The organism is Psychroserpens jangbogonensis, assembly GCF_000797465.1.
GTDB classification, from domain to species: Bacteria; Bacteroidota; Bacteroidia; order Flavobacteriales; family Flavobacteriaceae; genus Psychroserpens; species Psychroserpens jangbogonensis.
On record NZ_JSWG01000006.1, the window covers coordinates 346,029 to 435,047 of the forward strand.

General features: G+C 32.0%; 71 protein-coding genes and 1 other RNA gene (1 of these 72 cut by a window edge). 40 read left to right on the plus strand and 32 right to left on the minus strand.

The window, feature by feature from the left end; translation table 11 throughout:
• Together RH81_RS04975 and RH81_RS04980 are read left to right on the plus strand one after the other, a co-directional pair.
• Positions 1-7,946: the 3' portion of a T9SS type B sorting domain-containing protein gene (locus RH81_RS04975; RefSeq protein WP_033958527.1), read on the plus strand. 277 nt of this gene lie to the left of the window's left edge; 7,946 of the gene's 8,223 nt are visible here — the last part of the coding sequence; its start codon lies beyond the left edge, outside the window; its stop codon occupies positions 7,944-7,946.
• 31 nt (positions 7,947-7,977) lie between these two features.
• A complete protein-coding gene (locus tag RH81_RS04980; RefSeq protein WP_033958529.1) occupies positions 7,978-8,979 on the plus strand; it encodes a PorP/SprF family type IX secretion system membrane protein in 1,002 nt (333 codons plus the stop codon).
• Between the two features lie 39 nt (positions 8,980-9,018).
• Here the strand turns inward: RH81_RS04980 and RH81_RS04985 are convergent, their stop codons facing one another.
• The 3 genes from RH81_RS04985 to RH81_RS04995 are packed head-to-tail and all read right to left on the minus strand — an operon-like array spanning position 9,019 to position 12,058.
• On the minus strand, positions 9,019-10,860 hold the full coding sequence (locus RH81_RS04985) for an adenylate/guanylate cyclase domain-containing protein (protein ID WP_052172420.1): 1,842 nt from the start codon (positions 10,858-10,860) through the stop codon (positions 9,019-9,021).
• 20 nt (positions 10,861-10,880) lie between these two features.
• A complete protein-coding gene (locus RH81_RS04990) occupies positions 10,881-11,453 on the minus strand; it encodes a hypothetical protein (protein WP_033958531.1) in 573 nt (190 codons plus the stop codon).
• 50 nt (positions 11,454-11,503) lie between these two features.
• Positions 11,504-12,058: a Pycsar system effector family protein gene (locus RH81_RS04995; RefSeq protein WP_052172421.1), complete on the minus strand. Its 555-nt coding sequence runs from the start codon at positions 12,056-12,058 to the stop codon at positions 11,504-11,506.
• Positions 12,059-12,362: 304 nt separating this feature from the next.
• Here RH81_RS04995 and RH81_RS05000 point away from each other — a divergent pair, with 304 nt between their 5' ends.
• Positions 12,363-12,635, plus strand: coding sequence for a hypothetical protein (locus RH81_RS05000; RefSeq protein WP_033958532.1), 273 nt, complete (start codon positions 12,363-12,365; stop codon positions 12,633-12,635).
• Positions 12,636-12,638: 3 nt separating this feature from the next.
• On the opposite strand, the gene RH81_RS05005 is transcribed toward RH81_RS05000, so the two are convergent.
• From RH81_RS05005 to RH81_RS05055, 11 genes are all read right to left on the minus strand, one after another.
• Positions 12,639-13,190 carry a DUF4251 domain-containing protein gene (locus RH81_RS05005; protein ID WP_033958535.1) on the minus strand — a complete coding sequence of 184 codons (552 nt, stop codon included), beginning with the start codon at positions 13,188-13,190 and terminating at the stop codon, positions 12,639-12,641.
• 141 nt (positions 13,191-13,331) lie between these two features.
• Positions 13,332-16,604, minus strand: coding sequence for a WD40/YVTN/BNR-like repeat-containing protein (locus tag RH81_RS05010; RefSeq protein ID WP_033958537.1), 3,273 nt, complete (start codon positions 16,602-16,604; stop codon positions 13,332-13,334).
• A 135-nt stretch (positions 16,605-16,739) separates the two neighbouring features.
• Positions 16,740-19,712 (minus strand): M16 family metallopeptidase, encoded by a 2,973-nt coding sequence (locus tag RH81_RS05015; protein ID WP_033958553.1) that lies wholly within the window; start codon positions 19,710-19,712, stop codon positions 16,740-16,742.
• Between the two features lie 99 nt (positions 19,713-19,811).
• Positions 19,812-20,684 (minus strand): succinate--CoA ligase subunit alpha, encoded by an 873-nt coding sequence (gene sucD / locus RH81_RS05020; protein ID WP_033958554.1) that lies wholly within the window; start codon positions 20,682-20,684, stop codon positions 19,812-19,814.
• Positions 20,685-20,766: 82 nt separating this feature from the next.
• Positions 20,767-21,171, minus strand: coding sequence for a nuclear transport factor 2 family protein (locus RH81_RS05025; protein ID WP_033958555.1), 405 nt, complete (start codon positions 21,169-21,171; stop codon positions 20,767-20,769).
• Positions 21,168-22,106: a UDP-3-O-(3-hydroxymyristoyl)glucosamine N-acyltransferase gene (locus RH81_RS05030; RefSeq protein WP_033958558.1), complete on the minus strand. Its 939-nt coding sequence runs from the start codon at positions 22,104-22,106 to the stop codon at positions 21,168-21,170. Before RH81_RS05030 ends, RH81_RS05025 begins: the two co-directional genes overlap by 4 nt.
• Positions 22,106-22,672: an elongation factor P gene (gene efp / locus RH81_RS05035; RefSeq protein ID WP_033958561.1), complete on the minus strand. Its 567-nt coding sequence runs from the start codon at positions 22,670-22,672 to the stop codon at positions 22,106-22,108. Before efp ends, RH81_RS05030 begins: the two co-directional genes overlap by 1 nt.
• Positions 22,673-22,734: 62 nt before the next feature.
• On the minus strand, positions 22,735-23,520 hold the full coding sequence (gene lpxA, locus RH81_RS05040) for an acyl-ACP--UDP-N-acetylglucosamine O-acyltransferase (RefSeq protein ID WP_033958563.1): 786 nt from the start codon (positions 23,518-23,520) through the stop codon (positions 22,735-22,737).
• 10 nt (positions 23,521-23,530) lie between these two features.
• Entirely contained in the window at positions 23,531-24,937 is a 1,407-nt protein-coding gene (locus RH81_RS05045; protein WP_033958564.1) for a bifunctional UDP-3-O-[3-hydroxymyristoyl] N-acetylglucosamine deacetylase/3-hydroxyacyl-ACP dehydratase, read from the minus strand.
• Entirely contained in the window at positions 24,924-25,952 is a 1,029-nt protein-coding gene (gene lpxD, locus RH81_RS05050; RefSeq protein WP_033958565.1) for a UDP-3-O-(3-hydroxymyristoyl)glucosamine N-acyltransferase, read from the minus strand. Before lpxD ends, RH81_RS05045 begins: the two co-directional genes overlap by 14 nt.
• A gap of 157 nt (positions 25,953-26,109) precedes the next feature.
• Complete coding sequence (locus RH81_RS05055) at positions 26,110-27,333, minus strand: HD domain-containing protein (protein ID WP_033958566.1); 1,224 nt, start codon at positions 27,331-27,333, stop codon at positions 26,110-26,112.
• Between the two features lie 35 nt (positions 27,334-27,368).
• Between RH81_RS05055 and porX the strand changes: the two genes are divergently transcribed.
• The 4 genes from porX (at position 27,369) to RH81_RS05070 (ending at position 30,305) form a co-directional block, all read left to right on the plus strand.
• The gene (gene porX / locus RH81_RS05060; RefSeq protein WP_033958567.1) at positions 27,369-28,922 is read left to right on the plus strand and encodes a T9SS response regulator signal transducer PorX; all 1,554 of its coding nucleotides are present in this window, start codon (positions 27,369-27,371) and stop codon (positions 28,920-28,922) included.
• Between the two features lie 130 nt (positions 28,923-29,052).
• Positions 29,053-29,511, plus strand: a complete 459-nt coding sequence (gene tsaE, locus RH81_RS05065) for a tRNA (adenosine(37)-N6)-threonylcarbamoyltransferase complex ATPase subunit type 1 TsaE (protein WP_033958568.1) — start codon at positions 29,053-29,055, stop codon at positions 29,509-29,511.
• Positions 29,512-29,665: 154 nt separating this feature from the next.
• Entirely contained in the window at positions 29,666-29,809 is a 144-nt protein-coding gene (locus RH81_RS17120; protein WP_173424364.1) for a hypothetical protein, read from the plus strand.
• Positions 29,772-30,305 (plus strand): hypothetical protein, encoded by a 534-nt coding sequence (locus RH81_RS05070; protein WP_241478957.1) that lies wholly within the window; start codon positions 29,772-29,774, stop codon positions 30,303-30,305. Before RH81_RS17120 ends, RH81_RS05070 begins: the two co-directional genes overlap by 38 nt.
• Before the next feature lie 55 nt (positions 30,306-30,360).
• Here RH81_RS05070 and RH81_RS05075 read toward each other — a convergent pair whose 3' ends face one another.
• Together RH81_RS05075 and RH81_RS05080 are read right to left on the minus strand one after the other, a co-directional pair.
• On the minus strand, positions 30,361-30,540 hold the full coding sequence (locus RH81_RS05075; RefSeq protein ID WP_033958575.1) for a hypothetical protein: 180 nt from the start codon (positions 30,538-30,540) through the stop codon (positions 30,361-30,363).
• A 478-nt stretch (positions 30,541-31,018) separates the two neighbouring features.
• A complete protein-coding gene (locus RH81_RS05080) occupies positions 31,019-32,440 on the minus strand; it encodes a hypothetical protein (protein ID WP_033958578.1) in 1,422 nt (473 codons plus the stop codon).
• A 292-nt stretch (positions 32,441-32,732) separates the two neighbouring features.
• Here RH81_RS05080 and RH81_RS05085 point away from each other — a divergent pair, with 292 nt between their 5' ends.
• Entirely contained in the window at positions 32,733-33,092 is a 360-nt protein-coding gene (locus RH81_RS05085) for a hypothetical protein (protein ID WP_033958582.1), read from the plus strand.
• A gap of 3 nt (positions 33,093-33,095) precedes the next feature.
• Here the strand turns inward: RH81_RS05085 and RH81_RS16895 are convergent, their stop codons facing one another.
• Both RH81_RS16895 and RH81_RS05095 read right to left on the minus strand, forming a co-directional pair.
• Positions 33,096-33,314, minus strand: a complete 219-nt coding sequence (locus tag RH81_RS16895) for a hypothetical protein (RefSeq protein WP_152604790.1) — start codon at positions 33,312-33,314, stop codon at positions 33,096-33,098.
• Between the two features lie 395 nt (positions 33,315-33,709).
• A complete protein-coding gene (locus RH81_RS05095; protein ID WP_033958584.1) occupies positions 33,710-34,315 on the minus strand; it encodes a hypothetical protein in 606 nt (201 codons plus the stop codon).
• A 100-nt stretch (positions 34,316-34,415) separates the two neighbouring features.
• Here RH81_RS05095 and RH81_RS05100 point away from each other — a divergent pair, with 100 nt between their 5' ends.
• Positions 34,416-35,615: an alanine dehydrogenase gene (locus RH81_RS05100; protein WP_033958586.1), complete on the plus strand. Its 1,200-nt coding sequence runs from the start codon at positions 34,416-34,418 to the stop codon at positions 35,613-35,615.
• 26 nt (positions 35,616-35,641) lie between these two features.
• Positions 35,642-36,022, plus strand: a complete 381-nt coding sequence (locus RH81_RS05105; protein WP_033958588.1) for a hypothetical protein — start codon at positions 35,642-35,644, stop codon at positions 36,020-36,022.
• Between the two features lie 75 nt (positions 36,023-36,097).
• Here RH81_RS05105 and RH81_RS05110 read toward each other — a convergent pair whose 3' ends face one another.
• Entirely contained in the window at positions 36,098-41,932 is a 5,835-nt protein-coding gene (locus RH81_RS05110; RefSeq protein ID WP_033958589.1) for a T9SS type A sorting domain-containing protein, read from the minus strand.
• Positions 41,933-42,385: 453 nt separating this feature from the next.
• On the opposite strand from RH81_RS05110, the gene RH81_RS05115 reads away from it, so the two are divergent.
• The 11 genes from RH81_RS05115 (at position 42,386) to RH81_RS05165 (ending at position 55,196) form a co-directional block, all read left to right on the plus strand.
• Positions 42,386-43,336 carry a glycosyltransferase family 2 protein gene (locus RH81_RS05115; protein WP_052172423.1) on the plus strand — a complete coding sequence of 317 codons (951 nt, stop codon included), beginning with the start codon at positions 42,386-42,388 and terminating at the stop codon, positions 43,334-43,336.
• Positions 43,337-43,479: 143 nt separating this feature from the next.
• Positions 43,480-44,442 carry a glycosyltransferase family 2 protein gene (locus RH81_RS05120; RefSeq protein WP_033958591.1) on the plus strand — a complete coding sequence of 321 codons (963 nt, stop codon included), beginning with the start codon at positions 43,480-43,482 and terminating at the stop codon, positions 44,440-44,442.
• A gap of 30 nt (positions 44,443-44,472) precedes the next feature.
• Complete coding sequence (locus RH81_RS05125; RefSeq protein WP_033958595.1) at positions 44,473-46,017, plus strand: lipopolysaccharide biosynthesis protein; 1,545 nt, start codon at positions 44,473-44,475, stop codon at positions 46,015-46,017.
• Positions 46,014-47,120 carry a glycosyltransferase gene (locus RH81_RS05130; protein WP_033958597.1) on the plus strand — a complete coding sequence of 369 codons (1,107 nt, stop codon included), beginning with the start codon at positions 46,014-46,016 and terminating at the stop codon, positions 47,118-47,120. The genes RH81_RS05125 and RH81_RS05130 overlap by 4 nt, the downstream gene beginning before the upstream one ends.
• A 104-nt stretch (positions 47,121-47,224) precedes the next feature.
• Complete coding sequence (locus RH81_RS05135; protein ID WP_033958599.1) at positions 47,225-48,340, plus strand: O-antigen ligase family protein; 1,116 nt, start codon at positions 47,225-47,227, stop codon at positions 48,338-48,340.
• 12 nt (positions 48,341-48,352) lie between these two features.
• The gene (gene asnB, locus RH81_RS05140) at positions 48,353-50,203 is read left to right on the plus strand and encodes an asparagine synthase (glutamine-hydrolyzing) (protein WP_033958602.1); all 1,851 of its coding nucleotides are present in this window, start codon (positions 48,353-48,355) and stop codon (positions 50,201-50,203) included.
• 7 nt (positions 50,204-50,210) lie between these two features.
• Entirely contained in the window at positions 50,211-51,287 is a 1,077-nt protein-coding gene (locus RH81_RS05145) for a glycosyltransferase (protein WP_033958603.1), read from the plus strand.
• The gene (locus tag RH81_RS16375; protein ID WP_052172424.1) at positions 51,287-52,396 is read left to right on the plus strand and encodes a glycosyltransferase; all 1,110 of its coding nucleotides are present in this window, start codon (positions 51,287-51,289) and stop codon (positions 52,394-52,396) included. The genes RH81_RS05145 and RH81_RS16375 overlap by 1 nt, the downstream gene beginning before the upstream one ends.
• Before the next feature lie 2 nt (positions 52,397-52,398).
• Entirely contained in the window at positions 52,399-53,544 is a 1,146-nt protein-coding gene (locus RH81_RS05155) for a glycosyltransferase family 4 protein (RefSeq protein ID WP_033958606.1), read from the plus strand.
• A complete protein-coding gene (locus RH81_RS05160; protein ID WP_033958607.1) occupies positions 53,544-54,170 on the plus strand; it encodes a sugar transferase in 627 nt (208 codons plus the stop codon). The genes RH81_RS05155 and RH81_RS05160 overlap by 1 nt, the downstream gene beginning before the upstream one ends.
• Complete coding sequence (locus RH81_RS05165; RefSeq protein WP_033958608.1) at positions 54,171-55,196, plus strand: ATP-grasp domain-containing protein; 1,026 nt, start codon at positions 54,171-54,173, stop codon at positions 55,194-55,196.
• Here RH81_RS05165 and RH81_RS05170 read toward each other — a convergent pair.
• Positions 55,186-56,442, minus strand: a complete 1,257-nt coding sequence (locus tag RH81_RS05170; protein WP_052172425.1) for a GNAT family N-acetyltransferase — start codon at positions 56,440-56,442, stop codon at positions 55,186-55,188. The genes RH81_RS05165 and RH81_RS05170 overlap by 11 nt on opposite strands.
• A 124-nt stretch (positions 56,443-56,566) precedes the next feature.
• Between RH81_RS05170 and RH81_RS05175 the strand changes: the two genes are divergently transcribed.
• The 5 genes from RH81_RS05175 (at position 56,567) to RH81_RS05195 (ending at position 63,950) form a co-directional block, all read left to right on the plus strand.
• Positions 56,567-57,571: a polysaccharide deacetylase family protein gene (locus tag RH81_RS05175; protein ID WP_033958610.1), complete on the plus strand. Its 1,005-nt coding sequence runs from the start codon at positions 56,567-56,569 to the stop codon at positions 57,569-57,571.
• Between the two features lie 197 nt (positions 57,572-57,768).
• Positions 57,769-58,896, plus strand: a complete 1,128-nt coding sequence (locus tag RH81_RS05180) for an aminotransferase class I/II-fold pyridoxal phosphate-dependent enzyme (protein WP_033958611.1) — start codon at positions 57,769-57,771, stop codon at positions 58,894-58,896.
• Entirely contained in the window at positions 58,890-60,782 is a 1,893-nt protein-coding gene (locus RH81_RS05185; protein WP_033958615.1) for a polysaccharide biosynthesis protein, read from the plus strand. Before RH81_RS05180 ends, RH81_RS05185 begins: the two co-directional genes overlap by 7 nt.
• Positions 60,783-60,805: 23 nt before the next feature.
• Positions 60,806-61,609 carry a polysaccharide biosynthesis/export family protein gene (locus RH81_RS05190; RefSeq protein WP_033958620.1) on the plus strand — a complete coding sequence of 268 codons (804 nt, stop codon included), beginning with the start codon at positions 60,806-60,808 and terminating at the stop codon, positions 61,607-61,609.
• A 10-nt stretch (positions 61,610-61,619) separates the two neighbouring features.
• Positions 61,620-63,950: a GumC family protein gene (locus tag RH81_RS05195; RefSeq protein WP_033958621.1), complete on the plus strand. Its 2,331-nt coding sequence runs from the start codon at positions 61,620-61,622 to the stop codon at positions 63,948-63,950.
• A gap of 51 nt (positions 63,951-64,001) precedes the next feature.
• On the opposite strand, the gene RH81_RS05200 is transcribed toward RH81_RS05195, so the two are convergent.
• Positions 64,002-65,174, minus strand: coding sequence for a proline dehydrogenase family protein (locus RH81_RS05200; RefSeq protein ID WP_033958625.1), 1,173 nt, complete (start codon positions 65,172-65,174; stop codon positions 64,002-64,004).
• Positions 65,175-65,268: 94 nt separating this feature from the next.
• Here RH81_RS05200 and aroB point away from each other — a divergent pair, with 94 nt between their 5' ends.
• A complete protein-coding gene (gene aroB / locus RH81_RS05205) occupies positions 65,269-66,348 on the plus strand; it encodes a 3-dehydroquinate synthase (protein ID WP_033958629.1) in 1,080 nt (359 codons plus the stop codon).
• Between the two features lie 40 nt (positions 66,349-66,388).
• Complete coding sequence (locus RH81_RS05210; protein WP_033958631.1) at positions 66,389-66,865, plus strand: nuclear transport factor 2 family protein; 477 nt, start codon at positions 66,389-66,391, stop codon at positions 66,863-66,865.
• A 204-nt stretch (positions 66,866-67,069) separates the two neighbouring features.
• Here RH81_RS05210 and RH81_RS05215 read toward each other — a convergent pair whose 3' ends face one another.
• From RH81_RS05215 to RH81_RS05240, 6 genes are read right to left on the minus strand one after another with little or no spacing between them, the layout of a single operon-like run.
• On the minus strand, positions 67,070-67,618 hold the full coding sequence (locus RH81_RS05215; protein WP_033958633.1) for a 1-acyl-sn-glycerol-3-phosphate acyltransferase: 549 nt from the start codon (positions 67,616-67,618) through the stop codon (positions 67,070-67,072).
• A gap of 1 nt (position 67,619) precedes the next feature.
• Entirely contained in the window at positions 67,620-68,702 is a 1,083-nt protein-coding gene (locus RH81_RS05220; protein WP_033958634.1) for an iron-containing alcohol dehydrogenase family protein, read from the minus strand.
• 37 nt (positions 68,703-68,739) lie between these two features.
• Positions 68,740-69,444: an HAD family hydrolase gene (locus tag RH81_RS05225; RefSeq protein ID WP_033958636.1), complete on the minus strand. Its 705-nt coding sequence runs from the start codon at positions 69,442-69,444 to the stop codon at positions 68,740-68,742.
• Positions 69,441-70,172, minus strand: a complete 732-nt coding sequence (kdsB, locus tag RH81_RS05230; RefSeq protein ID WP_033958638.1) for a 3-deoxy-manno-octulosonate cytidylyltransferase — start codon at positions 70,170-70,172, stop codon at positions 69,441-69,443. Before kdsB ends, RH81_RS05225 begins: the two co-directional genes overlap by 4 nt.
• Positions 70,173-70,216: 44 nt before the next feature.
• Positions 70,217-70,783, minus strand: coding sequence for a DUF4126 domain-containing protein (locus tag RH81_RS05235; protein WP_033958639.1), 567 nt, complete (start codon positions 70,781-70,783; stop codon positions 70,217-70,219).
• 2 nt (positions 70,784-70,785) lie between these two features.
• The gene (locus RH81_RS05240; RefSeq protein ID WP_033958645.1) at positions 70,786-72,213 is read right to left on the minus strand and encodes an ATP-dependent DNA helicase; all 1,428 of its coding nucleotides are present in this window, start codon (positions 72,211-72,213) and stop codon (positions 70,786-70,788) included.
• A 206-nt stretch (positions 72,214-72,419) separates the two neighbouring features.
• Between RH81_RS05240 and RH81_RS05245 the strand changes: the two genes are divergently transcribed.
• The 4 genes from RH81_RS05245 (at position 72,420) to RH81_RS05260 (ending at position 75,444) form a co-directional block, all read left to right on the plus strand.
• Positions 72,420-73,160 (plus strand): hypothetical protein, encoded by a 741-nt coding sequence (locus tag RH81_RS05245; protein WP_241478958.1) that lies wholly within the window; start codon positions 72,420-72,422, stop codon positions 73,158-73,160.
• Between the two features lie 2 nt (positions 73,161-73,162).
• Positions 73,163-73,972 carry a DUF3822 family protein gene (locus RH81_RS05250; protein WP_033958648.1) on the plus strand — a complete coding sequence of 270 codons (810 nt, stop codon included), beginning with the start codon at positions 73,163-73,165 and terminating at the stop codon, positions 73,970-73,972.
• A complete protein-coding gene (locus RH81_RS05255; RefSeq protein ID WP_033958650.1) occupies positions 73,972-74,511 on the plus strand; it encodes an RsmD family RNA methyltransferase in 540 nt (179 codons plus the stop codon). The genes RH81_RS05250 and RH81_RS05255 overlap by 1 nt, the downstream gene beginning before the upstream one ends.
• A gap of 168 nt (positions 74,512-74,679) precedes the next feature.
• Positions 74,680-75,444: a hypothetical protein gene (locus RH81_RS05260; RefSeq protein WP_033958651.1), complete on the plus strand. Its 765-nt coding sequence runs from the start codon at positions 74,680-74,682 to the stop codon at positions 75,442-75,444.
• A 48-nt stretch (positions 75,445-75,492) separates the two neighbouring features.
• Here the strand turns inward: RH81_RS05260 and rnpB are convergent.
• Positions 75,493-75,796, minus strand: an RNA gene (gene rnpB / locus RH81_RS16380) — RNase P RNA component class A.
• Between the two features lie 69 nt (positions 75,797-75,865).
• Between rnpB and RH81_RS05265 the strand changes: the two genes are divergently transcribed.
• From RH81_RS05265 to RH81_RS05290, 6 genes are all read left to right on the plus strand, one after another.
• Complete coding sequence (locus RH81_RS05265; RefSeq protein ID WP_033958652.1) at positions 75,866-76,732, plus strand: hypothetical protein; 867 nt, start codon at positions 75,866-75,868, stop codon at positions 76,730-76,732.
• Between the two features lie 103 nt (positions 76,733-76,835).
• On the plus strand, positions 76,836-78,569 hold the full coding sequence (gene dnaX, locus RH81_RS05270) for a DNA polymerase III subunit gamma/tau (RefSeq protein WP_033958654.1): 1,734 nt from the start codon (positions 76,836-76,838) through the stop codon (positions 78,567-78,569).
• Between the two features lie 20 nt (positions 78,570-78,589).
• Complete coding sequence (locus RH81_RS05275) at positions 78,590-79,150, plus strand: DUF4738 domain-containing protein (RefSeq protein WP_033958656.1); 561 nt, start codon at positions 78,590-78,592, stop codon at positions 79,148-79,150.
• A gap of 1 nt (position 79,151) precedes the next feature.
• The gene (locus tag RH81_RS05280; RefSeq protein WP_033958659.1) at positions 79,152-79,733 is read left to right on the plus strand and encodes a MiaE family protein; all 582 of its coding nucleotides are present in this window, start codon (positions 79,152-79,154) and stop codon (positions 79,731-79,733) included.
• Positions 79,734-79,765: 32 nt separating this feature from the next.
• Positions 79,766-80,497 carry a T9SS type A sorting domain-containing protein gene (locus RH81_RS05285; protein WP_033958661.1) on the plus strand — a complete coding sequence of 244 codons (732 nt, stop codon included), beginning with the start codon at positions 79,766-79,768 and terminating at the stop codon, positions 80,495-80,497.
• A gap of 54 nt (positions 80,498-80,551) precedes the next feature.
• Entirely contained in the window at positions 80,552-81,655 is a 1,104-nt protein-coding gene (locus RH81_RS05290; RefSeq protein ID WP_033958663.1) for a T9SS type A sorting domain-containing protein, read from the plus strand.
• Between the two features lie 51 nt (positions 81,656-81,706).
• Here the strand turns inward: RH81_RS05290 and RH81_RS05295 are convergent, their stop codons facing one another.
• The 4 genes from RH81_RS05295 to RH81_RS05310 all read right to left on the minus strand — a co-directional run bounded on the left by RH81_RS05295 (position 81,707) and on the right by RH81_RS05310 (position 85,851).
• A complete protein-coding gene (locus RH81_RS05295) occupies positions 81,707-82,237 on the minus strand; it encodes a porin family protein (RefSeq protein ID WP_033958664.1) in 531 nt (176 codons plus the stop codon).
• A 167-nt stretch (positions 82,238-82,404) separates the two neighbouring features.
• A complete protein-coding gene (locus RH81_RS05300; protein ID WP_033958668.1) occupies positions 82,405-83,310 on the minus strand; it encodes a Ppx/GppA phosphatase family protein in 906 nt (301 codons plus the stop codon).
• Position 83,311: 1 nt separating this feature from the next.
• Positions 83,312-85,366 (minus strand): polyphosphate kinase 1, encoded by a 2,055-nt coding sequence (ppk1, locus tag RH81_RS05305; protein ID WP_033958671.1) that lies wholly within the window; start codon positions 85,364-85,366, stop codon positions 83,312-83,314.
• Positions 85,366-85,851, minus strand: coding sequence for a SixA phosphatase family protein (locus tag RH81_RS05310; protein WP_033958674.1), 486 nt, complete (start codon positions 85,849-85,851; stop codon positions 85,366-85,368). Before RH81_RS05310 ends, ppk1 begins: the two co-directional genes overlap by 1 nt.
• 319 nt (positions 85,852-86,170) lie before the next feature.
• Between RH81_RS05310 and RH81_RS05315 the strand changes: the two genes are divergently transcribed.
• Positions 86,171-86,689, plus strand: a complete 519-nt coding sequence (locus tag RH81_RS05315; protein ID WP_033958677.1) for a hypothetical protein — start codon at positions 86,171-86,173, stop codon at positions 86,687-86,689.
• Positions 86,690-86,731: 42 nt separating this feature from the next.
• Positions 86,732-89,019, plus strand: a 2,288-nt coding sequence (locus RH81_RS05320; RefSeq protein WP_033958680.1) for a VWA domain-containing protein, incomplete at its 3' end; no start/stop codon positions are given.

The window sequence follows — 89,019 nt, forward strand, 5'->3', positions numbered from 1 at the left end:
CGAATTGTTACAGAATAATATATGCTGGTCTTTATTGGGGCGCTGTTAATCCAGGAACAGAATCTATTACTGATGTAAAATTTAAAGGACCAATTGGTGGTTATAATGATATTCAAGGAACTATTATCTATGATGCCAACGGATCTACTGTTGATGGTGGAGATAGTTTTTCATATGCTTGTTTCGCAGATGTTACAGATATTGTAACAAGTTTTGGTCCAGGTATCGATTTAGGAACATACACTGTAGCAAATGTATCATCTGATGAAGGTGAAACTTCAACTTTTACGCCATATAATGGCACAGGACAATCCGCTGGATGGTCGCTTTTTGTTGTTTATGAAGATCCTACGTTACCAGGAAAATCTATTACAAGTTTTGATGGTTTTAGTGCAATTAGTGTTGCTGGAGGTAATCCAAATTTAGACATTCCAGTTGATGGCTTTAGAACTGTTCCTGCACCTGCTCCAGTTAGAGCAAATTTTGCATTTGCAACCTTAGAAGGAGATAGTCCTATTTTAGGTGATCGATTAAGACTTAATGGTGTTAGTTTATCTACTGCAGATCGACCAGCTTCAAACTTTTTTAATAGTTCGGTTACTCAGTTGAGTGCACTTCCAGTTAATAATAGAGTTCCTAATAGTACAAATACCTTAGGATTTGACACAGGAGTTATCGCTATTCCGAATCCTGGGAATTCTGTAATTGCCAATGATGCTACTTCTGGTACTATACGATTAGAAACTAGTGGTGATACTTATTTTCCATATTTCTTTGCTTTCGCTGTAGAAATTATAGAACCTAATATAGTTCTTACCAAAATTGTTGAAGATGATGCTGGAAACGACATTGGCGGAGATACAGTTGGTCTTGGTTCTTCATTAAATTATGTAATTGGTTTTCAAAATACAGGAAACGATAATGCTACTAATTTTCAAATTAGAGACATACTTCCTATAAATATTATTTTCAATTATCCAAGTGATTTGATCTTACCACCAGGTGTTACTGTTGTTAGTTATAATCCAACAACAAGAGAAATTATTTTTGCCATAGAAGATTTTTTAGTTGAAGAGAATGATCCTGTTTATGAAATCCGTATTGAAGCACAAGTAGTAGATGCTTGTAATCAATTAGCAGATGCATGTTCTAATATTATTAGTAACCAAGCTTTTGCTTCATACAATGGTTTTTTCAATCCTAATTTTGCTATTACAGATGACCCGAGTTTAAGTAGTAATACTGGCTGTTTATTATCGCCTCAGGCCACAAATTTTTTAGCAGATCTTGATTGCGTGTTTTCTGAAGACATTGTTCTGTGTGGTGATAGTGTAGATTTAACAGCTGCCAATGATTATGACACCTATTCTTGGTCTACTAGTCCTACTGGTACTCCAGTTATTGGAACAACTCAAACTATTACAGTTACAAGTACAGGTACGTATTATTCGTTTAATACTGCTATTGCTCCATGTCAATCAATTGAACAAGAATATGTTGTACAACTTTTTGGTGGAACAATTGAAAACCCTGTAATTCCTTATGCAGATGAAGTAGTAACCTGTCCTAATGATGGAAAATTATTACCAAATATCTTTTTATGTGGTGCCAATGATTCAAGGTTTATTCAAACAAATATCTCTGGAGCATCATCAATTATTTGGGAACAATTAGACGAGTCTAGTTGTGCTGCAGTTTCTAATCCAGATTGTGCAAATGAAGATGATTCTTGTACTTGGGATGAGGTTGGAACTGGTCCAGACTTTTTAGCTAATGCTTCAGGTCAATTCAGATTAACTATCAATTATGAAGGAGGTTGTTTTGTACAATTCTATTTTAATGTATATCAGAATTTATTAGAACCGACAGTAATAGCTACAGATATTATATGTACAACACCTGGAAGTATAACAGTTAATGACGTTCCTTCAGGTTACGAATACAGCTTAGATAATATAAATTTCCAAGCAAGTAATGTGTTTTCAGTTAACACAGCAGGGAATTATACAGTTTATATTAGACAAATTGGAGTTCCTACTAATCCATGCGTATTTACTGTTCCAGATGTCTTAATTAGAGAACGCGATTTTACAGTTTCAACAACCATAATTCAACCACTATGTAATGGTGATTTAGGAAGTATTCAACTAGCTGCTAATGATGTGGATCCTCAGTATTCTTATGAATTATATCAAGGAGCTACCTTAGTAAATAGTGTTGGACCAATCTTGGAGAACACTTACATATTCGAAAATTTAAATCCAGGAACGTATACTGCTACAGTAGAAACTGAAAACGGATGTACTTATTCTGAAAATATTACTATTATAGAACCACCTTTATTAACAGTAACTGCTGCTATCACAATTCCATTAACATGTTCAGATGGTGAGATTACAGTTTATCCTGTAGGTGGAACACCTCCATATTTTTATTTTATTAATGGTTCTACAGACTTTCAAACAGTTCCAGAAATTGTAGTAACGACACCTGGAGTTTATGATATTACTGTTGTGGATTCTAATAACTGTAGTGCAAGCACATCAGTTACTGTTGATGCAATTCCTGAACCTGTTTTCAATATAACAAGTACGGATATTACTTGTGCATCTGCTGGTGATTCTGGAACAATTACAATAAATGTTACTGCTTCAAATGGATTTAATATCGAGTATAGTATTGATGGTGGATTGAACTTTTACAATTTTAATACATTTACTGGACTTGCCGCAGGTGATTATGATGTTGTAGTACAATATTCAACTGGTTCAACGGTTTGTGAAACTATTCCACTAACGGTTACAATTTTGGCAAGTGATGCCATTGACGGAACAGCAGAGCTTACTGCAGATTACACTTGTAATTCAAATGGAACAATTACAGTAACAGGCGTTACTGGTGGTGATGTTCCTTATACATATAGTATTGATGGTGTTAACTTTCAAACGAGTAACATCTTTACAAATTTAACAGATGGTACTTATACGATTACAATAAAAGACGCAAATGATTGTACGTCTATTACAAATGAAATTACAATCAATCCATTAAATCCTCCTACGGATTTAGCGTTTGACAATTTACCAATTACTTGTCCGACAAATACAACTACGGTTACTATTACAGGAACAACAGGAGGTACAGGTGTTTTAGAATATCAAATTATTGCACCAACTGCTAGTGCAACTCCATATCAAACCTCAAATATATTTACAGGATTAGAGCCTGGTACTTACACATTTCAAGTAAGAGATGAAAACGACTGTATTTACAGTGAATCTTACACAATTGATCCAATACCAACTCCTACAGTAAATGTAATCCTAACAGAAGATTTAGATTGTACGACATCACCTGATGCAATAATTTCAGGAACGATTTCTGGACCATCACCTTATACGTATGCTGTATCAATTAATGGTAGTGCATATTCTCCATTAGGTGCAACAGGTGCAACATTTAATTATGCGACAGCAACTGCTGGAACATATCAATTTGAAATAACAGATGCAAACGGTTGCACTGCAGAATCAACAGTTATTATTGTAAATCCAATTTCATTACCTGACTTAAGTCTTGTGGTACAAACCCAAGACATCTTATGTAATGGAGATACAAATGGCGCTATAGAAATAACTATAGATACTTCAGTTGGAACACCTCCTTTTTTAATCAATATTAATAATGATACTACAGGAACAAACTATGGAACACAAACTTCTGGTTTACCTGCTGGTAGTTATACGATTACTTTAACAGATGCTAAATCTTGTACTGCAACCGAAACTATTACCATAAACGAACCTGATGCTATTGTCTTAGATTTCACAACTGTAGATATCACGTGTAGTGCAGGTGGAATATCTCAAGGTTCTGTAATTATAAACTCAGTAACTGGTGGAACACCTCCTTATAATTATTTTGTTACTGGAACAAATGGATATTCTAATTCTGAACTTAATAATGCAGGATCAACTTCTGTAAGTTTTGATGTAGTTGATTTTGGTTTATATCAAATTAATGTAGTTGATGCCAATGGTTGTTCAATGTTAGCTCAAGATGTATTAGTTGCCTCTCCTCCTACAGATTTAGATATCTCAATAAATTCAACAGTAGATTGTCTTGCTGGTGGTGAAGCAGTTGTAAGTGTAGGTTCTACATTAAGTAGTTCTGGACCTTTCTTCTTTAGTATTTACCAAGGGCCAATTTCAGTTTACCCAAATCCTGTAGGATCATGGATACCTGAAGATTCTCCTGGTAGTGAATCTGCTACTTTTACAGGCTTAACTCCTGGTGTTACTTATACTTTTATAGTTCATGATGCGTCAACAAATTGTAGCTATTATGAACCTGCTACTGCACCTATACCAACTAATTCAACATTAACTCTAAATGCTATTAGTTCAAACAATATTACATGTACAGGTAGTGCTGATGGTAATGTATCGTTTACAATTAATAGTGTATACGGAACTCCTGTTAATGTAGATTACGAAATATTTGATTCATTAACACTTAATACAACAGGTGTCACTGGATCAGGAATTGTTCCTGCTGGCGGATCGCTTGCAGTAAATGATTTAGGTCCTTTACCTTTTGGCAACTATTTTGTTTCTATTTCAGAAACATCAGGACCAAATTCAGGGTGTGGAGTTGTAACGGTTCCATTCAACATTACTGAATCTGCTATTTTATTAGACTTACAAGTTTCAATAGATCAAAATGCAAATTGTAATGCAAGTTCTGGAGTAATTAGTGCTATTGGTCAAAATGGTACAGCTCCATATCTATATCAAGTTACTACTACACCTACTACTCCACTCGCTACTGATTCCAATTGGGCATCAGCAAGTGTATTCAATTTAGATTCAGGAAGTTATTATGTGCATTTAATAGATGCTTATGGTTGTATTCAAACCAGTCCTGTTGTTGTTTTATTAATGGATCCAACTCCAGTAATTTCAGCAAGTGTTACTAATTTATGTACTGTAACTGAAGGATATTTTGAAATAGATGTCGCTTTAGCCACTCCTGGTATTGGCCCATATAGTTTTAGTATAAATGGTGGAGCTTACCAAACGCAAACTGCTCCATTCACAATTTCAAATTTATTTTCGGGCACACATACTATTGAAATACAGGATGTGAATGGATGTGGGAATTTAGTATCAATTGATATTCCTGCTCCTATTGAAATTTCAGCAGATATAACATCATTATCAACATGTAATAATGACGATGGCGAAATAACTGTAATAGGCTCTAATGGTTCAGGTTCTTATTCATATAGTATAAGTCCAAATCCCGCTTCAATCACTTTAATAGGAAATGTGTATTCTGGAGTACCATCTGGAATCTACACGATAACAATAACTGACACTATAACGTCTTGTACAGAGGAAATCACGCTTTCAATACCTGAAGCTACTCCTCCAACATTTACTATGACTCCAACTTCAATAACTTGTTTTGGTGATAATTCAGGCTCTTTTGAAATTAATGTCAATGGATATTCTGGTACTTATGATTATGAAGTGTTTGATAGTTTAGGAGCTTCTGTCACCGGAATTGTAAACGCAAATACATCAACAAACCCATTAACCGTTTCAGGTATGTCAGCAGGAATTTATTCTGTAGTAATTACCGAAACCGAAAGTCCGTTTTGTTCAGTAACATCAAATGTAATAATATCATCTCCAGCCGAAGTTTTATCATTATTAGCTTCGGAAACATCTAATGTGACTTGTGATAATAGTCAAGGTACAATTACTGCAATTGCAAGTGGTGGTTGGGCAACTTATGAATATGAATTAACTGGTGATGCTACTGTTGCTTATTCATCTAATGGAGCTTTTACAGATTTATCAGCTGGTAATTACACTGTAAATGTTAGAGATGCTGAAGGTTGTATCGCTTCTGTTAATGTTGTTTTAATTGAACCAACACCAATAGATGCAACATTTACACCTAGTACAACTTTATTATCTTGTTTTGGAGACCAAAACGCAACCATAACAATAAACAATGTTACTGGTGGACAAGGAATTGAGTTTTTATTTACGCTTAATACTATTCTGCCAACGGCAAGTACATCTGGTCCACAAACCTCAAATATATTTAATGATTTAGCGGCTGGAACATATTCTGTAACTATAACTGACAGCTTAGAATGTACTTTAACTTCAGTTGAGATAGTTATAACTGAACCAACACCTATTCAAGCAAATTTAGTAACAGAAACAACACAAACCTGTTTAACAGAATCGACACTAACATTAAGTGCTTCAGGAGGAACAGGTCCTTATACGTTTAGTACTGATAGTACTTTCTCTACAATTTTAGGAACATTTAATTCATCTACTACATTTACAGTGTCGGATGGAACGTACCAATATTATGTAAGAGATGTGAATGGTTGTATTGCTAATTTATCTAACGAAATTACAATTGACCAACTACCAGAATTACTAATCAATTTAGAATCTACTAATCCTACAATCAATTGTGCAGGAGATAATACAGGTAGTATTATTGCAACAGCACAAGGAGGTTTAGGAAACTATGTGTATACATTAGAAGATTCAACAGGTACTACAATTCCTGCAACGCAAAACAGTCCAGGCTTCTTTACTGAATTAGTTGCTGGAACATATATTGTAAATGTAGAAAGTGGTGATTGCGAAACAATATCAGCTCCAATCACAATTACAGAACCTATTGCGCCTTTAGAAGTTGAGTTTACAGTCAATAATATTACTTGTAGCGGAAATAATGATGGTGTTTTAGTGATTAATGCTACAGGTGGAACTGGCACAATTCAATACGCCATTTCGCCTCAATTGAATCAATTTTTTGAAACTAATGTTTTCGAAAATTTAGCTGCAGGAACTTATGATGTAATTGTTCAGGATGTGCTAGGTTGCTATATAACTTTCAACTTTACCATTACAGACCCAGAACAAGTAATTCTTGGTATTGTTCCAAATTCAATGTTTGAAGAAACATGTGAAGGTGAAAACAATGGTGAGTTTAGCATTGATATTTCAGGTGGTACTTTACCATATAGTGTGAGTTTAGATGATTATAATGGCACTTATACAACAGGAAGTTTAGCACAAACAGTATTTGATTTTAATGGATTAAGCGGAGGCGATCATATCGTTTTTGTTCGTGATGCAGAAGGTTGTGAAACTGAATGGAACATTACGTTTCCAGATTCGGTTACGTTTGACCCAATCCTTGAAATTGAATTTTTATGTAAAAACAACAGCCTAAGTAATACAGTTACTGTTACTGTAGATGAAAATATAACTGACATTTCACAATTAGATTATTCGTTAGATGGAGGTCCTTTTCAAATGAGTAATGTATTTACAGATGTCGTTGCTGGAATTGGACACTTCATAGATGTTAGACATACTAATGGATGTATTAAAACTACAGAGCTGTTTGATATAGAATCTTATGAGCCTCTTTCCCTTGTATTAGTTCAAGGAGATGAACCAGGTGAAATCATTGCAAACGCAACTGGTGGAACTGGTATTTATCAATTCTTTCTTAATGGACAAGATTACGGAGATACCAATGTTTTCATTGTAACAGATGAAGGAAATTATACTGTAAGAGTTTTAGATAGTGCTGGCTGTGAAGCCATTGCTAGTATTAATATTGACATTTTAGGACCTTGTATTCCAAATTACTTTACTCCAAATGGAGATGGTACAACAGACACTTGGTCTCCAGGATGTATTGAAGATTTTCCAAACCTCACATTCGATATTTTTGATAGATATGGACGTAAAGTTGCTACTTACAATGTAGGTGAATATTGGGATGGAAGATATAATGGCACAGAATTACCAACAGGTGATTACTGGTATGTGGTTAACCCAAATAGTCCAATATTAGACAAGCAGTACGTTGGACATTTTACCCTTTACAGGTAATGGTACCTAAAGAATTATAAAAATTATTAAAATGAAAAAAATTACACTATATATTCTTTTTTTGGTCTTTACTTCTAGTTATGGCCAAGAATTAAATTTACCAGTTTGGACGCAATACTTGGCGGATAACAGTTTTGTTATTTCACCAACATACGCAGGAATTGGAGATAATTTAAAAATAAGAGCTAACGGACTAACACAATGGGTAGGAATTAAAAACGCTCCAGATAATCAATCGATTTATGCAGATTTTAGAATCGCGAGTCGCTCTGGTGTTGGAATATCTGCTTATAATGACACAAACGGAAATACACGTCAGAAAGGTGTAAAATTCTCGTATGCGCATCATTTAATTTTAGATTATACATCAAAACAATTTCTGTCTTTCGGAATATCATACAATATCAATAGTTTTAGAGTTGCCATTGAAGATTTTGACAATGGTGATGGAACACCAATAGTCGACCCTAGTATTACTGATGATAGATCTATATCAAACAATAACTTTGATGTTGGATTTCTATATCGATATAAAGATTTCTATTTCAGTTTTAACGCAAACAACTTCTTAAATAAAGATCTTGATGATTTTATTGGTCTTGAACCAAGTAAATTACTAAACTACCAAGTTTACACAGGATATGTTTATTCTCCTAAAAAGAACAATAGTGTTGAATTTGAGCCTTCAATATTTTACCAAATGTTTGACAGTGATAACCGTTCTAGTACTGATGTTAACTTTAAATACAGACAGTTTAATAGAGATGGTGATTACTATTGGGTAGGTGGTTCTTATCGTTTCCTTAATGACCAGTTTTTTCAACCATTAAATGTTGGACCAATGGCTGGAATTATGAAAAATGGGCTATACTTTGCCTATGCTTATCAATTGACAATGAATGACCTTTCAGGGTTTAATACAGGTACACATGTTGTTACCATAGGTATTGATTTACTTCAAGGTACTAGTGAATGTGCATGTACAAGAGGTACAAGTTACAGAAAGCATAGAAATAACGGAACGAATAGATAATAGTATGCTAGGGTTTTATTTACTAAACTAAGGGTATAACTAATCTACGTAGTCCACAAAATACATTTGTACCTTGCCTTTTCCTTTGGCTTCAATTTCACCTCTTGGTGTAAATTTAAAAACGTCAAATTCCTTTAGTATTTGATAGGTGCTTTCACTAATATTTACTCTACCTGGCTCACTTGCGCTTTCCATTCTGGCCGCAATATTAACAGCGTCTCCCCAAATATCATATTGAAATTTTGTAGTTCCTACTACACCAGCAACCACAGAACCATTATTGATTCCAACGCGAATATCAAATTTGGCTAGTTTATGATTAAAGCTTCGTTTTGTTTTCTTTACAAACTCAGTTATTTCTAAAGCAGCTTGACACATTTTGGCTGTATGGTTTTCAACAGGGAATGGTAAACCTCCAGCACACATATAAGCATCTCCAATAGTTTTGATTTTTTCTAACTCGTGTTTTTTAATAATCTCATCAAATTTTGAAAAGTAAAAATTGATACTCTCGACAAGTTTTTCTGGACTTAATTTCCCTGCTTCTTCCGTAAATCCTTTAAAGTCTGTAAATAAAACCGAAACCGAATCAAACTGCTTCGCTTTTACTTCACCATGTTCTTTGAGTTCTTGAGCCGTTTCTTCAGGTAAGATATTGGTCAATAAATCATCAGAACGTTGTTTTTCACTCGCAATAATTTCATTCGTCTTTTTCATGAATTTATTTCGCTTGAATAGAGAAATTGCAAAAAGTATGATGAATAATAAAATCGCTGCAATGGCGAAAACAAGAATTTTCTGTGTTCTTTTTTGTTGATTTAATAAATCGACCTCTAATTGCTTTTGAGACACCTTATAATCAGTTTCTGTGCTCGCTGCTTTTTGGATTTGATCAAGGTCTTTAACACTATCTCTATATATTATATGTCTTTTATAATTATCGAATGATCTTTTGAAATTACCATTTTTCTCATAAATATCAGATAGTTTTAAGTAGGCATCACTGACCTGATCTTTAAGGCCATGTTTCTTTGCTAATTGTAAACTTCGGCTAACGTAATCGTATGCCTTATTGTGCTCACCTCTTGCAGTATACACATCAGACATTGCGTTTACATAAATACTAATACCATAGTAATCACCTTGGCTTTCTAATAAATCTATAGCTTCATTTAAATTGGATTCAGCTTTATCATTTTCCTCTTTTTCCGCATACACTAAGCCTACATTTCCTAAATAATAAGCTTTACCGACTTTATCATTTTCCTCTTCGAAAATTTTCCCAGCTTTATTTAGGTAATACAAAGCAGAATCTAGTTCTTTAATATTGAGATATTCATCACCAAAATTAAATTGTGCATAAGCTAACGTCAATGGATCACCCGATGCATTCTCCATTAATTTTAGCCCTACTCTATAATACTCAAAAGCCGTATCAACATCTCCCATAATAGAATAGACGTCTGCGATAGCAATATTCACGGTTGCCTCCTCAGGTTTTAAATCAGCTTCTTTAGATATTCTAAGAGCTTCAAAATAGCTTTCAAGGGCTTGTGTAACATCACTTAACAACTTATGACCATTCCCTTTTTGCATATATCCGGAATACTCATACCGAACAGAATCTTTACTTTTTGCGGCTACAATTAGTTGTAAGCTATAGGAAATCATTTTATCAGTATCTGTTTCAGATTCTGCTAGAAGCTTTAAGATTTCTAATTCACTATTTTCTTCAAAATCACCATTTTTATAAACAACTTCTAGACTATCACTCAACTTCTGGTCTTGAGCAATACTAAATTGACCAATGAAACAAAAAAAGCCTATAACGAGATAGGCCTTTTTAAAGTTTAAAACTGATATGCTATAGTTTAGTTTCACTAAATACTCTATAAATGAAATTAGTTAAGTGTATTTCTTCCTTTAAGTCGAAGTTTAGGGTCGATAATAAAAGGGCCATATTCTACACTTTCTCGTACGATATAACACTCAATATCATATTTCCAATTCAAATCAAATTCGTCTTCTACATCATCTACATTCAACAATACAGTAGTAGGTGCTTCTTCATAATAACTAGCTGATTCACCTGAAGGAATTACTAATGTTAAATATTGTGAGATAAACAGATCATAATCAATTTCTTCATCTAGTTCATCAAAAAAGTAAATGGCATCATATATAAATATATCAGTTGAAAGTAATCCTGCTGGTCTTGCTAAAACAAATCTCTCGCCTAGTTCTAAAACTGATTCTTGATCAGCTGTAGAAACACCATTAGGCTGTCCAAAACTGATAAGGTCCGTAATATCTGTACCAGGAGGCAAAGCTAATATTCCATCAATATCTCCAATGGAAACACTAGGTGTAATAACAATTTGATCAGGAGTACCACTTCCACTATCATCATCACTTCCGCATGAAGCGATTGTAATAGTAAGAATTGCAAGAAAAATAAATTTTGAGATTTTCATAAATGATTTAATTAATTATTGATTAATAGCGATTTAATATGTTATAAAATTTAAGTAACGGCAATAGTTATTAGAGTAGCCAGAATAAAGAGCACACTTAACATGAAGAATCTAATAGCATTTTGAACGTTTTTGAATTTAGTAGCTACAATTGTACTTTCCACATGAATTTGTTGGGCAAGCTGATCAAATAACTCAAACCTATCTTCATTAACTTCGAAAACACGTGTTACATACTCCTCAATACTGTTGAATTTTGAAACAACATCTCCAAAGAAAAAGACATTATCATCATATTTTAAATTAATAATTATAGGCTTAAAACATTTAAACGCATAAAAAATGGATACTAAAGCTGATACAATCCACAATGTAGTAAGAACTAAAATCAAAGGATTTTGATCAAACAGGAATTTGAAATACTCCATTCGATCAACAAACAATCCTATAATTAAACTGTGAAAGGAAAATACAACTCCAGCTTTGACTTCGGAACTTTTTTTTAGTTTTTCTAAACGCATCAATTGTTTAAAATAAACACCTGCGTCTTGTTTAAGTTTTTTTATTGGTTTATCTGAACTTGTGGTTGATTCTTTTTTACTCATATAGATTTTGGTGATGCTTTAAAATTAGCAATTAAAACTAGAAATAGGATTACAAGATAAATATTTTAAGATACTATATCAGATTTTTCCGCTAAATGGACTTAAAAATCACATGATAGGATAAAATTTTAGCGCAAAATACATTTTTTCAGATCTTTAAACATCAATATTTACGCGATAAACAAAAAAACCACATCACTTTATCGGACAAAAACGAGGATTATCAATTAAACTTGATTTACCTACTCATCTGGAATAACTTACTTTAAGATTTAAACCCCAAACCTATTAAAATCTAATTATTATGGATGCCAATTTATCATTGTTTAATCAAATTAATAGCCTGTCTTACTGGTTCTTAATTGAAAGTAATTACAAAAGTACTGTTATCCTTGATGCTGAAAAAGACACTTTTTTTGTTAAGATAAAAAAAGGAAAACATCATTTGTACTCATGTCAAATTACTCACTTCAGTAAAAAAAATTCAAAGTTTTTAAATTTTGAGCTTGCTGCTGTTGTAAATAGTTTGCTTCACATAAAAGAAACCGTTATGCGTAAACGATTTGCGAGTGCTTAAGACTTATTTATTTAACTGGACTGCTGTTCCCGAATAGCTAATTGGATTACGTGTTGATCCATTTAGGAACATTGAAGATTTTAAATTTGGAAATATTGTAATATTGAATCGAAGTAATTCTGATTTAGCTTTAGCATCAAACGAAATTGTATAACTATCGTCTTTAGTGTTTACTTCTGCACTATAGTTTTGTAATTGTCCTTCAATACTAATCGAAGTATCAGAGCCGTTGTAACCTGAACTCATTCGACGTTCTCCAAAATATGGTAATTCAGCATAAATACTATCACCTACAATTCGTAAATAATTGACATTTCCAATTAAGCTAATCTGATTTGCATTACTGCCAGGAGCGATTAAACCAGAATTCTGTAATGAAACCATAGCACTAGAAACTTGAGGGTAAGCCATATCCGAAGTGATTTCAAATTGCTTGCTTTCAACTAACTTTGTGAATTTATCCAATTGTTCTGGAGTTGCCTTAGATTTACTAGAACTACAAGAAAACATAATAAGCACGCCTATCAATACTATATATTTACTAATTACTTTCATTCGTCATATTTATATCAATTAAGGTATGAAATATCTTTCTATAAATCTTCATTTTTAATAAACCTTAACAGTACTTTCTTTTATAAAAAAGTCAGCTACTGTAATAGTAGCTGACTTTAAAATCAATTTCAATAATTCACTTTAGTTTTTATAACCACGTCCTGGCGTATAAGGCGCTCCAGAAGCAATTAACTTTTGCTCTAGTTGTTTTATATCTACATTGTAAATAGCTTCAACCTTATTCTTAATTGCATTTATTTGTCTTTTAGCAATAGCAAAACTATTCTTATGTGTTTCTGTAGGTGCAGATGTAGAATATTTTTGCTCGTAACTAATTATTCCTATCCTATTCGCTGGTGTTTGTGATTGACTCACATCTAACTTCCTTTTTATAGGATCTCCATAAAGCTCTAAGTTGATTGCTTGAAGTTTATCTTCAATTGACAATACTGAAGCAGTTAATGTTTCATAAGATTGCTCAGAACGTTTTATAGCCGCTTTAATATAGCGCAACTTATTATTAGTCTCGTCCATAATAGTTTGCGTTACTGAATAATCTGCTTCAAGTTGTGATACACCTTTCTGGAAAGCAACTTTAGCAGCTCTATCATCAGTAGGCATAACAGTGTTTTTTAAAGCTTTAACTGTAAATGATTTGGGACCAACTAAGGATGACATAGAACCATTTTTAAATAGATCCATTTGAACTGTATAAGTTCCTGGCTCTACTAAAGTACCTTCGTCAATAGCTGCCCAAGGGTTATAGAAAGAAGACGAGCTTAAATCTATTGGATTTGGAAGGGTATATCTTAAATCCCAGTGAAAACGTTGTACGCCTTCTTTTGGTGCCTTAAATTCTTTTTTTACAACAGTACCTGTACTGTTTTTAATAGTAAATACGAGTTGAGGATCTTCTTCATCTCCTTCAGCTTTTAATTCATTATAATTAGGATAAGGTGTGTCTTTTTTAGACTTAATGAGTTCTTTTTCTTTTTCTGAACGTTTATCCTTCAATGATTTATGAGTCTCATTAAAGTAATAAGTAATCATAGCTTCAGGTCCTAAATTTTCAGCAGTAAAAAAATTATCACCTTGAAATGATTTTCCTGGCAACCCCAAAGGAGAGCTTCGTTCCCAACTTAATGCTTCACGAACAGGGTATAAAATTGCTGTCTCTGAAGGTTTGTTATTTTCAATAGTACGTAATGCTGAATAATCATCTAATACGTAAAACCCTCTTCCAAATGTTCCTAAAACTAAATCATTTTCACGCTCTTGAATTGCAATATCTCTAACAGCAATTGTTGGTAATCCTGCCGATAATTCTTTCCAACGCTGTCCTTGATTTGGTGAGAAAAACGCACCATATTCCGTTCCGCAAAAAATTAAATTTTTGTCTACATGATCTTCCTCAATAGAATAAACACTACCCTTAGGTAAGTTACTACTTATGTTTGTCCAAGTTGTTCCTTTATCTGAAGATTTGAAAATGTAAGGCTTAAAATCCCCATACTTATGATGATTAAATGCAACATACAACACATTTACATCATGCTTAGATAAGTAAACTGAATTCACATAGGATTGATTAGGTACTCCAGGAATACTTGAAATCTTTCGCCAAGCGTTTCCTCCATTTTCTGAAATATGAACCAGACCATCATCTGTACCAACAGCTAATAAGTTTTCATCAATTGGAGATTCTGATAAAGATACGACAGCTCCAAATAGTGATGTAGATCCATTTTTTGCAACGGCATCTACACTCACTACACGATCATAAACTTTCAATGTATTTCTGTTAATTTGCTTTGATAAATCATCACTAATAACATTCCAACTATTTCCATAATCATCAGAACGAAATACTTTATTTCCTGCAAAATATAATCGTCCAGATTTATGCTTACTAACAGCCAAAGGCGAATCCCAATTAAAGCGATAGGCATCTTCTCCATCTCGTTCTGCAGGTTGAATACCCATAATTTCTCCACTTAGTTTATCAAAACGAACTAAGTATCCATTTTGTGATTGTGCGTAGACTATATTCGGGTTTTCAGGATCTATTTGTGATTCGAAACCATCTCCTCCATTTGTGATAAACCAATCGAAATTTGTAATCCCATGATTTGTTAACACTCTTGAAGGTCCACCAATACTAAAGTTATCTTGAGTTCCACCATATACATTGTAAAACGGATAATCATTATCGACAGCAACTTTATAGAACTGAGTTACAGGAATGTTTTCTTTAAAATCCCAAGTTTTAGCAGCATCAAATGTTTCGTACATACCACCATCACATCCAACTAACCAATGCTCATTATTATTAGGATCAATCCACATACAATGGTTATCTACATGTTTAAAAACCTCTCCTACACCATTAAAAGTTCGTCCGCCATCATGACTAACCGACATCCAGGTATCCATTGAATAAATTGTATTTGGATCTACTGGATCTGCTATAATTTCTTGATAATAGTTACCACTAGTTTTATGAGAGCTTCGTTTATCCCAACTTGCTCCTCTATTTGTAGAAGCGAAAAATCCACCTTTACCATCAGCAGCTTCTACTATAGCATAAATTATTTCTGGATCAGCAGGTGAAATAGACAAACCTATTCTTCCCAATTCTACACTAGGTAAACCTGTTTGACTTTCAGTCCATGTATTTCCTCCATCAGTACTTTTATGAAGTCCAGAACCTGGCCCACCACCAACATATGTATAGACATGACGTCTTCGTTGTAATGTAGAAGCATATAGAACATCCGGGTTTGTTAAATCCATAACCACATCATTAACACCAGTGTGTTCGTCTACGGTTAAAACGGCTTTCCAATTTTCTCCACCATCAGTAGATTTATATAAACCACGTTCTCCTCCTTTACTCCATAATGGACCAATAGCAGCAACGAATACAACATTAGAATCGTCTGGATGCACAATAATTTTTCCAACATGCTCAGATGTTTTTAATCCCATATTTTTCCAAGTAGAACCTCCATCTATAGATTTGTAAACACCATCACCAAAAGATACAGAACGCTGATTATTGTTTTCACCAGTACCAACCCAAATTACATTTGAATTATTTGGATCTATTGTGATACAACCAATTGAATAAGAACCTTCATTATCGAAGATTGGTTCAAAGGTTACACCAGAATTTACAGTTTTCCAAACACCACCAGCAGAAGCTGCAACATAGTATTCAAATGGATTAGTAGGATTTACTGCAACATCTGATATACGTCCAGATGTTAATGAAGGGCCAATGTTACGCCATTTTAATCCGTCAATTTTAATTTCATCTAGAGGTTGTTTGTCTTCTTTCTTAGATTTTTGAGCAACAACAGATTGCAAACAAAACAAAGTACAAAGAAGAAAAATAAAGGTTGATTTTTTCATTTTTTAAATTAGTTTTTAATAAGAATCTAAAGATATGAAAGTAATTTGTTTTTAAAACTAATTGTAGACCATTTACAAACAAAAAAGGCAGCTCCAAAATGAAGCTGCCTTTTTATAAAATTATTTATTGTTAGATTACATTTTAACCTCTTCAGGCTGTTCGTAATTAAATAGATAATCAACATCCATTTCTTGAAGTTCTCCTAATTTTTTCAAAGCTTCAAAGTCAATGTCTTTTTTATTACCAATAACCATTACATTATAATTCTCTCCACTAATATTGGTGTTAAAGAAATTACGTAAATCATCCATTGTCATATCCTTTATGGTATTGTACATATCTTCTCTATTGTCATTATCAATACCTCGTCTCTTGAGACCTTCATATGTCCAGAAAATACTAGATTTCGTAATACGTTGTGCAGCTATCTTTTTTAGTGTTGCTTCTTTAGCTGCATTGAATTGCTCTTCAGCTTCAGGCATATTAGTCATCAATTCCATCATTGCTTCAACAGCTTGAGGCATTTTATTGGCTTGTGTTCCCATATAAGCCATAACATAGTTGTTATCATCCTTTTTACTTGCCGTACTATAACTAGAAAATGCTGAGTATGCTAATGATTTTGATTCTCTAATTTCTTGAAAAACAATAGATGCTAATCCGCTACCAAAATACGTATTAAATAATCTTGAAGCTGCCATGTTTTCCGCTTTGAAAGGGTCTCCTTTTGCTAAGAATAGCATTTCAGATTGAACCATATCAAAATCAACAAAATAGACATTGCCACCAGTTTCTTTTTCTAGATAAGCCATTGCTTCTGGATATGTTTTTAAATTTCCAGAAACTGTATGATTAGTATTTAAAGCTGCTACAGCAGCATCGATATCTTTTCCGTAGTAAAAAACACGTTGCTCAAAGTTTTTCATTCCTTTTACTATTTCAACTAATTCTGCAGGGTCCATAGCAGTAAGCTCTTTCGTTTGGAAGATATTTCTTAAACGTGAGTTATCGCCATATTTCCCGTAGCTCATTAAACCATTCCAAAGGATATTTCCTTTTTGTGATTTACCATCTACTCTACCTTTTGTAATTGACTCAACGTATTTATTATATGCTACTTCATCAGGAACAGCATTATTCCATAAGTGTTCTAAAAGCTCTAAGCCTTTTGGTAAATTCTCCTTTAATCCATTTAAGCCAACATAAGTAGTTTCTGCTCCTGCACTCACATAATATTTAACTCCTAATTTGTAGAATTCCTTTTTAAGTTCTTCAGCAGAATATTTATCCGTACCTAAATATTCCATATATCCAGCAGCAAGTCCTAATTTCTTATCATTATCACTTCCCATATCGAAGATGATATTCATATCAAATAAGTCATTCTGCTCATTATTAATATAAGACACTTCAATGCCATTATCCATTTTAGTGGTTTTAATAGCGACTTTATAATCTACATACTTAGGCTTCAAAAGTTGTGATTCGGTTTTATTAAAATTAGCAAGGAACTCAGAACTTTTGTTTCTATTTACATTCACTGGAGTAATTCCAGGGTTTTGAACCTTAACAATAGAGTTGTCTTCACCTTGTCGTTTGTAAGTGATTACATAATTATCTTTGTAAAAACCTTTAGCAAAATCAACAAGCTCTTGTTTAGAAATATCTTTTAGATCCTGTAAAAATTCAACTTTTCGATTCCAATCTTCTTGATTAACAAACGCATTAACATACATGTTTGCTAAAGCTGTACTATTCTCATATTGTTGAGTCTGACTCAATTTTAAGTCATTTACTACAGCATCAATCATCCAGTCATCAAATTCACCGTTTTTTAATTTTTCGATTTGAGCTAACAATAAAAGCTTTACGTCATCAAGTGTTTGTCCTTCTTTTGGAGAACCATAAAAAGTATGATGTCCATATTCTTTCATAAATCTAGGGGAACAACCAGCACTTTGAACTGTTTGCTTTTGATTAAGATTTAAATCAATTAAACCTGCATTGCCATTTGCTAGAATCATATCGCAAAGGGTTATCAATTTTTCTTGTTCTGTACTTGTTCCTTCTGTTCTATATGCAATTGAAATGTTTTCTGCTGTTGGTCCAAAAACTTCCTTAACAATTGTTGTTGTTATTGGTTCTTCTTTAGGAAGTGTTGGATGCAAAACTTCTTTGTTTTCAAGTTTTCCGAAAGTATCATTAACCTTTTTGATGGTTTCATCAAAATCTAAATCTCCAACTAATACCATTGCCATATTGTTAGGTACATAATACTTATCAAAATAATTATGAATATCAATCATTGAAGGGTTTTTCAAATGTTCAGCTACTCCAATAGTTGTTTGTTGTCCGTAAGGGTGATTAGGAAATAACCCATCCATCATAGCAAAATAACTTTTCCAACCATCATTATCCTGTCCTCTATTAAATTCTTCAAATACAGCTTCCAATTCTGTATGAAATAATCGTAATACTAATTGACTGAAACGTTCACTTTCAACCATTAACCATTTATCAAATTCGTTAGCTGGAATTTTATTGGTATAAACCGTTTGCTCAAACGACGTATATGCATTTGTTCCAGTTGCTCCTAATGAACTAATCATCTTATCATATTCATTAGCTACTGCATAATTTGAAGCCTCTAAAGACACTTCATCAATCTTTTTATAAATCTCAATCTTTTTATCTGGATCAGACTCAGCTCTATGTTGTTCGTATAAATCTGAAATTTGATCTAAGAAAACCTTCTCTTTTTCCCAATCTATAGAACTAATCTTATCTGTCCCTTTAAATACCATGTGCTCCAGATAATGAGCTAACCCCGTTGATTCTTTTGGATCATAGTTAGAACCTGCTCTTACAGCAATATAAGTTTGGATTTTAGGCTCATCACTATTTTTACTCAGATATACTTTAAGACCATTCTCTAAAGTATATAATCGTAAGCCTGTTGGATCGTTGGCTACAGTTTCATAAGAAAAACCGCTAGCGTCTTTTTGAGACTCGACCGAATATGCCAAATCCTTGTTACTGCTTTCGGTTTTACAACTGTAAGCAATTGCTACAAATGCAACCAAAGCAATTAATTTAAAGTACTTCATGTTTGTGTGATAGTGTTTATTAGTAAAAAAAAATCCGTTAGCTAAAATAAAGCTAACGGAATAATAACGTGATGTTTTTATATATATTTTAACAAGAGGTTAACTAATAACTTCTGCTACTTTTTTTCCTATTTCTGCAGGAGATTCAACTACATGAATTCCGCATTCTCTCATAATTGCTTTTTTAGCTTGAGCTGTGTCATCACTACCACCTACAATTGCACCTGCATGACCCATTGTACGTCCAGCTGGAGCAGTTTCGCCTGCTATAAAACCAACTATAGGTTTCTTACTACCACTGTTTTGGTACCATTTAGCAGCATCTGCTTCTAATTGACCTCCAATTTCACCAATCATAACCACACATTCGGTTTCTGGATCGTTGATTAATAACTCAACAGCTTCTTTAGTTGTTGTTCCAATAATTGGATCACCACCAATACCAATAGCCGTTGTAATTCCTAAACCTTGTTTTACAACTTGATCAGCAGCTTCATAAGTTAAAGTTCCTGACTTAGAAACAATACCTACTTTTCCTTTTTTGAAAACAAATCCTGGCATAATACCAACTTTTGCTTCTCCTGGAGTAATTACACCTGGACAGTTAGGTCCAATTAGGCGACAATCTCTTCCTTTTATATAATTTGAAGCTTTAATCATATCTGCAACAGGAATACCTTCCGTAATTGTAATAATCACTTTTATACCTGCATCTGCAGCTTCCATAATAGCATCAGCAGCAAATGCTGGTGGAACAAAAATAATAGTAGTATCTGCTCCAACTTTTTCAACAGCTTCTTGAACTGTGTTAAAAACTGGCTTATCTAAATGAGTTTGACCTCCTTTTCCTGGAGTAACTCCTCCTACTACATTTGTACCGTATTCAATCATTTGTCCAGCGTGAAAAGTACCTTCGCTACCAGTAAAACCTTGAACTATTATTTTTGAATCTTTATTAACTAAAACGCTCATTTGTGTTTGATTTTTTTAATGAATTTTAAATTGGCAATTCGTTTTGCAAAAATAAGTTTTTGATAATGATTTTTAAACCTTTTTAAACTTTTATTTCAGCATAAGAATTTAAACTATCAGAACTAATATCTGCTAACTGACTAATCTCAAAACCTCTATACATTTTATTGTCTTTAACTTCCCAAATTGTTATGAAATGAGCTAATGCATCTTCTTTCTCTGGTCGTTCTATTGTAGTAGCATAAATAGTATATCTGACAGTTATTGTGTTGTTATCTTGCAGTAGATGGCTCACTCTAAACTTAAATGAAAGATATGATTTCTGAACACCTTTCAACATGTCATCAATACCTTGAAAATCTAGTTTTGTAAACCCTTTACTACTATTCCAACTTAACTCACAGTTTTCATGAAAGAAGTTCATGATTTTATCATCTTTTGCCAAGTCGGATTGATAAAAATTATTAACTATTTCTTTTGGACTCATTTTAGTTTTTTTAGTTCTTCTAAGATTCTTGGAATTTGTTTAATAGAAGCCAATCGTTTCAATTCTTGACGTGCTTCTTGTATTGGAGTTCCCCAATATGCTTTTCCTCCTTCAATAGATTTAGTAACACCAGCTTGTGCTTGTACAACAGCTTTAGCTCCAATGGTTATGCCACTAGCTGTACCAACTTGTCCCCAAATTGTTACTTCATCTTCAATTACCACACATCCTGCAATTCCTGTTTGTGAAGCAATAAGGCATTTTTTACCAATCACTGTATCATGGCCAACTTGAATCTGGTTGTCTAATTTTGATCCATCTCCAATGGTTGTATCACCAGTTACTCCTTTATCGATAGTACAACAAGCTCCAATATCAACATGATCTCCAATTACAACGCGACCTCCTGACAATAACTGATCGTAACCTTCAGGACGCTTTTTATAATAGAATCCGTTAGCACCTAAAACAGTTCCAGAATGAATGGTCACATTATTTCCTATAATGGTATCATCATAAATACTCACATTAGAATGTATAATGCAATTGTCACCAATTACTACATTATTACCAACAAAAGCATTTGGCTGAATAATTGTGTTTTCTCCAATTTTTGCCAAAGGAGAAATGGTTGTGGGAGATGACTGAAATGGTTTAAAGTATTGCGTAAGTTTATTAAAATCTCTAAATGGATCATCACTAATAAGCAATGCTTTCCCTTCAGGACATTCTACTTCTTTATTAATAAGAACAATTGTTGCTGCAGACTCCAAAGCCTTATCGTAGTACTTAGGATGATCAACAAAAACAATATCTCCAGATTTTACAACATGAATTTCATTCATTCCTAAAACAGGAAAATCATCAGATCCAACATATTCTGTTGAAATAATGGCTGCAATATCTTTAAGTGTATACGGTTTAGGAAACTTCATTATTCCTTAATACGTTCTTTATACGTTCCTTTTTCTGTTTCTACTTTTATTTTATCGCCTTCATTAATAAACAAAGGGACATTTACTTCGGCACCTGTTTCTACTGTTGCAGGTTTAGTTGCATTTGTAGCGGTATTTCCTTTAACACCAGGCTCTGTTGCTGTAACTTCTAATATTACAGTAGCTGGCATATCAACTGAAAGCGGCATACTATCTTCTGTATTGATAAGAATAGTAACTATTTGACCTTCCTTCATTAAATCTGCCCTATCTAAAGCGGCTTCTAATAATCGAATTTGAGTATAATCAGCTTCATTCATAAAATGATAGAATTCACCATCATTATATAAGTACTGAAATTTATGAGTTTCTACTCGTACATCTTCAATTTTATGTCCTGCTGAAAATGTATTATCTAAAACCTTTCCGGAAGTAACGCTTTTCATTTTTGTTCTTACAAAAGCTGGTCCTTTACCTGGTTTTACGTGAAGGAATTCTATGATTTTATAGATATCATTGTTATATTTAATACACAATCCGTTTCTTATATCTGAAGTACTTGCCATAAATTATTTTATTTTATTTAACTAACAAATAGCTAGTTACAGAGTTTATTTAAACTTTTAAATTAATTAGATTTGAAGTAACCTTTCATGATTCCTCGATGAGAATTCTTTATAAACTGAAGAACTTCATCACGCTCAGTAGTGGCTTCCATTTCCGCTTCAATTAAATCTGAAGCCTGAGTGTTATTGTAATTCTTTTGATACAACATTCTATAGATATCTTGAATCTCTCTAATTTTTTCAGTAGAGAATCCACGACGACGTAATCCAACAGAATTAATACCTACATATGATAAAGGTTCTCGACCAGCTTTAACAAAAGGAGGTACATCTTTTCTTACTAAAGAACCACCAGTTACAAAGGCATGATTTCCAATAGAACAAAACTGATGAACAGCTGTCATACCAGCTAAAACAACAAAATCTCCTACATTTATATGTCCAGCTAAAGTGGTATTATTAGAGAAAATACAATTATTACCCACAATACAATCGTGAGCAACATGGCAATAAGCCATAATTAAACAATTATCACCAATAACAGTTTTCATTCTGTCAGTAGTTCCTCTATTTATAGTTACACATTCTCTTATAGTAACATTGTTACCAATTATTGTTAATGTGTCTTCATCGTCATATTTTAAATCCTGAGGAACAGCAGAAATAACAGAACCAGGAAATATACTACAATTTTTCCCGATACGAGCGCCTTCCATGATGGTAACATTACTTCCAATCCAAGTACCTTCACCTATAGTAACATTACTATAAATAGTAGTAAAAGGTTCGATGACTACATTCTTCGCTATTTTTGCTCCTGGATGTACGTATGCTAAAGGTTGGTTCATTTTTTTGTTTTTATTTTACTTTTGAAATTTGTGCCATTAACTCTGCTTCAGCGCAAAGCACTCCATTGGCATAGGCATAGCCTTGCATGTGACAAATACCTCTTCGTATTGGTGTAATTAAATCACATTTAAATATAAGTGTATCACCAGGCACTACTTTCTTTTTGAATTTAACTTTATCAATTTTCATAAAGAATGTTAAGTAATTCTCTGGATCAGGAACTGTGCTAAGCACTAAAATACCACCTGTTTGAGCCATTGCTTCAACTATAAGTACTCCAGGCATTACAGGAGCTCCAGGGAAATGACCTTTAAAATATTCTTCATTCATAGTCACGTTCTTCATTCCAATCACGTGAGAATCTGAAAGCTCAAATACCTTATCCAACAATAGGAATGGTTGTCTATGTGGTAACATATCCATAATTTGAATGATATCCATTAAAGGCTCTTGATTCAAATCAATTTGTGGAACGTTATTACGACGTTCGTTTTTTATGATTTTGGAGATTTTCTTAGCAAACTGTGTGTTAATAAAATGTCCAGGCTTATTTGCTATAACCTTTCCTTTTATTCTAGTTCCTATAAGCGCTAAATCTCCAACAACATCTAATAATTTATGTCTAGCTGCTTCGTTAGGATGATGAAGGGTAAGGTTATCTAAAATACCATTTGGCTTAATAGAAATGGAATCTTTTTTAAAGGCCACTTTCAGCTTTTCCATAGTATCTGGAGATAATTCCTTATCAACGTAAACTATAGCATTATTTAAATCTCCACCTTTTATTAATCCGCTTTCTAATAAGGTTTCAATTTCATGCAAAAAACTAAATGTTCTAGAATCTGAAATATCTTTTTTAAAATCTGAAATATGATTTAGTGTCGCATTTTGAGTTCCCAAAACTTTGGTTCCAAAATCTACCATTGTAGTAACTTTGTACTCTTTGGAAGGCATAACTATGATTTCACTACCAGTTTCTTCATCAGAATATGATATTACATCTGAAACTACATATTCTTCTCTAAAATCATCTTGTTCAGTGATACCAGCTTTTTCAAGTGCTTCAACAAAAAACTTTGAAGAACCATCCATAATTGGAGGCTCTGATGCATTTAGCTCAATAATAGCATTGTCAATATCTAAGCCCACTAAGGCTGCTAGAACGTGCTCTGAGGTTTGAATAGTCACCCCATTCTTTTCTAAGCGTGTTCCTCGTTGTGTGTTCGTCACATAGTTTGCGTCAGCTTCAATAACTGGAGACCCTTCAAGATCTACTCTTTTAAAAGAAAACCCATTATTAGTTGGCGCAGGACAAAACGTAAGCATTACATCTTTACCTGTATGCAGTCCAACTCCTGTGAGAGAGATTTCTTTTTCTATGGTCCTTTGTTTAACGTCAGTTTTAATTATTGGCATCTACTTTCTTTTCTAAATCGTTTATTTTTTTGACAAGTTCTGGTAAGTTTTTAAAATGTACATATGATTTTACATAATTCCCATAATCTATTGCCGGAGAACCATATAGTTTTTCACCATCCTTTACGCGATGACCAATACCAGTTTGTGCTTGAACTTTTACATTGTTTCCAATAGTAAGATGACCTGCTACACCAACTTGACCTCCAATCAAACAGTTTTTACCAACTTTGGTAGAACCTGCAATGCCAGTTTGTGCAGCAATTACAGTATGCTCGCCAATTTCTACATTATGAGCAATTTGTATTTGATTATCTAATTTAACTCCTTTTCTAATAATTGTAGATCCCAGAGTAGCTCTGTCTATTGTAGTTGCAGATCCAATATCAACATTATCTTCAATTATTACATTTCCTGTTTGCGGAATTTTTTTAAACTCCCCATTTTCATCTGGTGTAAAGCCAAAACCATCAGCTCCAATAATTGCACCACTATTAATAATACAATTATTACCTACTTCCGTTTCAGAGTATAATTTTACTCCAGAAAATATGGTGGTATTATTACCAATGGTAACATTATCTCCTATATAGGCATGTGGATATATTTTTACATTATCACCAAGTGTTACATTGTCTCCTAAATAAGAAAATGCTCCTAGATATACATTTTCACCATGAGATGCAGATTCCGATTTAAAACTTGGTTGCTCAATACCTACTTTATTGTTCTTTACTTGATTATAGTATTCTAAAAGTTGAGAAAACGATTTATAAGCATCATCTACTTTTATTAAAGTAGTACTTATGTCATGTTCTGGTTCAAATGTTTTATTTACAATAGTTATTGAAGCTTTTGTAGAATAAATATAAGATGTGTACTTCGGATTAGCAAGAAAGGTTAAAGAGCCTTTAGTACCTTCTTCTATCTTTGAAAGCTTAGAAACTTCAACATCTGGATTACCTTCAATGTCTCCTTCTAAGATTCCAGCTATTTGTTGTGCTGTAAACTTCATTCTAGCAAAAATAGAAAAAATGTATCACATATTATGGTAGATTTTGAGTAGTTTATCTAACAGAAGCTAAAAGCAATACAAAAATGCTTGGTGAGATTAATTTTAATGGCAGTTTTGATTCATAAATTGGTGTTCATAATAAGCTTGCTTAAGTCAATTAAGGCTTTGGATAACAGATATAATACTTAGTAACTGGTTTTGACAAAGCTTTTATACTAAACTGATCTGAGGCTTTAGTTATATCAACAACTTTTCCTGATTTTTGAAGAATCTTAATGGTTTGCATTTTAGATTGATATGCTTGATTTGAAATACTATCGATAAACACGAAATATTTTGCCTCTTCTTCAGAAATATTATGTTTTGCCATTAATTCATTAAGATGGTTCTCTAATAGCTTAGTTTTTATAGGTTTATTTTTTAGTTTGATTTTTAAGAGATTCCTATTAATAATCATTTCACACAAATTACTAAGGACAAAATCATCGTGATATTGCCAGTCTTTCATTGCCGAAATAATATCAGTATCGTCTAGTTTTGAGAAGGTTTCTAAAGTTGTATCATCAAAATTAGCTAAAGACACTTCATTGTTTAAAAAATAATGCAATGCTCTACTTGATGGTAAATCCACACCTAAACTGGACAGCTCTTTTGCACGTTTGAGCACTCTAGTTAATAATTGTTCGGCAACTAAACCTGTTTTATGTAGATAAACTTGCCAATACATAAAGCGTCTAGCGACAAGGAATTTTTCAACACTGTATATACCTTTCTCTTCTATTACCAACCTATCGTTTTCTACATTAAGCATTGTAATTAAACGTTCACTGTTAACGTTTCCTTCTGCCACTCCTGTATAAAAACTATCTCGTTTTAAATAATCTGAACGATCCATGTCTAACTGGCTAGAAATTAACTCACACAAAAACGGACGTTCATATTCTCCTTTAAAAATTTTAATAGCAAGCGTTAAACTTCCGTTAAATTCTTTATTCAGTTTTTCCATAAATAGCAATGAAATCTCTTCATGTGATACACCATTTACAATGCTATGTTCCATGGCATGAGAAAAAGGACCATGTCCAATATCGTGTAATAATATGGCAGAATACAAAGCATGTTCTTCATCTCCAGAAATCGTAACTCCTTTAAAACGAAGCACATTAATGGCTTTTTGCATTAAATGCATACAACCTATTGCATGATGAAAACGTGTGTGATTTGCACCAGGATAAACTAAGTATGACAAACCCATTTGAGTAATACGACGTAACCTTTGAAAGTATTTATGTTCAATTAAATCGAAAATTTGAGAACTCGGAATAGTAATAAATCCGTAAATTGGATCGTTAAAGATTTTAAGTTTGTTACTTGTCATCAAACATTAAAGTTTACATTAATAATAAACAAATATACATGAACACTATAAATATCCTTTGGGTTGACGATGAAATCGATCTTTTAAAACCGCATATCCTTTTTTTAGAAAAAAAACAATATAACGTTACAACTTGCCAAAGTGGTACAGAAGCTCTTGAAATTATTGATGATACTAATTTTGATATTGTTTTTTTAGACGAAAACATGCCAGGCTTGACAGGATTAGAAACGCTTAATGAAATTAAAGAAAGACGAGCTAATCTTCCTGTAGTGATGATTACAAAAAGTGAGGAAGAATATATTATGGAAGAAGCAATTGGCAATAAAATTGCCGATTACCTTATAAAACCAGTTAATCCGAATCAGATCTTGTTGAGTTTAAAGAAAAATTTAGACCACTCAAGACTGGTGTCTGAAAAAACAACCTCTAATTATCAGCAAGAATTCAGAAAAATAGCTATGGATTTATCTATGGTAAATACGTTTGAAGAATGGAGTGACCTTTATCAAAAACTTGTGTATTGGGAATTAAGACTTGAAGACATTGAGGATGTTGGAATGACTGAAATTTTAGAATCTCAGAAAAATGAAGCTAATCATCAATTCGGAAGATTCATTGAAAAAAATTACGAAGATTGGTTTGATCATAAAAATGATGCTCCAACTCTATCACATACCTTATTTAAAGATAAAGTTGTCCCAGAATTAAGTGATAAACAACCAACACTTTTAGTCGTTATTGATAATTTAAGATATGACCAATGGAAAGCTTTTGAGCCTATTGTAAACAATTACTATAAGAAAGCTTCTGAAGCTCCTTTTTACAGTATTCTACCAACAGCTACTCAGTATGCAAGAAATGCGATTTTCTCAGGATTAATGCCAAGTGACATGGAACGTCTACATCCTAAACTATGGAAAAATGATACTGATGATGGAGGAAAAAATCTTTTTGAAAATGAATTTTTACAAGGACAATTAAAACGTCTAGGTCTTCAAAATTTAAAAACCTCATACCATAAAATCACCAACCTTAGAGCTGGAAAGAAATTAGTTGAAAACTTTAAGAGCTTAAAAGATAATGACCTTTCTGTGATTGTTTACAATTTTGTAGATATGTTATCCCATTCTAAAACGGAAATGGATGTTGTTAAGGAATTAGCTTCCAATGACAAAGCATATCGCTCGTTAACTGTGAGTTGGTTTAAAAACTCTCCATTACTTGAAATGATTCAACAAGCTCAGCAATTAGGTTTTAAATTAATCTTAACAACTGATCATGGAACAATTAACGTTAAGAACCCATCCAAAGTTATTGGAGACAGAGATACTAGTTTAAATTTGCGTTATAAAACAGGACGAAGTTTAACTTATGAAGACAAAGAAGTATTAGCTGTAAAAGATCCAAAAAGCATTTGTTTACCTAGCCTTACCATGAGCAGCTCATTTATTTTCGCAAAGAGTGATTACTTTTTGGCGTATCCAAATAACTACAATCATTATGTAGGTTATTATAGAAATACCTACCAACATGGAGGCGTGTCTTTAGAGGAAATGATTATACCATTTGTGGTTATGAATCCGAAATAAAATAGTCCATGTAATGCAAAAAAATCCGTTGAAATACACTTTTTTCTAGTTTTTCTCAAATTTTATGCTTATTATTGCCAATGAATTATGCTCGAAGTTCACTTTGAGTGTTATAATTTAGTATTAAACTGTGGAAATAAGCTATAACATAAACGAATTAGAGTCGGTAGCCACTAGGTTATTGGAACAAATCAATTCAAAAGTTGTTTTGTTTCATGGCACTATGGGAGTTGGTAAAACAACACTCATAAAAGCTATGGTTCATGCTTTAGGAAGCACAGACGATGCTACTAGTCCGACATTTTCTATAGTAAACGAGTACGAGTCTCCAAACGGAAACATCTTTCATTTCGATATGTATCGCATCGAAGATGAAATGGAAGCCTTAAATTTTGGTTTTGAAGACTATTTAAATTCAGACACAAATTGGTTGTTAATAGAATGGCCAGAAAACGTTGCAAACTTGCTTCCTGAAGATGTAAGTGAGATAACGATAACAGATAAAGACAAGATCTCAAGAACCCTCAAATTGAGCCAAAACGAATTATTAACCCAAAAACCTGCTTATGAGCGCTGCAATATGCAGTAATAAATAGAACACCTTAGACCGCATAGTTACTAGCAAGTACGGAAAAACCGTAAGCATAAGACGATTAATAGAGTTGTTTTTAACACTCGTTTAACTGTTTAAAAGTGTACTCTCGAAGTATATTTGAACAATTAATTAATTAATCCCTTATATTATGAAAACAAAAAAGTATGTACTAGCACTAGCGATTTTCGGAGGCATGTTATTTACAGCTCACGCAACTGATTTAATCAATCTAGATGGACAATTCAAAACAGAAATTGACAAAAAGAAAGTTAAAAAATCACCTAACGGATAGGAATTTTAATACTAAAAGTATTGTAAATGGGAGTTTTATAGGCGTATTGATCGCTTTAACTCCCATTTTCTTTTATTCATATGTTTATGTTCCTGAATCAAAAGTTTGGGAAACTTTCCTTTTTACCTATGACAGTGGTTATTATGATGATGCCAGCACAAGTGTTTGGATGATTTTAACAAAAACAACTCCATTGATACTTCTGTTTATTTGGTTTTTCACATGTCGTCATTGGTGGTACCATGCAGTATTAGTGCCAATTTCTATGTATATCTATCAATTAATTGGAACCGTAAATGCCGATACTCAATTCTTTGATAATTTTGATTTATTATATATTGTTCCGGTAATGGCAGTTATTATTCCTTCCATCTATTTAATAAGAGCAAGAATGTTTGACAAAATTCATACTGCTGATAAAACTTTGCAAGAATTAGAAGAAGAATTTATGCTCAAACCTACCTCCTTGTTAGGTAAAGTGCGACAATATTTCTAACTCATAATAAATTTAAAACAAAAACACAGCTATATTATAGCTGTGTTTTTTGTTTTCACTCAAGTGTGTTTTTATTTTCTAATGCTTTAATCTTCAACTTAAGATATTTCATTAGTCTTAAATAGAGTCTCACCAAGGCAACACAAGCGATTATGACTAACAAGGCATTCAAATACCACAAAAACTGCATTGTATAATAAACACTTCCAAAATCTTGATCTGTTACTATTTCCATAATATATTCTCTTTAATTATTGCTTTTTAGTTCTAACTTCTTTATCATCAATTTAAGAAATTTCATTAGTCTTAAGTAAAGGCGAACAATAACTACAGTAATTACTAAGGTCAATAAAAGGATTACAAACTGCTAAATCTGCATAATTGTACTAATTGATCCAAAACCGTCGTTTAACGTTGTTTCCACTTAATATTATTTTTATAACTGATTACTTTTGATTTTTGATATCAAATTGCACAGGATTACAACTAATATAAAATGCTAAACTTTATTAAGATTTAAAATAGACTATTTGTTTTTCTCCTCTAATAATCTTGTTAAATACTTCGTTTTTAGGTCAATTAGTTTACTGATTTTTTTGTAAAATTTGATAAGAAAAATCACTATTAGTATAACAGCAGATATTAATACAAATTGCCAAATTACTAATGCTACACTTATCACTTCTATATCTTTCATAATAAAATTTATTAAGTTAATCTACTGCTAATATATACATGTCGATATTTTCACCTGTTTGGTTATCTAATTCTACTACTATTATCCAACCCTCAGTATACCCAATATTAAATCCATCTATAGTTACTCCAATGATGAATTGTCCATCAATTCTAACTATAGTTGTTGTTTCATTAGTAATATATTCATAAGAATTCTGTTCCCATTCTAAAAAAGGTGTAACACCTGAAACAAATGATGTGACTTCTTCTATTTCATATTCGTTTTCTAATAGAGAACCTGGATCATCCAAAACACTTGTTACATGAGCATTTAGATAAACTGGTATAACTATTCCATTTGTAAATTTTCCTTTAAATTTAGTTGTTTTAGTTCCATCAGAATTAGTGGAAACCTCAAATTCGTCTTGAATAAATGAAGATACAAAATCTTCTAAAAATAAATCTAACTCATTTACTGAATTAAAATGTAATGTTTCATTAGAATCTAAAGTTTCATCAAACACAAAAGAGTCATTTTCATCTAATATTTGATTTAATTCATTTGATAACAAATACATATCAGTATTTATTTCAAACCCAGTATTATCATTAGGTGTACAACTTGAATTTATTCCTTCAATTGGGACATCATTAATAATCGTAGTTCCCGTAGAATTGCAATCGTAATTATTATTACTTCCTCCATTTTGATTGTTATTCCCATCATTAGTTCCATTTGTACTTCCACCTCCACTTGACCAAACTGTATGGCAGGTTTCAACAGTTTCATAACTTAAATTCCCGGTACAGTTTGCTCCCCAAGGATGCATTTGCCCTCCATAATCGCAAGATGGAACAGTAGAAAAAACACAAACTTCAATAAAACCACCAACTCTAGAAGCACTTGATGAATCCGTATCTTCTTCTTTAGTCGTCCAAATAATTTCTCTTTCTAAAGAGTATTTTGTAATCTCACCTTGAAAATTAGATAGATTAAAATACCAATCACCTTCTGGAGTAAAATTCGACGGGTTAGAATACCAGTCTTCATCTGGTTCATAACTTAGAATATAAGCAATGTAACCTTCAAGAGTTTCTAACACATATAAGTTTTCAATAAGAGTTGTTTCATCATCATTCAAAATTTTAAATGTATAGGTCGAATATCCATTCTCATCTGTTATTTGAATGACGTGATCTGTATCCATATTTTCAACTAACACAAAATCACTTACATTTCTAGAGAAACTTGAGTATTTTGGAGTGATTTGCATAATATTATCTACAACAGGTTGCAATTCATTCATAGCATTAAGTGAAACTACTTTATATGAAAATTTGTTTTTATTAGTATTCTCAAAAGCAATTGGGTCATTCTTTTCACAGTTTGTGAATAAATGGAATACAACACTGAATAAAAACACTATTTTGATTGATTTGCTGAGTCTTTGTCTCATAATTTCTAAAATTTACACCTATTTAAATAGGTTGGTTAATTATTAAATTATCCAAAGTCTAAAAATTACAAAGTCACAAAATCTTTTACAAAGTCTAAATAAAAAACTAACGTTAGTTAATGAATTAATCCTTATATCAAAATTAAAATTGAATGACTTTGTAAAACCCAATTCAAAAGTTGATAAAGCAAATATAGAAAATATTCTACACAAATATGTTGTTTGATATAAAAAAATTACATTTGTATAAATTATAGTTTATAATTTACTCAAAATTAATCCCTATATAACTATGAGTAAAACCATACATCGCATTATAGAACTTGTTTCTGAAATGAATTTAAGTGCACGCCAATTTGATATTTCCATTGGCACTGCTAATGGCTACATTTTAAGAATGCAAAAGAATAACGCTTCTGTTGGAAGTGATGTTATTGAGCGTATTGTCAAGGAGTATCCGCAAATTAACTTAGTCTGGCTAATTACTGGTAAAGGAGACATGTTTATCACTGAAAAGTCTAAGCCCAAAGCGAGAAGCACTCAGGAGATTGAAGCTTATATCGATAAAAGACTAAAATCTCAATGGTCTGATGAAAAGAAAGCCCTTTTAGATGAGATTTTAAAAGAAATTGAGGATTCAAAAAACAGGTAATTTCTAAACGGATAATCGATCCCTTAAGTCTATTAACTCTTTTAGGTATTCTTTTTTCTCTATTTTCCCTTTTTTATGTTTTAGCTTTTTTATTTCTTTCTTTAAATACCTGTAATTCTTTAAATCAATTTTATTTAATAATCTTATTGAATCATTAATTTCGTTATTTAACAACTCATTTGTTGATTTTTTAGTTTTATTATAATTTAATTTTTTTGACAAGTAAATTATAAGGTAAGTATATATGACAAAGAATAAAATAGAATAATAGAAAGCATTATTAACACTGTTGTATTTTGAGTAATCAATGTTATAGAAAATTTTATTAATCTCCGCAAATAAAGGTACTAGCAAAATAATCTTCCACTTATGAATACAACTTATATACCATATAGTTAACATTGATAATGTCAAAATTTTGCAAGACAGCAACCAACAATAATAATAAACATCTTCAAAATATCCAGAATCTAAAGTAAACCATTTTGTCTTCCATAGTCTATTTTCTTCATTAGGAATAAAAGTATACAAGTAAAAAAGAAAAGGCAAAATAATTATCGTAATTATGACTCCAATATCACGCTTAATTCTCCTGTTTTTCGAGATATAATTCAACATTAGTTTATTCCTTTATAAAAATCATCCCTCAAAGAGATTAAGTTTTTTAAATATTTTTCGCTATTCATTTGCTCTTTAACCTTTTTTAAATTAATTAAATTCTCATTTAAAACTTCTATTCTGTTTTTTTCTATATCGTTAAGTTCAAAAAACAAGTCATCAACTTCTTGATCAATGTCTAATTGTAGTTCTCTAGCCAAATTATAATAATTAAGCCTCCTTGAAATATAAATTAGCAGTAAAATTATTGGCAAAGTCACAGGCAAACTGGCTAAATAATCTATATCGTCAATATGTTGTTGATTTGAATTTAAAGCTGTTATTAATTTAAATAGTTCTATGGTAATAATCACTAAAATTGCAGGTTTCCACCAATATTCACAAGTTAAATACCAAGTTATAGCAAATAGCAATAACAGGAACTTCATTTTTGAATAATAAACTAAATGGTATATATCTGGAAACCCAAAACTCCCAATTTCAAAGCCCAAAACATTTATAGTCTGTAAACCCTCTGGAATTAAATAATTTATATAAAAATAGAGTAGCGTTGCCGAAATAATAAGAATGGAAATGACTATGTCCTTTAATTTAAATCTATTCATAAATCATCAAGTATAGAAAATTATCTACATCTAATATATGAACTTTTATTTAAACTATTCAAATAATTATTTGTAATTTGAAATTTCAATTAAAAGCTAAATGAGTAAATCAAGATCTCCTTTTACCAAAGCACAATTACTTCCGCAGGAAGAAACTCTCGAAATTTTAAAACAAAAAGGCAGCCTATTTTTGGGTATTCCTAAAGAAACTCACTTTCAAGAGAAACGTGTTTGCCTAACACCTGATGCTGTTTCGGCCTTAGTAAATAATGGTCATCGTGTTATGATTGAAGCTGGTGCTGGTGAAGGCGCAAATTTTCAAGATAAAACCTATAGTGAAGCTGGAGCTGAAGTCACGAAGGATACCGCAAAGGTATTCTCCTGCCCTATTATTCTTAAGGTAGAACCGCCTTCCTTAGATGAAATTAAACTTATTAATCCGCAGACCATTCTAATTTCTGCACTACAACTAAAAACCCAACACAAAAAATATTTTCAAGCATTAGCGACTAAACGTATAACAGCTTTGGCTTTCGAATTCATAAAAGATGAAGATGGAGCTTATCCTGCCGTGCGATCGTTAAGTGAGATTGCTGGAACTGCTTCTATATTGATAGCTTCCGAATTACTCTCTAACGTTAATGGTGGTAACGGTTTGATGTTTGGTAACATAAGTGGTGTTCCTCCAGTAGAGGTCGTAATTATTGGTGCTGGAACTGTTGGCGAATTTGCTGCTCGTTCTGCATTAGGATTAGGTGCAAATGTCAAAGTATTTGATAATTCCATTACAAAATTACGCCGTATACAGTCTAATTTAGGTCGAACTATTTATACCTCAACCTTACAGCCTAAAAACTTAATTAAAGCTTTAAAACGTTGTGATGTTGCTATTGGAGCTGTAAGAGGGAAAAACCGATCTCCAGTTGTTGTTACAGAACCTATGGTGGATAGTATGAAAACTGGAGCTGTAATTATCGATGTTAGTATAGATATGGGTGGATGTTTTGAAACTAGTGAAATTACTAACCATGATAAGCCAACCTTTGAATATAATGGCGTTACGCATTATTGTGTGCCAAATATTCCTGCTCGTTACTCACGTTCAGCATCTGTATCCATTAGTAATATTTTTACTCCCTATTTACTTAAAATTGGTGAAGATGGCGGAATTGAAAATGCCATCCGTTTTGATCGTGGTTTAAAAAATGGTTTGTATTTTTACCACGGAATTTTAACTAATAAATCCGTTGCTGATTGGTTTGATTTAGACTGTAGCGATTTAAACTTGTTAATTTTCTAATATAACAGAACATCTAATCTTTATTTATGAAAATAATACACCGATTTGGCTACTACTTAGGTGGCTTTTCAATTGGCCTCGTTGTACTTGCCTTTTTTTTAAGCGGAAAAAAAACATCTTGCGATTATGGTCCTGATGCCAGAACCACAAAAAATATATCGATAAAGAAAAAAACATATACTGATGCGGCTATGATAACAATGTCTAATTTCAGTTTAGACACTTTGATAGTATCAAAACTCATCAGAACAGGTGATGTTAACTTTTCAGAAAGCGAAACTAAAGTCGAAGGTTGTAAAACATACCTTATCGAAAATACTTATGACGATAAAGACGTAGAGATGCGCATTAAGAATTGTGAATCTACAGCAACAATTCTATCCATTAAATTTATTGATGACAATTAAATTAATGTTATCTAAATAAAAAATGCCAATATATTCTTTAGAATATATTGGCATTTGACTAACACTAATTGTAAATTATCTTATCGGGATTTTTTTTAATATTTCTGTATCATCATAAATCAAGCGTACAATATAAATACCTCTTGAAAACTGTGAGCTATTAATTTCTTTATCTAACGATAGTGTACTTTCATTGGATTTTATCTGTTCTCTATAAATAATTTTTCCTGTGATATCATATATAACAAGTTGATCTACATCTACTCTATCCATTCCTGAGATTTTAACCTTTAACACATCTGCATTAACATCTTGATAAATTAAGAAATCAAATGCTTGATCAGCCTCTGGTATAACTGCAGAAGAACAATCATTTACAAATACCATTACGGTAGCTTCATCTGAAGATAATGCATTATATACTAATACTGAATATTCTGTATCTTCTCCTGGAGTCACATTAATACTTTGGGTTACTTCTCCAGTATTCCATAAATAGTCTTCACCTCCAATTGCTGTAAGTGTTACCATTTCATTTGCACAAATCGTAAGATCTTCACCAGCATAAGCTTCAACTGTTTCAACTACATTTACTGTAATCGATTTTTCATCAGAACAACTATTGATATAGCCAGTTACTGAATATGTTGTTGAGCTAGAAGGATTAACAGCAATATTTGGTTGCGTTGCACCATTATCCCATTCATAAGTATTTGCTCCATTAGCTGAAAGTGTTATAAACTCACCTTCTAGAATAGTTACTTCGCCTCCATTCATAATCACAACATTTGGATTAAGGTTTACAAATACTGTAACGTCATCTTGTGCTTGTTCATCACCTTCAAAAACTGTAACAGTAAAGGTTTCTGAAGCCCACGGACTAACAACAATACTTTGAGTTGTTTCTCCAGTATTCCATAAATATGAATCACCTTCTGAAGCTGTTAACGTTGTTGATGTATCTTCACAAATAAATTGGTCTTCACCTGCATTGGCTACAAAAACAAATGGATCTACAGTGACTAAAACCTCATCAGAAGCTTCACAGCCATTTGAGAATCCAGTAACAGAATAAAGTGTTGTAACTAAAGGATTAACATTAATTGTTTGAGAAGTTTCTCCGGTGTTCCATAAATAAGTATCTGCTCCTGATGCTGTAAGCGTAATACTTTCTCCTTCAATAATAGTAACATCTGAACCTGCATTTACATTTGGCAAGTTGTTAACTGTTACACTTACTTCATCTACACTAGAACAGTTATTCTGTATTACTTCTACTGAATATGTTGTAGTTGTATTCGGATTAACAATTATATTTTGAGACGTTTCTCCTGTACTCCATAAATAACTTGCTCCACCAGAAGCTGTTAAAGTTGCTGATGAACCTTGACATATTTCTACATCATTACCAGCATTGGCAACCGGAATAGAATTTATTGTTACAGTTACATCATCTGTATCTGAACTTGTTCCTAAGGCATTAAAGGCAGTAACTGTATAAGTTGTTGTTGTACTAGGATTCACTTCTATACTCGCAGTTGTTTCTCCTGTATTCCATTGATATGTTGTTCCTCCAGTAGCTGTTAAAACTGTGCTTTCGCCTGCACATATACTCACATTGTCTCCTGCATTTGCATTAACGAATTCTGTTTCAACAGTGACAGTAACATCATCTGAAGCCTCACAACCATTTGCAAATCCAGTAACAGTATATGTTATAGTACTTTCAGGATTGACATCAATACTAGAAGTTGTTTCTCCTGTATTCCATAAATAAGTATTTGCTCCAGTTGCTGTAAGCGTTGTACTTTCTCCATCAGTAATTGTTACATCAATTCCTGCATCAACAGTTGGTAATGCATTTACTGTAACAAGAACTACATCAGCGTCTGAAATTGTTCCTGAAGCATTAAAGGCAGTTACTATGTATGATGTTGATGTTGTTGGACTAACTTCTATACTTGCAGTTGTTTCTCCAGTATTCCATTCATAAGTTGTTCCTCCCGAAGCTGTTAAAACTGTGCTTTCTCCTGCGCATATAATTACATCAATTCCAGCATTTGCTACTATTGTTTCTAATTCAACAGTCACTGTTACGTCATCTGCAGCTTCACAGCCATTTGAGAATCCGGTCACTGAATAAGTTATTGTACTTGTAGGATTAACATCAATACTTTGTGTTGTTTCTCCTGTATTCCATAAATAAGTATTTGCTCCAGTTGCTGTAAGCGTTGTACTCTCTCCATTAGTAATTGTTACATCAATTCCTGCATCAACAGTTGGTAATGCATTTACTGTAACAAGAACTACATCAGCATCTGAAATTGTTCCTGAAGCATTAAAAGCAGTTACGACATATGATGTTGATATTGTTGGACTAACTTCTATACTTGCAGTTGTTTCTCCAGTATTCCATTCATAAGTTGTTCCTCCCGAAGCTGTTAAAACTGTGCTTTCGCCTGCACAAATAGTTACGTCAATTCCAGCATTTGCTACTATTGTTTCTAATTCAACAGTCACTGTTACGTCATCTGTAGCTTCACAGCCATTTGAGAATCCGGTAACTGTATATGTTATAGTACTTTCAGGATTAACATCAATACTAGAAGTTGTTTCGCCTGTATTCCATAAGTAAGTATTTGCTCCAGTTGCAGTAAGTGTTGTACTTTCTCCATTAGTAATTGTTACATCTATTCCTGCATCAACAGTTGGTAATGCATTTACAGTAACAAGAACTACATCAGCATCTGAAATTGTTCCTGAAGCATTAAAAGCAGTTACTATGTATGATGTTGATGTTGTTGGACTAACTTCTATACTTGCAGTTGTTTCTCCAGTGTTCCATTCATAAGTTGTTCCTCCCGACGCTGTTAAAACTGTGCTTTCTCCTGAACATATAGTTACATCAACTCCAGCATTTGCTACTATTGTTTCTAATTCAACAGTTACTGTTACGTCATCAGTAGCTTCACAGCCATTTGAGAATCCGGTAACTGAATAAGTTATTGTACTTGTAGGATTAACATCAATACTTTGTGTTGTTTCTCCTGTATTCCATAAATAAGTATTTGCTCCAGTTGCTGTAAGCGTTGTACTTTCTCCATTAGTAATTGTTACATCTATTCCTGCATCTACGCTTGGTAATGCATCTACTGTAACTATAACGTCATCAGTATCTGAAATTGTTCCAGTAGAATCAAAAGCAGTTACTATGTATGATATTGTAGTAGTCGGGCTAACATTAATACTCGCAGTTGTTTCGCCAGTATTCCATTCATAAGTTGTTCCTCCCGAAGCTGTTAAAACTGTGCTTTCTCCTGCACATATAGTTACATCAACCCCAGCATTTGCTACTATTGTTTCTAATTCAACAGTTACTGTTACGTCATCAGTAGCTTCACAGTCATTTGAGAATCCGGTAACTGAATAAGTTATTGTACTTGTAGGATTAACATCAATACTTTGTGCTGTTTCTCCTGTATTCCATAAATAAGTATTTGCTCCAATTGCTGTAAGCGTTGTACTTTCTCCATTAGTAATTGTTACATCTATTCCTGCATCAACAGTTGGTAATGCATCTACTGTTACTAAAACGTCATCAGTATCTGAAACCGTTCCTGAATTATCAAAAGCAGTAACAGTATATGTAGTTGTACTAGTCGGACTAACATTAATACTCGCAGTTGTTTCGCCAGTGTTCCAAACATAAGCAGCTCCTCCTGTAGCGGTTAATGTAGCTTGAAATCCATTGCAAATCGTTTGATCGTTTCCAGCACTGGCAACGACTTCGCTGCCTACGATAAAAACCGTGACGGAATCTGTATTTAGGCAAGTGCCTGTTGTTCCTGTGACTGAATATGTTGTTTCAACAGTTGGGCTAACTGTGATACTCTGTGTTGACTCTCCTGTATTCCAAACATAACTATCAGCTCCAATTGCAGTTAGAACTGTAGAATCACCAAAATTAATTGAAATGTCAAATCCTGCATCCACATTAGGTAAAGGGTTTACTGTTACTATAACTTCATCTAAATCACTTGAACATCCATTTTGGATTACTTCGACTGAATAAGTTGTTGTTGCATTTGGATTAACAAATATGCTTTGGGTTGTTGCTCCAGTATTCCATAAATAACTTGTTCCTCCATTTGCTGTTAATGTTACAGCGGTTCCTTGACAAGTTTCAATATCATTACCTGCGTTAGCAACAGGTAGAGCATTTACAGTAACTGTAACATCATCCGTATCTGAATTAGTTCCTGCACCATCAAATGCTGTTACTGTATACGTTGTTGTTGTATTTGGGTTTACTTCTATACTTGCTGTTGTAGCTCCAGTATTCCATTGATAAGTAACTCCTCCACTTGCAGTAAGTGTTGCTGAATTACCATCACAAATTGACACATCGTTTCCAGCATTGGCTGTAATTCCATTTGTTCCTTGAGTTTCATCAACTCCATTTAAATATTCCTCAATTCCAACATATCCACTTAGCCATGGATGTGTCGTAAGATCATCATTAATACCAAATCCTTTATTGATTACCCATTGATCAGGGATTCCGTCATTATTTGTGTCAAAATTAGCTGGATGTGTATTAATGGGTGTCTGACTTATACTACTTAAAAAGGCTGAACGATGAGTCGTATTCATTACATCACTTTGAGTCCAATCTACCAATGTTTGGGATTGCATATTACTAAGATATATAGTATCAAGATCATCTATTTCAGCAATTTTATTACCATTCTCATCTAATCTAGCATCAGCACCAACATCATTAACTACATCATTAAAAGCCTCAGCATATGACTTTATGACAAATGACTCTCCTAACATTGGGAATGGTGTAAGGCTCTGAAGGTTTGTTGACAATGGACTATCATTTCCTGCTCCACTATAAGTAGTGCCAGAAGGATTATATCTCCATCTCCATAACAACCAGTTATCAGCAGTAGGATCTTCTAATATATCACTTACATAATTTCCTGAAGTATAAATAGACGGCATGTTATTTCCTTGCTTCGAACGATAATAATACATCATACGTTTGTATGTTTCAGAAGTAGGGCTCTGTCTAAAGTATTCATAATAATTACCAATATGATTAGCATTAAAAGTTCCTAAAGGAGAAGAAATTAGTCCTCTATAACCCCATATTACATTATTTATTACATCTACTCTACCATTACTTTGCCAATTTGGAAATCTATGACTACAGTTGTAAAAAGCGTTGTTAAGGAAACTCATGTTATCTGAGTTTTCTTCCTCTGCTCCCATTATCATTCCAGTCTTATTACTTTCAGCAAATAAGTTTCTTTGCCATGTGTAATTGCTTCCGTTTCCCGCACTTGCATTTTCATCTGTTCCCCAAGATACAGAGCAATGGTCAAAAATATAATTATCTACTCTATAAGTATATAGCGCATCTATCTCTGTTGCTGGGTGTTCAGCAAAAGCAGCCCTAAACCTTATGTACCTCATAATTAGATTATTAACATCTTTAAATTCGAATCTGGTATTTGCATTTGAGCTTACTATAGTTATTCCACCAGCAGGAGCGGTCTGACCTGCAATAGTAAGATTGTTTTGAAATGTGACTCTTAAATCTGAAGTTAATTCAATAGTTCCGGAAACTGCAAAAGTAATAATACCTCCATCAGTAACATCTGCATCCGCAAACGCTTGTCTAAGACTACCAGTGCCAGAGTTATTTAAGTTAGTAACTATGTATACAGGCTTACCTCTTCCTCCAGTAACATATGCACCTGCGCCTGTTGCAGATGGAAAAGCTAATTGTTGTGCTTGTGTATGTAAACAAAAACTTGTAATTAAAAATAGGGTAAATACAATTTTTTTACATAATGTCGTGATGCCAGTGGCATGCAATTGATTCTTTGGGGACTTCATTTGCTATTAAATTTGGGACTGTTTAATTCGAGGGCAATCTATATAATAAATTTATAAAACAACGTTTAAAGTATTAATTATTCGATAAACAGTATATTTTTATATAATTTTTCTTACATTTTGAATATATTGTATAGAAAATATGTGATAATTATCGAAAAAAACTTTACTTAATTACGACCAATGACAACTTTTGGATGTCCAATGGTGTGTTTATTAAGAAAGTTTAACATATAAATCTATAATTCTTACAATAATTACTAATAGCTGAAGAAATTAGCTACAAAACTGAATCAAAAGTATTTCATACCTTAATATCATCATTTAATCTAAAGATTAATTATTGATACATTAATCACTAAAAAAAAGCATAAATTCGTTGAAGAATGGACGACATGTATAAAATTGAATACTATACTATTATAGGTTGAAGATTGCAAACACAATTTATTAATGAACTTAAGACAATTCATACCGGAATTAGGTAGCATTGAAGATAAAAGTTATAAATATACTTTTACGGTATTTACACCAGCATACAATGCTGAAAAAACAATAGAACGTGTGCATCAGTCCCTATTAAATCAATCTTTTAATGATTTTGAATGGATTATTATAAATGATGGATCAACAGATGCCACTCATGAAATAATCTCAAATTTCATTAAATCTTCTCCTCTAAATATAAATTACATTAATAATAATAAAAACAAGCATAAAATGGCTTGTTTTTTACAAGGGATAGATCTTGCAAATGGTAGTCTGTTTTTAACATTTGATGCTGATGATGAATGTTTCCCAAATGCTCTAGAGGTCTTCAATTCTGAGTATTATGAACTAACAGAACAGGAAAGATTAAAAATTATTGCAGTTACAGGGCTTTGTGTAGATCAAAATAGGAATGCGGTTGGTGATGAGTTTCCGTCAACCCCTTTAATAAGTAACCCTTTTGAAAATAATGCTATTAAAAGTATTAAAGGTGAAAAATGGGGGTTCACAAGTACTAAACATTTACAGAGTATCAAATTCAATGATTGTTTTATTGAAAATGGTCATATGTTTCCAAGTGTTATTTGGACCCTTTTTGCAAAATATGGTTACCAAACAAAATACATTAATACTATAGTTAGAATATACCATACTAATATTGAAAACTCAATTACATCGAGCTCTCCAGAAAAAACAGCTTTAGGGGCTGTGGTCTATCATATTGTTATCATTAATTGGTTCTTTAAACCGTATGCAATCAAAGCACCTAAATTCTTTTTAAAAAATCTATACCATCTGTTATCTAAGTCAAAATATTTAGATTTAAACCTAAAAAACTACACGACGTCTATTGATTCCTTTATTATTAAATTTTTATTTGTACTATTATGGCCTTTAAGAAAACTCTTAAAATAGCAGTCACCTACTAGAATAACAAGTTTTAAATGATTCATGAATTTTAATATTTAATTAAATATCAAAAGCATATTTATGTTGTAAAAGTGTTTTCCTTAAAATTGTAAATAGACAGTTTCAACATATAACAGAATTTCATTAATATGGAACCAAAAATTAGCATCATAGTACCTGTTTATAACTCTGAAAAGTTTCTTAAAAGATGTATTGATAGTATTTTAAGTCAGACTCATCAAAATATTGAGATAATATTGGTAAATGATGGTTCAATTGACAAAAGTTCAGAAATTTGTGATTTATATGCAAAAAAGGATAATGTTAAAGTCGAACATATAAAGAATAGTGGAGCTGGTGGTGCCAGAAATGTTGGATTAAGATTAGCTACTGGAGATTATATCTCATTCGTTGATAGTGATGACTGGATACATCCAGAAATGCTTAAAACAATGTTGTCTACTTCTCAAGAAAATGGAGTTAGCTTAGTTGAATGCGATCTTGTAAGAGTAAAGAGTCATTTAAAAATTCCAAACATTGAAAACAAGTATTCTGTGATTATTAAATCAAGAATAGAATCTCTGAAACAAATTTTACTCGACCAACGGTTTTCAGTAGTTGTTAGATTATACAAGAAAGAATTATTGAATGATATTTTTTTTCAAGAAAACATTATGTCTGAAGATGTGTATTTCACTTTAGAGGTATTTGGCAGAATAAGCACTTTAGCTGTTATTCCTAACAAATTTTATTATTACTTTTTAAATACTGAAAGTGTAAGCAAAAAACCCTATAGTGTTAAAAAATTAGACACAATAGACTCTGCCCTTTTTATACAAAATGAGATTCTGAAAAATGAAAATGATACAGAACTTATTGAAACAACAAGGAAATTTGTTATGGAAATACTTATGATTAACTATACAGAACTTCAATATAATAGTGAAATAGACTCGTCATTGAAATACCGAAAACAAATTAAAGAATTGATAAGAAAAAATTATTCCATAAAAGACTCATCTTTGCCTCTAATACTAGCAAGATTTTTACCAATAACAATTTTCAATATAACTATTAAGTTGAATTCTTTGATGAAAAACAAACTACAATAATGTACTATATTTCAACCTTTTCGGCCTGATATGTCTAGAATAAAAAAAACAATTAAAAATGCAAGAGTTGGTGTATTCTTTTATAGTATTACACTGTTTATTCATTTTTTTTCTCGAAAAATATTTCTAGACGGTCTAGGAGATGAATTTATTGGACTTACTTCAACTTTACAAAGTATTTTAGGCTTTTTAAACTTAGCAGAATTAGGTATAGGTACAGCTATAGGTGTTACACTTTACGGACCACTATTTCAAAAAGACAAAAAAGAGATAAACAAAATAATAGCACTTATAGGCTATTTATACAAAAAAATCGGATTAGGAGTTTTTATACTTGGTATAATAGTCTCTGTCTTCCTTCCTTTTATATTCTCAGAAACTACTATCAATTTAACAATTGTTTTTTTCGCTTTTTTCAGCTTTTTAACGTCTTCATTGCTAAGTTATTTTATTAATTACCACATTGTAATTTTACAAGCTGATCAAAAAACATATGTTGTTTCTTCTATCTATCAATCATTTACCATTCTTAAGCTGATAATTCAGTCCATTTTGGTTTATTATTATCAAGCTTATTATCTATGGATTCTACTTGAACTTATATTCCCAATAATTTATTCAATAGTCATAAGGTCAAGGATAAAAAAAGAATACCCATGGCTAATATTAAATAACAAGCAAAATAAGTCTATTTTAAAAGGCTATCCTGAGGTTATTAAATTGATTAAACAATCATTTGTTCATAAAATAGGAGGTTTTGTTCTTAGTGGTACCGATCACATTTTAATTTTCGCTTTAGTAAATTTAAAGAGTGTTGCTTTTTTTGGTAATTATCAACTTATCTTTCAAAAACTATCCCAACTAATAAATAATTTTTTTGGAGGGATTGGTGCAGGTGTCGGAAATTTAGTTGCCGAAAATGATTATCAGAATATACGAAAAGTGTTTTGGGAAATGATGGCACTTCGATTCTTAATTGGTGGGTTTATATGTATAAATCTCTACTATCTGATAGAACCATTTATTTTACTTTGGTTAGGCGAAAAATATATTTTAGATCAATGGATTTTAATACTTATGCTCATAAATCTATTTATATCACAGATTAGAACACCTGTAGAAAATTTTAAAACTGCATATGCTTTATTATGGGATGTCTGGGCTCCTGTTGTTGAAATAATAATAAATTTGAGCGTTTCATTGATATTTGGAATGATTTGGGGCATAAAAGGAATTATGTTTGGAACATTAATAAGTTTATTAGTTATAGTAATATTTTGGAAGCCCTATTTTTTATTTAAATATGGCTTTAAAAAAAATGTTTCAGAATATTGGATAGGGTTTATAAAACTAATGCTTACGTTAATTGGTTCATTAATAATAATTTGGTGGCTCATCAATTTGTGGTGCAATGTGCAAGTTGATAATTACTTAGATTGGGTTCTATTGTCAATTAAAATTAGCCTAATTACCTTAGGCGTATACGTTCCATTCTTAATAATGAATCGTGGATTTAGAGATTTAATGTACCGATTTAAAAAATTGATTAGAAAAAATCTATTCAAACAAAAATGACCAAAATAAAAAAAACAATTGGATTTACAATTGGCAGTTTAAATCCTGGAGGTGCTGAGCGAGTAATTACTTGTCTAGCAAATGAGTTAGTTGCAAATTACAATGTGATAATAATTACGTTAGAAAAATGTGATTCTTTTTATGAGCTAAATCCAAAAATAATGTTGTTGAATTGTAATTTAATTATTCCTGAGAATCAAAATATGATTGGTTCTATAAGAAACCATTCGAAAACTATAAAAAAAATATCTGGATTTATCAAAAGTGAATCAATTGACCTCATGATTGGTTTTACTACTTCTGTTAATGTTCTTTCAATAATATCTGCCAAATTAAATAATATTCCAATAATCATTAGTGAACGGAATAACCCTATTGCAGATCCACCAAACAAATTCTGGAAAATATTAAGAAATTCTTTATATAGATTCACAGATTATTTAGTCGTTCAAACTTCTTCGAATAAAGATTTTTATGCTAAAATAATTCCTTCAAAAAAAATTGTCATTATTAAAAACCCTGTCGCTCCTACTTTAACGTCTAAAAGAATTATTAGAGAAGAAAACAAAAAAAATAAGACAATCTTAACTGTAGGAAGGCTTGATTCTAATAAATCACAAGATTTATTAATAAAAGCATATTCAAATATTTCTAATAAAAATGATTGGCAATTACAAATAATTGGTGATGGAGACAAAATGGATGAATACAAAACTATTGCTAAAGACTTAAATATAGATCATACTGTATCTTTCTTAGGTAATGTTTCAAATGTTTATGATTATTATAACAACGCAAGTATATTTGTTTTTACTTCAAAATCAGAGGGATACCCTAATGCTTTGGCTGAAGCCCTATATTTTGGAATACCTAGTATTTCTACAAATTGTCCTCATGGTCCTTCAGATTTAATAGATAACGATATTAATGGGATATTAATCGAGGTTGATAATCAAAAAATGTTGGAGCATCAATTAAAAAGACTCATGATAGATGAAGATTTAAGAGATAATTTAAGCAAAAGTGCTATTGTAAAAAGTCATAAATTGGATATTAGCTTAATTACTTCATCATGGACAGAATATTTCAATAAATTATTATAATGAGTACTGTAAATAAATTATTCTTATATATTAGAGTTCTATATGGTAAATTTTTAATTTCTTTACTTCGAATTTTTAATCCAAATTATTTCTAATAGACATAAATGAAAATATTAAGATTCATTGTAATTACATTCTCTATTTGGTATCTGCCTACGTTTATACTCCAGGTTTCTGGAGAAACAGCTGGCTCATACACTAGTTATTTAATGTTTATAATGATTCTTGGGTATTACTTTTTAGCACCTAAAGTTAAACCTAATTTTTCCCTTATATTTTTAGGAATTTCATATTTTATAATTTCAGGATTAGGCTATTCTGGTGAATTTGATTTTTTTGCTTTCAAGTTCCTTAAGTTTCTTATTTTCATATTAGGAATGAGTGAGCTAGTAACACGATGCAAACCCAATTACCTATTCTATTTTTTACTAGTAGGAGCAATTAGTATAATTGTTAATGCCGTATTCTTTGCACATATATATGGAAGGTATAGTGGATTTTATCTCAATCCAAACCTAGCTGCCCTAGTGGCTTTGATTGGTTTTTGTTTTTGTTTTAAAGTATCAAATCGAGCATTAAGAATGGTTGGTTTTATCATTTTTATCTTCGCTGGTTTTCTCACCTTCTCTCGTTATTTTATTCTCATGTGGATATGCTTGAGTATTATTTCAGTTTTTATTAATCGAAAAAATGCAGAAGTGTTGGGTATTGGTATCGGTAGTGGTATAATTATATTGGCAGTAGCTTCTTTTTTACAATTAAATACTGAGCGATTTACCGCTATAGAAAATATACTTGGGAACCAAGTTGAGCAAGGCACAAAGGTTTTATCGCAAGATTCTAGGATTGATACCTGGTCATCTTTTTCCGAAGATATTTTAAATAATGTCATCTTTGGTAAAGGATATTCTTCAATGAGCGGAGATATTGGCAATAGTGTTGGTGTTCACAATTCCATTTTATTAACTATAGGCGAAGCTGGAATAATTCCGTTTTTCATTATGATCATTCTATTTAGTAGACTTTTTTACCTTGGATTAAAGACTATAAAAGAAGAATTATTCGCTGGTTTATTAAGTTTAGTAATGTGTTCTTATATTTTTGTGTCTCATAATTTTTATGATAATTACCTATTATTATTTTTCTTGACATGGCTAACATGGTATTTATCTAAACCAGCTAACGATGCTGAATCTGAATCTGAAATAGAAACAATATAAAACAATTTATTTATGTGTGGAATATATGGTACAACCATAAATTATAATGAATCACAAGTCAAAGACAAACTAAAACGCACATCTTTTAGAGGTCCAGACAAAATGGGTTGGCAGTTCTATGAACAAAATAATCATCAAATCATATTTGGACATAACAGATTGTCAATTATAGATTTAGACCCTAGATCCGACCAACCATTCACCTACTATGAGCATATTCATATCGTTTTTAATGGTGAAGTTTACAATTTCAAATCCATAAGAGAGGAACTTATAAAAAAAGGATACAAATTCCATACTACTAGTGATACTGAAGTGCTCTGCGCTGCATATTTGGAATATGGGCAAAACTGTGTTGATCACTTTAATGGCATGTTTGCATTTGTTATTTATGATGAAAAAAAACAGCAATTTTTTGGTGCTAGAGACCGTTTAGGTCAAAAACCATTTTATTACTATCATAACGGTAAATCCTTTGAGTTTGCCAGTCAGATATCCTCTATCCAACTACATATGGATAATCTTACTATATCAGAACGTGCTATTTCATACTACTTAGCTTGGGGAAACATTCCTGATCCGCAATCAATTCTCAACGAAGTAAAGAAACTTAAAGCTGGACATAAGTTTACATTTGATTTAAATACTGGAGATTTTAACACGAAACCATATTGGGATATCGACTATAAAAATAAACGTCCATTTAAAGGGTCTTACGAAGATGCCAAGCAAGAACTGAATGAGATTCTAAAAGATGCCGTTTCAACACGTCTATTTGCAGATGTACCTGTTGGTGTATTTCTTTCAGGAGGTGTTGATTCTTCTTTAATTGCGGCTAAGGCAACAGAAACAACATCAACAAAAATTAAAACCTTTTCAGTTAAATTCAATGAAAAAGGATTTGATGAAAGTAAGTATGCACAACAAGTTGCAGACCATTTACAAACTGACCACCATGTTATTGAATGTAATTATGATGAAGGAATTGACCTAATTAAAGGTTTTAATGAATTCTATGATGAACCGTTTTCAGATTCATCAGCAATACCTTCTATGTTATTAGCAAAACATACTAAAAAACATGTTACCGTTGCATTATCTGGTGATGCTGGTGATGAGAGTTTTATTGGGTACCACAGATACAACTGGACAAAAAAGAACAATAAAATATATAAATTACCTCAATCATTTAGAAAACTTTCTGCTAGTGGATTAAACTTAATTCCGAATTATAGGCTAAAAGTTATTGCTAAAGCCATTCAACATAAAGATTCAAATGAAGCCTATTTAAGTGCCATGACTGGTGTAGATCAATCATATATTAAAACAGACTATGATAATCGTGATATTGAAGAGCTGAAATATTTAATGCATGATCATAAAAATTTAATTGAGCGTATTTCAGATTTTGATACCAAAACGTATCTTAATTTTGATATTAATACTAAGGTCGATAGAGCAACAATGGCATTTTCATTAGAAGCTCGTGCACCTCTCCTTGATCATCGTGTGGTTGATTTTGCTAATTCACTACCTACTGACTTTAAATTTAAAAAAGGCATAACAAAACGCATCTTAAAAGATGTACTATACCAATCGGTTCCAGAACATATTTTTGATAGACCAAAATCTGGTTTCACTATGCCCTTTGCTCGTTGGTTCAAAGAAGATTTAAAAGACTTTGTTTTGAGTGAACTTAACGATGATGCATTAAAATTAATACCTTGTATTGATGTCGAAAAAGTTCAGTTCATGATTAAACAGCATATGGATGGCAGCTGGAATAGGTATCCTCTCATATGGAGGTTGTTGGTATTAAAACAATGGCTTAACGACAACGGAAAAGGACTTCCAATTGTATAATTAAGTGATGGAGAAAAAAATCAAAATATTATTCATTTTACCATCACTCAGACCAGGAGGAGCAGAACGTGTTGTATCTTTTATCGCACAGCATTTAGACAAAACTAAATTTGAACCTAAACTTCTTATTGTTGGATATGAAAAGAAGGCTGTATATTCTTTTGATAATATTGAAACTGTCTTTTTAAATAAAAGCCGTGTTCTTTTTGGAATTTTTGGAATTTTCAAAAACATAAACAAATTCAAACCAGATATTGTGATGACTTCAATTGCTCATCTAACAATGGTTACTGTTCTGCAATCTTATTTTTTCCGAAAAACAAAATTTGTCTCCAGAGAAGCAAATATCAAAAAAGTTAGTCGACAATATCATAATGAAATGCCATCTACTCTAGGCAACATTCTAAACAATCTTAGCTATAAGCTTTTAGACTTAGTTATTTGTCAGTCTAGGGATATGGCTAGTGAACTCATAGATTCTCATCCAAAACTTGAACAAAAAATAACAATTGTAAATAACCCAATTACAAAAGTGTATTCTTCGGAAATAAATATGCCAGAACTAACAAAGCCTCATTACATTACTGTTGGCAGATTACATGAAGAAAAAGGACATTGCAGAATTCTGTTAGCGCTTAGTCAATTAGATTATGATTTTGATTATACGATTATTGGAAAAGGAATTTATAAAGCCAACATTGTAGACAAAGCCAATTTATTAAGCATAATGGATAAAATTACATGGATAGACTTTACTGATAAAGTTCAAGAATACTTAATTGATAGTTCGGTGTTTATTCAAGGGTCTTTCGCAGAAGGCTTTCCAAATGCTTTATTAGAAAGTTGCGCTGCTGGCACTCCAGCAATTGCTTACAATTGTTTAGGTGGAACCTCAGAAATTATAGATAATGGTATTAATGGGTTTTTAGTAGATTCTGAAAACGAACTAAAAAACAGATTAATAGAATTAAAAGTAAACCCAATAGATAAGCGTCAAATCATTACATCAGTGATGAAAAAATTTAGCCCTGAACAAATCATAACGCAATACGAAAAGGCATTCACTAATCTCGTTAAATATTGATGCAAAAAAAACAAACTATAGATTGGCTTTTTGTACTTCCAGATGATTTAATTGGAGGAGGAGCTCAGCAGGTATTATATACAATCATCAATTATTTTATAGCACATGGTAAAAGTTGCACAGTAATATTTACAGTTAGAAAAAAGCATCATGGGTGGGAATCTTTAGAGAGTAAATGCAATATTGTATATCTTGATTATAGTTCGGTCTATAAAGGATATTTTGGTGCTTTCAGTTATATAAGAAAACTGTCTAAGACTCATATCATTAAACATGCTATTAGTTCTCAAGCACTAATTAATGGGCTTCTTGGTTTTTTAAAGTTTGTGAAAATTCTAAAAAATACAAAATTGGTTTTAAGAGAATCTACATCCATATTTTTAAGATTTAAAGGGTTTAAACTCTTACTGTACAAAACGGCGTACAAATTAGGATACAAGCAAGCAGATTTGATTATTTGTCAAACAGATTTAATGAAACAACAACTTTTAGAAGCTTTACCTTGGTTAACTAAAAAAGATAAAGTTGTCGTTATACCTAATCCAGTAAATCTTGATGAAATAAGCACAAAAGCGAATGAAGTGATTAATTTTGAAATTGATAATTTTATAGTTGCAGCTGGTCGCTTTATTCCAGAAAAAGGATTTGATCTCCTTATTGATGCGTTCAATCTTTTAGATGACAAAACCTTAAAGCTGGTTATTCTAGGAATTGGTTCAGATGATGAACAACAAAAACTAGTTAGTCAAATTGAAGCTCTTGGTCTACAAAAGCGTGTCAATTTATATGGTTATGTGAAAAATGTATATCCTATTTTTAGTAAAGCAAAACTTTGTGTTGTATCCTCAAGAATTGAAGGGTTCCCTAATGTATTATTGCAAATGATGTCTCAAAACAATAATGTTGTGAGTACAAAATGCGCTGGTGAAATCGCAAATATTAAAGGTTTATTTACTTGTGAAACATATGATTTCACTGCATTATACACCGTTATGGAAAAAGCACTTATCAATAACAAAGATAATAAGAATTTGTATTTTAACGATTATAATAAATCAAGATCAATTGGTAACTTTATCAATACAATGCTAAACCAAATTAACAATTAATAATGCAAAAGTTAATACGTATAACAACAGTTCCTTCATCCTTAAGAACTCTCTTAAGAGGACAGTCGCTGTTTATGAGCAAGTATTATGAAGTTATAGGTGTTTCAGGTGCTGGAGATGCATTAAATGAAGTAAATCAAAATGAAGGCATTAGAACTCATGTCGTTGAAATGACAAGAACAATCACGCCTTTTAAAGATCTAAAAGCTGTATATCAACTTTATAATTTTTTTAAAGCTGAAAAACCCTTTATAGTTCATACACATACACCTAAAGCAGGAACTGTAGGAATGCTTGCGGCTAAGTTAGCTGGTGTCCCACATCGTTTACACACTATTGCAGGTTTACCTTTGCTCGAAGCAACTGGCAATAAGCGTAAATTATTAAATGTTGTTGAAAAATTCACTTATCGTTGTGCGACAGGTATTCTTCCAAATTCTTTTGGACTAGAACAAATTATTTTAGACTACAAGTTTACAAAACCAAATAAACTCAAGGTAATTGGTAATGGAAGCTCTAATGGAATTAATACCGAACACTATGATACCGATCTAGTTACTGAAGACGTTAAAGCAATTCTAAAAACAGAATTAAATATTTCTAAAGAAGACGTTGTTTTTATATTTATAGGACGAATTGTAAGAGATAAAGGGATTAATGAACTTGTAGCTGGATTTAATTCCTTAACAGAAAAGAATAACAATTGTAAACTCATATTAGTTGGTCCTAGAGAAAATCACTTAGATCCTTTATTGCCAGAAACTGAAACCTTAATAAAAGCTAATAAACAGATTCTAGCTGTTGGTATGCAAAAAGATATTAGACCTTATGTTGCTATTTCAAATGTACTCACTTTCCCTAGTTATCGTGAAGGTTTCCCAAATGTTGTACTTCAAGCAAGTTGTATGGGATTGCCTTGTATTGTTGGCAATATAAACGGTTGCAATGAAATAATAGAAAACAATATGAACGGGTTAATCATTCCTGTGAAAGATGCTAAGGCAATCGAAGATGCCATGCAGTTTATGATTGATTTTCCTAAAAAACGTCAAGCCATGATTGCACATACACGTACTAGAATTATTGAACGCTATAAGCAGGAATTTGTTTGGAATGAAATACTAAAAACCTATCAAAATCTAACGTAATGAAACTATATGGAAATGTCATAAAACGTCTATTAGACCTAGTTACAGCGAGCATTGGCTTCTTGCTTGCCTTCCCTATTTTTATTATAGTTTGGATTGTATTACTCGTAAAAAACAATGGTAGCGCATTCTTTTTTCAAGAACGACCAGGAAAAAATGAACGCATCTTTAAGATTATCAAGTTCAAAACAATGAATGATAAAAAAGATGCCAGTGGAGAACTTCTTCCTCCAGGAGATCGTCTAACAAAAACTGGAATTTTTGTAAGAAAGTATTCCTTAGATGAAATTCCACAATTATTAAATGTTATAAAAGGCGATATGAGTTTAATTGGCCCAAGACCTTTGTTAATTAGATACTTACCTAGATATAATAAATTTCAAAAACAAAGACACAATATCAAACCAGGAATTACAGGTTGGGCTCAAGTAAATGGAAGAAATGCCATAAGTTGGGAGCAAAAGTTTGAATATGATGTTTGGTATGTAAACAACATTTCTTTAAAATTAGATATAAAAATTATATTTTTAACCATCTATAAAGTTTTTAAGAAAGATGGAATTTATAGTGTAGATAATGATATTGTACCTGATTTTATGGGTACAGAAACTAACCAAAATATATAAATGAGTTTAAATTTACTTTTTACTTGTGCAGGTCGACGTAATTATTTGATTAATTATTTTAAAGAAGCCATAAAAGGTCAAGGCCAAATTTTTACTGCTGACATGAGCACCTCTGCTCCTGCTATGGTTGATGCTGACGTTGCTATTGTTGTACCAAGCATTTATGATGACAATTATATTACAGATTTAAAAGATATCGTCATAGCACATCAAATTGATGCTATAATTTCCCTTAATGACCTAGAGTTACCTATTTTATCAAAGCATAAAGTTGATTTAGAAAAAACTGGTGTTAAAGTTATCATTTCAAGTGAAAGTGTTATTGACATTGCATTTGATAAAATGAAAACGTTTGATTTTATATCAGAAATCGGCTTAAAAACTCCTCAAACTTATACCTCTCTTAAAATAGCGAAAGAAGAAATTTATAATGGAAATCTTAAATTCCCTCTTGTAGTAAAGCCTCGTTGGGGAAGTGCATCCATTGGAATTGATTTTCCAGAAACTGAAGAAGAGCTAGATTTGGCTTTTAAACTTCAGCATATAAAATTGAAAAAGTCTATTCTTAACACTGCTAGCGAACAAGATCTTGATAACGCTATTCTTATTCAAGAAAAAATGAATGGTCAAGAATTTGGTATGGATATCGTTAATGATTTCGAAGGTAATTATTACGGCACTTTTGTAAGAGAGAAAGTTAATATGCGTTCTGGTGAAACTGACAAAGCTGTATCTGTTATTGATTCCAAATTTGAAAATATTGGTAGAATTATTTCTGAAAACCTAAAACATGTAGGAAATGTAGATTGCGATGTATTTGTTGCCAATAACGAACTTTACGTTCTTGAGTTAAATCCAAGATTTGGAGGAGGTTATCCCTTCTCACATGAAGCAGGAATTGATACTACAGCAATCTATATTGAATGGTTAAAAGGCAATACAGATGTCTCGAAATTCAATCAATATAAGGCTGGAAAAATGTTCTCAAAATGTGATAGAATGCTGGAAATTAAATCTACGAACTAAAAGTAATTCGCTGCGCTTTTTTTGAACCAGAGATTATAAATTCATTAGTCTTATATGAATTCTTATATACTTTTATGTTATTAATAGCTTCCGGATTTGCAAATCCAAACGTATATACGTATTGAAGTAGAAAATCATTAGATTCCTCAGTATAATTTACGTCGATGTAATTTGAAGATAAAGCATCAAATTCTTCAAGTTTTTCAAATTTAACAACTTGATTTATAGTTGATTTAACATCTCCTTTTCCCCCTTTTAGAATATACTTATACTTTCTGTACAACTCATTGACTTTCTTGCGTCTCAAGAATAGCTTTAATCTAAAATAAGTTTCAATATAATTCGCAGTAACTATAGAAACTAATGACCCTGAATCGTATAACACATGATAATCAAAATCATAAGCTACATTACTCCACTTATGTTTATAATCAAAATCGCCTTTAGAAAAATCTGAAATTCTGTAATTATTTTCAAAACACCACTCTAATAATTTAATAATTGATGTCTTACCAACACTGAATTTATAGTAATCTGGATCAAATACTGTAATAGTTTCAAATAACACATCCTCAGAATGAAAATTTAAGGTAATCCCAATAGGCGTTTCGTCTCTATATACAATCAACAATGAAGCCTTTTTTTCTTGAAACATTTCATATACAAGCTGAGTGTAATAACTCCATTTTTCAGAGCTCAAATGATGGTAATTAGTTTGTTTACCGTCAAAACGTTTATTCAAAAGGTCATAAAACTGATTAAAAACAACATCAAATTCAGATTGAGAAATTTCACCATGTAAGAACGAATACCTAATATTAAAACAGGCTTCTAATTTTCTCATATTGGCCCTAAACTCTCTCCTGTTTTTTGAACTGAATTGTGAATTTATATAATCATCTTGATTCTCAAAAGAAGATATATCCATTAAAAACCCTTGGTACTGGAAAATCTTTTTAAGTTTAAGTGACGATTCCGTAGACGTGTTAAATTCTTTTACATTAAAATATTGAGGCACATCATATATCAATAACGTTTTCCCTTTATAATCTGATTTAGAATAATCTATATTATAAAATATTCCTTTGGTTAAGTTTTTTCCAATATTCTCATAAATTGGCAAAAAAGAATGCTTAAAAAACTTAACATCAGATATAAATTCAAATGAGAAAGGTTCTCTTGATCCATTAAAGTGTTTAGACCAAATTTTCACAAAAGTTGAAGAAGTAAAAGGGTTGATTTTCATTCAGATAGATTGGTTTCCCTAAATTCAATACAAAAGTAACATTTTTGATAAATTATATTCAATTTAAAGAATCAAAAATAATCTTCTTATTTTATTTACATTTGGCTCGAATATAAACAATGTTATGAAAGGTCATTTTGTTATTTCTCTAGATTATGAGATTCATTGGGGAGTTTTTGATAAAAGAACTGTTGAAGAGTATAAAGAAAACTTGTCAAATGTTGGAAAAGTTATTGATCGGCTTCTTGCGCTAAGTGACAAATATAATGTAAAGATTACATTTTCGACTGTAGGCTTTTTATTTGCCAAAGACAAAAAAGAACTGTTTGATTATATTCCAATAAACAAACCAACCTATTTAAATGAAAAGTTAAGTCCTTACCCTCTTTTAGATGGTATCGGAAATAACGAAAATGATGATCCGTTTCATTACGGGCTTTCTGGAGTAAACAAAATTCAAAACAATGGTAATCATGAAATAGGAACACATACGTATTGCCATTATTATTGTCATATACCAGGACAAACTATTGAACAATTTGATGACGATATTAATTCAGCTGTAAGTATTGCAAAATCAAAAGGTATAGAGGTTAAAAGTCTCGTTTTCCCAAGAAACATGATAGACGCTCATAAACCAAGTGACAAACCTCTACTCAATGTTCTAAACAAGCATGGGATCACATCTTTTCGAGGGAAAGAAAATTCATTTATATATAACATACATACTACAAAATTCTATAAAAACTGGTTTATTCTTAAATTATTAAAATTTTTAGATGCCTACATAAGTATTACTGGACCAAATACCTATGATGTTATAAAAATTAATAAAAGCAGTAAGGTAATCAACTTGCCTTCTAGTAGATTGCTTAGAGCATATAGTTATAAATTTAGAATGTTTGAACCTTTTAAATTGAAGCGAATAAAACGTGCAATGACTCACGCAGCAAAAAAGAACGAAATGTTTCACCTTTGGTGGCATCCTCATAACTTTGGAGCACAAACAGATGAGAATTTCTCCACACTTGAAGAGGTTTTTAAAACCTACAAGTCTCTAAATGAGACTTATGGATTTCAAAGCGAAACAATGACTGGACTTACTAATAAAATTAAAGCTACTCAATAGTAAAATATGGTCATTTCTTAATAAACTGAATATAAGTTAACGTGAAAAATTGTTTTTTATCGTTTTTATTTGGTTAGTCAAACTGTATTAATGCATCTTTATCACGAAGGTTCTGGTTTAAGCCCGAATTTTCAAGCCCAAATCCCTCACTTAACGAAAATATTGAATAGTAATAAACTTACTTAACAATTTTGATTATGGAATCTAAAATATGGTTGTCATCACCTCACATGGGTGGTAATGAGCAATCTTATGTTAACAATGCCTTCGAGACTAATTGGATTGCTCCTCTTGGTCCTAATGTTGATGGTTTTGAATCTGATCTACAAAGATATCTTAAAGACGGTAGTTTAGTAGCCGCATTGAGTTCGGGTACAGCTGCATTGCACTTAGCACTTATACTTTTGGGAATTAAACAAGGTGATGAAGTAATTTGCCAAAGCAAAACATTTTCAGCATCCGCAAACCCAATTGTGTATCAAGGCGCAACTCCCATTTTTGTTGATAGTGAAAATGAGACATGGAATATGTGTCCTGAAATGTTAGAAACAGCAATTCAAGACCGAATTAAAAAAGGAAAAAAACCAAAAGCTATTATTCCAGTGCATTTATATGGAATGCCTTACAAAGCAAATGAAATTCACAATATTGCATCAAAATACAATATTCCGGTAGTTGAAGATAGTGCTGAAGCATTAGGAAGCACTTATAAAGACAAGAAATGTGGTACGTTTGGAGATCTGTCTATTCTATCATTTAACGGAAATAAAATTATTACAACTTCTGGAGGTGGTGCTTTAGTTACAAAAGATAACGCACTTAAAGAAAAGGCAGTATTTTTAGCTACCCAAGCAAGAGATAATGCTGTTGAATATCTACACTCATCAATTGGCTACAACTATAGACTTTCAAATGTTTTAGCTGGAATTGGTAGAGGTCAAATGGAAGTGTTAGACCAGCGTGTTTCATCAAGAAGAAAAAATCACGAAACCTATAAGGCTAGCCTTAACCATATTCAAGAGATTTCATTTTTAGATGAACCAGAAGGTTTGTTTTCTAATAGATGGTTAAGTTGCTTTTTATTACCATCAGAAGATATAAGAGAAGGTCTGAGATTGAATTTATTAGAAGCCAATATAGAATCAAGACCTCTTTGGAAACCAATGCACCAGCAACCGGTTTTTCAAGCTTACCCAAGCTATATAAATGGTGTTTCAGATAACCTATTTAAAAAAGGCTTATGTTTGCCTAGTGGTTCAAACTTAACTGAAAATGAATTGAATAGAGTGATTTCTGCAATAAAAACGTATTTTAGAGCATGTTAAAACGTCAACTTCAAAACATATCGCAAAAATATGCCTCAAGATGGTTGGTAATGCTATTCGACCTTGTCGTAGTGGTGTTTACGTTTGTTATCGCCTATGTCATCCGTTTTAATTTTAAAATGGATTTTGATATTGTAGTTATGTTTAAGCAAATGCCTTTTGTTTTTCTAGCTGCTTTTATTAGTTTCTTATTTGTAGGTTCATACAAAGGCGTGGTAAGGTTTACAGGATTTAAAGATGTCGTGAATATCATTATTGGAGTAAACATTTTAGCCACTATCCTAATTGTTACTACATTTTTAAGTAGAAAACTTCACTACCAAAGTATTTTTAATATCTCTGGGTCTGTTATTTATATCCACTTGATGCTAAATATTTTATTCCTAATTGGGTTTAAACTATTTATAAAATCTATGTACAATAGTTTAATGCAGGATTTTAAAAACAATAAACGGGTGATGATCTATGGAGCTGGAAACTCAGGAATGCTTACCTATGATGCTATTACAAATGATCCAAAAAATAGTCATGAAGTAATTGCGTTTATCGATGATAATCAGAGTAAAGTAGGAAAAAAAATAAACACATTATACGTATACAGTTTAGAGAAATTAACTCCCGAATTAATAGAAAAACAGGCCATTGAAGAGGTTGTGATTTCGATACAAAACATTGAACCTACAAGGCTTCTAGAAATATCAAGTAGACTTTTTGAATTAGGATTAAAGGTTAAAATAGTCCCTCCAGTTCAAACATGGATTGATGGAGATTTAAGTGTTGGTCAAATAAAGGATGTGAAAATTGAGGATCTTTTAGGTAGAGAACCTATTACAATTATTAATCCTGCATTAGTTCATGAATATGAAAATCAAATAATATTTATTACTGGAGCTGCTGGTTCAATTGGTAGCGAAATTGCTAGAAAAGCAACGAGTTACGCTTATAAAAAATTAATATTAATAGATACTGCCGAATCTGCATTATATGAACTTCAACAAGAGTTTATTCAAAAAGGTATTAAAAATTTCATAGCTATAGTTGCTGATGTTCGAGATAAAAAGAGAATGGATAGTCTATTTACTATTTATAGACCAAAAATTGTCTTTCATGCTGCAGCCTACAAACATGTTCCTTTAATGGAAAATAATCCATATGAAGCCGTAAGTGTGAATATTGGTGGTACTAAAAACATGGCTAGCCTATCTGTAAAGCACAGCGTTAATAAATTTGTCCTTATATCCACAGATAAAGCGGTAAATCCAACTAATGTTATGGGAGCAACCAAACGTATTGCTGAGCTATACGTAAATTGCTTACAAGGCAAAGGCCAAACAAAGTTTATTACAACTAGATTTGGTAACGTATTAGGATCAAATGGATCTGTAATACCATTATTTAAGAAACAAATTGATTCTGGAGGTCCATTAACAGTAACCCACGAAGATATTACGAGATATTTCATGACTATTTCTGAAGCTTGCCAATTAGTATTAGAGGCTGCTACAATGGGTAATGGTGGGGAAATATTTGTATTTGATATGGGAGACTCCGTTAAGATCTATGACCTTGCCAAAAACATGATTATCTTATCAGGTTTGCGTTATCCTGAAGATATTGATATTAAAATAACTGGTTTACGACCAGGTGAGAAAATATATGAAGAACTTTTAGCTGATGGTGAAAAAACAAGACAAACGTATCATGAAAAAATCATGATAGCTAAAACAATAGTTATTGATGCTAATGAGATTTCTGAAAAAATCGACAACTTATGTGTAGTGAATTCAAGGGTTCAAAATCTAGAAGTTGTCTCACTTATAAAACATATCCTACCAGAATACATTTCTAATAATTCAAAATTTGAAGTATTAGATTCGAAAAAATAATAAATGCTCCTAAACAAAAAAAAATGAATACAAATTTCAACCTAAACCACACAATCAAACTTTTATCAATTTTTATTTTTGTAATAGCATCATCTTGTGCTTCGAGAAAAGATATTGTTTATTTTCAAGATGAACCACTAAATACAGAAAGTGAATTAGACAATATGGTCGAATTAACTTATAAAACTAATGATATACTTACCATTGATGTGTCATCAATCGAGCCTGCTGCTGTAATGCCGTTTAATTTGGCTCCTGTCTCTTATGGAGATACTAATGGTTCAAATTTAAACGCAAACGGAAGCCTTATGAGGCAAACGTATTTGGTCGATCCAAGTGGTAGTATTGAATTTCCAGTTCTTGGAACGTTAACTGTAAGTGGACTGACGAGAACACAAGCAACTGAAATGCTTAAAGAAAGACTCAGAGAATATGTTAGAGATGCTATTGTAAATATTAGACTTATCAATTTCACTGTTACCGTTTTAGGCGAAGTAAATAGACCAGGAACATATACCATACAAGATGAACGAATTTCATTATCTGAAGCCTTAGGTTTAGCTGGAGACTTAACTATTTATGGAAAAAGAGATAATGTCTTTTTAATCCGAGAAGTAAATGGTAAAAAGAAGTATGCAAAACTTGATTTAAGATCAATTAACGTAGTAAATTCTCCTGTATATTATTTATCTCAAAATGATGTGATTTACGTTGAACCTAATAAAGCACAAGTGCGTCAGTCATCATACAACCAAAATACCTCTGTCATTATTTCTGCAGTTGCTACTTTAGCAACCATTGCTGCCATACTCATTAATTCTAAATAATCTAAGCGTTATGGATACAAATAAAGACACCGTTATAAATTTAGTTGAGCTGTACCTCTCAAAATGGAAACTCATTTTGGTTTGTGTTTTAATCGCTTTGGCTGTTGCGTTCTTGAAAATTAGATATAGTACTTTTTTATATCAAGCAAATGCAACTATTAAATTAAAAGAAGATGAAAACTCTCGAAGTTTAGCTGAAATATCATCCCTGCAAAATGGTGGATTAGCAACTACCCTTCCAAATGTAAGTGATGAAATACAAGTCATCAAGTCACGTGCTATTCTAACGGAAGTTGTAAAAGACTTAAAATTAAATATTAAGTATTCAGTACATGGTAAAGTAAAACAGGGGGAAATCTATTCTAATCCTCCTATGAATATTAGTTTCTTTATGAGTGATTCACTCATTGGGAAAATAAATAAATCATTATTTATAAAGATTATATCCGCCCAGAAATTTGAATTATCTAATGTAAATACCAAAAAACTTTTTGAATTCTCTAATGGAGAAACCACTACACATAGTTTTGGTGATAAGGTCGAAACTACATTTGGAGAATTTGTATTAACTCCAAATATTGGCAATTATGGTGCTGATCCAGACTCTTATGTTGAAATTAGCATCAAACCTATTCATAGCGTTGTCGAATCCTATTTAAGCGCAATTAAGATTAGTACTACTGAAAAATCTAATGTCATTAATTTATCGCTCAAAGAGAGTGTGAAAGAAAAAGCTCGTTTGATATTGGACAAAGTCATTGAAAAATATAATGATGATGTTATTTACGATAAAGAGTTAATCGTTAAAACCACTTCAGATTTTATCACTAACCGATTGAATATTGTATCAAACGAATTAGAACAGGTCGATTTTACTGCTGAAAAACTTCAAAAGAACAACAGGTTAACAGCATTGTCTTCACAATCAAGTATCTTTTTAGAAAGCGAACGTCAAACTGATGCTAAAATCAGTGAAACTAATAACCAACTGCAATTGGCTGAATATATGACTGAAAGTCTCAATGATGAAAGTAGAGACTCAGACCTATTACCAGATATGGCAATTGGAACTAGTGACGTCAAACAGCTCACAAAAAGTCACAACGACTTAGTATTACAGCGTGATCGAATATTAAAAAATTCAAGTAATAAAAATCCAACAGTTGTTAAACTTAATGATCAAATCAACGCATTAAAAAACAACTTGAACCAGAGTTTAGGTAATATTAAATCTGCTAATGAAATCACTTTAAAAAATCTTAATCGTGAAGGCAGCAGAATTAGAGGACAAATCTATTCGGCACCAGGAAAAGAACGTCAGTTTAGAGACATTAAGCGTCAACAGGATATTAAAGAATCCCTTTACCTTTACTTATTAGAAAAACGTGAAGAAACAGCTATCACTTTGGGTATGTCAACAGCCAATGCAAAAGTTATCGATTATGCATACACAAATGATAACCCTGTGTCACCAAATAAGAGGATCATATACTTAGCTTCATTACTATTAGGCCTTATAATTCCTGTATCACTTATTTACGCTTTAGATTTAATAGATAACAAAGTCCAGACAAAAGAGGATGTATTGCGATTAGTCAAAGCACCATTTATTGGAGATATTCCTAAATCTGATTTGAAACATAAAGTTGTTAAAAAGGTTGATTATTCGCCTAAAGCAGAAGCATTCAGAATTATAAGAACGAATGTTAACTTTATGCTCCAAAAATCAGAGATACATTGTAAAACTGTTTTTGTAACCTCTACTACTGCTCAAGAAGGAAAGTCACATACAGCGACTAACCTAGCTAGTTCATTTTCTTTTTCGGGAAAGAAAACTTTGCTTATAGAGACAGATATTAGGGTCCCAAGAGTAAATGATTATTTAAAAATAAAAGCAGATAAAGGGTTAACCGAATTTATTTCAGATAAGAGTTTAAATATTGAAGACGTAACCATTAAGGCTCCTGAGAATTCATTTTTAGATGTCATTCCATCTGGAGCAATTCCACCTAATCCAGCTGAATTATTGATGAGCGATCGAGTAACCTATTTATTTGATAATGCAAAAAAACAGTATGACTATATTATTGTTGATACAGCAGCTGTTGGCTTAGTTACTGACACTTTACTTATTTGTGATCATGCTGATATTTTTATCTATGTAGTAAGTGCCAATAATATTGATAAACGTCAATTGCATATTGCACAAACCATGTATGAAGAAAAACGTTTGCCAAATATGGTAACGCTTCTCAATGGAAGTGTTAAAAAGAAAGGTTATGGTTATGGCTACGGAAATAATCCACAGCAAAAAAAGAAATGGTACAACCCATTTAAATAAAATAACAAAAGAAAAAATCCGCAATATTAATCAATTGCGGATTTTTTATGTTTAAAGTTTACGTCGCTTTTTTTCTTGCTTGAGTAAATTGAGCTCTCTACTCGTTTGTCCAGCAACTGATGTGTTTTCTTCTGCTCGCCTAATCAAATAAGGCATAACATCTTTAACCGGTCCAAAAGGCACATATTTAGCTACATTATAACCTTTTTCTGCCAAATTAAAACTTATATGATCACTCATACCGTAAAGTTGTCCAAACCAAACATTATTATCCTTTTTGTCAATACCTAATTGATTCATCAGATCCATAGCCAAATAACAGCTTTCCTCATTATGAGTTCCTATAAATAATGAAATAGCATCAAGGTGATTCAAAATATAGGTCATGCAGGAGTTGAAATTATTGTCTGTTACCTGCTTGGTTACACAAATTGGTGATTGATATCCATTCTCTTCTGCTCTAATTCGTTCCTTCTCCATATAAGCACCTCTAACAATCTTAAAACCTAATTTATAGTTTTGTGATTTTGAGCGCTCATGAATTCCTTTTAAATAATCAAATCTATCCCAGCGATACGCTTGTAAGGTATTGTAAACAATTGGCTTACCTTCATTATACTTTCGCATTAAATTTTCACAGAGCTCATCAGCAGCATCTTGAATCCAACTTTCTTCACCATCAATTAAAACCTCTACATCTTTTTCTTTAGCCAAGCTACAAACAGCATCAAAACGAGCTTCTATCCTATTCCATTCTTCTTGTTCTGCATCAGTAAATACTTTTCCTTCTCCTTTTTTCTGGTATAAATAAAAACGTCCAAAACCTGTAGGTTTAAATACAACAATTGGCATTGCTTCTTTCTCATCGGCAAACTTTATGATTTTTAGTATCTTATCTCTTGCTTCATCAAAAGTAGACTCTTCCTCTTTACCTTCAACAGAATAATCCAAAACGGAACTCACGCCTTTTGCAAACATTTTGTCTATGACAGGTATGCAATCTTCTTCATTTACACCTCCACAGAAGTGATCAAACACCGTAGACCTTATCAAGCCCTCAACAGGCAAATTTGCTTTTAAAGCAAAATTTGTTGCTGCTGTTCCTATTCGAACTAGAGGTTGATGAGAAATCATCTTGAATAGGAAATAAGCTCGTTCTAACTGAGAATCGTTTTTGAGTGCAAAAGCAACTTCAGTGTTTTCAAAAAGTGTATTTGTTTTCATCTAAAAAAAATATATAACAAAAATAATTATTCGGTAGTTATTATTTTACTAAAAACAGCTAATTTTCCACTTTATTATTAAGACACTAATAGCGATGAATTCCATAGAAACAGAAACATATAAAGTTCATTTTAATTCGAAAGGATACGAAGAACTGAATCGTTATATAAACAAGCATAACTTTTCAAAGATTTTCATCCTTGTTGACACTAATACCCATGAGCACTGCTTAACAGCATTTATGTCGCAGTTAAAAGCGAACATAGCAATGGAAATCATTGAGATTGATGCTGGAGAACAGCACAAAACAATAGAGACTTGTGTTGGTGTTTGGAATGCCTTATCTGATCTAAATGCTGACCGGAAAAGTATTTTACTTAATCTTGGTGGTGGAGTTGTTACAGATCTTGGAGGATTTGTAGCTAGTACATTTAAAAGAGGGATTAAGTACATAAATATCCCAACATCTTTACTAGCCATGGTCGATGCTTCTGTTGGTGGAAAAACTGGAGTAGATCTTGGCACTGTGAAAAATCAAATTGGTATTATAAACTCTGGAGATATCGTTTTAATTGACACGTCATTTTTAGACACACTTCCTCAAAATCAATTGAAATCTGGTTTAGCCGAAATGCTTAAACACGGTTTAATTAAAGACAAAGCTTATTTTGAAACTTTAACTGATTTATCAAAGCTTACATTAAATGATTTAGATGATTTGATTTATGAATCTGTGATTATTAAGAAAAACATTGTGACTGAAGATCCTAATGAACTAGGTATTAGGAAGCATCTTAATTTTGGACATACACTTGGACATGCCATTGAATCTTACTTCTTAGAATCTGAACATAAAGAAGAATTACTGCATGGTGAAGCAGTTGCTGTAGGTATGGTTTTAGAATGTTATTTGTCTGCTGAATTACTAAATTTTTCAAAAGACGATTTAGAAAGTATCACGAAGGCAATTAACATGATTTATAAGCCTGTTATTTTCGAAGACAAGGATTATGCTCCAATTATAGAGTTTTTAAAATTCGATAAGAAAAATGAGCATGGTAATATCAATTTTGTTCTACTAGAAGCTATAGGTCAACCTAAAATAGATTGTTTAGCACCCAACGAACTAATTTTAGAAGCTTTTCAATTCTATAATAACTCAATCAATAATTAAGTATTAAACTAATTCGTAACTTTAATGCATATTAAAATTTATGAATAACGTAATTGAAACTTTCTACAATGCATTTAGTAATCTAGATGCTGAAACCATGGCATCTTGTTACCATGAAGATATCGTATTTGAAGATCCTGCATTTGGTGTTTTAAAAGGAGAACGCGCAAAGAATATGTGGAGAATGCTTTGTGAGTCACAAAAGAACAAAGATTTCCAAGTGACATTTTCAAACATTACTTCTAACAATAATGAAGGCTCTGCTTCTTGGCAAGCTTTTTACACATTTAGTAAAACAGGCAGAAAAGTCCACAATATCATTGACGCACGTTTTGAGTTTAAAGATGGAAAGATCATTAAACATACAGACACATTTAATTTACATAAATGGTCAAAACAAGCATTAGGTTTAAAAGGATTTATTTTAGGAAGAACTAAATATTTCAGTAATAAGCTAAAAGCACAAACGAATAAACTATTAGATCATTTTGAAAAAAAGAAAGCTAGCTCAAATTAATGAGGTAGCTTTATTTATAACCAGAACTGTTTCTTTTTAGGGACGTCAACGTTTACTTTATGTTTCAGCATTGGCTACACTAGTAGTATCCAAACACTATGCCATAGTACTGTAAGTGGTTGATTTTTAGATGAAACCATAAATTATTCGATTAATGAAACTATAAGTTCTAAAATTAAATAAGTTCGAGCTGAATAAAAGACATTAAGAGTATTCTGGTTTTTTACCTACTACGCCTTTAAAAAAGGATTTCATGAATTTAAAATCTGCTTCAATATCATCTGTTGGGTAAAAAGGTTCGGAAATATTATTTCTTTTATTTTTAAAATCTAGAGTGAACATAATAATTGGCACTTTAGCTTCCTTGGCGATATAATAGAAGCCGGTTTTCCACTCCTTTACCTTTTTTCTAGTTCCTTCTGGAGCAAGAGTTAATCTAAACTCATCTTTACCTTCGAATAATTTCGCAATAGCTTGTACTTTGTTTTGACCTGAAGTTCTATCTAAAGGAGCACCACCAACATATCTAAAATACCAACCAAAAGGCCATTTAAACAATTCCTTCTTGCCAACAAAATTGGTTTTAATTCCAGAAATTTTTCTCAATATTATACCAATATAGAAATCATGCCAACTTGTATGAGGCACAGCAATAATAACTGCTTTTTTAATGGTATTATTTGAGAAATTGGTGTTTCCTGTAATTTCCCAACCAAGAAGTTTGAAATAGATAAATTTAGCTAACCAACGCATATTACATCTTTTGATATAAACTTTTGAGTTTATCTCTTGTAATAATTTGCTTCCAGTTTTTCCCTACAGCATTTATCCAAAGAGGTTCTAAACTTAAAGCAACATCAATCATAATATCAAATTCATCATCACCTAAATTAGAACATAAGCCTTGAGGCAATTCAATATTGTGCTTTTGTTTCATTTGCTTAAATAGCTTTACACCATCAGGATAAAACTCTTCTAAATGATCAAAAACAACACAATTCCCAATACCATGCTTAGTGCCGAGTAAATAAGACAGACCGTAACTCATGGCATGAGCTACTCCAACTTGAGAATATGCAATACTCATTCCTCCATGCCAAGATGCCATCATGAGTTTATCTTGTGAATCTTCTACTGATAAATTATCTTCCGTGAAAATTTCAAGACATAATTGGTAAGCCTTCTCACCATAACTCTGACTAAAAGCATTAAGATACGTACCGTTTAAAGATTCGATACAATGAATATAGCAATCCATTCCTGTATAAAACCATTGTTCTTTTGGAACGTCTTTAGCTAATTCTGGATCTAAAATAACTTGATCAAAGGGTGTGTGATCAGAATTAATTCCAAGCTTCTTTTGAGGTCCAGTGAGAACTGTCGTTCTTGACACTTCTGCACCTGTACCAGAAATTGTAGGAATACCAACATGATAAATTGCTGGTGATTTCACTAAATCCCAGCCTTGATAATTTTTTGCTTCACCTTTGTTAGTTAGAAGAATGGAAACAGCTTTAGCGAGATCTAAAATTGTACCTCCTCCAATACCGATAATCCCAGAAGGACGATCTTTGTGGGAAAGTATAATTTGTTCTACCAACTCATCAACCTGAGATGTTTTTGGCTCTTCATCTGCTGATATATAAAGTAATTGATCATTATATGCAATAGGAATTCGAGACGTAAGCCAAGAATTGCCCTTAAACACATCATCAACCAAAAAAATAAATGGTGCTTTTATGTTTTGCCTTTTAGGTGCAATGATATCACCTAACTGGTTAAAACTGCCTCGTCCAAATACAACTCTGGACACCATTGGATAATTTTTATAGCTCATTCGTTTTAAAATCTTAAATAAAGCTTTGCTTTAATTTTTAGTTTAATACTTGAATGACATCAAGTAAACTATGTACTGTTTTATATGCTTTGTTTTTTGTTTCATCGTCATTTACCTGTTCATGTAACCATGTTGTATGAAAAGGTATATGAATTGCTTTTGCATTTAAATTTACTAAAGGCAAAATATCGGATTTTAATGAATTTCCAATCATTAAAAACTCAGAAGCCTTAATATCTAAATGATTTAATAATTTAGAATAATTAGCTTCCTGCTTATCGCTAAGCACTTCTATATGGTGAAAATAACCTGTTAATCCAGATTTATCTAATTTTCGTTCTTGATCAAGTAAATCTCCTTTTGTCACCAAAATTAACCTATAATCACTAGATAAGGTTTTAAGTGCTACTTCAACACCTTCAAGCAATTCTACAGGTTTATTCAACATGTCTTTTCCAATGTTCAAAATAGCATTAATTGTTGAATTAGAAACTTCATTGTTAGATAATTCTAAAGCCATTTCTACCATTGATAATACAAATCCTTTGACACCATAACCATAAAGCGGAAGGTTTTCCATTTCCATTTTAAATAGCTCTTGATCAATTTTATTGGCTGTTTCATACCTAGCCAATAACTTTGCGAATTCTAATTCTGCATCTCTAAAATACGTTTCATTTACCCAAAGCGTATCATCGGCATCAAACCCTATTACCTTTATGTCTTTGTATTCTTTATTCAATTATTCCAAAGTTTTTTTGCGCGTTCTAGATCTTCAGGAGTATCTATTTCAACACCTTCAACCGTCGTTTCAACCATTTTGATTCGCTTCCCATATTCTAAATATCGAATACATTCAATCTTTTCAGTTGCTTCGATAAACTGCATTGGTAATTTGTAAAAATCTAGTAATGCTTGCTTTCTAAAAGCATAAATTCCTTTATGTTTAAAATAGCGAGTTCCAGCTTCTTTATCTCTTGGATAAGGAATCGGGCTTCTAGAAAAATAGAGTGCAAAATTGTTTTGATCAACAATAACTTTAACCGTATTAGGATTACTAATTTCGTCCCAATCATGAATTTCAACCATTAATGAAGCCAAATCAATCTCTTTATTGTGGTCGTCTTTAAAAGCTTTTAAAACTTTTTCCAAGCTTTCTCGTTCAGTAAAAGGCTCATCACCTTGCACATTAACAACAATATCAACATCAAGATCTTCAACAGCTTCAGCGATTCTATCACTACCTGATTGATGATCTTTTTTACTCATAATTGCTTTCCCTCCATTCGAAACAATTTCATTAAAAATAATTTCACTGTCTGTAACTACATAAACTTCATCAAATAATTGAGTAGCGACTGTAGCTTCATAAGTTCTTACGATAACGCTCTTGCCTGCCAAATTCTGCATGAGTTTGCCTGGAAATCGCGATGCACTATAACGTGCAGGTATCATTGAAATTATTTTCATGGATAGTTAAAGAATTCATTCAAAAATAAAACTTTTAAAGGAATTTAAGGCTGACTTGGTCTAATCTTTTTATAAAGCCTAAAAATGACATATAAAATGATTATTACAAAGATAAAAGCGATCACTGGAATGAAAATTGAAAATACAGACATGACGATAGAAGTCCCTGTTTCTATGGTAGAAACTACAGGGTTTGCAATTCCTCCAGTAGTTGCAGTAGACACTAATCGTGTGGCTCCTGAACTTCCTGCCACTGCTGCAGCTGTTCCTCCTCCTGCAATTATTGCTAGAGCCCAAGTAATCGCAGGACTTAAATCTGCAACTGTAGATACCATAACTGCTGTACCTGCAATTGCTGCCAATGGAATCGCTATAGAATCTAAAACGTTATCTATATATGGAATGTAATATGCGAATATTTCAACTAAAGTTGCAACACCAAGTGTAATGACAGCAGTTAAACTACTAATCCATACCCAAGATTCATTTAGCTCCCAAACATTAAAAAAAGATGCTAAACTCAATGCGAATAGTGGCACAAAAACTCTAAAGCCTACAGAAGCTGCAAGTCCAATTCCTAAAAAAATACTAATTATAGTTTCAGTTGTCATCATTAAATATCTTCAAAAAACTCGTCCTTAAAGCCTATAAGATACAATTTGTCTTTTGCTCTTGTTACGGCTGTATATAACCATCTTAAATAATCTCTATCCACTCCATTTGGTAAATAAGGTTGTTCAACAAAAATTGTATGCCATTGACCTCCTTGTGATTTATGACATGTAATGGCGTATGAGAATTTCACTTGTAATGCGTTAAAGTGTCTATTTCCTTTAATCTTCAGAAACTTTCTATATTTTGAAGTTTCGTCTTCATAATCTTTTTGCACTTCCTGATACAATCTATTACTCTCTTCGTATGGCAAAGAAGGAGTTTCTGCTTCAATCGTATCCAATAATAATACCGTTTCAAAAGGGCTCATTTTTGGATAATCAACCATTTTCACTTTGACTTCAGCGAAACGAAATCCATATAATTCAGTAATTGAAAAAATCTCTAGGACTTGAATGATATCTCCATTCGCTATAAAACCAGCTTCAGAAGTTGGTTTAATCCAGAAATAATTATTTTTAACAACCATTAAAAAATCACCAACAGTTAATTCATTTTCGTTAAATAAAATTCGGTTTCGAATTTGCTGATTATAAAGATTAGCACGTTTATTACTTCTTACAATAATTGCAGTTTCTTCATGTCCGTTTTGACTATAAGCGTCATTAATGGCATCCATAACTTCTTGTCCATCAATTAAACGAATAATATCTTTAAATCCATTGACATTAAATTTAAACGACTCATAAAATTCATTATCAAGAACCTCTCTTAGCTTAGTTGCGTTTTCCAGAATACCAGAATCTTGTTCTTGTCTTACCACTTCATCCAACTCAATACTAGTTACTTCCTTATTATAATTCATACTAAGTATTTCTGAATTTAGAGCAGGACTTAACTCAGATTTTACTGGAGGCAATTGAGCTTTATCACCAATTAACAAGAGCTTACATTTATGTCCAGAATATACATATTGCATTAAATCATCAAGTAAAGATCCGTTTTCAAAAAGTTTAGAATCTGCTGGTATATCAGGAATCATTGATGCTTCGTCAACAATGAAAATTGTGTTTCTATGCTTATTAGGTTGCAATACAAACTTTACTCCTCCTCCTTTATCCTTTTTTGGAAAGTATATTTTTTTATGAATTGTAAAAGCTTCTTTTTTTGAGTAATTTGAAATCACTTTGGCAGCTCGACCAGTTGGAGCCATTAAAACTGCACTCCTTTTTGTTTCCCACAAGTTAGAAACTAAGGTTCCTATTATACTTGTTTTTCCTGTACCTGCGAAACCTTTTAGGAGGTATAAACTGTTTGGCACATCGCTATATACAAACTGAGATAATTGATCTAAAACAATTAATTGTTTGGTCGTTGGTTCAAAAGGAAACTTTTTGTTTAGAAGTTTATAAAATTCTGATGATGTCATGCAAAGTAATATGAATATCGTTATGAATGCAAGATAAAACTAAATATGAGCTGACCTAAAATGGTTTTCATAATTTAATTTATATGGAACAATTTTTATATCTTACACTTTTAATTCTTTTTTGTTTCTAAGATTTTTGTGAACAAAAAAAAATTGTAGATTTGCGTAATACCTTTACTAAAAATAACTAATAAAATAATCTAACTATGTTAACAGCAATTCTTACGGTTGTAGGTTTAATAATCCTTACGGTTGGTATCGTTTGGCTAATCGATAAATTTGTGCCAAAAAAAATAAAACCAATACTCAATCTTTTACTTTGGGTATTAATTATCTTTTTAGGTTATTTAACTTTTGATTCTGTTTATGGTGAAATTAAATTTAATCAACTAAAAGAAAAACGTTACAAAATAGTTATTGAAAACCTAAAAGATATTAGAGATGCGCAATTAGCACATAGAACTGTTACTGGTAAGTTTTCAGATAATTTTGATGGATTAGTAAAATTTATTGATACTGCAAAATTCACGATTACACAACGTAGAGATTCAACTATAGTTGATGAAGAATTGACAAAGCGTTATGGTGGAGTAGAAACGACTAGAGATATTGTTATTATAGATACTCTAGGTTTTGTTCCTGTAAAAGATTCAATATTTGGTGCAGATAATAGATACAAAACAATGATGAATGTTCCTGGAACAAAAAATGGAGAAAAATTTAAACTAAATGCTGGTAAGTTACCAGATGAAGATATCGCAGTTTTTGAAGCATCGGTTGACAAATCAATTATTCTTCACGATCAAAACAAAAACTTAGTTAATAAAGAAAAGCAAGTTGTAGCTGTAGATGGTGTTAATGGTCCAACCTTAAAAGTTGGTTCAATGACCGAAGTCTATACTAAAGGTAATTGGCCTAAAAGTTTCAACTCCAAAAAAGAAGATTAGGTTTGAAACCAAATACTATTAAAGACTTGTCCATTCAAATTCGTTTGAGTGGACTTTCTTTTTGCATTTTAAATCGCACTACAAATACTATAGAGCGACTTCAGCATATGCAGCTTGAAAAAAAATCAACTCCTTTTGAGTTGCTTAAACAATTAAAAACGATTATTGAATCTAATGCCGATTTTGATCAAACATTTGATTCTGTCTTATGTATTTATCAAAATGAGCTTTCTACTTTAGTTCCAAAATCATTATTCAATGAAAACCATTTAGCAGATTATTTAAAATTTAATGCTAAAATATTAAAGACCGATTTTATTGATTACGACACCATATCAATTAATGATAGCGCTAATGTATATGTGCCATTAGTAAATGTGAATAATTATCTTTTTGAGACGTTTGGGAGCTTCATCTACAAACATGCATCAACCATTTTGATTGAGTCTGTTTTGCAAAACTCTTCAAAACATAAAGACATTGAACTTTATGTAAATGTAGGCAACCTTCATTTTGAAATGATAGCGGCCAAAAACAAAGATCTTATATTTTACAATACGTTTGATTATAACACAAAAGAAGATTTTATCTATTACATACTTTTTTCAATCGAACAACTAAAACTCGATCCCGAAACTGTAAAAATTCATCTATCTGGACAGATAAATAAAGATGATGACTTATTCAATATTGTATATAAGTATGTTCGTTTTGTTGATTTTTTAGAACCATTTTGTAACTATGAGTTTAATTTTAGCAAACAACCCAGCGGAAAGCATAATAACTTTATACTCTTAAATAGTTTTAACTAATGCGTATTATCTCAGGACAATTTAAAAGCAGACGAATAACTGCTCCAAAAAAACTACCTGTACGTCCAACGACAGACATGGCAAAGGAATCCTTGTTTAATATTTTAAACAATGAGTATTATTTTGATGATATTTCTGTATTAGATTTGTTCGCTGGCACTGGGAATATTAGTTATGAGTTTGCATCTCGTGGAACACAGGAAATAACAGCTGTTGATGAAAATCACGGTTGTATTAAATTCATTAACGAAACAGCAAAAGACTTAGATATGTCTATCACAACTATTAAAAGTGATGTTTTTAAATACCTAGAAAGGGCAAAACAAGAATTTACTGTCATTTTTGCTGATCCTCCTTATAATTTTTCAGTTGAAGATTTTTCAAAAATTCCTGAGTTAATATTCCAAAATAAATTTTTACAAGAAGAAGGATTACTCATAGTTGAGCATTCAAAACATACCGATATATCGCATTTAAAAAACTATTCACATTCTAAAGGTTATGGTGGTAATTGTTTTAGCTTCTTTAAATTTACGTAAGGTTTTTCTTATATTTTAAGTCGTTTTTTTTTAGTAATTTAGTAATCTCCACACCACTTTAACTCTCTGAGTTAATGTTCCCCTATTCTATGTTCTATTTTAAATCTATTTATGGATGGTATTAGACGTGTTCTAATTGAAATGAATAATTAACTAAAACCAACCAATATGAAATCAGTAAAACAATTTTTAAAACTACTAGTTGTAGTAACTTTATTTTGCAACTTTGCTTATGCTCAAGACGAAGAGCCAACTATGTATAATGTTCATACAGACTTTGTCAATTTCGATAAACTGGCTCAATATGAGCAAGTAGCTAAAGAACTAAAAGACAACTGCATAAAGCATGGTGTAAAGAATATGAGTTGGCTAACTGTAAGTACTGAAGACGGTAGATACATGTATGTTTCCCAAGTAGATAATATGGCAGAATTAGACACTAATGTAATGGCAGAATTACGCGAAAAAATGGGAAAAGAGGCTGTTGGAGCAATGCTTAACAAAATGGATGAATGCTATGATGCACATGGTAATGAAATAGTGCATTACCTTCCTGGACTATCTTATAATCCAGAAGGATATTCAAGAGAAGGTATGAATGAACGTGAATACCATTTCCTTTACTATTCTCCAAAAAATGGAGGTGCGCTTGGTGATGCAATTGAAAAAATAAAAGAATTGTTCACTGCTAAAGGTGTCAAAAATGGTTACAATGTATATCATAGCGGATTTGGAAGTGACGAAAGCTATTTCATGGTTGCTGTTGCTGGCAAAAGCGCATTGCATATTGCTCAAACTGGAGAAGATAACGATGTACTATTAGGAGAAGGGAAAGACGCTGTGTTTTTTGAAATGATTCAATTAACATCAAAATATGACCAGGTTAATGGAACTATTAGACCAGATTTAAGCTATTCTCCGACAAAAGAATAACTACAGGCATTTCAAAATAAAAAACCATCTATTTCTAGATGGTTTTTTTATTTAAGCAAATCTATAAGCCGAATCCTGTACTCAAAAGAGCCCTTATCATTTATCTACGCTTACTGTTACCAGCAAACTTTAGCTGCCTACCCTCTAGCATCGCGCGTGTACGCTCAAGCACTAGTTTACATGACATTGCACCTCATAGAGTTTACCTGGTTTCACTACAGCATAACCTGTACATACTTTCTGTTGCACTTTTCCTCACCTCTCGATGGATGGCTGTTAGCCACTATGATTGCACTATGGTGTTCGGACTTTCCTACCCTAATAAATTAGAATCGATAAGGCGATTTACTAGTCGCAAAAATACAACAATCATTAAAATAGAATTATTATATTAGTTGAAATTAAAATAGAAAAATTAGATATGAAAATACTTATAATCTGTGTATGTATTTCTTTAGTATGTTTTAATGCAAACGCTCAATTGGGATTACTCGGAAAGAAACCAGTAAAGCAAGTTGAAACTTTGCGTGAAAGACCTTTACTAGTTGTACTTTGGGATGAAGGAGAGCTAGACGATTTTAATGAAAACATTAAGAAAGCATTAGATTTAGCTTGGACATTCTCTACAGATATTAGATATATTTCAAAAGATGAATGGAAAACAATCTACAAAGATAAAGATGAGGCTAAAAAGTATGCTCATTTGTATTACACGAAGAAAATGCTTGGAGGAAACGCTCCTGATCACAGTTTACTAATTGGACTAGTTGAAAATAAAGTATCCACACATTTTGCGTTTACACCACATCTAGGTTTGGCAGATTTAATTTTTTCATTAAAAAACATACAAATAGATCTTGAAATCGGTAATGACTATAAGAACAAAATGAAAGAAATGGGTAAAAATGCTTCTAAATTTCTAAATGACTCACTCGAAACTAAAACAGTCTATTTTGATGAGGCTAATGTTTCTAAAAAGTTTCTAAAAAAAATACATGATGTTTATCCTTTTAAATATGAAATCGTTTCTAAGGAAGAAATAGATGATGCTATACTTAATAAAGATTCTGATATCCTGTTTTTCAGACAAGTAGTAAGAGCTCAAAGACCACTTACAAAAACTAGAACAGATATTTCTGGAAAAACTACAGCTAAAACTGCCAGTATGAATGTACCTGTTACGTTCGTGTATAAAGCCTCCGATTTAGAGATAATATCAGGAGTTGGAATGGGTAATGACATTGGTATTAAGGATGTTGAACGATTTTTATCACTAATGGACTACTAGCCTACATTTAATATCATAAACTGTTAATAACTCTTACTAAAATAAGGACTCATAATTCCTGTTTTTACATTGAATTTTTAACTTTGTATTCTAAGTTTTTTTAATGGAACATTTCATCGTATCGGCTCGAAAGTATAGACCACAAACGTTTAAGGACGTTGTTGGTCAGCAAGCGATTACCAATACGTTATTGAATGCCATTGAAAATAATCACCTAGCTCAAGCATTATTATTTACAGGTCCACGTGGTGTTGGTAAAACAACATGTGCTCGTATTCTGGCTAAAATGATAAACAGTGATGGCTCAGAAACTGAAGAAGAAGATTTTGCGTTTAATATCTTTGAATTAGATGCAGCTTCAAACAACTCTGTTGATGATATTAGAAGTTTAACAGACCAAGTTCGAATTCCTCCTCAAGTTGGTAAATACAAAGTTTATATTATTGATGAGGTACACATGTTATCACAAGCAGCATTTAATGCGTTTTTGAAAACATTAGAAGAACCACCTAAGCATTGTGTTTTTATTTTAGCAACTACTGAAAAACATAAGATCATTCCAACGATATTATCACGTTGTCAGATTTTTGATTTTAAACGTATTACTGTTACAGATACCAAAAAATATTTAACATATATAGCCCAAGAGCAAGGAATTACTGCCGAAGATGATGCTTTACATATCATTGCTCAAAAAGCTGATGGAGCCATGCGTGATGCACTTTCCATCTTTGATCGTGTGGTGAGTTTTTCTGGTAAAAATCTAACCAGACAAGCCGTTACCGAAAATTTAAATGTACTAGACTACGAAACCTATTTTAAAAGTACAGACTTAATACTCGAGAATAAAATTCCGGAGTTGTTAATTCAGTTTAATGAAACGCTTTCAAAAGGATTTGATGGTCATCATTATATTGCTGGACTAGCCTCTCACTTTAGAGATTTATTAGTTTGCCAAAGCGAACAAACTTTAGAGCTATTAGAAGTTGGTGATGATACCAAACTCAAATATCAAGAACAGTCCAGAAAGGCTAGTCATAGTTTTCTGGTTAGAGGTATAGAACTCGCAAACGACTGCGATCTCAAATACAAAAGCAGTAGAAATCAACGATTACTTGTTGAACTATGTATCATGCAATTAGCCTCTATCACTTTTGATGGAGAAAAAAAAAATAGCAAACATTACATAATTCCTGCTTCTTACTTTAAATCTAAAGGCATCACTCCTATTCCTGTTGTTATTCCAAAGAAAACAGAAGTAAAAGAGAATTCAGATCATCTAGAAATTAAAGAAGTCGACAAGGTAGAAAAGCCTAAAGAAGTTGTTGCGGCTCATGCCAATAAACCTTTACCCAAAATCGACTTAAAAAACGATCATAGAACTTCTGGATTATCATTAAAAAGTATAAAAGCAAAAAAGGAACATCTCATTAGGCAGATGGAAGTTGTAATAGATGTTGAAGATTTACCAAAAGAAGAGGTAACAGAAGATGCTTTTCTCAAAACATGGAAGTCATATGTCGAACTACTTCATAAAAAAGGAGAAAAAATTATGGCTTCTATTTTAGAAATGGATACGCCTAAACTTGATAATACAAGTATTAAAATCACCTTTCCTAATGAGACGCTCAAGGTAGAATTAGAAAGAGCGCAATATCCTTTAATGGAGTATTTACGCAAGACCTTAAAGAATTACGATTTAAAACTTGATATCAGTGTAAATGAAGAGGCTTCAAAGAAGTACGTCTTCACTGACCAAGATAAATATGAAAAGCTTAAAGAAAAGAATCCTAATATTGAACTTCTTAGAACTACCTTCGGTTTAGATATCAACTAATTTTTGATTAATTTTAGATTATGAAAAAATCAATACTCATAGTAATCCTTATAGCTGTAGCCTTCTTTAATTGTGATAGACGCGGAAGTGCTCGAGAAAATTTGCAAAATTCAATTTCTGAATTTAATGAAAAACATACCGATTTAGATATCGTTTCATATTATCCAGAAACATATACCGAAGTTCAAACAGATTCGATTATTTCAAATACGTTTAAAGTTAGTATTAAGAATTATGCTAAAATGGATTCCCAAATATTAATGAATTCTGAAACAGATAAAACGAGAACAAAACTAAACTACCATCGTGTTTTTGAATCTGAAATTAAAATAACTTTAGATTCTAAAAACATTTTCAATACTACTATTAGAGCTGAAGATTTTAAAGACGCTTCTCAATCTGAGTTTTGGAAAAATGCAACTTTAGAACATGTTTGGGTTAATCAAGAAACTTCAAATACTAAGGAACTTAATTTAGGGATTTCAATTATAAACCCTAAAAGTAAAGCCTACAAATTGTATGAACTAATCGTTAATACAGAAGGCAAACAAGACTTATTTTTAATAGAAGAACACAGTTAATATGCTAGGTTTAAAACTACCAACAGATCCACGTTGGGTAAACATTGTTGAGAAAAACATCGAAGAGATCCTTACAGACCACGCGTACTGTGAGCAAAAAGCGACAAGTACTGCTATTTCTTTAATTGTTAGTTTTCCAGAATACACAGGGTTAGTACAAGAAATGGTTGCCCTTGTAAAAGAAGAAATTAGCCATTTTAAAATGGTACATGATAGAATTTTGGCTAACGGTTGGACTTTAGGCAGAGACCGAAAAGATGATTACGTCATTCAATTATTAAAATTCTTTCCTAAAGGAGGAAGCCGAACTACACAATTAGTACACCGATTACTCTATGCAGCATTAATTGAAGCCAGAAGTTGTGAACGTTTCAGATTACTTTCAGAAGAATTAGAAGACAAAGAACTCGCTGAATTCTACAGGAAATTAATGGTAAGTGAAGCTAACCACTATACGATGTTTTTAGGATTTGCTAGACAATATGGTGATCGAGAAGACGTAGACAAGAAATGGCAACATCTACTTGATTACGAAGCAGATATCATAAGGGAATTAGGTAAAAAGGAAACGATTCACGGATAATTTTTGTATCTTTTAAGTGGTAAATTTCAACTATGAAAAAAATCTACTTTACAGTTACCTTATTATGTTTAGGTCTAATAAGCTTTTCTCAAGAAGAAGTTGCCTTATTTGGTGATTGGTATTTGCATTTTAGAACTGATAATGGAGTTACTACATATCCACCTCTTACAACTCAAGAAGATTATAACATTGTTTTAAATTTTGGTTTATTACCTCCTACTGCAGACGAACCATTTACAATAGAAAGTTTTGGCCCAATCACTGATACTTTTGAAGGTAAATTTAATGTTGCAAATGGCACAATGGAAGTTTTCGATATTACTGAAGCTTTAAGCAACTGTGAAAATCCACCAGAAGTTTGTTCGTATTTCTCTGATTATAATCACGCCATTTTATTTGACTCTAACACCTCTGAAATACTTGATGAATTTATTCTTAGTTACGATATAACAGGTACAGATGATGATACCACATTAACTATTACAAATGATTTTAGTGGAGATTATGCTGTTTATGGAAGACAGACTTTATCTATTTCTTCATTTCAATATAGAACAATTGCTATATATCCAAACCCTGCAAAAGAAGTTCTTCATATTTCAAATTTTCTTATAAGCTCACATTACTCCATTTATTCTATTACTGGTAAATTGATTGAAAGTAATTCAAATTTGAGTGAATCTATTGATGTTAGTTATTTAAAGGCTGGTCTTTACTTTTTAAAAATAGATGACAAACAGATCATTAAATTTATCAAGCTATAAAGTACAATTCATGGATATTACTTATATTCGTGTATAGAAAATTATCTACTTGCCATGAAACATATCTACTTATCTATTCTATTTTTATTTTCTGTTTGCGTAACAAATTCTCAAAATGAGCTGCTACTAGGCGAATGGTATTTGATCAGTATAACTTCTGATGGTGTCCAAAATGATAATTTTATTGGAGAAGTTCAATTAAACTTTACGAATATAGAATCTGAGATTGCTGATTATTATATAGCAGATGGAGGTTCGTCATGTGAATTTCAAACTATGTCATATCTTCCTTTAAGTAATGATACCTTAAGGATTATTGATTTAACAAGTTCAGGAAGCTGCGATTTCAGTACAGTTGCTGGGATTTACACCAACTTATACAATGACGTCATTACAAATAGTTTTAGTGTTGAATCTGATCTAAATTATCAAATTATTGGATCTGGCGATAATGAACAATTAACACTTCAAAACTCTAGTGGAGATTTTGTTGTATTTGGAAGAACTCCCAATAATGCGTTACTTACTAGAACCTGGTATTTATCTAGAATTGAAATTCCTGGAAATCCAACTATTGAAGTCTTTACTATTGAAAATCCATCATTAACACTAACTAATGACATAAATCCACTTACATTTAGAACAACAGCTTTTGGTGAAGGTGAGTGTAACGCTTTTATGAGTGATTATGAAGTCACTTTAAATAATGGTAATAATATTCATTTACTTGATTTTTCGCCAACATTAGGTTTTTGTGAATCTGATTATGAAAGTGAATACTTTAATATTATTGGTTTTCCTCCAAACAATTTCTCTGAATTCGAAATCATAAATAACGGAACCACATTGAATGTAACTGATTTATTAGGCGCAAGATTAGTCTTTGGAGATGAACCGTTATCTATTTCAGAAAATGAAATAAACGCTCTACAAATAACTTTAAAAAATAATCCTGTTTCCTCTGAGATTAATTTATCCGTAAGTCGATCTGGAAGTGAATTAAATTATCAAATTTATTCCATTGATGGAAAACTTGTAAAAGAAGCCAAACTCAGATCAGAATCTATTAATGTATACGACCTTAATTCTGGATTGTATTTTATTCGTTTCTTTAATAATTCCAATCAGTTACAGACTTTGAAATTTATCAAGCAATAAAAAAAGCCTCAGTTAAAACTGAGGCTTTTTAATATATTTTAATAATTCTTATTAGATTTTTATACCAAACCCAAATTGGAATGTTGTATTCTGCGCTTCCACATCTGTTAAGTCTTCATCAAGGATATTACTTAATCCATAATGCACACGTGCATCAACAAATATTTCATCGGTAATCATATATTCAACACCTCCAACTCCTGAGAATGTAAATGTTGAAAATCCGTCTTGATCAGCCCAAGTCTTTAAACTTAGCATTGGTCCTGCTCCAACAGTGAATTTATTTCCTATTGCAAAGCGAACCATAATTGGTAACTGAATATAATCAGCTCTTAAGGCTTCGTCTTTACCTCCTTCAGCAGAATATTGCAATTCAGTTAAAATTGAAAAATTATCGCTAATTCCAAAATCGACAAAACCTCCAAAAGCGAAACCATTTCTGTGTTGGTTTTCAAAGGTTGCATCAGGATCAAAATCTAGATTAGAGATATTTAAACCTCCTCTAACACCATAACTGGTGCCTTGAGCGAAAGATAGTGTAGTAATACTAACAAATAATAATGTAAGGATAAGTGATTTCATTTTTATAAAATTTTGTTTTAAATAGACTCAACCATTTTAATTGAGCGTTTTCAAAATGATGTTATATAAAACAGCATAGATTTGAGACTGCTAATATATAATGAAAATTGAGATTAATAAATAAATAATAGATATCTAGTAAAAAAAGAGGTCAAACAACCTTATTTTTAAAGGTTTATACTCGAAACTGCTCCATAATACACACTTTTTATTATACCATCTGAAAGTCCAATTTTTGGAACAAATACGTCTTTTGCACCACTCCATTTCATTGCAGAAAGGTATATTCTCGTTGCAGGAATAATAACATCTGCTCTATCTTGGTTAAGCTCTAATTCGGTAATTCGCTCTTCATAAGAATAGGTTTGAAGCTTATTATAATACGTCGTTAAGTAAAAATACGTTAACGGTTTTCCTTCAGCTTTCCCTGAGATTTTAAATATTTTATTAATGTTTCCACCAGAACCTATTAAATCAATAGCATGGTAACCTTTAGTCTTAGCCTTGATCCATTCTTCTAATTCATTCCAAGTTTCTTTTTTGACAATGTCATTCAAAAGTCTAACTGTTCCAATTCTAAACGATTTTGACGCTACAGTATTTCCATGATGAATAACTGAAAACTCCGTACTTCCACCACCTACATCTACATATAAATAGGTTTTATCTTCCTTTATATAAGAAAGTAAGTCAGTGGCAGCAATAATAGCAGCTTCTTCTTCACCATCAATAATATCAATCTCAATTTTAGCTTTTTTTGAAATAAGTTTAGCGACCTCTTTCCCATTATCAGCTTCTCGCATCGCAGAAGTAGCACAAGCTTTATACTTAATGATTTTGTGTGATTTCATTAATAATCTGAAAGCAGTCATAGTATCAAGCATGCGTTCTTTATTCTCTTCGGAAATCTCTCCTTTTAAAAACACATCAGCACCAAGACGAATAGGCACACGTACTAAGGAGGTTTTTTTAAACTTAACAGGTTGACCTTTTTGTTCAATAATACTTGAAATTAAAAGTCGTACTGCATTTGAACCTATATCAATCGCTGCGTATTTTTTAATGTTTAACATACTATGAATTCAATTTTTCTTTAAAATAATCGTAGAGTGCGAATTGAGTTCTTACTTTAGGATTATCATTTCGTCGGTATTCATTACTCTGCGTTTCATCAATGATTCTTGCCTTTACATTATCATTCCAACAAATATCAAAAACATCTAGCAACTCTTCTTTAAGATCAGCCTGATAAATTGGACAACTAACTTCTACTCTATTTTCAATATTTCTAGTCATCCAATCCGCTGAAGATATGTATACTTTATTATCGTCATTATTACAAAACACGTACAATCTAGTATGTTCTAAAAATTTATCGATAATACTTATGACCTCAATATTTTCACTCATTCCTTTAACTCCTGGTACTAAAGAACAAATTCCTCTTACAATCATCTGGATTTTCACTCCTGCTCTACTCGCTTCATATAGTTTATCAACCATACTATAGCTTGAAACACTATTTAGCTTAAGTTTTATAAACGCAGGTTTACCTTGCTTTACGTTGTCAATTTCCGTATCAATTAATGCAAAGAGTTTTGATTTGGTATAGTGAGGTGATGTAATAATATGTTTGTATCTGTAAATAAGATAGTTGGTTTGAAAAAAGTTAAAAACTTTGTTAACGTCCTTTAAAAGTTTTGAATTTGAAGTGAACAACGTAAAGTCTGTATAAACTTTAGCTGTTGATTCGTTAAAGTTACCAGTACTAATAAATCCGTATCGTTTTACCTTTTTATGTTCTTCTCTCTCAATAACACACATTTTACTATGCACTTTCAAACCAGCAACACCAAATAGAAGATTGACGCCTTCAATTTGCATTTGCTCTGCATAATCTATATTTGCTTGTTCATCAAATCTTGCACGTAATTCAATTACAACCGTAACTTTCTTACCGTTTTTAGCAGCATTTATCAATGAACTAGCTACATGTGAAATTTGAGCTAACCTATATATAGTGATTTTTATTGTTTTAACCTTAGGATCTAAGGCAGCTTCCCTTAAAAACTTTACGACATAAGAGAAGGTTTGATATGGCGTATGAAGTAAGTAGTCTTTTTGGGATATAGAAGTGAAAATACTACTTTGAAGACTTAACCCTTTAATTTGTAACGGTTGAATCTTATCGTAAAGCAGATCTGTTCTTCCCAAACTTGGAAAATCCATATAATCCCTTCTATTGTGATAACGACCACCAGGAATGACACTATCTTTAGAATCGATCCCCATTTTGGACATTAAATACTCTAGGGTTTCTTCATCTATAGTTTTATCATATACAAATCTTAAAGGTTCTCCTGTCTGTCTGTCTTTTACACTATCTGATATTTTCTTAATAAAACTCTTACTTAAATCACTATCAAAATCAAGTTCACCATCTCGAGTAATCTTAATCATATTAGCCGAAATGGATGTGTAATTGAAGATATTGAAAATATCATTTAAACAGTAACGTAATAGATCATCTAATATAATGATGTAATTATCATCACCTTTTTTAGGTAGAACAACAAAACGATCTATGGCTTTTGGTATCTCAATTAGAGCAAATTGCTTTTCTCCATTATCTAAGACCATTTTTACAGCTAAATAGGCAGCGCTATCTTTTAATAAAGGGAGTTCCAATAAATCATTCAAAATGACAGTAACTAGCGCTGGACTTACATTTTGTATGTAATAATCTTTAATAAACTTATGCTGAGACTCATCAATTTGAGTTTCATTAATAATAAAGATGTTTTCTTTTTCTAGTCTATTTTGAATTTTACTTAGAATTTCTAAACTATAACTTTGTTGTTTTATAACGATTTTGGTTATAATTTCTAAAAGTTCACCAGCTTTTACACCACCAAGTTCACTCTTTCCTCCTTTACCGGCTTCATCTATTCGTTTTACTGTAGCATATCTAACCTTAAAAAACTCATCAAGGTTATTTGAAAATATTCCTAAAAATCTTAATCGCTCAATAAGAGGTACACTCTCATCTTCTGCCTCTTGCAAAACTCTTTCATTAAATTGAAGCCAACTCAATTCACGATTGATGTAGCTGTTTTTTTCTTTTACCATTATTTTAAATCCCTAGGGAAAATTGTAAGCTTTGTAGTGCCTTTTTTAATATTTTGCCACGATGTGACATCAAAATTTATAACGACTAAACCACTTGTTGGCAGGTTATCTATAAATTGGTCTCCAAATATATTGCAAATAGATGTGAAAGCATGATTATGACCAAAAATCATAACCTTTTCGTAACTATCATCAATTTTAGCTATAAAATCAATCACGTTTTGCCCACTAAAATCATATAATTCGTCCTCAATATGTAGAATATGATCATCATAATTGAGGATATTCATAAAAATCCTACAAGTAGACGATGCTCTATTAGCTGGGCTCGAAAAAATAATATCAGGAGTAAAAGATGTGTTTTTGAAGGCATTAGAAACCAGTGCTGCATCTCTAAAACCTCTCTTTTTTAAAGGTCTTTCAGCATCATTTACATCATGTTCCCATGAAGATTTTGCATGTCTAATAAGTACTATTTGTCTCATATTGATTCGATGAAGTGTAATATTTTATCGATAAAATGTTGCATAATTCCGTTTTAACGATTATTTTCGTCCCTTTAACATTTAAATTTGCTAACTATATTAGTTATCATTTGTTTTGTTAAGATTAAATATAATGTTTATGACCCCAAATCAAAAATATATTAATAAATCCATTTACGTGGTCTTTCGTACCACAGTTCTTCCCTCAAAACATATTGGACGTTTAATTAAGTATCACATACTTTACTAGACTTCTTATATACAATAGTAAAATTAAACATCGCTAAGCGAATATAAAATTTGAATTAAATTTTAAACTATGAAATTAATAGCAACCTTAATTATAGCATGTCTTGCTGTGACGTCATCTAAATCTGATAACAACTTATCATATAGTAATGATTGTAGCGCACAACTTATTGTTGAAAAGGACAGGAGTTCTAAATCGGCTGATGAAGACGGAACTCAGTTTGTATTGATTCTTACTAATACTTCTAATGATTCAAAGACATTCAATTTGTCAACTAAAAATCTTTCAGAGCCTTGTAATAGAAATACATCACAATACAACAGAGGAACTGGTTCAAACAATGCAACATTAGATGTTTCAATTGAGAATAATAGTTTAAATAGGAATAGCTCAAATACTGCTTCTCAATCAGAGATAACATTGAATAGTGGTGAATCATATAAATTCATTGTAAACGTAAAAGTTCCGAAAGGAACAACTTATGATACATGGAGTTGTATCGAAGTAGAAGCTAAGACTTCAGATTGCAAATCATTATCTGAGACAAAAACATTAAGTGTTTATATAGCTGACCCTTCTAAGGGATAATATTTATAAGTAAGATAAAAACAGGTTTTAAAGAAAAACTCGATGAGAAATAAATTACAATTTCAAAAAAGAAATGCCAAAAATGTAGCTAAGCTTATGTTTGCATTTTCATTTCTATTTTCTATTAATATTCTATTCGGACAACAAGTTTTAGTTGATAAGGTCATAGTAGAAAACGCAACCGTTTGTAATCAATTTGATGTCACTCTGGAAATTATAGGTAAACCACCTAAAAGTCCTCAAGAAGTGGTGTTAATTATTGATAGATCAGGAAGTATGGATGACGGTCCAATACCTGAGCCAATTGACTATGCTCAAGATGCTGCAATCGATTTTGTTAATAATTTCTTTTTGCCAGTAAATAATCCTACTGGTCAAAACAAAATTGCTGTTGTAAGTTTTAGTAGTTCTGCTACTCTAGACATTGGTCTAACCTTAAGCTCTGGACAAACAACAATTATAAATACAATTAACGCAATAACTACTGGAGGCTGGACAAATACTGAAGCTGGTATTATAGCGGCTGATAATGAACTTACTAATAATGGTACATTTGATTGCGCTACATCTAGAAGTATTATACTTCTTTCAGATGGAGTTGCTACTCGTAGAAATGGTAGTAGCTCTACATGTGATACCACCACTTCAGGAACTGCATGCCAAACAGCAGCAATAAATGCTGGTGTTGCTGCACAGACTACAAATGTAAGTGGTGATACATATAATCAAAGTGTATTTACTATTGGATTAGTTGGCGCAATTGATGGAACTGAAGAAACAATAGCTTTAAACACCCTTGATGGTATACAAAATTCTGGAGCGTTCTCCACTGAGAATAATGCAGATTTAAATAGTATTTATGATGCTATCCTAGGTCAACTAGTTCCTGCTGCAACACAGTTGCCTGGTCAAGCACTTGTTTCAGACACCATAGGTAATGGCTTTTCAATTGTACCTGGAAGTATTGACCCTAGTAAAGGAACTGCCTCTATCAGTGGTCAATTGTTATCATGGTTCGTTACAGATTTATTTGAAGAAACTATAACCTTAAAATATACAATCGTTCCGACCGACCCTACAATATGTGGCCCTCAAACATCTGGTGCTACAATTATTAATTATGAAAACGCAATGTGTCAAACTACCTCTTTGGTATTTGATAATCCGGAATTTTGTGTGCCTTGTCCAGAAATTACTCCTAGCTTGTCTAGAGTTGGATGTACAGATACAATAAATTATACCGCTACATTAGAACAAAATGGTTGTATTTCTACAGGAGATACATTTATATGGGAATTTTATTTAAACGGCAATCTAGTTGGCTCATCCAATAATGTTACTGGAGTATATACATATACTGGACCAACTGGTTCTTTTGAAGGCAATTTTACTGCTGAATTAACCTATACTGGTACTTTTGGAACTACATGCACATTGCCTAGCATTGATGCACAAATTGACCTTTTTATTCCTGATGCTATTGAAGCGACAGCATCTATAACAAATGTACTTTGCTACGACGATTCTACTGGAGCTATTGATATTACTGTTACAGGTGGTACTCCTCCATATACTTATTTATGGAATAATGGAGAAATCTCACAAGATTTGTCAGGAATTACAGCTGGAAACTATTCTGTAACTATTACCGATTCATCAGGATGTAATATCATTATTAATGATAGTGAAGTTACGCAACCAACTGAATTAACCGCTAGCGTGACATCCACAACTAATGCAGATTGCTCAGGAAATAGTACTGGTGAATTAATTGTTGAAGTTTCTGGTGGTGTTCCTCAATATACTTACTCAATAGATGGTGGTAATAACTATCAAGCAACAGGTACATTTTCAAACCTTACGCAAGGTACTTATACAATTGATATTCTAGATGACAATAATTGCGCTCTTTCTATAAGTAATATAATCATAAACAATGATGACACTGAGAGCCCTGAGATTACAGCTCCAGGTGATTATACAATAGAAGGCTGTGATGTTTCTAGCATTACAGATCTTCCTTATAACGAAACTGCTACAACAATTACATTGGCACAACTTGAAAGCGCCTTAGACGGAAATGGAACAGCTTCAGATTCTGATGGGACAATCGATTCTATTACATATTCTGATGTGAGCTCTGGTACTTGTACTATTCTAGTCACTAGAACTTTTACTGTTACAGATGCCTGTGGAAATTCTGTATCTGATTCACAAATTATTACTGTTGTAGATACTACTGCTCCAACTTTAGTAATCCCTCCAAATAAAAACAGAGAATGTACTGAAGATACTAGCCCTCCAAATACTGGAACCGCTACTGCTACTGA

Coding starts and splice junctions, on each gene's coding strand:
- RH81_RS04980 (WP_033958529.1), top strand. CDS start 7,978: ATGAAAAAAATTACACTATATATTCTTTTTTTGGTCTTTACTTCTAGT.
- RH81_RS04990 (WP_033958531.1), bottom strand. CDS start 11,453: ATGAAAATCTCAAAATTTATTTTTCTTGCAATTCTTACTATTACAATC.
- RH81_RS04995 (WP_052172421.1), bottom strand. CDS start 12,058: ATGAGTAAAAAAGAATCAACCACAAGTTCAGATAAACCAATAAAAAAA.
- RH81_RS05000 (WP_033958532.1), top strand. CDS start 12,363: ATGGATGCCAATTTATCATTGTTTAATCAAATTAATAGCCTGTCTTAC.
- RH81_RS05005 (WP_033958535.1), bottom strand. CDS start 13,190: ATGAAAGTAATTAGTAAATATATAGTATTGATAGGCGTGCTTATTATG.
- RH81_RS05010 (WP_033958537.1), bottom strand. CDS start 16,604: ATGAAAAAATCAACCTTTATTTTTCTTCTTTGTACTTTGTTTTGTTTG.
- RH81_RS05015 (WP_033958553.1), bottom strand. CDS start 19,712: ATGAAGTACTTTAAATTAATTGCTTTGGTTGCATTTGTAGCAATTGCT.
- sucD (WP_033958554.1), bottom strand. CDS start 20,684: ATGAGCGTTTTAGTTAATAAAGATTCAAAAATAATAGTTCAAGGTTTT.
- RH81_RS05025 (WP_033958555.1), bottom strand. CDS start 21,171: ATGAGTCCAAAAGAAATAGTTAATAATTTTTATCAATCCGACTTGGCA.
- RH81_RS05030 (WP_033958558.1), bottom strand. CDS start 22,106: ATGAAGTTTCCTAAACCGTATACACTTAAAGATATTGCAGCCATTATT.
- efp (WP_033958561.1), bottom strand. CDS start 22,672: ATGGCAAGTACTTCAGATATAAGAAACGGATTGTGTATTAAATATAAC.
- lpxA (WP_033958563.1), bottom strand. CDS start 23,520: ATGAACCAACCTTTAGCATACGTACATCCAGGAGCAAAAATAGCGAAG.
- RH81_RS05045 (WP_033958564.1), bottom strand. CDS start 24,937: ATGCCAATAATTAAAACTGACGTTAAACAAAGGACCATAGAAAAAGAA.
- lpxD (WP_033958565.1), bottom strand. CDS start 25,952: ATGAAGTTTACAGCACAACAAATAGCTGGAATCTTAGAAGGAGACATT.
- porX (WP_033958567.1), top strand. CDS start 27,369: ATGAACACTATAAATATCCTTTGGGTTGACGATGAAATCGATCTTTTA.
- RH81_RS17120 (WP_173424364.1), top strand. CDS start 29,666: ATGAAAACAAAAAAGTATGTACTAGCACTAGCGATTTTCGGAGGCATG.
- RH81_RS05075 (WP_033958575.1), bottom strand. CDS start 30,540: ATGGAAATAGTAACAGATCAAGATTTTGGAAGTGTTTATTATACAATG.
- RH81_RS05080 (WP_033958578.1), bottom strand. CDS start 32,440: ATGAGACAAAGACTCAGCAAATCAATCAAAATAGTGTTTTTATTCAGT.
- RH81_RS05085 (WP_033958582.1), top strand. CDS start 32,733: ATGAGTAAAACCATACATCGCATTATAGAACTTGTTTCTGAAATGAAT.
- RH81_RS05095 (WP_033958584.1), bottom strand. CDS start 34,315: ATGAATAGATTTAAATTAAAGGACATAGTCATTTCCATTCTTATTATT.
- RH81_RS05100 (WP_033958586.1), top strand. CDS start 34,416: ATGAGTAAATCAAGATCTCCTTTTACCAAAGCACAATTACTTCCGCAG.
- RH81_RS05105 (WP_033958588.1), top strand. CDS start 35,642: ATGAAAATAATACACCGATTTGGCTACTACTTAGGTGGCTTTTCAATT.
- RH81_RS05110 (WP_033958589.1), bottom strand. CDS start 41,932: ATGAAGTCCCCAAAGAATCAATTGCATGCCACTGGCATCACGACATTA.
- RH81_RS05115 (WP_052172423.1), top strand. CDS start 42,386: ATGAACTTAAGACAATTCATACCGGAATTAGGTAGCATTGAAGATAAA.
- RH81_RS05120 (WP_033958591.1), top strand. CDS start 43,480: ATGGAACCAAAAATTAGCATCATAGTACCTGTTTATAACTCTGAAAAG.
- RH81_RS05125 (WP_033958595.1), top strand. CDS start 44,473: ATGTCTAGAATAAAAAAAACAATTAAAAATGCAAGAGTTGGTGTATTC.
- RH81_RS05130 (WP_033958597.1), top strand. CDS start 46,014: ATGACCAAAATAAAAAAAACAATTGGATTTACAATTGGCAGTTTAAAT.
- RH81_RS05135 (WP_033958599.1), top strand. CDS start 47,225: ATGAAAATATTAAGATTCATTGTAATTACATTCTCTATTTGGTATCTG.
- asnB (WP_033958602.1), top strand. CDS start 48,353: ATGTGTGGAATATATGGTACAACCATAAATTATAATGAATCACAAGTC.
- RH81_RS05145 (WP_033958603.1), top strand. CDS start 50,211: ATGGAGAAAAAAATCAAAATATTATTCATTTTACCATCACTCAGACCA.
- RH81_RS16375 (WP_052172424.1), top strand. CDS start 51,287: ATGCAAAAAAAACAAACTATAGATTGGCTTTTTGTACTTCCAGATGAT.
- RH81_RS05155 (WP_033958606.1), top strand. CDS start 52,399: ATGCAAAAGTTAATACGTATAACAACAGTTCCTTCATCCTTAAGAACT.
- RH81_RS05160 (WP_033958607.1), top strand. CDS start 53,544: ATGAAACTATATGGAAATGTCATAAAACGTCTATTAGACCTAGTTACA.
- RH81_RS05165 (WP_033958608.1), top strand. CDS start 54,171: ATGAGTTTAAATTTACTTTTTACTTGTGCAGGTCGACGTAATTATTTG.
- RH81_RS05170 (WP_052172425.1), bottom strand. CDS start 56,442: ATGAAAATCAACCCTTTTACTTCTTCAACTTTTGTGAAAATTTGGTCT.
- RH81_RS05175 (WP_033958610.1), top strand. CDS start 56,567: ATGAAAGGTCATTTTGTTATTTCTCTAGATTATGAGATTCATTGGGGA.
- RH81_RS05180 (WP_033958611.1), top strand. CDS start 57,769: ATGGAATCTAAAATATGGTTGTCATCACCTCACATGGGTGGTAATGAG.
- RH81_RS05185 (WP_033958615.1), top strand. CDS start 58,890: ATGTTAAAACGTCAACTTCAAAACATATCGCAAAAATATGCCTCAAGA.
- RH81_RS05190 (WP_033958620.1), top strand. CDS start 60,806: ATGAATACAAATTTCAACCTAAACCACACAATCAAACTTTTATCAATT.
- RH81_RS05195 (WP_033958621.1), top strand. CDS start 61,620: ATGGATACAAATAAAGACACCGTTATAAATTTAGTTGAGCTGTACCTC.
- RH81_RS05200 (WP_033958625.1), bottom strand. CDS start 65,174: ATGAAAACAAATACACTTTTTGAAAACACTGAAGTTGCTTTTGCACTC.
- aroB (WP_033958629.1), top strand. CDS start 65,269: ATGAATTCCATAGAAACAGAAACATATAAAGTTCATTTTAATTCGAAA.
- RH81_RS05210 (WP_033958631.1), top strand. CDS start 66,389: ATGAATAACGTAATTGAAACTTTCTACAATGCATTTAGTAATCTAGAT.
- RH81_RS05215 (WP_033958633.1), bottom strand. CDS start 67,618: ATGCGTTGGTTAGCTAAATTTATCTATTTCAAACTTCTTGGTTGGGAA.
- RH81_RS05220 (WP_033958634.1), bottom strand. CDS start 68,702: ATGAGCTATAAAAATTATCCAATGGTGTCCAGAGTTGTATTTGGACGA.
- kdsB (WP_033958638.1), bottom strand. CDS start 70,172: ATGAAAATAATTTCAATGATACCTGCACGTTATAGTGCATCGCGATTT.
- RH81_RS05235 (WP_033958639.1), bottom strand. CDS start 70,783: ATGACAACTGAAACTATAATTAGTATTTTTTTAGGAATTGGACTTGCA.
- RH81_RS05240 (WP_033958645.1), bottom strand. CDS start 72,213: ATGACATCATCAGAATTTTATAAACTTCTAAACAAAAAGTTTCCTTTT.
- RH81_RS05245 (WP_241478958.1), top strand. CDS start 72,420: ATGTTAACAGCAATTCTTACGGTTGTAGGTTTAATAATCCTTACGGTT.
- RH81_RS05255 (WP_033958650.1), top strand. CDS start 73,972: ATGCGTATTATCTCAGGACAATTTAAAAGCAGACGAATAACTGCTCCA.
- RH81_RS05260 (WP_033958651.1), top strand. CDS start 74,680: ATGAAATCAGTAAAACAATTTTTAAAACTACTAGTTGTAGTAACTTTA.
- RH81_RS05265 (WP_033958652.1), top strand. CDS start 75,866: ATGAAAATACTTATAATCTGTGTATGTATTTCTTTAGTATGTTTTAAT.
- dnaX (WP_033958654.1), top strand. CDS start 76,836: ATGGAACATTTCATCGTATCGGCTCGAAAGTATAGACCACAAACGTTT.
- RH81_RS05275 (WP_033958656.1), top strand. CDS start 78,590: ATGAAAAAATCAATACTCATAGTAATCCTTATAGCTGTAGCCTTCTTT.
- RH81_RS05280 (WP_033958659.1), top strand. CDS start 79,152: ATGCTAGGTTTAAAACTACCAACAGATCCACGTTGGGTAAACATTGTT.
- RH81_RS05285 (WP_033958661.1), top strand. CDS start 79,766: ATGAAAAAAATCTACTTTACAGTTACCTTATTATGTTTAGGTCTAATA.
- RH81_RS05290 (WP_033958663.1), top strand. CDS start 80,552: ATGAAACATATCTACTTATCTATTCTATTTTTATTTTCTGTTTGCGTA.
- RH81_RS05295 (WP_033958664.1), bottom strand. CDS start 82,237: ATGAAATCACTTATCCTTACATTATTATTTGTTAGTATTACTACACTA.
- RH81_RS05300 (WP_033958668.1), bottom strand. CDS start 83,310: ATGTTAAACATTAAAAAATACGCAGCGATTGATATAGGTTCAAATGCA.
- ppk1 (WP_033958671.1), bottom strand. CDS start 85,366: ATGGTAAAAGAAAAAAACAGCTACATCAATCGTGAATTGAGTTGGCTT.
- RH81_RS05310 (WP_033958674.1), bottom strand. CDS start 85,851: ATGAGACAAATAGTACTTATTAGACATGCAAAATCTTCATGGGAACAT.
- RH81_RS05315 (WP_033958677.1), top strand. CDS start 86,171: ATGAAATTAATAGCAACCTTAATTATAGCATGTCTTGCTGTGACGTCA.